This window comes from Streptococcus suis (genome assembly GCA_024583055.1).
GTDB classification, from domain to species: domain Bacteria; phylum Bacillota; class Bacilli; order Lactobacillales; family Streptococcaceae; genus Streptococcus; species Streptococcus suis_V.
Window position 1 is genome coordinate 345,771 of sequence record CP102145.1, and the last position, 115,343, is coordinate 461,113.

101 protein-coding genes, 8 pseudogenes and 1 other annotated feature (1 of these 110 only partly in view) are annotated in these 115,343 nt (G+C 41.0%); of the genes and pseudogenes, 8 read left to right on the forward strand and 101 right to left on the reverse strand.

What is annotated here, in order from left to right; all coding sequences use genetic code 11:
* Positions 1-343 precede the first annotated feature (343 nt).
* A pseudogene (locus tag NQZ91_01710) lies at positions 344-5,329 on the reverse strand (SNF2-related protein).
* Positions 5,330-5,438: 109 nt separating this feature from the next.
* On the opposite strand from NQZ91_01710, the gene NQZ91_01715 reads away from it, so the two are divergent.
* On the forward strand, positions 5,439-6,677 hold the full coding sequence (locus NQZ91_01715) for an IS256 family transposase (GenBank protein ID UUM58115.1): 1,239 nt from the start codon (positions 5,439-5,441) through the stop codon (positions 6,675-6,677).
* Between the two features lie 244 nt (positions 6,678-6,921).
* On the opposite strand, the gene NQZ91_01720 is transcribed toward NQZ91_01715, so the two are convergent.
* Genes NQZ91_01720 through NQZ91_01735 form a run of 4 tightly spaced genes read right to left on the reverse strand, consistent with a single transcriptional unit; the run spans position 6,922 to position 13,100 of the window.
* Positions 6,922-7,428 carry a hypothetical protein gene (locus NQZ91_01720; GenBank protein ID UUM58116.1) on the reverse strand — a complete coding sequence of 169 codons (507 nt, stop codon included), beginning with the start codon at positions 7,426-7,428 and terminating at the stop codon, positions 6,922-6,924.
* A 49-nt stretch (positions 7,429-7,477) separates the two neighbouring features.
* A complete protein-coding gene (locus NQZ91_01725) occupies positions 7,478-8,029 on the reverse strand; it encodes a hypothetical protein (GenBank protein ID UUM58117.1) in 552 nt (183 codons plus the stop codon).
* Positions 8,013-8,204 (reverse strand): calcium-binding protein, encoded by a 192-nt coding sequence (locus tag NQZ91_01730; GenBank protein UUM58118.1) that lies wholly within the window; start codon positions 8,202-8,204, stop codon positions 8,013-8,015. Before NQZ91_01730 ends, NQZ91_01725 begins: the two co-directional genes overlap by 17 nt.
* Positions 8,205-13,100: an LPXTG cell wall anchor domain-containing protein gene (locus NQZ91_01735; protein ID UUM58119.1), complete on the reverse strand. Its 4,896-nt coding sequence runs from the start codon at positions 13,098-13,100 to the stop codon at positions 8,205-8,207.
* 278 nt (positions 13,101-13,378) lie between these two features.
* Here NQZ91_01735 and NQZ91_01740 point away from each other — a divergent pair, with 278 nt between their 5' ends.
* The gene (locus NQZ91_01740) at positions 13,379-13,969 is read left to right on the forward strand and encodes a type IV toxin-antitoxin system AbiEi family antitoxin domain-containing protein (protein UUM58120.1); all 591 of its coding nucleotides are present in this window, start codon (positions 13,379-13,381) and stop codon (positions 13,967-13,969) included.
* Positions 13,966-14,811 carry a nucleotidyl transferase AbiEii/AbiGii toxin family protein gene (locus tag NQZ91_01745; GenBank protein ID UUM58121.1) on the forward strand — a complete coding sequence of 282 codons (846 nt, stop codon included), beginning with the start codon at positions 13,966-13,968 and terminating at the stop codon, positions 14,809-14,811. The genes NQZ91_01740 and NQZ91_01745 overlap by 4 nt, the downstream gene beginning before the upstream one ends.
* An 85-nt stretch (positions 14,812-14,896) precedes the next feature.
* On the opposite strand, the pseudogene NQZ91_01750 reads toward NQZ91_01745, so the two are convergent.
* Positions 14,897-15,181 (reverse strand): annotated as a pseudogene (locus NQZ91_01750) (CHAP domain-containing protein).
* A gap of 272 nt (positions 15,182-15,453) precedes the next feature.
* Between NQZ91_01750 and NQZ91_01755 the strand changes: the two are divergent.
* Positions 15,454-16,617 (forward strand): IS30 family transposase, encoded by a 1,164-nt coding sequence (locus tag NQZ91_01755; protein ID UUM58122.1) that lies wholly within the window; start codon positions 15,454-15,456, stop codon positions 16,615-16,617.
* Positions 16,618-16,863: 246 nt separating this feature from the next.
* Here the strand turns inward: NQZ91_01755 and NQZ91_01760 are convergent, their stop codons facing one another.
* From NQZ91_01760 to NQZ91_01855, 20 genes and pseudogenes are all read right to left on the reverse strand, one after another.
* The gene (locus NQZ91_01760; GenBank protein ID UUM58123.1) at positions 16,864-17,856 is read right to left on the reverse strand and encodes an Abi family protein; all 993 of its coding nucleotides are present in this window, start codon (positions 17,854-17,856) and stop codon (positions 16,864-16,866) included.
* A gap of 137 nt (positions 17,857-17,993) precedes the next feature.
* Positions 17,994-20,795, reverse strand: coding sequence for a phage tail tip lysozyme (locus NQZ91_01765; protein ID UUM58124.1), 2,802 nt, complete (start codon positions 20,793-20,795; stop codon positions 17,994-17,996).
* 1 nt (position 20,796) lies between these two features.
* A pseudogene (locus NQZ91_01770) lies at positions 20,797-23,147 on the reverse strand (AAA family ATPase).
* The gene (locus NQZ91_01775; GenBank protein ID UUM58125.1) at positions 23,104-23,457 is read right to left on the reverse strand and encodes a PrgI family protein; all 354 of its coding nucleotides are present in this window, start codon (positions 23,455-23,457) and stop codon (positions 23,104-23,106) included. The pseudogene NQZ91_01770 and the gene NQZ91_01775 overlap by 44 nt, the downstream one beginning before the upstream one ends.
* Before the next feature lie 61 nt (positions 23,458-23,518).
* Positions 23,519-24,373 carry a conjugal transfer protein TrbL gene (locus NQZ91_01780; GenBank protein ID UUM58126.1) on the reverse strand — a complete coding sequence of 285 codons (855 nt, stop codon included), beginning with the start codon at positions 24,371-24,373 and terminating at the stop codon, positions 23,519-23,521.
* Positions 24,374-24,391: 18 nt separating this feature from the next.
* The gene (locus tag NQZ91_01785; protein UUM58127.1) at positions 24,392-24,634 is read right to left on the reverse strand and encodes a hypothetical protein; all 243 of its coding nucleotides are present in this window, start codon (positions 24,632-24,634) and stop codon (positions 24,392-24,394) included.
* Between the two features lie 17 nt (positions 24,635-24,651).
* Positions 24,652-25,191: pseudogene (locus NQZ91_01790) on the reverse strand (TraG/TraD/VirD4 family protein).
* A 103-nt stretch (positions 25,192-25,294) separates the two neighbouring features.
* The gene (gene ltrA / locus NQZ91_01795; protein UUM58128.1) at positions 25,295-27,205 is read right to left on the reverse strand and encodes a group II intron reverse transcriptase/maturase; all 1,911 of its coding nucleotides are present in this window, start codon (positions 27,203-27,205) and stop codon (positions 25,295-25,297) included.
* A gap of 808 nt (positions 27,206-28,013) precedes the next feature.
* Positions 28,014-29,288 (reverse strand): annotated as a pseudogene (locus NQZ91_01800) (type IV secretory system conjugative DNA transfer family protein).
* The gene (locus NQZ91_01805; protein UUM58129.1) at positions 29,288-29,776 is read right to left on the reverse strand and encodes a hypothetical protein; all 489 of its coding nucleotides are present in this window, start codon (positions 29,774-29,776) and stop codon (positions 29,288-29,290) included. Before NQZ91_01805 ends, NQZ91_01800 begins: the two are co-directional and overlap by 1 nt.
* Positions 29,777-29,853: 77 nt before the next feature.
* The gene (locus tag NQZ91_01810) at positions 29,854-30,438 is read right to left on the reverse strand and encodes a CPBP family intramembrane metalloprotease (protein ID UUM58130.1); all 585 of its coding nucleotides are present in this window, start codon (positions 30,436-30,438) and stop codon (positions 29,854-29,856) included.
* Entirely contained in the window at positions 30,435-30,674 is a 240-nt protein-coding gene (locus tag NQZ91_01815) for a transcriptional regulator (GenBank protein ID UUM58131.1), read from the reverse strand. The genes NQZ91_01810 and NQZ91_01815 overlap by 4 nt, the downstream gene beginning before the upstream one ends.
* 8 nt (positions 30,675-30,682) lie before the next feature.
* Positions 30,683-31,066 carry a hypothetical protein gene (locus NQZ91_01820; protein UUM58132.1) on the reverse strand — a complete coding sequence of 128 codons (384 nt, stop codon included), beginning with the start codon at positions 31,064-31,066 and terminating at the stop codon, positions 30,683-30,685.
* A 10-nt stretch (positions 31,067-31,076) separates the two neighbouring features.
* Positions 31,077-31,505, reverse strand: a complete 429-nt coding sequence (locus NQZ91_01825; GenBank protein ID UUM58133.1) for a hypothetical protein — start codon at positions 31,503-31,505, stop codon at positions 31,077-31,079.
* Positions 31,489-32,844 (reverse strand): DNA (cytosine-5-)-methyltransferase, encoded by a 1,356-nt coding sequence (gene dcm / locus NQZ91_01830; GenBank protein ID UUM58134.1) that lies wholly within the window; start codon positions 32,842-32,844, stop codon positions 31,489-31,491. The genes NQZ91_01825 and dcm overlap by 17 nt, the downstream gene beginning before the upstream one ends.
* Before the next feature lie 148 nt (positions 32,845-32,992).
* Positions 32,993-33,811 (reverse strand): replication initiator protein A, encoded by an 819-nt coding sequence (locus NQZ91_01835; protein UUM58135.1) that lies wholly within the window; start codon positions 33,809-33,811, stop codon positions 32,993-32,995.
* Positions 33,812-33,813: 2 nt separating this feature from the next.
* A complete protein-coding gene (locus tag NQZ91_01840) occupies positions 33,814-33,981 on the reverse strand; it encodes a hypothetical protein (GenBank protein UUM58136.1) in 168 nt (55 codons plus the stop codon).
* A gap of 280 nt (positions 33,982-34,261) precedes the next feature.
* On the reverse strand, positions 34,262-35,422 hold the full coding sequence (locus tag NQZ91_01845; protein ID UUM58137.1) for a site-specific integrase: 1,161 nt from the start codon (positions 35,420-35,422) through the stop codon (positions 34,262-34,264).
* Positions 35,423-35,665, reverse strand: a complete 243-nt coding sequence (locus tag NQZ91_01850) for a DUF3173 domain-containing protein (protein ID UUM58138.1) — start codon at positions 35,663-35,665, stop codon at positions 35,423-35,425.
* A 182-nt stretch (positions 35,666-35,847) separates the two neighbouring features.
* Complete coding sequence (locus NQZ91_01855; protein ID UUM58139.1) at positions 35,848-36,207, reverse strand: SAG1252 family conjugative relaxosome accessory protein; 360 nt, start codon at positions 36,205-36,207, stop codon at positions 35,848-35,850.
* Positions 36,208-36,580: 373 nt separating this feature from the next.
* Between NQZ91_01855 and NQZ91_01860 the strand changes: the two genes are divergently transcribed.
* Positions 36,581-36,880 (forward strand): DUF5960 family protein, encoded by a 300-nt coding sequence (locus tag NQZ91_01860; GenBank protein ID UUM58140.1) that lies wholly within the window; start codon positions 36,581-36,583, stop codon positions 36,878-36,880.
* A gap of 63 nt (positions 36,881-36,943) precedes the next feature.
* Here the strand turns inward: NQZ91_01860 and NQZ91_01865 are convergent.
* The 53 genes and pseudogenes from NQZ91_01865 to NQZ91_02125 all read right to left on the reverse strand — a co-directional run bounded on the left by NQZ91_01865 (position 36,944) and on the right by NQZ91_02125 (position 87,006).
* Positions 36,944-38,412: pseudogene (locus NQZ91_01865) on the reverse strand (IS1182 family transposase).
* Between the two features lie 289 nt (positions 38,413-38,701).
* A complete protein-coding gene (locus NQZ91_01870; protein UUM58141.1) occupies positions 38,702-40,480 on the reverse strand; it encodes a DUF262 domain-containing HNH endonuclease family protein in 1,779 nt (592 codons plus the stop codon).
* Positions 40,481-40,534: 54 nt separating this feature from the next.
* Positions 40,535-41,065 (reverse strand): exonuclease domain-containing protein, encoded by a 531-nt coding sequence (locus NQZ91_01875; protein UUM58142.1) that lies wholly within the window; start codon positions 41,063-41,065, stop codon positions 40,535-40,537.
* A gap of 169 nt (positions 41,066-41,234) precedes the next feature.
* Complete coding sequence (locus tag NQZ91_01880) at positions 41,235-41,690, reverse strand: DnaA/Hda family protein (GenBank protein UUM58143.1); 456 nt, start codon at positions 41,688-41,690, stop codon at positions 41,235-41,237.
* A 71-nt stretch (positions 41,691-41,761) separates the two neighbouring features.
* Complete coding sequence (locus tag NQZ91_01885) at positions 41,762-42,712, reverse strand: WYL domain-containing protein (GenBank protein UUM58144.1); 951 nt, start codon at positions 42,710-42,712, stop codon at positions 41,762-41,764.
* A gap of 84 nt (positions 42,713-42,796) precedes the next feature.
* Positions 42,797-43,618 (reverse strand): AAA family ATPase, encoded by an 822-nt coding sequence (locus NQZ91_01890; protein UUM58145.1) that lies wholly within the window; start codon positions 43,616-43,618, stop codon positions 42,797-42,799.
* A 702-nt stretch (positions 43,619-44,320) separates the two neighbouring features.
* On the reverse strand, positions 44,321-45,109 hold the full coding sequence (gene ant(9) / locus NQZ91_01895; GenBank protein UUM58146.1) for an aminoglycoside nucleotidyltransferase ANT(9): 789 nt from the start codon (positions 45,107-45,109) through the stop codon (positions 44,321-44,323).
* A gap of 131 nt (positions 45,110-45,240) precedes the next feature.
* A complete protein-coding gene (locus NQZ91_01900; GenBank protein UUM58147.1) occupies positions 45,241-45,768 on the reverse strand; it encodes a phosphoribosyltransferase family protein in 528 nt (175 codons plus the stop codon).
* A 43-nt stretch (positions 45,769-45,811) separates the two neighbouring features.
* Positions 45,812-46,675, reverse strand: coding sequence for an aminoglycoside nucleotidyltransferase ANT(6)-Ia (locus tag NQZ91_01905; GenBank protein ID UUM58148.1), 864 nt, complete (start codon positions 46,673-46,675; stop codon positions 45,812-45,814).
* Positions 46,676-46,707: 32 nt separating this feature from the next.
* A pseudogene (locus NQZ91_01910) lies at positions 46,708-47,070 on the reverse strand (class I SAM-dependent methyltransferase).
* 1 nt (position 47,071) lies between these two features.
* Positions 47,072-47,827: a transposase gene (locus NQZ91_01915; GenBank protein UUM58149.1), complete on the reverse strand. Its 756-nt coding sequence runs from the start codon at positions 47,825-47,827 to the stop codon at positions 47,072-47,074.
* Positions 47,828-48,052: 225 nt separating this feature from the next.
* A complete protein-coding gene (gene lnu(B), locus NQZ91_01920; protein ID UUM58150.1) occupies positions 48,053-48,856 on the reverse strand; it encodes a lincosamide nucleotidyltransferase Lnu(B) in 804 nt (267 codons plus the stop codon).
* A gap of 53 nt (positions 48,857-48,909) precedes the next feature.
* Entirely contained in the window at positions 48,910-50,394 is a 1,485-nt protein-coding gene (gene lsa(E) / locus NQZ91_01925) for an ABC-F type ribosomal protection protein Lsa(E) (GenBank protein ID UUM58151.1), read from the reverse strand.
* A 531-nt stretch (positions 50,395-50,925) separates the two neighbouring features.
* Positions 50,926-51,096, reverse strand: a complete 171-nt coding sequence (locus tag NQZ91_01930) for a DNA recombinase (GenBank protein UUM58152.1) — start codon at positions 51,094-51,096, stop codon at positions 50,926-50,928.
* Positions 51,097-51,595: 499 nt separating this feature from the next.
* The gene (locus NQZ91_01935) at positions 51,596-51,892 is read right to left on the reverse strand and encodes a DUF5962 family protein (GenBank protein ID UUM58153.1); all 297 of its coding nucleotides are present in this window, start codon (positions 51,890-51,892) and stop codon (positions 51,596-51,598) included.
* 195 nt (positions 51,893-52,087) lie between these two features.
* A complete protein-coding gene (gene rplL / locus NQZ91_01940) occupies positions 52,088-52,453 on the reverse strand; it encodes a 50S ribosomal protein L7/L12 (protein ID UUM58154.1) in 366 nt (121 codons plus the stop codon).
* A gap of 65 nt (positions 52,454-52,518) precedes the next feature.
* A complete protein-coding gene (gene rplJ, locus NQZ91_01945; GenBank protein UUM58155.1) occupies positions 52,519-53,013 on the reverse strand; it encodes a 50S ribosomal protein L10 in 495 nt (164 codons plus the stop codon).
* A gap of 27 nt (positions 53,014-53,040) precedes the next feature.
* Positions 53,041-53,175 (reverse strand) — a sequence feature (ribosomal protein L10 leader region).
* A 62-nt stretch (positions 53,176-53,237) separates the two neighbouring features.
* Entirely contained in the window at positions 53,238-53,825 is a 588-nt protein-coding gene (gene yihA, locus NQZ91_01950; protein ID UUM58156.1) for a ribosome biogenesis GTP-binding protein YihA/YsxC, read from the reverse strand.
* A gap of 61 nt (positions 53,826-53,886) precedes the next feature.
* Complete coding sequence (gene clpX / locus NQZ91_01955; protein UUM58157.1) at positions 53,887-55,116, reverse strand: ATP-dependent Clp protease ATP-binding subunit ClpX; 1,230 nt, start codon at positions 55,114-55,116, stop codon at positions 53,887-53,889.
* A gap of 197 nt (positions 55,117-55,313) precedes the next feature.
* The gene (locus NQZ91_01960) at positions 55,314-55,826 is read right to left on the reverse strand and encodes a dihydrofolate reductase (GenBank protein UUM58158.1); all 513 of its coding nucleotides are present in this window, start codon (positions 55,824-55,826) and stop codon (positions 55,314-55,316) included.
* Positions 55,827-55,976: 150 nt separating this feature from the next.
* The gene (locus NQZ91_01965) at positions 55,977-56,816 is read right to left on the reverse strand and encodes a thymidylate synthase (protein UUM58159.1); all 840 of its coding nucleotides are present in this window, start codon (positions 56,814-56,816) and stop codon (positions 55,977-55,979) included.
* 52 nt (positions 56,817-56,868) lie between these two features.
* On the reverse strand, positions 56,869-57,171 hold the full coding sequence (locus tag NQZ91_01970) for a hypothetical protein (GenBank protein UUM58160.1): 303 nt from the start codon (positions 57,169-57,171) through the stop codon (positions 56,869-56,871).
* 12 nt (positions 57,172-57,183) lie between these two features.
* The gene (locus NQZ91_01975; GenBank protein ID UUM58161.1) at positions 57,184-57,462 is read right to left on the reverse strand and encodes a hypothetical protein; all 279 of its coding nucleotides are present in this window, start codon (positions 57,460-57,462) and stop codon (positions 57,184-57,186) included.
* A 126-nt stretch (positions 57,463-57,588) separates the two neighbouring features.
* Positions 57,589-58,977 carry a glycosyltransferase gene (locus NQZ91_01980; GenBank protein ID UUM58162.1) on the reverse strand — a complete coding sequence of 463 codons (1,389 nt, stop codon included), beginning with the start codon at positions 58,975-58,977 and terminating at the stop codon, positions 57,589-57,591.
* A gap of 11 nt (positions 58,978-58,988) precedes the next feature.
* Positions 58,989-62,627 (reverse strand): MucBP domain-containing protein, encoded by a 3,639-nt coding sequence (locus NQZ91_01985; GenBank protein ID UUM58163.1) that lies wholly within the window; start codon positions 62,625-62,627, stop codon positions 58,989-58,991.
* A gap of 187 nt (positions 62,628-62,814) precedes the next feature.
* On the reverse strand, positions 62,815-63,774 hold the full coding sequence (locus NQZ91_01990) for an ROK family glucokinase (protein ID UUM58164.1): 960 nt from the start codon (positions 63,772-63,774) through the stop codon (positions 62,815-62,817).
* 84 nt (positions 63,775-63,858) lie between these two features.
* Positions 63,859-64,194 (reverse strand): hypothetical protein, encoded by a 336-nt coding sequence (locus NQZ91_01995; GenBank protein ID UUM58165.1) that lies wholly within the window; start codon positions 64,192-64,194, stop codon positions 63,859-63,861.
* A gap of 1 nt (position 64,195) precedes the next feature.
* Complete coding sequence (locus tag NQZ91_02000; GenBank protein UUM58166.1) at positions 64,196-66,064, reverse strand: ABC-F family ATP-binding cassette domain-containing protein; 1,869 nt, start codon at positions 66,062-66,064, stop codon at positions 64,196-64,198.
* Complete coding sequence (locus tag NQZ91_02005; GenBank protein ID UUM58167.1) at positions 66,057-67,268, reverse strand: CCA tRNA nucleotidyltransferase; 1,212 nt, start codon at positions 67,266-67,268, stop codon at positions 66,057-66,059. The genes NQZ91_02000 and NQZ91_02005 overlap by 8 nt, the downstream gene beginning before the upstream one ends.
* A complete protein-coding gene (gene dapB, locus NQZ91_02010) occupies positions 67,265-68,032 on the reverse strand; it encodes a 4-hydroxy-tetrahydrodipicolinate reductase (protein ID UUM58168.1) in 768 nt (255 codons plus the stop codon). The genes NQZ91_02005 and dapB overlap by 4 nt, the downstream gene beginning before the upstream one ends.
* 8 nt (positions 68,033-68,040) lie before the next feature.
* Positions 68,041-68,892, reverse strand: coding sequence for a DegV family protein (locus NQZ91_02015; protein UUM58169.1), 852 nt, complete (start codon positions 68,890-68,892; stop codon positions 68,041-68,043).
* On the reverse strand, positions 68,893-69,267 hold the full coding sequence (locus tag NQZ91_02020) for a DUF1149 family protein (protein UUM58170.1): 375 nt from the start codon (positions 69,265-69,267) through the stop codon (positions 68,893-68,895).
* Positions 69,268-69,360: 93 nt separating this feature from the next.
* On the reverse strand, positions 69,361-71,316 hold the full coding sequence (locus tag NQZ91_02025) for a fructose-specific PTS transporter subunit EIIC (protein ID UUM58171.1): 1,956 nt from the start codon (positions 71,314-71,316) through the stop codon (positions 69,361-69,363).
* Entirely contained in the window at positions 71,313-72,224 is a 912-nt protein-coding gene (pfkB, locus tag NQZ91_02030; protein UUM58172.1) for a 1-phosphofructokinase, read from the reverse strand. Before pfkB ends, NQZ91_02025 begins: the two co-directional genes overlap by 4 nt.
* Positions 72,221-72,964, reverse strand: a complete 744-nt coding sequence (locus tag NQZ91_02035) for a DeoR/GlpR family DNA-binding transcription regulator (GenBank protein ID UUM58173.1) — start codon at positions 72,962-72,964, stop codon at positions 72,221-72,223. The genes pfkB and NQZ91_02035 overlap by 4 nt, the downstream gene beginning before the upstream one ends.
* Positions 72,965-73,073: 109 nt before the next feature.
* Positions 73,074-74,135 carry an aminotransferase class I/II-fold pyridoxal phosphate-dependent enzyme gene (locus NQZ91_02040; protein ID UUM58174.1) on the reverse strand — a complete coding sequence of 354 codons (1,062 nt, stop codon included), beginning with the start codon at positions 74,133-74,135 and terminating at the stop codon, positions 73,074-73,076.
* Between the two features lie 67 nt (positions 74,136-74,202).
* Complete coding sequence (locus NQZ91_02045; GenBank protein ID UUM58175.1) at positions 74,203-74,466, reverse strand: type II toxin-antitoxin system RelE/ParE family toxin; 264 nt, start codon at positions 74,464-74,466, stop codon at positions 74,203-74,205.
* Complete coding sequence (locus NQZ91_02050) at positions 74,463-74,678, reverse strand: DUF6290 family protein (protein ID UUM58176.1); 216 nt, start codon at positions 74,676-74,678, stop codon at positions 74,463-74,465. Before NQZ91_02050 ends, NQZ91_02045 begins: the two co-directional genes overlap by 4 nt.
* Before the next feature lie 192 nt (positions 74,679-74,870).
* Positions 74,871-75,008 carry a hypothetical protein gene (locus NQZ91_02055; GenBank protein ID UUM58177.1) on the reverse strand — a complete coding sequence of 46 codons (138 nt, stop codon included), beginning with the start codon at positions 75,006-75,008 and terminating at the stop codon, positions 74,871-74,873.
* A 39-nt stretch (positions 75,009-75,047) separates the two neighbouring features.
* Positions 75,048-75,996 (reverse strand): annotated as a pseudogene (locus NQZ91_02060) (IS30 family transposase).
* 205 nt (positions 75,997-76,201) lie between these two features.
* On the reverse strand, positions 76,202-77,224 hold the full coding sequence (locus NQZ91_02065; protein ID UUM58178.1) for a branched-chain amino acid aminotransferase: 1,023 nt from the start codon (positions 77,222-77,224) through the stop codon (positions 76,202-76,204).
* A 227-nt stretch (positions 77,225-77,451) separates the two neighbouring features.
* Positions 77,452-78,180 carry a tRNA (guanosine(37)-N1)-methyltransferase TrmD gene (gene trmD, locus NQZ91_02070; protein UUM58800.1) on the reverse strand — a complete coding sequence of 243 codons (729 nt, stop codon included), beginning with the start codon at positions 78,178-78,180 and terminating at the stop codon, positions 77,452-77,454.
* Positions 78,170-78,688, reverse strand: a complete 519-nt coding sequence (gene rimM, locus NQZ91_02075; GenBank protein UUM58179.1) for a ribosome maturation factor RimM — start codon at positions 78,686-78,688, stop codon at positions 78,170-78,172. Before rimM ends, trmD begins: the two co-directional genes overlap by 11 nt.
* 222 nt (positions 78,689-78,910) lie before the next feature.
* Entirely contained in the window at positions 78,911-79,153 is a 243-nt protein-coding gene (locus NQZ91_02080) for a hypothetical protein (GenBank protein UUM58180.1), read from the reverse strand.
* Positions 79,154-79,229: 76 nt separating this feature from the next.
* Positions 79,230-80,999 (reverse strand): ABC transporter ATP-binding protein/permease, encoded by a 1,770-nt coding sequence (locus tag NQZ91_02085; protein ID UUM58181.1) that lies wholly within the window; start codon positions 80,997-80,999, stop codon positions 79,230-79,232.
* Between the two features lie 9 nt (positions 81,000-81,008).
* The gene (locus tag NQZ91_02090) at positions 81,009-82,748 is read right to left on the reverse strand and encodes an ABC transporter ATP-binding protein/permease (protein UUM58182.1); all 1,740 of its coding nucleotides are present in this window, start codon (positions 82,746-82,748) and stop codon (positions 81,009-81,011) included.
* A 59-nt stretch (positions 82,749-82,807) separates the two neighbouring features.
* On the reverse strand, positions 82,808-83,050 hold the full coding sequence (locus NQZ91_02095) for a KH domain-containing protein (protein ID UUM58183.1): 243 nt from the start codon (positions 83,048-83,050) through the stop codon (positions 82,808-82,810).
* A gap of 21 nt (positions 83,051-83,071) precedes the next feature.
* Positions 83,072-83,344, reverse strand: a complete 273-nt coding sequence (rpsP, locus tag NQZ91_02100) for a 30S ribosomal protein S16 (protein ID UUM58184.1) — start codon at positions 83,342-83,344, stop codon at positions 83,072-83,074.
* Between the two features lie 136 nt (positions 83,345-83,480).
* Entirely contained in the window at positions 83,481-83,777 is a 297-nt protein-coding gene (locus NQZ91_02105; protein ID UUM58185.1) for a DUF4298 domain-containing protein, read from the reverse strand.
* A gap of 11 nt (positions 83,778-83,788) precedes the next feature.
* The gene (gene pcp / locus NQZ91_02110) at positions 83,789-84,436 is read right to left on the reverse strand and encodes a pyroglutamyl-peptidase I (GenBank protein UUM58186.1); all 648 of its coding nucleotides are present in this window, start codon (positions 84,434-84,436) and stop codon (positions 83,789-83,791) included.
* Between the two features lie 7 nt (positions 84,437-84,443).
* The gene (locus tag NQZ91_02115; GenBank protein ID UUM58187.1) at positions 84,444-85,199 is read right to left on the reverse strand and encodes a class I SAM-dependent methyltransferase; all 756 of its coding nucleotides are present in this window, start codon (positions 85,197-85,199) and stop codon (positions 84,444-84,446) included.
* Between the two features lie 148 nt (positions 85,200-85,347).
* Complete coding sequence (locus NQZ91_02120) at positions 85,348-86,343, reverse strand: YhdH/YhfP family quinone oxidoreductase (GenBank protein UUM58188.1); 996 nt, start codon at positions 86,341-86,343, stop codon at positions 85,348-85,350.
* A 324-nt stretch (positions 86,344-86,667) separates the two neighbouring features.
* Positions 86,668-87,006 carry an ATP cone domain-containing protein gene (locus NQZ91_02125; GenBank protein ID UUM58189.1) on the reverse strand — a complete coding sequence of 113 codons (339 nt, stop codon included), beginning with the start codon at positions 87,004-87,006 and terminating at the stop codon, positions 86,668-86,670.
* 133 nt (positions 87,007-87,139) lie between these two features.
* On the opposite strand from NQZ91_02125, the gene pepF reads away from it, so the two are divergent.
* Complete coding sequence (pepF, locus tag NQZ91_02130; protein UUM58190.1) at positions 87,140-88,930, forward strand: oligoendopeptidase F; 1,791 nt, start codon at positions 87,140-87,142, stop codon at positions 88,928-88,930.
* Positions 88,931-88,965: 35 nt separating this feature from the next.
* Here pepF and NQZ91_02135 read toward each other — a convergent pair whose 3' ends face one another.
* The 12 genes from NQZ91_02135 to NQZ91_02190 form a co-directional block, all read right to left on the reverse strand.
* Entirely contained in the window at positions 88,966-89,553 is a 588-nt protein-coding gene (locus tag NQZ91_02135) for a hypothetical protein (protein ID UUM58191.1), read from the reverse strand.
* A gap of 9 nt (positions 89,554-89,562) precedes the next feature.
* Positions 89,563-89,907: a hypothetical protein gene (locus NQZ91_02140; protein ID UUM58192.1), complete on the reverse strand. Its 345-nt coding sequence runs from the start codon at positions 89,905-89,907 to the stop codon at positions 89,563-89,565.
* Positions 89,908-89,958: 51 nt separating this feature from the next.
* On the reverse strand, positions 89,959-90,513 hold the full coding sequence (locus NQZ91_02145; protein UUM58193.1) for a VOC family protein: 555 nt from the start codon (positions 90,511-90,513) through the stop codon (positions 89,959-89,961).
* A gap of 206 nt (positions 90,514-90,719) precedes the next feature.
* Positions 90,720-91,055: a hypothetical protein gene (locus NQZ91_02150; GenBank protein ID UUM58194.1), complete on the reverse strand. Its 336-nt coding sequence runs from the start codon at positions 91,053-91,055 to the stop codon at positions 90,720-90,722.
* Positions 91,056-91,067: 12 nt separating this feature from the next.
* The gene (locus tag NQZ91_02155) at positions 91,068-91,421 is read right to left on the reverse strand and encodes a hypothetical protein (protein ID UUM58195.1); all 354 of its coding nucleotides are present in this window, start codon (positions 91,419-91,421) and stop codon (positions 91,068-91,070) included.
* Between the two features lie 58 nt (positions 91,422-91,479).
* Positions 91,480-93,309: a type 1 glycerol-3-phosphate oxidase gene (gene glpO / locus NQZ91_02160; GenBank protein ID UUM58196.1), complete on the reverse strand. Its 1,830-nt coding sequence runs from the start codon at positions 93,307-93,309 to the stop codon at positions 91,480-91,482.
* Positions 93,310-93,330: 21 nt separating this feature from the next.
* Positions 93,331-94,842: a glycerol kinase GlpK gene (gene glpK, locus NQZ91_02165; GenBank protein UUM58197.1), complete on the reverse strand. Its 1,512-nt coding sequence runs from the start codon at positions 94,840-94,842 to the stop codon at positions 93,331-93,333.
* Between the two features lie 178 nt (positions 94,843-95,020).
* Positions 95,021-96,490, reverse strand: a complete 1,470-nt coding sequence (locus tag NQZ91_02170) for a helix-turn-helix domain-containing protein (GenBank protein ID UUM58198.1) — start codon at positions 96,488-96,490, stop codon at positions 95,021-95,023.
* Positions 96,491-96,501: 11 nt separating this feature from the next.
* Complete coding sequence (locus NQZ91_02175) at positions 96,502-97,830, reverse strand: FAD-dependent oxidoreductase (protein ID UUM58199.1); 1,329 nt, start codon at positions 97,828-97,830, stop codon at positions 96,502-96,504.
* Positions 97,831-98,139: 309 nt separating this feature from the next.
* The gene (dapA, locus tag NQZ91_02180) at positions 98,140-99,075 is read right to left on the reverse strand and encodes a 4-hydroxy-tetrahydrodipicolinate synthase (protein UUM58200.1); all 936 of its coding nucleotides are present in this window, start codon (positions 99,073-99,075) and stop codon (positions 98,140-98,142) included.
* A 61-nt stretch (positions 99,076-99,136) separates the two neighbouring features.
* Positions 99,137-99,409 (reverse strand): hypothetical protein, encoded by a 273-nt coding sequence (locus tag NQZ91_02185; GenBank protein ID UUM58201.1) that lies wholly within the window; start codon positions 99,407-99,409, stop codon positions 99,137-99,139.
* Positions 99,410-99,433: 24 nt separating this feature from the next.
* Positions 99,434-100,510, reverse strand: a complete 1,077-nt coding sequence (locus NQZ91_02190) for an aspartate-semialdehyde dehydrogenase (GenBank protein UUM58202.1) — start codon at positions 100,508-100,510, stop codon at positions 99,434-99,436.
* Positions 100,511-100,732: 222 nt separating this feature from the next.
* Between NQZ91_02190 and NQZ91_02195 the strand changes: the two genes are divergently transcribed.
* Complete coding sequence (locus tag NQZ91_02195) at positions 100,733-101,896, forward strand: IS30 family transposase (protein UUM58203.1); 1,164 nt, start codon at positions 100,733-100,735, stop codon at positions 101,894-101,896.
* Positions 101,897-102,278: 382 nt separating this feature from the next.
* Here NQZ91_02195 and NQZ91_02200 read toward each other — a convergent pair whose 3' ends face one another.
* From NQZ91_02200 to NQZ91_02215, 4 genes are all read right to left on the reverse strand, one after another.
* Positions 102,279-102,611 (reverse strand): YbgA family protein, encoded by a 333-nt coding sequence (locus NQZ91_02200; GenBank protein ID UUM58801.1) that lies wholly within the window; start codon positions 102,609-102,611, stop codon positions 102,279-102,281.
* 643 nt (positions 102,612-103,254) lie between these two features.
* Positions 103,255-105,531, reverse strand: coding sequence for a DNA helicase PcrA (gene pcrA / locus NQZ91_02205; protein ID UUM58204.1), 2,277 nt, complete (start codon positions 105,529-105,531; stop codon positions 103,255-103,257).
* A 121-nt stretch (positions 105,532-105,652) separates the two neighbouring features.
* Entirely contained in the window at positions 105,653-107,020 is a 1,368-nt protein-coding gene (locus NQZ91_02210; protein UUM58205.1) for an FAD-dependent oxidoreductase, read from the reverse strand.
* 101 nt (positions 107,021-107,121) lie between these two features.
* Complete coding sequence (locus NQZ91_02215; GenBank protein ID UUM58206.1) at positions 107,122-107,514, reverse strand: PaaI family thioesterase; 393 nt, start codon at positions 107,512-107,514, stop codon at positions 107,122-107,124.
* Positions 107,515-107,649: 135 nt separating this feature from the next.
* On the opposite strand from NQZ91_02215, the gene NQZ91_02220 reads away from it, so the two are divergent.
* Complete coding sequence (locus tag NQZ91_02220; protein ID UUM58207.1) at positions 107,650-107,952, forward strand: hypothetical protein; 303 nt, start codon at positions 107,650-107,652, stop codon at positions 107,950-107,952.
* A gap of 20 nt (positions 107,953-107,972) precedes the next feature.
* On the opposite strand, the gene NQZ91_02225 is transcribed toward NQZ91_02220, so the two are convergent.
* From NQZ91_02225 to NQZ91_02250, 6 genes are all read right to left on the reverse strand, one after another.
* Entirely contained in the window at positions 107,973-108,239 is a 267-nt protein-coding gene (locus NQZ91_02225; protein UUM58208.1) for a DUF2087 domain-containing protein, read from the reverse strand.
* A gap of 54 nt (positions 108,240-108,293) precedes the next feature.
* Positions 108,294-110,693 carry a phenylalanine--tRNA ligase subunit beta gene (gene pheT, locus NQZ91_02230; GenBank protein UUM58209.1) on the reverse strand — a complete coding sequence of 800 codons (2,400 nt, stop codon included), beginning with the start codon at positions 110,691-110,693 and terminating at the stop codon, positions 108,294-108,296.
* 1 nt (position 110,694) lies between these two features.
* Entirely contained in the window at positions 110,695-111,216 is a 522-nt protein-coding gene (locus tag NQZ91_02235; GenBank protein UUM58210.1) for a GNAT family N-acetyltransferase, read from the reverse strand.
* Positions 111,217-111,662: 446 nt separating this feature from the next.
* Positions 111,663-112,706, reverse strand: coding sequence for a phenylalanine--tRNA ligase subunit alpha (pheS, locus tag NQZ91_02240; protein UUM58211.1), 1,044 nt, complete (start codon positions 112,704-112,706; stop codon positions 111,663-111,665).
* Positions 112,707-112,999: 293 nt separating this feature from the next.
* Positions 113,000-114,724 carry a glycoside hydrolase family 3 protein gene (locus tag NQZ91_02245; protein UUM58212.1) on the reverse strand — a complete coding sequence of 575 codons (1,725 nt, stop codon included), beginning with the start codon at positions 114,722-114,724 and terminating at the stop codon, positions 113,000-113,002.
* Positions 114,725-114,734: 10 nt separating this feature from the next.
* On the reverse strand, positions 114,735-115,343 hold the 3' end of the coding sequence (locus NQZ91_02250; GenBank protein ID UUM58213.1) for a beta-hexosaminidase. 1,182 nt of this gene lie beyond the right edge of the window; the window shows 609 of its 1,791 coding nt (coding positions 1,183-1,791); its start codon lies off the right edge, out of view — the gene reads right to left on this strand; the stop codon is at positions 114,735-114,737.

Sequence of the window (115,343 nt, forward strand, 5' to 3'; positions counted from 1 at the left end):
TTCCTCACTCATTCCTTTATTCATACTTATCGTATGCTCTTTTACTGTAGAAAGTTATTCGTCCAAAATCACAACAACGAATATACAGTAACATCGGTCTCAGTTACTTTCCGATGGGCGATGCTTTGCACCTAGTCAGAATTGAGGTTCAAGCAGTTTAGCCTTAACCATAGGTTACGGAACTTGCGGCACATCAAAGCGTTGTAACTCGCTCCTTATCCGCTTTACTAACATGCTATTGTCCCCTTTGGGTTTCCCCGCTAGGTTAGTTAGTTGTTCCTATTATTTACTTTCAATAATATCCCTCTGTGAGGGAGATACATTTTTACGCTTAACAGCGCACGATTTTAAGCATGTTATCTCTACTTGGATCAACACTACCTGACTTGATAGCGTCTGAACGCTTTACCAGCTCTTCCAAATAGTATTTCTGAGCTTGCGTTAACTCGCTTTCCACCGCAATAATCTTAGCTTCAGGTACAGGTAAGTCGAGCATATCTGAGGTCTGAATATCGGCAGTTTCCTTGTAAATTCGCATGAGTTCAGGAAGGTTGACAAATTTCTTGAATCGTTTCTTTGGTTGGTACTTATCTCCTGTCGGGGCTAGTTCCATAGAGTTTTCAATATTCCCAAAAGCCCCAACCCATGAATCAAAATTGGATACCTGGTATCGCTCTAAAACATCAGGTTGAATGTAATTCATCATGGTGAAAAGTTCACTAATAGAGTTAGAAACTGGTGTTCCTGTCGCAAAAACGACATTTCTATCTCCATGCTCTGCCTGAACCTGTCTCACCTTCATCTCCATATCCACGTTCTTTTTAGAAGTTGTGTTGGTGATTCCAGCTACATTCCCAAGTCCAGTGATTGGACGGATATTCTTGAAGTGATGAGCCTCATCCACAAAGAGAAAATCAATGCCAAGGTTTTCAAATTCAATAAAGGTATCTCGCTCTAGTTTTTGGAGTTCTTCCAACTGGTGTTCCAATCCCTTAATCGAACGTTCCGCTTCTTTCACCGTGTAATCAGAGTCACTTCCTAGTTTAATTTCTCTGAGTTGCTCAAGTTTGTCATTGATATAGGTGACCTGTTTTTCACGACTCATCGGTATCTTCTCAAATTGTGAATCCCCAATGACAATGGCATCATAGTCCCCTGTAATAATCCGAGACACAAACTGCTTACGTTTGGCTTTGGCAAAGTCTTTCTTAGTAGTCACATAGACTTTCTTGGTAGGGAAAAATTTCATGATTTCTTGACCAAACTGGGCAGTTAAACTAGAAGGGACCACATAAAGTGGTTTATGTACCATTCCGAGTTCTTTCAGTTTGAATCCTGCCCCAAGCATGGTAAGTGTTTTACCTGAACCAACTTCATGAGCTAGTAGGGCACGTTTTTCCTCCACAATTCGTTGAATGGCATTCTTTTGGTGAGGACGTAAGGAGATATTCTGGGCAAGTCCATCAATGGTTAAATGACTACCATCATAGGTCTTTGATACTGTACGATTATAGAGACTGTTATAGGTGTCTTCAATCATCTGTTGGACTTCTGGATACCTTGCTACAAAACCTTGAAAGAGTTCTTGTAGGTGTGTTTCCTTGGCACGCAGGACTGTTGTTTTCTCTACATCCGTCACATTCTTTTTCTTATCCCCTTCAACAATTTGTTTTGTGATCGTTGGTTGATTGGAATTCAGGAGATTTTCGAAGATTTTTCGACCACTATCATAGCGTGAAGCAGGGACACCTAGACTTCTATCCGTTGCGTTGGAATAGGTGTAGGCAAATTTAGATTGGTAAGTGATAACCCCGTCAATGGGACTGACTTCAAGGACTGTCGCTACTTCTTGGTCTGACAATTCATAGGCATTCCCCATAAAGGTTTCTTGGGCAAATTTTCCGTAAATAGACAAAGGAATCCAGCGTGAACCGATTCGATAATCAATGTCTGCCAAGGTAATGCGGGCTGGTTTGACCGTTTCTAGTAGCCCTGCATAATGTGACCAGTCAAAGTCCTGATTGTCTTGTTTGACAAATAGGTCCACCACTTCTAACTTGCTAACGACATCACCTGACAGAAAGTCTTGACGAGAAACATAGGTCAATTCTCCATTCAAATACTTCTCAGGATCAGGCATAATGAGGTCACCTAACTCCTCAATCAAGGTCATCTTCGATTCAACCTGATAGATAGACATCATATAAGCAAAATCAACACCTCGTCCGTCAGCCAAGCTCGAATTTAAGGCATCAAGGGCAGTATGTACCTTTTTAACCTCTTTTTCAGGACGCACTAGAGCCTTCTCAAAGGCAAGGGACTTGGTGTAGATAACAGACTTTCCACTTGGATCCAGACGTTCATCTTCCAAACTAGCAAGAAGCGAATACTTATCATCACTATCAAAAAGATTGCGGTTCACAGCACTATTCAAATACCCAAAGCGTTTGACAAAGCTATCATAGGTATGATTGAGGTTGCCTAACAAATGGTTAAAGGTACCCTTATCGTAGTCATAATAGCGTTGAATGGCAATAACTTCTTGGTAGGCATTGCGAATATCGACCATTCCTTTGATTCGTGCCACTTCTTTATCAGACAAAGGAGCTTCATAGAAAACTGTCTTTTTATAATATCCCTTAAACTGTCCGCGTTTAGCTGCATCATCGGTCACATAGACATCCAGAGCAGTGTTATCAGTCACTTCTAAGGCATTAAAGCGATCAATCTGCTTTTGAGAATGTTTGGTGTCCCACGCTTTGAAGTTGCCCTCTTCATCGACATAGTAACTGATTTCTTCCGTCTTGGTTCCGACTCGAATGCCTTTATTATCTCGATAGTAAACTGTAGAACCCTGGTAACCAAAACTATACTGACCAAGATTCTCTCTCATTTCTGCTGGTATGGAGGTATCAATGACTTGTTTGGTCAACACATTTGGATTAATGATGACTTCATTTCTATCAATCTTTCTTGGGGCTTTTACTTGATGTAGAGCTGCTTCAACACTTGCAATCAAGTCATCACTAGTCCCCTTAACAGAAAGTGTTCCTCCGTTAAAATTTCTGACCTCGTAGGTTCCTAGCACTTGGCTATTGTATTCTCCATCAAAGTAAGGATTGAGCCAAATGCGACTATCCTTGTCATAGCGAATGGAACCTGAAAAGGCTAAGTCGTCTGCCACATATCCCTTGTCTAAGTGTTTCTGGAAGAATAACATATCCGTTGTGACACTCGTTCCTGCAATGGCCTTAAAGGCAGAATCAGGCAGTCGAACCCCACCAAGAAATTCAGTTGTCTCACGAATATCTTGTAAAATATTTTCTGTTCGCTTATCCATAGTTCCTGTGGAAGAGATAATCGCTACTTGTCCACCATCATGGACCAAATCAAGTGACTTTTTGACAAAGTAGTCATGAATCATATAAGGCTTATCGTACCTGTTATCCGCAATTCGTATATTGGCAAACGGCACATTTGAAATCACCAAATCAAAACTATTGTCGTTAAAAGCTACCGTCTCAAAGCCCTTAATTTCAATGTGACTATTGGGATGAAGGTGTTTGGCTATAGCTCCTGTGATGGTGTCTAACTCTACACCATATAACTCACTCTTTTCTCTTAAGTGTTTGGGCATTGCTGCAAAGAAATTCCCTGTTCCCATGGAAGGATCTAGGATTTTGCCACCTGTAAAGCCATCTCTTTCCAACTTATCCCACATCTGACGGATCAGGGCTGGGTCTGTGTAATAGGCTGTCAGAGAGGACTGTTTCATATCCGAATACTCTTTATCTGTGACTATGCTTTTCAGTTCTTCTCGTTCCTTAGAAAATTTTGGATTATAGTCATCAAAGAAATCATTGGCTAGTCCACCCCAGCCCACATACTTGGCAAGGAGTTCTTGTTCACTTGTACTTGCCTGACGGCGTCCCGTTTCAAGTGTTTTAACCAAACGAATGGCCGCAATGTTTGTCTCAACCTTATCTCTAGCAGTCTTAGGATAAAAGTCCGTCATATCTTCTGGAAAATAAAAGTCCGTTACTGGAATCTCTGGAATTGTTTCGACTACTACCTCTTCAGGAATTTGACTATCTGTTTCTTCAAGATCAGTATCGTTATGACCTTTTTCTGAACCATCTGGTTCCAATAGTCCAATACTCTGAACTGGCTCCTCTTCCAGAAATGAGAATAGGTTTAATTCTTGGTCCGCTTCTTCTAACTCTGTTTGTGGTTCAGCCTTTGGCTGATGAAGTGCCTGACTGACTTCTTCCCAGGTCCTCAAATAAAGAACTGGATTTTGTTCAATGATATCCGAAAAGTCATTGACTAACTCAATCCGAATCAAACCGTTCAATCGAGCATCGCTGACCGACACGACCTCAAAGTCCTGTCCCTTATAGGAAACCAATGACCCCAGAGGAAAAGTGTCCAATACTCTCTGGACTAGTGGATTTTCCGCAAATTCTTCATCAACCACTACTTTCGACTCAGCTTTCTCTAGCTTGCTTTTCCAATCTCTGAGGGTTAAATCTGGCTGATTACCTTTATCTTTTTCAAATTGTTCCGCATCTTCTCTGCTAAGTTCTTGGTGTAAAAAGGCGTAGGCAACTTGTCGCAGCTCTTCAATGGAAAGCTGGCTACCAAAGAAAAATTCAACCTTTTCATGACTCAATCCCATTTGGAATAGTTCTGTCGCAAGGGCTAGTTGAGTTACCGAGGCTTTGGGATAGCCACCTAGTAAAGCAAGGTCCGCATTTTTCAAACGAAAACGACCTGCCGCATCCAATAAAATACCGACTTGGTCTGGGTCAAACTGAGATAGCTCAATCCCCACTTGAGTCAATTTTTCTTGATTTTCTATCCTAATGGCTTGTCCAATTTTTTCTAATTCCTTTTCTTCGACTCTAGTCAGCGTTCGTTTCAACTCATAGGGACTACCATCAGCTTCTAGATAGGTGAGTAACTCCTCGCCATCAAAGACTGGTGTCATTTCCATCTCAGTGTCAAAATCACCTCGTCTAAAACTTGGGACTTTGGAACGTTCATTTCGAATTTGGTCAAAATATGTTAGAATCTCAAATTTACGTCGTAAAGATAACTCTTCATAAGCTGGCAGATGACTGGTTTTTCCTGTTTGAACATTCAGTTGAGACAAATCTACATCCAAACTAGCAATAACCAGAGAGCCCTCTTCTCGAAAAGATATTGCTTGATTACTACTCACTTTGTGCTCATCAACAGTTTCTTCATTTTCTAGAACTGTTTCATCAACTCTTGTTTCAAGCTCAGGCTCGTAAGTCAAGAGAAACTGCTCAATATCTCGGCTGATGGTTAAGCCCATATAATGGTGTAAATTAATAAAAAATAAAAGAGCCATTGGCTCAGCCTTTAGGTATAATGTAAGCGACAAAACAAAACATATACAGGAGGCTAAAACAATGGCTCAACTTAATATTACATTGAATCAAGATGAAATTCTACAATTACTTTTTGATAATCGCGAGGAAGCGTTTCGTACTCTTCTTGAAAGAACACTTAACCAAGTGTTGTTAGCTGAATCCAAAGAACAACTTCAAGCTGGTCCGTATGAGCGTACAGATGACAGGAAAGATAACCGAAATGGCTTTAGACAGCGTGAATTAAATACTAGAATTGGAAAAATTACCTTAACAGTCCCTAGACATCGTAACCAACCCTTTAAAACGATGGTTTTCGATACGTATTCACGAAGTGAAGCTGCCTTAGTAACAACAATGGCAGAGATGGTTGTAAATGGCGTATCTACACGGAAAGTTTCAAGTGTCATTGAAACACTATGTGGCACTTCAATATCGAAATCTGCGGTTTCTGAGACCTGTAAGATCCTCGAGAAGGAAGTTGAATTATTCCGAAATCGCCCCTTAGAAGGCAGATATCCATTTTTAACGGTGGATGCTACCTATTTTAAAGTCCGTGAGGACAACCGTGTGATTTCTAAAGCCCTCATGATTGCTTATGGGACGAATGAGCACGGGAAACGTGAAGTACTTGGGTTCTCTGCCTATAAAAATGAATCTAAGGATACTTGGGTTGATTTCTTAACTCAGTTAAAAAAACGCGGTTTAAGTGGCTTAATGATGATTACTTCCGATGCGCATGAGGGAATTATTCATGCAATCCAAAAGGTATTTCCTGATGTTCCATGGCAAAGATGTCAATTCCATTTTTCGAGGAATATTGGCGATAAATTGCCAAAGAAATACAGGTCAGCCATCCTTTCTGAGCTGAATGAGATCTTTAATTCCCAAAATAGTAAAGAGGCAAGGGTTAAGAAAAACCGGCTTATTGAAGAGTATTCTGATGTGGCAGAATCAGCGATGATTTGCTTAGAAAACGGATTTGAGAGTGCTATTACCGTGATGACGTTACCTAAATCTCTTCATAAGTACTACCGAACCTCAAATCAAATTGAACGACTTAATAAAGAACTAAAAAGGAGATCAAATTCAATTGGTATATTTCCAAATGTCAACTCTCTTATTCGTTTAATGGGATCTGTTCTCATTGAGACCCATAACAATAACCAAGGTCGAAAAGCAATTTTTAAGAATGAAACCTTGATTAACCTTATCACATCAGGTATACGTGACCAGCTTATTCGAATTGCCGAAGAGCAAGCTGCTTACTTGGCAGCTTAATTAAAAACTTTCTTTCAATGAAACTTTTGACGAGTCGTAGATTTTGTTTTCAAAAAATTATTTTTTGTACAAACAGCAAGCTACGAAATATTAGCGATGCTCTCTTTTGTGTCAAGGTACGCATTCGCTCAAGCCCTTGACACAAATTCGCTCATCGCTTTATTATTTCTATCTTGCTTGTTTGGCAAAAAAATGGAATGTGCGTCGGAGACTTTTGTCAAAATAGATACTTCCGTTTCTGTACCTAATGGTTTTTACACACAATTCTGGACTTGACTCGGCTGATCCGATCCGCTAAATTATTAGCCACACGATACACATTGACCAAATTAGCTCCCCTACTCTTTTGTAATAGAGAATCTGGTGAAATAGTTTGGTAGTGTCCATTTGAGTCTAATAGTTGAAAACGAGTGGCCAGATTGAACAAGGCCACTTCAATCACCAAGTCTTTTTCAGACGGCGATAGTTTGTCGAGTTTTTGGAGACCACTTTGGCCGAAAACTTGTGTATAGGTCAATAGATCATGAGCAGTATCATAAGGACTAGCCTGGACAAAAGCTGAAACATCTGTCTCAAAGTGAAGTACCTGAACAGATCTTTTTATTCCCTGCCTATTTGTCATAAACTGACGAATAAGACTATCCCACTCCTCATCAAAATGCTCTGCTTGGTAATATAAAAATGCCTCAAGCAGGGCTCTATCACGAGGAATGGTGGCTCTCATCATTTGTAGTAAGACTTCTTGATTCATTATTCCCTCCCATTTCAAAAAGGCTGAGAGTGTTTCTCAGCCCTTTGCATTAATCTAGGACCAAGGCTCGTTGGTCTCTTTCTTGTGGAATACCTTCCATTACAGTTGCCACATAGTGTTGTAAGAAATGACTTTTCTGGTCTAGTAAATCTTTTTGCAAGGCAAGGTGAACCAAATCTCCAAAATAATCCTGACTGGAAATAGCCAAGTCCTGTTGGATCATGGCCTGTAAGGTTTCAAGGCTAAGTGGTGAATAATCGTCACTATCCAAAACCTCATACTGTTCCAAGGTGTCTGAGAGACTATTTGAAGACATTAAATCCATAATAAAACTAGAGCCTTCCCCTGTTCGGTACAGCTTTTCCAGAATGTCAGTCATATCTGCCTGTACTTCATCCTGATAACTATCAACTTTAACTCGTAGCTCATCACTTATCAAGGATAGGTCATCCTCATCCATATAATCTTGATAAACCTGATTGAGGATTGTTCTATCAGAAATACTTAATTCCAAAGAGAGAAAGGCTTTGATAAACTCTTGGTAATCGACCTTCTCCATTTCAGACAAAGCCTCTTTCATGGTGTCAAAGTTCCAAGCCATCACACAACTCCTTTTGTGGGACTAGTGGTGAATGTCCAGATTGTAGCTCTTCTAAATCAGCTTGACCATCACCATCTGTATCAACAGACTGCGGATTGGTTCCCAATGCTAGTTCCTGAGCATCTGTCAAACCATCTTGGTCTGAATCCTTTTCATAAATAGTTTTTGGATTCATCTACTTCTCCTCCTTTTTCTTCAGTCCATAAGCCGTACCAAGTAGAATACCAGCTCCAATCAAGCCCAAAATGGATTCCTGTTCCCCTGTATTTGGCAAAACGCTTGCTGGAACAGGCGGTGCAATAGTCTCAATTGGTGGTTGAGGTGGTGAGGGTTGATTTGGACTTGGTTCTTCAGGTTGAGGTGTATGTGTTACAACTGTATTTGAGCTGATGACATAGCCATTCACTGTATGAAGGTAGGTATTCTCCACCTGACCAGTCGCAATCCGTTTCATCTGCAGGTAAACATCTGCCTGAAAGGCTGAATCATCAGAGATAGTCTCTAAGAAGGATTTATCAAATGAAATTGACACTAGGCCATTTTCTGTATCCACCTGTTGCAAGGTATATTTCGTGACTTCTGTTCCCTCTTTTAAGACTGAACCGTCTTTGAGGCTGACATCCGTCATCAGATAGCTGCGGTAAACACCATTGTACTCATCATGCTTTTCATCATAGTTATCTTCAAAACCATATTCAAATAAATCAGTCGCACGATTGCTTGGAATCAATGCTCCAACCAAGCGATAGTTAAAGGTTTGATACAAGGCCACTTCTTTCCCGTCAAGGCTCTCATCTTTATGAGACAAGTCAATCATCACATCTTTTTGTGGGTCTAGTTTGGGAACATTATTGACAACTGTTTCCGTGACATAGGCCAAGCCAAAATCAATCTGATAGGCTGTATTTTCATACTGACCACCTGTTTTGGTCAACTCATTTTTAACAGTCATCGGGAGCGTGACAACTAAAGTTTGACCAGTCTTCACATAGGTCTCATAAAAGGTTTTGGGTTCATCGCTACTAAGAACTTGAATGGCTCCTTTAGGTGTAAACTGACGTTTAGCCATGGCATCTTGGACGACTTTCGGAGCTTCTGACAAACTAGTGTAGGTGCTGACGGAGATACCAGATACAAGATTGCCATCCTTATCCAAAACTTGAATGCCATCAGGATTTAGGGTAAGGGCTTCTTCTGGGTAATCGTCTACCATGTAAAATCCCTTGGCAAGAACATCATCCGTCACGTCTATGTCCTTGTATTGACTGTAATCCAGTACAATTTTGTAATAATTGACCGTATTCGGAAGAACAGTCTTTCCATCAATTGAAATACCTTCTTGATTGGTATTAGACTTATGTGGAGTTACTTTAGGGACAAAATTGGTCACCGTGTTGGTTTCATAGGCTTGCCCAAAGTCCACCTGATAAGCCACGTTTTCATAAGACTTTCCTGAATTAAGCATGGTTTCCAAAACCATCATCGGAGTGACAATGGTAATATTCTCCCCCTTGGTCACATAAGATTCATAAAAAGCTTGTGGGTCTTCAGGCATGAAAACTTGAAAGGCTCCTTTAGGCTGAATTTTTTGTTTCGAAAGGGCTGCTTGTAGCGTTTTAGGAGCTTCTGAAAATTGAGAATAAGACTTCACCGTGATTCCTGAAACTGTTTTGCCATCAGATGTGACAAACTGAATAGCTGCTTCATCCGGCAATAAAGCTTCTTCTGGATAATCATCCACAAAGTAAAAACCTTGTGCAATCTGAGACTTGTCTGCTTTAATCCCTCGGTATTGGTCCAAATCCCATGAGAGAGTATAGTGATTTTGAGTTCCCACTAGCATGGGCTTCCCATTGATGTCCACTTTGTCTTTATTGAGGTTCTGTTTCTTGGGTTCTGGAGAAACAAGGGTGTTGGTCACTTCCTTGGTTTCATAGCCATTTCCAAAATCAACTTGATAAGCCTTATTTGTATAGGTCTTAGTTTGACCATAGAGACTATCTTTCACCGTCATTTTGGTCAAAAGAGCTAAAGAAGTTCCTGTTTGAACATACTGGTCATAAAAGGCTTGGTTGTCATCCGGCAAAAAGACTTGAAAGGCACCTGTCGGTGTAATCTTAGCACGAGCTAATTTATCTTGAAGGTCTTTAGGAGCTTCATTTAGTGAAGCATAGTTTTTAACCGTTATTCCTGATACCTTCTGACCGTCAAGGGTTGTAACAGCCGTCCCATTTTCCACCACATCAAGTACTTCTTCTGGGTAATCGTCCACAAAGAAGAAGCCTCGTGCAATTGTCTCTATAGCAGAACGATCTCCCTTATACTGGTCCAAATCCCAAATCAATCGGTAGTGGTTGGTTGTGCCAAGGGCTACGACCATGTCATTAATGAGGACACCATCCGCATTTTCATTGTTTTTATCTGGTGTAATGAGTGTGGTTGTCTCCCCATCACCTGGTGTACGAACCGTTACAACATTTGAAGTGACTGTGTAAGCATTGGTTGTATCCTTGTTCAAAAGGAGTTTGTAACTATTGGAATAGGTTGCCCCATCATTTTGAACAGAACCATAGAGTTTTGGAGCAGTCAGTTGATAAACCTTGGTTAAATCTTTATTAACCTCCTGCAACAAGTTTTCCTTTGCAGTCAAGGTCACAAAATTCTTAGTCACATCAAAGTTAAGGACATAGTTTCCATTCTCTTTTTGTGTTGTTTCCTTATCAAATAGGTAACCAGCAGGCAAGTAGTCCTCAAAAATGAGACTAGTCGTTTGTGCACGATTGGGCGATAAGGCATCAACTGTTAAGGGATAAATCACCGTTGAATCTTTTGCGACAGTTTTCTCATGAAGATTAGCTTGGTCACTATTGACCACTTCTTTCATAATCTCTGGAGTTGTCGTCAAACGGTACGCATGATAATGGACAGTTGGTACTTGTGGTGGCGTTGGAAGTTCTTTTGGAATAGGTTTGACAGGTAAGGTTACCTTGGTCAAAGTTAGACTAGGCTGCACCACTTCTTCCAAAGGCTTTGGCGTAAAGGTTACAGGCTTTTCTGGTGTAAATGTTTTAGGAGTAAAGACATCTGGTGTTACCGTAATAGGTTCTGGAACGGGTTCAAGTTCCACCGCTACATGAGGTTTAGGACTATACGGTGTTACTGTACGTGCAACTGGTAGGGTGTTTAAGGCGAACCAGTATGACAAGCCAACATCCTGTGGCATATCGCCTTGGCCAAAGGTTACAGTGTAGGTATTTCCTGATGTGACCGTTGAGACAATAGCTCCTTTATAAGCATAACGACTTGATGTGGTATCCCATTCCTCAGCTAAATTCAAATCACTTGCACGGTTGGAACCCAAAGAACGTGCTAGACCTTCATTAGTCACTTGAACGGTTGAGCCATTAATCGGCACAAATTTCCCAGATGAATCTTTAACATATTCTAGACCAATGTCATTATGATTGAGGGACGAGTGTGTAAAGACACCTGGTTTTTCTTTGGAGAAGGTGACTTGTGAACCGTCTTCCAAGAAATACTTAGCAACTACGCGAAACTCCATCTTATCCGTTCGCCAGTCACCATTTCCATCATTTCGGTAGGCGATAAAGCCTTCGGTTGGATCATTTGGTACAACCAGCTTCACGGCAGCGGTTCCAGCTGGTGATACAAGGTTGGTAATATCGTAAGTCACACGGCTAATCTTTTTCCCATCAAATCGTGCATTTTGAAGATTTTGATAATTAAAACTGAGGGTCTCACCTGTTTTGAAGCTATCATAGACAAAGAATCCTGTTGAATCCAAAATTCTTGAGTACCCACCCAGCATAGCATCGCCAGTTGAAATGATCTGATTAGGATTTCGGGTAATAGCCCCATGTTGTGCTTGGGGTTCACCATTATTGAGATTGAGGGCTTGAGCTAGGGCTTCAGAAATATAACCTTCTTCACCTTTTGAAATCTCGGCCAAGTCACGTTGATAGCGTTCCATTTCTTTGGCATTGTAGGCATCGATCGCTTCATTCTCTTTTCTGGCTGCGACTTCTTTTGCTTGATTGCGTTTTGTAATGGCTTCAATCTCAGCTGCTCGATCTGAAACTAATTGTTGTTTCTCTTGATTAGCCTGATCTACCGCAGCTTGACCTGCACGGTTTTCAGCATCAACAGCTGCTTGACCAGCCTGATTACGCCTTTCAATGGCTTCATTATCTGCCTTTGCCTTAGCAAGTCCAGCTTCATTTTCTTGTTGAATGGCCTGATTTTTCGCAACAATATCATCTGCCTTTGTTTTCTTTGTTAGATAATCTGCTACAGCTTGTTCGTTAGTTGATTGAATGGTTTCAACAGCCTTGCCATAGTTTGTATAGTCAAGTACAGATGTCCCATTTCCTGATGAAACTACTTGTTCTTTCACTGTCACATCAGCATCTGAATACCGAGTTTTTAGGTCATTGACTTTGGTATCAACCCAAGTATTTGAATCTTTACCAGTTTGGTTGGCCCCCTCATAGGCCTGTGACAGCTCCTTATTTTCCTGTTCGATGCGGGCTTTATTCGATTCGTATGTCGCTTTGTCAGCTTTGTAGGTTTCAGTAACTTCATTGATAGCCTTAACTTGGTTTTGGGCATCTGCTTCAGCTTTTGAAATTTGTTGGCTGGTCTCTGACGCAGAAGTTGTATTCCCCAAATCCATTGGGCTATCTTCAACCGTAGAAACACCTTCAGCCTTTGCCTGTTCCACTGCTTGTGTTACCGTATCATGTGGTACGGTGACAGCAATCGCTCCATTAGATTGTCCAGTTAACGCTAAACTTTCAGTTTGTTCAGAAACAGGGGTTGGTTGTGTTTCTGGTAAATTCGTAGCTGGATTTTCCGTTCGTTGAATGGTGGTGTCAACTGAAGTTGTAGCTTCATCAGCATGTGCAACCGTTCCTCCCCAAGCAACAACAGCTGTCACCATGGTTCCAAGGGCAACCGAACATAAAGTACGATATTTTTTACTCTTGCGAAAGACGTGTTTCTCGCCTTTTTCCTGATTGACAAGAAAGTGATGATTACATGTTTTGGTCATAAATAGTCCTTCTTTTCTTTTTTATGTAGCAACAAACTGTCACTCTTTATTAGATACGAGGGCGTTAAACGAGCACGACAAAAATAGGAGTTTTGACGAAGAACTTTCCGTTCTAGGAGAAACTCTCTTTTTTGTACAGCTCGTAGCCCAAGTTCAATACCATCATAAAAAAGAAGGCTTGATTTTGTTATCACAATAAAATGAGGGAAAAGAAAATGTTGCTTTTATACCACAAATATTGTAAAATTGTAGTGTAAAAGCAACAAGTGGGAGGCCGTATGTCAAAAAAAGAGATTCTACTCGATTTTATAGAAAAGAACAATGGAATTGTCACAAACAAAGATTGTAAAGCACTAGGTATTCCAACAATATATCTGACAAGACTAGAGAAAGAAGGCATTATCTTCCGAGTTGAAAAAGGTATTTTCCTAACCCAAAACGGAGACTACGACGAATACTACTTCTTTCAATATCGTTTTCCTAAGGCTATTTTCTCTTATATTTCGGCACTGTATCTACAACAGTTTACAGATGAAATTCCACAATATTTTGATGTGACAGTTCCTAGAGGCTACCGCTTTAATACTCCTCCAGCTAATCTAAATATTCACTTTGTCTCTAAAGAATACAGCGAGCTGGGAATGACTACTGTACCTACTCCTATGGGAAACAACGTAAGGGTATATGATTTTGAACGTGTTATTTGTGACTTTGTAATACATCGAGAAAAGATTGATTCCGAACTCTTTGTCAAGACACTTCAATCTTATGGGAACTATCCTAAAAAAAATCTAGCAAAACTCTATGAATATGCGACAAAAATGAATACTTTAGAAAAAGTTAAACAAACTCTGGAGGTCCTAGTATGAATAAAGCTAAATTAACAGCACTCTGTCATAAAATATCAAAGAATACTGGTTTAACCTTTAATTCCGTGATGACCTATTACTTTCTTGAAGTCATTTTGAAAAAATTAAGTCAAAGTTCTTATTCAAATCACTATATCTTCAAAGGAGGATTCCTACTTTCGAATGTCATCGGAGTTGAATCTCGTAGCACTGTTGATATTGACTTTTTATTCCATCAAATAACACTCTCAGAAGAAACTGTTAAACAGCAACTTGAAGAAGTTTTAGCAGATTCTGATGAAGGTATATCTTTTGTGATTCAATCAATCACAGCTATTAAAGAAAGTGATGACTATGGTGGCTATCGAGCAACCATTTTGTGCCAACTTGAGAATATTAAACAAGTTATCCATTTGGATATTGCGACAGGTGATGTTGTAACTCCTCAGCCGATAACGTACGACTATAAAGCTATTTTTGATGAAGACAATTTTCCAATCATTGCTTATACAATTGAAACAATTCTAGCTGAAAAACTTCAAACCATCTATTCACGTAACTTCTTGAACAGTAGAAGCAAAGATTTTTACGATGTTTATATTCTTTCAAAACTGAAGAAAGAAGACATTGACTTCATTCAGTTGAGAAATGCCTGTCAGAGAACATTTTCATATCGCGAAACAGAACTCGATTTTGTAAAGATTATTGAACTACTCGAGAGGTTCAAATCTGACCCTATTCAGAATAAACAATGGCAAAATTATTCAAAAAAATATAGCTATACAAAAGGGATTTCACTTGCAGATGTTCTTGATGAGATGATTAGTCTTATTACAATTATTATTTCTACTGACTCTGATTAAAACTTTTAACTGCCCAACTAGGTAATCGTGACATTAAACGAAAAGGATATACTAACATTTATTCATTTTGTTAGCATATCCTTTTTTATTTCGTCGTATACGCAAAACTCAAGCTACTATCCACTCCAGATAATTTACGGAAGGTGTAGTTGGGATTGCCATTGTAATTGGTTTCGGAGATAAGGAATGAGCCATCTGGGTTGACTTTTTCGACGAAAGCCACATGTCCGTATTCTGTTGGTGTACCATGTCCTCCTCCCGCAAAGGAAAGAATAGCTCCAGCTTGTGGACTTGTCCCTGTCTCTCCACCGAGACTTGCGACTGTACGAACCCAATCTTGGCCATTGCCCATGGTACTGATAATCGGCAGCACAACCGATAACCTCCGAAGAATACTTAAAAATAAAAAAAAGAGGAGGACTGACGCATCAGACCCTCCCAGACGTGACTAGCACGCCCCAATTCGATACAACTATGATACCACTAATTTCGTTTTTCGTCAATAAATTTACTTAATTGTTGAATTGATGTTTTTCTATGCTAAATTCTCAAAGTAAGTTCTAGTCTGTCTTAAAAACTGGAAATTAGACTGAGACAAGGAAATAAGGTAGAACTTACTATGGGACAAGTTGGCAATCGACAATGAAAAACAAACACTTAACTCTCTCTGATCGCAACGATATTCAAATAGGAATTGAACAACTTAAGCCCTTCTCAGCTATAGCAGCTAAGTTAGGTAAAGATCCTTCTACAATCTCAAAAGAAGTTCGGAGAAATCGAGTGGTTAAAGAAAATTCTGTGACATCTAATTGTGATTCTTGCCCTCTACTCAAAAAGGCTCCCTACGTTTGTAATGCCTGTCCGAAAAAGAGAATCAATTGCGGATACCAGAAACAATTCTACTACGCAAAAAGAGCTCAGCTTGATTACGAAGCTAAGCTCTCAGACTCGAGAACAGGTGTTGCCCTAAACAAGGAAGAATTCTATCGTATGGACGAGATTGTCTCTGCAGCCATCCAAAAGGGACAACACCTCAACCATATCATCGCCTCAAACGAACTTTCGGCATCCAGAGCTTCTATCTACAGATACCTTGAAAAAGGCTATCTGTCCACAAAGCCCATTGATTTCCCCCGTGTCGTGAAATTCAGAAAGCGGAGAACCAGAAACCTACAACCCATTCCTAAAATTGCCAAAGAAGGACGGTCTTACGAGGACTTCCAACGCTTTCTCACAGAGAAAGGAATCAGCTATTGGCTGGAAATGGACACCGTTACTGGACGGATCGGCGGAAAGGTACTTCTCACCTTTAACCTCTCCTTCTGTAACTTTATCTTCGCTCGATTACTTGATAATAAAACAGCTAATGAGGTCGCTAAACATCTCTACGCTATCAAGAATGACCTACATCAGAAAGAGATGGACTTCTGCGAAATATTTCCTGTCATTCTGACTGATAATGGCGGTGAATTCGCCAGAGTGGACGACATCGAAATGGATGTGCGTGGAGAATCTAAGCTATTCTTCTGTGACCCCAATCGTTCTGACCAGAAAGGGAGAATTGAGAAGAATCACACACTTATCAGAGATATTCTTCCTAAAGGAAGTTCGTTTGACAACTTGACACAGGAGGACATCAACCTGGTTTGTTCGCATGTCAACAGCATCAAACGAGCTTCTTTCAACGGAAAATCCGCCTATGAACTCTTTACATTTACCTACGGTGAGGAATTGGCAACACTTTTGGGAATCTCTAAAATTGACCCTGAGAACGTCATTCAATCACCTCGATTATTGGATAAATAATCGCTAGTTTTTATTAAAAAATAATTTCAAAAATAGAAAGGAACTTGTCCCATCCAAAATTCCAGATAGCTAGAACTTACTTTGAGACGTCTCAGAGCCAGTAACTTTAGTGTACTCTTTTTTTCAACTTTTTCAACCCTAAAACTCACTATTATCAACATTTTTAGTCAAAAAAGAACTTAGTCTGAGACTAAATTCTGTTGATGTTATGCAGTTTTCTCAAAGTAACTTCTGGAAGGACGGGAACTAGAACTTACTTTGAGAATTTACCGATGTTTTTCTATTTGTACTGATAATCTTAAAGAGAATATCACGATTATTGAGTGAAACATCAAATCGTTCAACAATTTCATTGAATTGATTGATGTAGTTATTGAGGACTACTGTATCAAATTTTAGAATGTTCAAAGTCCAAATTAGTAGAATGAAATAATCTTCAATGAAAACACAAGTGAATGTCGATAATCCTAAATCTTGTTTTATCTGTTTTTTGAGTGCTTTAGATACACCGCTTGAAAAATTAGCATCAAAAATCGCACTGTTGTGCATGGTAGCATTCCTTAACTCAATAAGAGCGTTGACAACTAACTCGAGAGAGTTTGACCTATTTGGAATAATCGTGAAATCTTGATTCAATTTTTCACGACTTGACTTAGTTAAACTTCCTAAAAATCTACTAAACTGTCCTAAAGTAATAACTTCAAAATAAGCCCAGAGAGGAATTTGATAATCACTTTTTAAATAATGCTTAATGACCTCATTTTTATCTGAGTAATAGTCAATTGTATCCAGTACATTTTGTCTAGTTTCATTATACTGATCGAGTTTATTACCATATTTTTCATGGTCTTCAGGATAGTCCATGTAACAAGCTAATTGATGTTCTAATATATCTTCTATCCCACTACTAGATTCTGCGACTATTGAATCGATAGTCCGATTTTTTAATGCTGTCTCTACAAGCATTACTATTGGATAAAATAGTCCTTTTAACTCCATATCAAAATTGTAGATTGCTTCAATTTCCTTAAATGAAGAAAGGGGCAGAATCCCATCTGAATTGGATTTTTTAACGAATCTATATCGTTTATAACTATGATAATATCCCATATTTAAGAGTGTGACAGAGTCACCATCTTGAATATCTATTTTATGATTTTTAAAGATATGGTTAACTAGATCCCCAGAAGTTAAACCAGTTTTCGACTCTTTTTTCATTTTTTCAATAATTGTTTCCATTAAAATATTCAGTAACCTCTCCTTAGTATTATATCATATCACTAAACTTATCAAAGTAACTAAAAGGTAGAATTTCTTACGAAATATTTGCAAAACAATATGCTAACAAATCCAATTATTGTTAGCATATCCTTTTTTTATTTCGTCGTATAAGCAAAACTCAAGCTACTATCCACTCCAGATAATTTACGGAAGGTGTAGTTGGGATTGCCATTGTAGTTGGTTTCGGAGATAAGGAAGGAGCCATCTGGGTAGACTTTTTCGACGAAAGCCACATGTCCGTATTCTGTTGGTGTGCCATGTCCTCCTCCCGCAAAGGAAAGGATAGCTCCTTCTTGTGGACTTGTCCCTATCTCCCCACCGAGACTTGCGGCTGTTCGTACCCAATCTTGGCCATTGCCCATGGTACTGATAATTGGAATCTTCTCACCGTTTTTACCTTTGAGTTTTAGCCCCAGTTGGTTGATACGGGCTGCGACTCCCCAAGTACATTGGCCGAAAGCGTAACCCATCCCGTCACCACCTCCTGGAATAGAGTTTTCAAAAAGGTCTCCTCGTACAGCTTCAAGTGCTTTTGGATCACTTTGTGCTGTCCCACCGTTGGGTTGACTAAAGCCTTTTTCAATTTGGTAATACCACTCACTTGCCCGTGTCTGACGCTCAAGTAGCTTATCCCCTGAATTTCCTTCCCAGTAAATGAGGAAGAGTTGGGCAAGACTAGCTGGACTACCTGTATTTTTGAAGAAATCTTTTAACCAGTTGGTGTAATAAGGACTGTCCCCATGCAACATGAAATCCAGTTGTAACTCTAAGTCATACCACTTTTGATGTTTTCCTTTGGCATATTCCAACAATAAAGTATGTCTGCGTGACCCATCCGCGGTATCTGTCCATTGGCCTAAGCCTAAACCACGTTTGAGAATATTTGGGTAACGTCCATTGTATATAGTTGGACCATTAAGTGAGAGCCAGCCCTCATCATCCCACGAACTATCTGTTGCACCAATAGGGGGAGATAGATAGTCGCCCTCGGCACGTTTCGGGTTGATGGAGGATTCTACCGACCAGTTACCTAGAATGGCTGCGATGGCTTGATTGGTCGCACCTTTGCTTTTAAGATAGTCATAAATTGCCTTGGCTCTCTCGAACTCATCGCCGCCAAACTGACCGATAGTTGGAAGGATGGTTGTCTGAACCTGGATCACTTTTGGAAAGTAGAAAGCTGGATTGACATAGACTAGCTTATCCGTGTCATCATCAACCTTTTGATAGGTGACTTTTAGACCCGTTCCGTCTTTGATCTGACCAATAATATCTCCTGCCAAGACTTGTTGATGTTCACTCACTCGGCCTGAATGAATGCCAAACAAGGTTAGTTTAGTCTTATTCACTCCCTTACCAGATGTCAAAACAACGTTCTCTCCATCAAGAGATACCTTGCCATCCATCGGAGACACAATGACTTGACCTTCTTTTGCTTCTAAGATGATATGGTGATGAAGCGTTGGTTTCTCATCAATGACCTCATACCCATATCGGTAGGTCATGTTTAAGCTATCCTCATCGGTCTGTCCCTGAAAGGGGTTGTCCAATTCTTGAAGGGCTAAATAGTTGCCTTCTTCTGTCAATTCCTTTAGTTCTTCCTGGTCCTCATCAGACAGCTTGTAAGCAGGTTCTTTATACAAGTCAGACATGGATTTAATAGAATCACCACCATTTAAGTCCGTCCAGACTTGACTGAGAAATGCTTTGTAGGTCGCACCACCTGTTTCCATGACATCGTCAAGCTTGTAGTCTTGGTATTGATGATTCATGTAAACCATGACCTCATCAATCTTGGTGTAATAGGTAATCCCTTTTTCGTTAGTTCTCGTATGCTCCGCATCTTCCCACGTCATGTGGGTATAGCTCTTACTCAATTCTATCTCATCTTGTTGAATGACACTACTACCTGAAACACTCATGAAAAAGCTCATCATCAAAAGGAGTATCAAGAGAATGCCTGAGACAATCCAAGTCAAAGGATTTCCCGCAAGGACAGAAAAGAAAGTCATACTTCCCTTAATGGCTTGGACGATTCCTTTGAAACCTGCGACACTTTGTTTTCTGACATGCTTTAAATAGGTTTGGTAGCGTCTTCTTGGTTTAAGAGGTTTCTGGCGTGTGAATCCTTTTCCCTTTTTGAAGTTCTGGAATCGTTCCTTTCCATGAGAAATTTTTGATTTGGTAATCCGCACACCAGTCTGACCACTTTTCACTGCCACCTTACCTGCTTGATAGGTTAACCTGCCATAGCGTCTGGCTTTTAAGCTAATATCCTTTAAGGTTCTTAGACCATCTAAATCATCCTCCTGTGCTATCAGGTCAAGCGATTCAGATGCAGCTAAGCCTAATCCAACTTTGACTTTGGTAGAGTTTTTCTTAGACTTTCGGACTTTCTTGAGTTGTTTAACCTCACGCTTGACAGAACTTACGTCTTTTTCTGCACTGAGTCGATCAAATGATTTTTCTTGGTGAAACTGAAAGCGAGACTTCAGGGAAGAATTTTCTTTTTGGAAAGTAAACTTGGGATTAACTACCTGTTGTTTCTCACTTAGTTTCACTTCTGACAGATGTTTTCTTGCCGTCCGCAAACGTTCTTGAGCTTGCGGAAGTCGATAGTTCTTGATTTCCTTTACCTTCAACAGTTTAGGAGAAACATAGGTAATTTCTTTTAAGAACTTCTCTTCTGCTTCCTTTTGGCTACTGAGTAGATTTTCTTTTAACTCTATTTTCTTATCTTGAAAAAGAGAATTTTGGGCTGGTTTTCGAAATCGTCCTTTTTTAGGAACAGTCTGTCTTAAGGTCCTAACTTCTTTCCGATAATGCATACGGGCCGATTTTAAGTTGCTTCGAAAGTTTTGCCTAGCCTGTTTGACTAGCTTTTTATCCTCTTTCATCTCATGTCCTCATTTTTTCAGGGTCCGTACTCATGATGTCAAAGAGCTTGGTGTGTTGTGGAATCTTATTCTTGAATGGGACAACGGTGGAACCGGCCTTAATTAAGCCTGCCCCTTTTTCAGGATTAACTAAGTACTTCTCCAGCTCTTTAGAAAGCCCAAGCATATGCACCAATTCTTCGCGATCGCTCTTAGCCTGTTTTAAAAGAATCATGAACTCGCTATTGGCAATAATGCGTCTGCCATTGGCATCCAAAAGAAGCGTTTCTACATTCTGAGTAATACCTGTCGGTATCGCCCCATACTTACGGACACGACTCCAAAGTTTGAAGAAGAAATCAGAAGCGTACTTATCCAGCAACAATAGCTGCATTTCATCAAAGTAAATCCAGGTCTTCTTCCCTAGTTTTTGATTTTTCACCACACGATTCCAAATCTGGTCAAAGATAACCATGAGGGCAATCTGTTTTAATTCATCGCCTAACTTTTTGACATTGTAAATCAGGAAATGACTGTCTGTTTTAATATTGGTCCTATGTGAAAATATGTCCAGCGACCCTTCCACATAGAGTTCCATATCCAGTGCCAAGTCCTTAGCTTCCTGTTCAGGTTGTCGAGCTAAGACAAAGACCCATTCGACCAAGGACGGTGTGTCAAAATGCTTATATGTCAAGCGTGTCACACGATCTATCAAGGATTTTTCACGACCATCCATTTTGCGGTCTAAGAGCTTTCCTATCCAAGACAAGAGAAATTCGGACTTAACCTTAACCGGATCCTCATCCATATTCTCATCAGATAGATCTAAGACATTTAAGAAGGTAGTAGAATCTGGGGCAATATCAATACTCTCCCCACCAAAGGCTTGACCGATAATGCTGTACTCGTTTTCTGGGTCAACAATAATAATTTCAGTATCGCAATCTGCTTCCTTGAGCTTAGTAGAGATGATTTCATGTTTTGTCGCCATCCCTTTGCCAGCTCCAGAAGTCCCTAAAATCAAACCTGACGGAGTATTTAACTTGCCACGGTCAATACTGATGATATTACTTGAGATTTGATTGATGCCATAAAATTTCCCACCCTTGTCCTGAATATCAACGGAAGTCCAAGGTGCATTCACGGCAATATTTGAAGTCAATAGAGACCGAGAAACACCTTCGAGATAGTTCTTCCCAAATGGCAAGAGACTATTAAAGGCAGCTTCTTGCATATAGGTCAAGTTATCAATAATCATAACATTAGACCCTGCCACTTGCTTGATAATATCAAGAGATTGTTTGAGTTGATCTTCAGTATCCGCCAGCACGCCAATTAGAAATAGGGTGTCAAACAGTTTATCTCCTGTTTGGGTCATGGTTTGAAGAAGAGCTTCAGCTTCATCGATGTTGTTCTCAAGAACATGGCCGACCTTCTCCAAATAGATTCCAGTCCGAGCCATCTTTTGTTGTTCCCCAATCTTTTGCGATTCCATCAAGGTTTTCTTGGTTCGCAGCTTGGTCATGGTTTCAGACTTAGTTGATCCTTTAGCATGTAGGCTCATCATCACTTCCAAATCTGACTGCATGAGGTCACGAATAAATTTATCCCCTAGCTCCATACCATAGTCACGAACATAAGCAATCTGTAATAATCTATCGTCCAATTCAATATGATTCTTGTATTTAAAGGAAAGGTAGGTTGGGGCAATAAAGTGTTTGGTGGATTGACCTGAGAGGGTCAAATCCTCGTAAGAAAACGGGAAATGATTTTCACCTCGTAACATATCCGCAAGGACATTCACTCGCTCCTCTCCACCAAGAAGACCAAGAGATACAGCAATCTCTGAAAAACCACTCCTGAAATATTCTCCAATTTGCGACAGAGAACGAAAAGCTAGTTTTGGTGTTTGGTCGCTCTTGCCAAATGAAAGAAACTTGACGGCTGAAAAGTTGTTCTCACCCGCCTCTAAGTTGGCATCCATCATGCGATTCAATTCATCACGATAAGCATCAAACCCATCTTCCTGCAAGGGATAGAGAATACTCTTACGGAATTTTCCAGATTGACCTTTTGATTGAAAATGGTCAGTTGGAAATTGGTCTGATCATCCAGTGAATTGATTAAATCGGAATATTTCTCAACAATAGCTCCCTTATCGTCTAAGCCAACTGTTTGGTAATTAACATCTCCTAAGAGATAGGTTTGTGAGAAATAGCTTGGACTGACCTGCATAAGGCCATTCTGAAAAAGTCCTTGATAGGCTAACGTATTTACGGTAGAAGGGCTGATTTCCTGTTTCTGTGTTTTCATCTTTTGCTTTTTGTCATTAGAAGAGGTCTTTGATTTCATTGAGTGTTTTAATTTTTTCACGTTGGTCTCCTTTTCTTCCAGTAAATGTGCGGTCTGGCACCGTTAGTTCATAATGAAAACGGTACTTGAGGTATATTTCAAATGGTAAATCGTTGGGGCGATAGACCCCAAATAACATGAGTGGAATGGTAAAGCTAAAAACAAAACCATAGACAAACCAATCCCCAAATTGCCAATAAAATAGGTTCAAGCCCAAAACCAAAATGGTTAGGGCGACAGCTGGAAATACAAAAATAACCTGTCTAGTTGTAAATCCCAGCCATGCCCTGTGTTGAACCTTTGAGATGTCCTTAAAGACACGTGTGTTCATAAATGTTCTCCAATCTAAATAAGCTATAAAAAGAGGAGGCGAGATAGTGACTCCCTTCCTCCTACATCCCCAAAATACTTCGGGCGGTTCGTTGACTGCCAACCAAGGCAATGATTAACAAGATGGCCTGTACCAAGCCACCAAACATAATGGCAAGTGATTCCATCACTCCAGCTCCATTTGATACGGCAATCTTTCCAGCCGATTCAAACAAGGGAACAAGAGATACAATTAGAAAAATCAAAATACCTTGAACGGCATAGACCATGATGTTTTTAAGGTAACCAATCCCAACACTTCTCCAGTCATCACTAAGGAAGGTCGGAATGGTAACAGGGGCAAAAGGAATCATCAGATAGAGTTGGATAAAGCGAATGGTAATCAAGATATTGACAACCATGATGCTGGCCATTCGTACCAACCAAATGAGAATCGCAAAAAAGCCAATAATCATTTTTCCTACAATTCCAGATCCCTTAATGCCTGAGATGGTATCATAATTAGCACCACCATTCGTGACAAGACTTGCCACTTGTTCAATAACATATGAGGCAATGGCAATAATGGCTTCCACAATAACCGTCGTATTGGTAATCACGACCGCGACCATGATGTAGCTGACAATCATAGGTGCTATGGCTTCAAAGGTCATTGCACCGCCTGAGTTTGCGATTTTCTTGGCCATTTTTGAAAATTCGAGTACAATAACTACCGCAAGAATAGCTACTCCCAAGGGCTGCATAATCCCCTTGGTAATGGCTGTCATGTAAGACCACACCGTCGGATTAAAGTCCGCTAGTGACTTAACCAAGTTGGCGGTTGATTCTAAATCCACTTGAAACCCTTCAAAAAGGCTGTCGCTAGATACTTTTTCAGAGGCTAGAAATACAAAAGGTGACGTAAAATTCATTATCATGTCATGTGCTGTCCTCCCCTAAATGGTAATCTGAGTCACAAAAGCACCAGCGGCTCCCACCATGACCCCACCAACAATTTCTAGAATGGCATTTCGGACACCTGGCCCACCATCTTTAATGTTGGTTGAAAGGTTGATAATGCCCATGACAACAAGAAAGGCTCCTACTGCAATCAAACCTTTTTGTAATAGAGACATGGCTTGGGAGAACATGGAGCTAGCGTCCACCCCGTAAACAAAGCCTGATAGTTTTTGATTCATATAATTCCTCATTTCTATTAATGTAGTGTCGTTTCTGTGCTTAAATCCCTTATTTTATGGCCTGACAAATCTACCTCTTCCTCAGCGGTTAGGGGATTGATATGATAGTGCCACCAGCGTACATCGGTTTCCTTATCCGCAAGCCATTTCCAATTCTTATGTTTAAGTGGAAAATATTTCTTGGTTCGAAAAACAGGAACTCCTGCAATGCGTACGAGGCATTCATCTCGTTTCATATTCCCGACTTCATCAGCCGTCATCAAGTCACGGGCAATTTTCTGGTGAGAGGTAGAACTTGAGCCAGTCTGCCCAAAAGAGCGACTGCTACTTCTGACATCAATGGTTTGTTTGCCTAGAAGACCACTCATAAATTTGAAAGTTTCCTCGTCATTTCCACCCAAATAGAGGAGGCTGTCACAGTTCCCCAGTATAGTTTTCCAAGCCTCTTTTTCCTTATAAAGTCCTTGGAGTTGAGCAATATTTTGGAGAATAGGCACAAGACTCATATTCCTAGAACGAACTGTTGAGGTTTGTTCGGCAAAGTCTGGGATTTCTCCGAATAGCGATAGGTAAGCCTCTGGTGTTACCACCTCGGGCTTTTCCCCCGCTCCACACCGTGCATGATAGTTTCCCATCACACGGCGTTCCACCGACTAAATCTTACTTTTTAGTGCCTATATAGTCCTCGAATTGTATCATTTCTAGCTCCCTGTGTTCACGAAGCTTATTGATTTTATCTTGCATTTCTTTGGTCAATGGTAGATTTTTGAGTAGCTTACTTACTTTATTGCTATTTTCTTCTCCTACCAAATCCGATACCTCTTTTGAGAGAATAATTAAATTCCTGTAAGTATCGTTTCTTTCTCCTTTGCAAGGCTTGATGTGTTCACAGACCATATCCACAATGGTCAAAGCATTATGCGTAACAGCACATTTGCCTTTTTGTGCTATATACCTTGAAAGAGCATTATCTGCCATCTCTAATGTAGGATAGAGATGAGCATTTTCCATCATATACTTCATAACTTCAAAGCTGATACAGTTTTCAGCGTCTGAGTATTTCCTCACATATTTGTTGACTTCACGTCTTTTATATTTTGGATATTCATAAGATACATATCCGACAGGAACAATCATACGACCATTTATCCATCTACATTGTTTGGACTTTCCGTACTTATCCAAGATGTATTTGCTTGTAATTTCACCTTGTTTCTCTATGGGAAAGCATCGTTTGTTATGATTCATTCCGTTACTTTTCCCTGTAACCTTAAAGGCTATTTCCGCAAAGTCGGATGACACAAGCGTTGCCATACAGTAATAATTGTGCATTCCCATTACCATAGCGTTGTAAAGACTTATATTTTTATCTAATTCACTTTGTTTGCTTGGGTTTTTAATATCTTTCCAAACAGAACCCAGTTTACTGATAACCTTGACTTTACTCTTATCTGCCATATGGGAACGAATAATCCACTTATTCCCTTTTGGTACTACCTTGAATTTTATTCCAAGAAAAGTCGTGTAGTTCTTTCTAAGGTTAGTAATTCCTGATTTTTCATCACTTGTCTTCAAGTGAAGATTTTCAGCTAACCATAGCTTTGTCGCACCCATTACCTTAACCGCTGTCACATAATCTCTACAGAATATTTTAAAATCATCCGCATATCTTACGATATACATTTCTTTTAAGTCGGTTTTTGCTCTGAGCTTGTTCCATTTCTGCGTTCGGTCTATTGTGAGTATGTTTCCCTCGTTATCAACCTTTGTAAACTCGTAGCCTGTACTTCCCTCTTTGATTTTGAACATTTCCCACTGATTAGCAACCCACCAGTCCAGTTCATTCAACACTACATTAGCTAATAGCGGAGATAGAATACCACCTTGAGGTGTACCTGTTTCTGGTGTGATGACGATATCTTTGAATAGAATATCTGCTTTTAACATTTGCTTGATTATCATAATCAGCTTTCTGTCCTGTACTCCCAATCCCCATAACTGACGGATAAGTTTTGAGTGGTCAATATTATCAAAGAATCCTGTAATGTCTACATCTACAACAAAGTGCAGATTTTGTATTTGTGCCATTTTATAGCACTGTGCTATTGCGTTCTGTGTAGACCTGTACGGTCTGAAACCATTGTTTCTTTCGTGAAACTTAGCTTCACAGATTGGCTCTAACACCTGTAAGACACACTGTTGTATCAGTCTGTCCCAAATACTCGGAATTCCAAGAGGTCTTGTCTTTCCATTATCTTTCGGGATTTCTACTCGTCTAATTTTCTTTGGTTGATAATAGTTCAACTTGTTTCTGATGGTTTTTATGACCATTTCGATAGGTAATTTCTGTATTTCTACAATCGTTTTACCATCTGTACCAGGAGTTTTACTCCCGTTATTTTTACAGATATTTCGATATGCAAGTATGATGTTTTGTTCAGAGACAATCATTGGCATGAGCCTATCAAATCTCTTACCGTTCAGGCTATCTTCATAAAGCTGATAACCTATTTCTTTAGCGTCATACCTTTCTGCATTTCGTTCTGCTTTATTTACAATTCGTTTTGCCATAGTAACCAACTCCTTATCGGAGAATGATTTTTTCTTAGTCGCACCACGACAGCTATGAAAATCTCCTTTTGGTGATTACTATATAGACATGAAAGAAAATTTAGTATCGGCTTGTGGCTATCCCTCCACCGCTTATTATCACGGTTTCTTTGGTACTGTGCCACTACTCTCACAACCACAAATGCACTTATTGTAGAAAATGTTCTTTCAGACTTTTCATTTTCGATACAACTACGGTACTTTGTCGCTGATACAGTCAGCTCCCGTATTGGTTGCTTTCCACGTTCCACATAACTTAGGATTGTTACCACTTAGGTCATTCCTTTAGCCCTGCAAGTATTATCTTCAAGACTTTTCTCAAGATACCTGTGTCCTGTAAACACAGAGGGTATTTCATACTAACAACTTTTACTTTACCCCACTTGCGTACCCACTGGTACACTGGCATTTCTACCAGCCATTCGTTTAGAGCCGTACATTCGGAATTTTGTCAGACCGCCTATTTGGTCATTCTAACCATATGGCAACCCCGCCCGCACTGTCACACACAACACCTACCTCTAGGTATCTTTCCTAGTATTTCTACTTTAGGGTGTGCTTCGCACGACTTCTCCGAGCTTATAACCTTAGTCGTCTGTATTCAACTAACGCTATTCGAAGTATTAGCGAATTCCCTTCTGGGCGTTACCCCTTCATTTGAAATTTTAGTTATGCAGTTCTCTAAAACCACATTATTAAATTATTTGTGACTTTAGGCTACGCTTTTGTCGGTTATTCCTACCGCTTTGGGCGTAGAACGTGTCACACCATTCGCAAACTCATCCAGATAGCTTCTAACATGAATCGGCAGTTGCCCTTTAAAGTCCACATCAGCCTGTCTGGTCAAAGTGGAGAAAACCGTAGAGAAAAATAATGCAGATAGAAAACGAAAGGTCGTATCATTATCTGGAATAACAAGATATACCATGGTCTTTTGAGTGCCCCACGTTTTCAAATCCATAGTGTCTTTTTGCGTCAAATCAATCACCGATTGAATATTAAAAAGGGCGAACTTAGCGGTCGTCACAGCAATGACCGAATCCAAGGTCTTGTCCTTGTAGTTCTGAAAATCCGCCCAGTTTCTCATGGTAAAGTTCCCATGACCGTATTTTTTAGCGTAATCTTCAAACAGGACTTCAAGAACACTTTTGTCCTGATTGTCTCCCTTTGATAAGAGTTTGATGAGTTTCCCAATCTCAGAAAAGGCTGGATAACGGCCACGCTTACGTCTTGCTTCCTGCTCTTGCTTGGAACTTCCTGGAGGATTGTAAAAATCTACCAAATAAGAGGCAATAGCTCTCACCAATGTCATGGAAGCCTCGTCCCAAAATGGATCACTGCGAGAGCCAGACCCACGGGTATTGTTAAAATAGACCGTTAACATGCGGTTCAAATCATTCTCTGTTTCTACATAACGAAAGGGATTAAAACCGTCTGAATTGGTCATATTAACCAAGTCTAAAACCTTGACCTGATAACCGTTTTCTAAAAAGAGCTTGCCTGTCTTTTCAGCCAAATGGTCTTTCGGATCTACGACAATATTGGAACAATTAAGTTGGATAAGGTTGGGTTTCACAAAGCGAAAGGTCTTACCTGCCCCAGAACCCCCAATGACAATCAAATTTTTATTTCGGTCAAACTGGGGTTTCTTCTTTTCCAACAAGGTTAGACGAACATCACGAGCCAAAATCGTGTCATTGAAAGGATTCTTACTGTAAAAGTTCCGCTTTTCCTTACTGGTTCCAAATCGTGCAGAACCGTATTCTTCCCCTTCTCGATAGACTTTCTGTCCTGTCGATACATAAAGATAGACTAGTGTGATCGTTAGTATTCCAAGGATAAAGGCAAGAAGAGATTTTTGAGTAAAGGAAAATAGCCATAAAGGATTGAAAACCTGATTTAACCCATCTCCTAAGAGGTAGGCAATACGTTCCATAGGTGGGGCATTGGTTAAACTATCATAGAGTAGGGTTAGACGATGGCAGAAATAGCCAAAGGCGAGACCCAAGAGTCCAAAGACAAATGCTTTTTGCCTGGAATACATTACAAGGTCACCTCCTTGGTTTTGACTGCCGAAGGTTCTGTCACTCTAATTTTCTCTTTGGCCAGTTCTATCTCTTGATCCAAGGTTTTATCAAAGGTTAAACCTTCTAGCTTCTCTGGATTAGACATCAGTTTCTTCAACAATTCATCCAAGTGATGATCGAGCAAGGTCTTATCCTTGGCAAAAAAGTAGAGATAGTCTTTTTGCCAACTAATTGCGATTGGCAGTTTTTCTGACTCCATTAACTCCTTGAATTTCTCAACATCAATTGGCTTATCTAGGATGTCTTTACTAACATCAATCGCTTCAATGGCGTAAGGACTTAGAAGGAGTTCTTCCAGTTTTTGAACCCCAATCTTATAAGCTGAATCTTGAGCCAAGGCTTGCCTAGCCGACCATTCTAAGAGCTTTAAGAGGGTTCTAACTGTCAATAAACTACTTCTTTCCACGTATTGCATCGCTTGACGTTCTTGTTGTTCAGATGACATGGTGACCTCCTCTTTTTTTCGATTCCCTATCAAACATAAGGTGTTTCCATAATACGGAAACACTCTTGATTTTGGTATCACAAGAAAGTTACGACATAAGCCAAACTATTCCAAAGTAAATGTAAGATGATTGCCGTCATACAATCAGTTTTCAATCGAACAGCAGCCAAGGTCAAGCCAAGACAGCTATAGATGAGCCAACTCCCTAACTGATTGGGGCTATGGGATAGAACAAAGAGAAAACTGGTCACGCCTATTTGTACAAAAGGGAATATCAATTTTTCCCACAGCAATTGCCTATAAACAATTTCTTCAAGGATACTTGCATTGGCCAGAAACAATAAAAAGATAACATAAGGAACCTGTTTTCCTACTTGTACCAATACCGCTTGATTCCTAGTCTGACCTGGAAATAGGAAGCTGATGAAGACTGCAAAAGCAACCATAGCCACAAAGCCAAGAAGCAACCAACTTAGGCGATTTTGTACGCCCACAATTTTTAATTGAACAGTTTTATGACGGGCAATCTCTAAGCAAGTCACACTTAATAGGACCAATTGTAGCAAGACTATTCCCTCTATTGTCAGATACTCTTTCAGGTATAAACTCACCAGAAGACCGTTAAGCTGTATAGCTAGATAAAACAACACTATCCTTATCATTGCCACCTCTTGAATAAATCTTCATAATCAATGTCTAAGACTAGAACGATTCGCTCAACCCATCTTGTTTGTGGCATCAGGCGATTGGATTTGTAATGTCGCAGTTTTTGATAGAGGCGATTAAACTCACTGGGATAGACATATTGACCTTTGAATACCTTTCGAGCTAGTTCTGCCCAAGTGATTTCTCTTTCTGAGAGTATGATTTCTAAATTATCCCAAAATCGTTCATTCATCTTCACACCTACCCTGTCACTTGTTTCATCAGACTAGCCTGAAACAGCTCTTCTTTTACTTGTCTGGGAAGAAAGGTACGCACTTCGTCTAGCCCAATAGCTGGATAGACATGATTCTGACAAACAATGAGTGGCAACCGAAGATTCTGGTCTGGCTTTTGGAGAATGAGCTGAATCATCTCATTCAAACTTATCGAATATTGACGTTTAAAGCGAAGAAATCGTGGCGACAGCAACTCAAAACAATCCGTGGTTTTGGCAAAGAGTGACAGTAAGATTTCACGGTTTACATCACACGCTTTTGTACAACGATAAGTCACCCCATAGGTCGTCAAAATGGTTAGTAAATCTTGATTTGTATTGGCATTATTTCCTAGATATACCTCAAGCATAGGCACCTCCTTATAGGATTAGGCTATTTTCAACTGTTGGTTCAGGAGTTGAGAAATAGCGACTCATATCAATGGGCATCCGTCCTTCACCAAAGCACTTGACTATCACTAAAGTCGTTAAAATGCCATCCTTTCCTCTAGCAGAATAATTTTCACCAAAGGCACGAAAGGCCAAGTGATTGTCTTTCGTCAATAATGTATCTACACCATTTTTAATATCCCTAGTTTCCATAAAATCCGAAATTCGATGAAGATTGGATTCGTAGAATAGGGGATCATTCATCTCTTTGTGGTAATCATCTTCAAAAGTCACCTCAAAGTCACAATCAAAATTGGGGAGCGACAGTATCTTTTGTAATAACTGATTGGTTTCAACTTGGTGAATATGTTCATCTAATTCAGTACACTCTAGGATACTTTTCTTATGTAGTAGATTCATGTTTTTCTTCCTCTTCCGTTCTTCTAAATTCTCTCGCAATGGCTTCAATAACTGTGACAGTCACGCTATTGCCGGCCTGTTTGTATAGTTGGCTCTTACTAGAAACACTCTCTGCTCTTTCATAAGCCCAGTCAGGAAAGCCTTGAAGTCTGAAACACTCTCTTGGTGTCAGTCGTCTTATTCTCAGGCGATAAAGTTTCCCCTCTAAGACAATACCTGTGACTTCATACCACTTATCCTGTCGATATTCCAGAGCAGCAACCACCACTCCCATATTGTCTGAAGTTGTCAAGGTATTGGATATTCCCTTTCCCACTCGTCCCCTACGTTTGGTTGAGTCTGGATAAGCCAGATTGACAGAATCTCCAAGAGTTGCCTTTGCGTACCCTTTTTTTGTGGCTTCCTTGATTTTCAGAAATGGCAGCTCCTCCCTCAGCAAAATCTTTGGCACCTTGTCTCCACCTTGCATGGTGGTCAAAGTCGGTGACAAGCCAGAAGTGTCGAATACTCTTCCAGTCTGGTCAAAGCTAGTCGGCAGATTTCCTGCTACAACAACTCCGTGTCTGTCTTGACTGGTCAAAGTAAACATAGGGTCTTGATTGTCCTTAAATCGACGACCATGTTGCCGTTTTTCTAGTCTATCTGGTGTTAAGACTGGAATGGCGATTTTAGCTCCCTCTCCTTTACCTCTTGTTAGTGTAGGAGCAAGTCCACTCGTCAGATAGACTTCACCATTCAAACCACGTTTAGAGGGATTGATATTTCCTAGCCTTTCAAGATGAGCTGGGCTGTTTTCTCTTCTGAGAGGAAATATGAATCTGGAACGGTATCTTCTAGAATGTCCGATAATAAAGACCCGCTCTCTGTTTTGCGGGACTTGGAAGTCCTTACTGTTAAGCACCTGCCATTCGACATCATACCCCAGTTCATCCAACGTGGAGAGGATTGTGGCGAACGTCCGTCCCTCGTCGTGATTGAGTAGGCCTTTGACGTTTTCCAAAAATAGAAAACGTGGTTGGATTTGTTTGGCCGCTCGAGCAATCTCAAAAAAGAGAGTCCCTCGAGTATCTTCAAATCCCAGTCGTCTTCCTGCGAGTGAAAAAGCTTGGCAAGGAAATCCCCCGCAGATGATGTCGACTTGCCCTCTAAATTGTCTAAAGTCATGGTCTGTGACCTCTTTAATATCATGGTATTCTATTTCCCCTTCTGTGTTAAACATGGCTTTATAAGATGTTCTGGCAAATTTATCAATTTCACAAAAGCCCAGGCATTTATGACCCTGTGATTCCATCCCTAGTCTAAAACCGCCTATCCCAGCAAATAAATCTAAAAATTTCATTTTTCCTCTCTTTCCAACTAAAAAAGTGCCTTACACTTGTAAAACTCTTGCTTATATATGTTCATCCATTTCTGGTGCACGGATGATTTCAACAATCAAAATGACGATAGAAATCAGATAGATTTCACCTAGTATCCACCAAATCAACTTAATCACCTCCTTTTACTTCTTGTCGTCTCAGTTGCTTGGTCCACTCTGACAGCACACCATTAAATACGTATTCAGCTATTACTTCCGCTGACCGAGCAAATCGCATATGTTCCAATGCATACTGATAACGGTCACTAAAATAAATCATGGCATAGTCACTAGCCGACTGAGATAGACCTGTCTGTCTTAACTGGTCATGAACCAAACCCCAAATATAATCTCGATCGTACTTGGTCACGCCATCGACTTTTGAAGTAAAGTTCTCTTCTTGTTTCTCATCTACTTGCTGCCTCTCCTCCTCGTCCTCAATAAGGAAATCACTCCCTTTAGTTTCACTATATTTAGTCTCACTTCCTTCAGTCTCACTAGGGGCTGAATTTAAGACCGGCCCCGTCTTTCTTTGAGACCCCCCTAGTGTTTTTTTAACACTAGCCCCGTCTGTATGTAAGACTGGGGTAGTTTCATGTTCTAATTCCCCCAAGTAAATTTTATTTGCCATTCGACCTCTTTCACTAGAGGACTGTTGGACTTCATCAATTAAGCCATAGTCACGTAAGTTTTTTTTGATTGAAAGTAATTTTGACTTTGAACAGCCTAATAGTGCCATCAGATTTGAATTGGAATAAATCAAATAAATAGCCCCATCCTCATCAATCCAACCTTTACTCAAAGACAACTCCAACCGATCTTTTAAAACCGCGTAGGCTACCTTAACCTCCAGCTTCATATCCTTATAACGTTCACTCTCAAACAAGACTTTTGGGAGTTTATAATAACGCTCTGATGTCTGATACTGATTAGCGGTAATACGTTTCATGATTATCCCTCCAAGACTAAAAGTCCAACATTTCCGAATTCATCAAATCGGATTAAACCTACTTGTTCCAATTCATCAACCAGATGAGTTGCTTTCTCAATATCAACTCCTAAAATAGCCACGAGATGGCACATCACGATTTGGCGTGATGATTTTTCCTTCTTTTGCATGATTACCTCCAAAACGCAAAAAAAGGGGTAGACAATTTAATGTCTACCCCCGAAAATTTATTAAAACAAAAATCCTGCCAAAGAATTTTTGGCAGGATTTTTGGCAGGAAACCAAATCAATTTATCAGTTTCTATCAATCGCTTATCGCTCTCAAAGACTGGTAAATAGGGATTCCGCAATCTAATTATGATGTGACTCTTATTTAAGAGTAACATAAGCAAATCGCTTTTAAACCTTAGTATTATGCATTTTTTAGTCAAATATTATTGATAGTGGTCCTTATCGGGGTGTTGATGAAACACCCTCCTTTTTCAATAATTCTGTTATCTCATTACCTACTGTCTGCTTTCTAGCATTGTAAAAATGAGAATAAGTATTTAGAGTTGTAGCTTTATCAATTCTACCTGAACGTTGAGAGACTGCTAAAACATCTTTTCCTAGAACATTGATCATAAATGAATCATGACTATGTCTCAATCCTTTACCAGTTATCTCAGGTACTCCTGCTAACTTAGCCTGTCTCTTCAACATTCTAGTTAAGGTACTCTTAACCATAGGTTCACCAAACTTAGATAAGATGTAGTTATCATCAGAATTAGCAACTTGAACTTTTCTCCAACGTTCTAAGACATTAATCGTTTCATCATCTAGATCAACAAATCGAACCCCTGCATCCGTTTTAGTCTGGTCTTTTATACGATAAATACCACCTTTTAACGCTTCTAAAGTTGAATGGACAAAAATTCGCTTATTCTCTTTATCATAGTCAGACCACAATAAAGCAAAACCTTCACTGACTCGCACCCCCGTCATGTAGTATAACCAAGTTGTCGTAAAGCGATGTAAATCTTCATAGTCTTCTATATCAAAGGTTGCAATAACTTTTTTGAACTCGTCGAATGTCCAAAATTTTGTATCTGGTCGCTTCCCTTTCGGATTATCAAGACTCTTACATGGGAAAGTTTTAATATATTCCATTCTTTCCGCATATCCTAAACATTGTTTGAAACGGATCCAAACACATTTTGCATAATTAGGAGAATGATTTGCTATAAGTTTCAATCGAAATCTCTCGCAATCACGTGGCTTAATATCACGCAATTTCATTTTACCGAATTCCTCTATAAATAAAGTAAAATGAGTGATTGCAGTTCTATAGGTTGAATCCTGTACCGTTTGTCTATAATACGGTAAGAAAATATCTTCCATGTACTGAGCAAATGTTAAATTATAATCTGAATAATCGAATTTATCATAAAACTCAACTCTTGCTCGACAAAGCTCATCATAAGCTTCTTTCTCTGTCGTGAAAGATTTTCCCCACATATTTCGATAACGTTTAAAACGTTGACGTTTCCCAGTTGCAGATACCTTAAATTCAGTTTGACAATATATCCTACCTTTATCATCTCTAAATACACCTTTATATTTCTTAGACATTTATCTGTTTTCCTTTCTTTCATCAGTTATTGGAAAACCGAGCAACTCCTCTACGATAACTTTAGGAGCTAAGTCTAATCGTCTATTATCAAAAGGCGATTTTCTTAATTTTACCGCATTGTTATCTAAATGACTAGTATAAAATTGTTCAACAGCTATTGCTTTAGCTTCTCTAATAATCAGCTTTGATGCTGTCTTAGAAAAGCCAAGTTTCATAATATTTTTATGTGTAATAGTTTCCATTGGATACTCCTTCTATTTTATTCTGATAAACTCTCAGATAATAGTAAAGTACCAATTTATGTTTGAAAAAGTTATCACAGTACAGTCATTTCTAAAATACTACTTTAAAACTTTCATTACTTAAAATTAAAGTAAGTAAATCCCTAGGATTAAAACAGCTATACACTATAAAATTAAATCTACTAACCTATATACTTTTCACGAAACTCTCTACTCAGTGGTTGCATCTGACTAACTTCGAAAATTAAATCTTGAACACAGGTCAATAAAATAGATACATGTTCCTGAGTCACTTGATTATTCACTCTTGCGACAGTCATAATTTCATGAACATCACGTCCAATCTGTTCTAACTTTTGAGTTTTCCAAAATGAAAACCACTCTTTAGCAGTTAACTGTTTATCATCAGTCATTAATAATTGATCTCTGACAAATGGTGAAAAGTGTCGATAACGCTTCTCCCTCATTAATTGTTCAATTTGTTTTAACTCATTGGCTGTTAAATTTATTTCTTTTCGAATATCTCTATATTGTTCAGACATGTTATTTTCTCCTTTTTATCCTTTCTCGGGTAATCCCCGACCCCGTATGTCATACGGGAAATTCCCTAAAGACCTTGTTGGGTCTTTGCGAGCTCAGGCATTGTGGTCACAATCCCCAAAAAATCATATCGCCAGCAGACCAAAACTTTCCAGTTTTGACAGCCAACGATAAGATAACTTGGTGGCTTTGCCCCCCAACCCCCAACAAAAAATCAAGACTTGATTTTCTTAGGAATGATATTAGGATAACAAGGATGATTTGGAAAAGTTATCACATCACTCAATAAAGCATAATAAAAAGAGAACTAAATGCTCTCTTTAATACTTTATAATGAACTTATTATTAGTATTGAACTTGTTGAGGAGGTGCTTTATGAATCAGCTTGAGTTTCAGCGTAATCACCTGCAAATGGACTATTACAGCGAGAGTTACCAAGATTTTGAACGTGACTTCTACCGATACTCCAACATGAATATTCCATTGACCTTCCTGACCGATGATACCCTCAAAACAATGGCGACTTCACATAAGAATTACTTTGTCCTCAATAAGGAAAAGTCCAAAGATAACCGCGATCACTTCTTCATATTTGAAGTAAGAACCTTAGAAGAGAATCCACTAATCTACCGATATTCTTACAAGAATACAACAACTTACTTAGCACAAAAATAGAATCTTAGACATAAATCTAGGTATATGGAAATAGAGTTATTGATTGTTTTTTATACTCCTCACTCAAAGAAAAAAGCCTTGTAAGGCTTCAGAATGAAGACAAACATCTCGATTGATGTTTGTCTTTTTCTGTTTTTTGGTCTGATAGTCGGTCTTTTTGCCAGCATAGTGGTTATTTGTACCATATAAAAAGGCTTTCCTGCCCTCATTTTTACCAATTTCTTGAGATTTAAACATGCCAAAGTCAGTCCAACTTTATCTTCCATTTTGGACTTGCCTTTCTCTCTTGTATAACGGAGATTGTGGTACTCTTTGGCTGTCCCAAAGAGGCGTTCAATGGTTTCTTTCCGTTTCTGGTAAAGCTCCTTCATACCTTTCCTGTGCCGAATCTCTTCACAGGTCTCTAAAGCATCTTTCCAAACATGTCGAGTTACCACTTTCTGCTTGTTCTTGCTTTCTGTACAAATGGATAAGAGTGGACAAGTAGCACAGATAGCTGGATCACTCTTATATTCCCGATAGCCTTCTCTGGTGGTTGTGCGATAGTTTAAGACCTGATTCTCAGGGCAGATATAACAGTCATAGTATTCATCATAAACAAAGTACTTAGAGCGTAGTTTTCCCTTCTTTCCTTTCGGTCGTGTATAAGGAAAGACAGGAGTAATCTCTTGTTCTAGGAGGAAGCGAGCGATACTTGGGGTCTTATAGCCAGAATCAGCTATGAGAAAGCTAGGCTGAAAGGGTTGGAGTTTAGCGAAGAGTACAGGAAAGGCCTGACTGTCATGGACATTGCCAGCCTCCACGCTATAAGCCAGAGCCCAACCATGCTTGTCACAAGCAACCTGAGCTGTATAAGCAAATACTTCCTTATGGTCCCCTTTATGAAACCAGCCACTTTCAGGGTCAGTTGTAGAAATTTTCTTAGCGATGGGTCCCTCCTCTTTTGCGGGCCCTAGCGGCTTTTTTGCATGCTTTTCTCTATCCCTGTTAATTTCAATCTCTAGCTGGTCACTCATAAACTTGGCTTGCTTTTCAATTTCACGATTGATGAATTTACGATTATTCGCCGCAGCCTTGATATGGGTACCGTCAATGAAAATTTCTGTTGGATCTATGAAGCCTGCATTGACGCAGAGACCTAAGATATGGGTGAAAATGCCTTCAATAACTTGTCTATCTTGAAAACGACGGACATAGTTCTTTCCGTAGGTAGTGAAATGAGGCACCTTATCATCCAGTCGAAGACCAAGAAACCAACGGTAGGCAGTGTTGACTTCGATTTCCTTAATGGTTTGACGCATGGAACGAATGCCGAAGAGACACTGAAGGATTGGAATTTTAATGAGCAGAATAGGGTCAAGACTAGGACGCCCTGTATCATCGCTATAGCTATCTGCGACTAAGTCATAGATAAAGGAGAAGTCAATAGCTTCCTCTATTTGACGAAGGAGATGATCTTGAGGAACAAGGTCATCTAAACTGTAGAAACCAAATTGACCGCGATTGTAGTCTGGATTTTCTTTGTGTAACATAGCGATTCTCCCTCTGCTTATTAGCTAGTATTCCTATCTCTATTATACTACTTTACATATGAAAAAGCCGTTAGAAATATAATTCTAACGACTTTGTCTTCATTCTGAAGCCTTGTAAGGCTTTTTCCTTTATCATATTAAGTATATGGAAACCATGTTTCCAATGTTACAGTTATGGATTAAAACCTAAAACAGACTTTAGCATTCCTATAGTTAGTATCATTGAAACTATCTTAATTCAAATGCTAAACTAAAGTTATCCTCGCTCAGTTACTGTCGACTTTTACATTCATTTTTCATTAAAAATAAAATCTGTAATTCGTTTAGCTGCCTTCGTCGTTGCTTTATCTATATCTTCTTTATCCCACGTATCTTTTGGATAATTTGTTAATGATTTAGCAATTACATACCGGCTTCCAATATACCCCTTTTTGTCTGCAATCGTGTACATTTTTTTGGTTCTAAACCAACTATCCCCAATTGCTCGATTGATATCAGCTTCTAAAAGAATTTTATTCCCCAACTTTTCAGCATACTCTTTAAATTCTGAAGCATCTGTAAAACCAGCATCTGCCATAATATTCTCTCGATTTTGACCGCTTTGGGACATAATATGTTCAATATCTACTTGATTTGAGAGACTAAAAATTTCTCCTTTTTCCTTTGCATAAAGGTAGTCGTTTAAATAGACCAAAGATGTTGGAACACCACTCTCCAATAACGTCTCTTCAATTTCCTGCTTATTAAATTCACTAGCAATATGTTGCTTCATTTCCGAAATAATTTCTTCTGGAGCGACCTCCTTCTTACTAAATTTAAGATTAATTTTCTCCAAGAAGCCTTTAAATTTTGAACTACTATAAGGACTTTCTGACAAATCAAGTAATGCACCAAGTTTTATTAAGTAAATCAAAAACTCATTTTCACAACCTTTGTAAAATTGAAAACTCGTGGCAAATGGTTTTAAATTGTTATTGAATTTATCAAGAATCATACCCTCCGGACTGCCTAAATAAGACTCAAAAATAGTTAATATTTGATCTAACTCCATTGTGAATAGAACATCTTCTCTTAACAACTGATTATTCTTATTGAAAAAAGCAGATACCCCTGGGTTTCTCGTTTCAGATTGGAATTGTGCCAATTTGACAAAGATATAGTGCGTTATTAAACTGTTCAAATTTAAACGCGAATGATCAGTTTTCTCAACAATACTCCGCCAGTTTTCTTCAAAGACCTTTCGTTCTTTAGCATTAGCAGTTGTTTGAGAAACAATGACTTCGATAGGTGTTAATGGCAAGCCTGTACCGTTCAATGAATTAAAGATATTAATGGCCTGATCAGTATTATAACTGGTAATGGCAATGACCTGACAATACATAACAAAATGCTCAGCAAATTCAGCGAGTTGTAAATTATTTTTAGTTTCTAATTCTCTATAAAAATATCGGAAATTCTTGAAAAAATTTGTGTACTTATTGTCTTTCCGTCGGTTTTCAATTTTTTTAACAGCATTGGTAATGCCAGAATAACTTTCACCCAACAATATCGTCACGAAGTCATCCTTGTGCAGTTCAGAAATTGAATCATTGACATATTTAAGATCTATGGCTTGAAGTTGGTACTCATCTCGCTTCGTATAAAGATACTCATCGTCTTCATTTAGATGATAAAGCATTTTGATAATCATCCCCTTTAAGGATATTAATTTATCACGCAAACGCTCACCTTCAAGAGAAGACGGTGAAATCTTAACCAATTCTTCTTTTATTCTCAAGAGCAGGGCTTTCAAAAGCAACATAAAAGTCGTTGTCCTCTGCTGGCCATCAATTAAAGCCACTTCATGCTCCTCACCTGTTTCTTGTGCAATCAAAATAGTACCAAAGAAATAATTGTCTTGAGTATCTTTATCAAAATTTTCCTGATGACGTTCGATATCTTCTATCAATTTTTCACATTGGGATACTTGCCAAGCATATGGACGTTGATAGCTAGGAATGTAAAATTCATTCTTACTCTCAAAATAAGCCTTAATTGTTTGATTTTCTGAATCGATTTTTTTGTTCATTGTTAATCCTTTCAACTTATCTTCAATCCAAAATTAGAACTCGTCTTAACTTTATCAAAACACTCTGAGTTCGTCAAGAAGCATTCGTGTCGTTTCAGCTCCAAATTCTGGATTTTGATTATTTGTATCAAAGTCAAAAAATTGTGCTAATTGAGTCAAAGAATACCGTTTTAATTCTGGGTAAGCCTTTCGTACTAATTCTAGTGAATCAATCACTGGTTGATTCAAGGCTTGAAAACCATACTTTTGAAAATTATAATTCAAAAAATTCACTTCAAACTCAGCATTATGGGCAACAAGAGTCAAACTACCACAAAATACTTGAAAATCATTTAACACTTGCTCTGCTGATTCACCTCTCTTCATCATTTCGTTGGTTATCTTCGTCACATCAGTTATAAATTCTGATAATTCGCCCTGCAATTTGACAATTCTTCTAAACCGTTCAACTATCTCTCCTTTTTCAATCTTAATAGCAAAGATTCCAAGCAAAGATGAGTCCTTTGGAGAAAGACCTGATGTCGCGATGTCAAATACCACATAGTCACTTAATTGGAAATCGTTTTTTTGTACTTCCTGAACCATTTTTCACCTACTTCTTCACTACACTAGCATTTGGAATATTTTTTGCATAAAATTCAGCTGATTGTTTATCATAGAACCCTTGTGCAATCATATTACCAAACTGATCAACAACAATCCATTCTTGCATGTTAGATTTCTCCTTCCTATTTAAATTTACTAATCATTGATTTTAGGGTGTCATACTTGTTGTTAGTCCCCATTGTAATCTTTCCTGTAATTTACTACTAACTTCTAAGTCTTTGGGAGTGACAGTTGATGAAATAATTAGCTGTTTCTTGTTTTTTTCAATCAACATTGCGAGTTGTTCCTCTAGAATGATGTCTTTAGGCATAAGATTCAAATCATCAATTAAGATATAGTCAAATTCGGAATAGGTGAGATTTTCTACTAAATGATTGGTTAAATTTTCTGCTGATAATAAGATTACCTGATTTTGTTCAGATAGCAGTGCATTGTTTGTAGCATTTAGCAAATGAGATTTCCCAACTCCCTCTTCACCGTATATATAAACCGGATTATAGTAATTCTTATCCTTAATAACTGTCTTTAATGCAGTTAAAGCCCAAGCATTTCCATCATTGACCGAAAAATTCTCAAATGTCTGATTCTTGTTGATTGATTTCATCTTTTGTACCTCATTTATAACTTGATACGTTTATTATAAAAGGAATCGTGGACAATATTTGTCCACCTATTCTATTTGTCATAATTTTGTTGCATTTTTTTGAGAAAATTCTTCATATCATTTACTAACGTTGCAGGAGAAAGCACAGTCAAAGCATCTGCTTGACTTAGCAGCCAGCGTTTCAATCCTGGTGTGTCTTGACTGATAAATTCAACGATAACGCCTTCGGGTGTATGTTCAATGATTCTGGCTGTTGGAAATTGATCCGTTACAATGGTAGGGTCATAGGCAAATTGAACTCTAATCGTCAACTCTCGTCCCATAAAGGGATCAACACGTTTGTTCCGTATTTCTCCATCACGAAACTTCTCCCCATAAGAAATCTGTGGTTTCTTTTCTTTTGATATTTTCCAATCTATAATTCTATCCAATTTTAAGGTCATATACGACTCAAAAGTCAAATTGTATGCTACAACATAAAAGTAATGTACATCATAGTAAAGGGATACAGGAAGAATCGTATGTTGTTTTTCAGTATTATAAGGTGACTGATACCGGATATTTAGAACCAACTCTTTTCGAATCATTTCCGACCATTCCCAAATTTTATCAATTCGATTTTGAGTATCAGACAATGGCGCATAATTTAGCAATTCACTTGCAATAATCTGGTAAACCTCTTTTTGTTCCTCTTTAGAAACCAAAGCTAATAAACTATCGATAAGAGACTTATTTTCTTCCTTGTTCAAAGAACGGTTCTCTAACAAAATCTTTGATATAACCAAAATATCCTTTTTATTAAATAATGATTTTCCTTTTAGATAACGGGTATGGTATTTTGCATCATAGGCAAGTTCCGCTGCAACTATTGGCTGTGATTCCAAGAAATTCCCCAAAAGAGAAAAATCTCTCTGAATCGTTTTTTCACTAACTCCAAACTCATCAGCGAGCTGTGATTTTGCTAGATGGGCACCTGATTGCAAACGTAGAAAAATCGTTAGTAAGCGTTCTTGATCGTTCATATTTACCTCAATTCCTTAGAAACATTATAACACCTCAAGTAGTCCCTATTCAATGATTTCCCGACTTTTTCAAGGTTAATATTTTTACAAAAAACGATTCAAATTCTTGTAAAAATACAGCTTTACCGTCCCAAGTCTCCCGTTCTGATTCTTTCTAATAATTAGCTCCGTCAGATTACATTCCGCCTGACAGACTGTTTTCTCTTGGTAGTAGTCATCACGATAGAGAAAAGCGATAATATCAGCATCCTGCTCCATACTAGTCTCTAACTCCCGCAAATCACTCGAAATCGGCCTCTTGTCCTCCCGTTGCTCAACGCTACGACAGACCTGAGACAGAGCGATAACTGGCACTTTCAATTCCTTAGCAAGGGTTTTCAACTGATGTACGATTTCAGATACTTCCTGCTGACGATTTTCCAACCGTGATCCTTGGATTAGCTGGAGATAGTCAATGATAATTAACCCTAGCCCGTTCGTCTTATTGGCTAAACGCCCTACCTTATCCCTAATATCTATAACCCTTAATCCGACTGAGTCATCAATAAAAATAGGAAAATCTGTCAGCTGACTCTGAACAATGGAATGCCTCTTCAAGTCCTCAACCGTTTTTTTCCGTGTAATGGTATGTTGCTCTGTGTGTTCCTCCTGATTAGCTAGGAGCCGTTTTACGAGGATTTTCTCCTGCGTCTCAAGAGAAAAGAATACTACAGCTTTTTTCGAACTTCGAGCCACATTTTGAGCTATATTTAGAGCAAAAGCTGTTTTTCCAATTGCAGGACGAGCTGCCAAGATGATTAGCTGCCCCTCATGCAAACCAGTTGTTAACTTATCAAAGTCATAAAAGCCTGTCTCCAAGCCACTACATTTTAATTCCTTCAACTTTTCAGCTTCGAATTTCATCATTTTTGACCACCTCTAATAGTTTATTGATGATATGAGTTTACAAAAAAGAATGGACAGTAATTGTCCGTTATAATGATTTTATTCTAACCTTTCAAATATTAATAAATAATCCTAACAATTCCACTATAAAATTCAGTAATACAGCACTTCTTTCGAAACAAGTAAACGTTAATAAATGAACCAATTCATGCAATTATAATCCACCTTGAAACCAAGCATTTCAAGGTGCTTTTTTATATTGTTAATATCACTTTTCTTCTACTTAATTTCCCTAGACTAAAGCTTACTTGGTTTCATCAATAGGGTGGGTACATTTCTATTCCCACAAACTCCTTGTCAATGGAAACAAACACGTACCCACAGGATAAATGGAAATAGAAACTAATAATTTCTAGATATCACTTCTACCCACTCAAAAATTTTCTCACTCTGATACTTCCCCACCCCAAGCTAAAAAGCCTTGTCTCCAAGGCTTTTTAAGATGCTTTCGTTCAAAGGTTTCAGGCTTTTACGAGCAGAGCAACACACTCTACGTGGCTCGAGTTGATGGCATTGATGTCATATTACTTTGCCCGTCTGTGGAAACATATCAGCAGCATTTTTGGAACTATCGGTAGACGGGAACATATCCAGCGGTTTTTGACCATTTTAAGAAATTTCGGTATGAGAGAACCTATCAATGGAATTCTCAACACCAGCCTTTTAGAGATTAAGGGAAGATTCTATAGACTTCTTCATATAATTAACGAGTTCAGTCACCTCAGACTCCATTCCTTTCCACTTATCAATATACTCTCCCAGATAAGCCTTGCTTGCTTTGTCAAGTAAAATGGCATACTCAAAGGGTAATTGAGGTATTGCCCATTCAGCTGCCAGATCTTTTGATCTGATTTCACCAGTAGATGCTGTCACCCACATTCTGGCTAAAGTTAAAATCACATTGCGTTCGTCACCTTTAATGCTAGTTATCAACCCGGGCAACGATTCTTTAATTGCTTTTCGAATATCTGTCATTGGCACAGGCTCAATTACTTCTGTTGCCTTTGGTCCCAAAAGGTTAATACTATTTTTTCTTAGTTGTGCTAAAAGTATTGCTAAATCCGGATCATAAGTCGACTCAGGAATTTCTCCCTTTTCAAACTGCTCTCTTAGCCACTCGCCATACATAAATTCATATTTGGGGGGGAAATGCCAAGGGACAATATCCTTTTGATTTATGACCGTAACTTCAAGAGGCCTCATATCTTTTATGTTTCCTATTTTCCCAGATATAAGCATTAACCTATTTGTAAGATTCCTTCGAGTTTTTTCAGATAAACTTTGATTTGTTATTACCAAAATATCTACATCGCTATTCATACGTAAACCACCCATTACTGCCGAACCATACAAATACACCCCAATTAACATATTATCAAGTAGTTCCGCTATAGTTTTTAATGCTTGAATTGCTTCTTTCGGAATTTTTTTGTTACTTAAATCTATACTCAACTTCGATCTCCTTTCGTCTGAAAACTGTTTTTTAACGCCTCTTAAAATTTATAAAAAAAGAGTAAACATCTTTCGTTGTATTGTAAATTAACGCCATCCAAAATTTTGATTCAAGATTTTCTTTCGGTTTATTATATGTTTGAGCCAATATAAGCTACAAAACTGCTGTCTATCCATTTTTGAGTAACCTCATTTATATCAATCCCAATAGTAGCCAACCCAATAATGCTGCAATCCAATTTCTCTAACAAAGCTATTAAAGCCTTCATTTGAGAACCTGTCTCTATCCAATCATCTACAATCAAAACTCTTTTGTTCCTCACAATAGAACTCTTAGATATTTCAAAGCTTTTATCTTGACCTGAATAGTCGGTAAAATGTGTCGAAATAATCTCTTCTTTTGCGTATGGCAGCTTATCACCTTTTCTTACTCCAATAAACCCCACTCCAAGTTCTTTGGCTATGGCAGTGCCTAGTATCCATCCAATTGCTTCTGGGGCAGCCACATAATCTACTTTATTTTGAAAATCCAATGATAGTACTTTTACAATTTTATCAAAAACGGTTTTATGTGTAAAAATAGTTAGTAAATCATATTTTCCAATTGAGTTACGAGGTAATATACCTCTAATTTCATTTATAACATCAGTACTTTCCATACATTTACACCCCTTGCTTATGGTTAATAATCTTTGCTAATCTTTAAAAATAGTCATTTTCAACATATTTTTTATACATGTCCTCGGTATATCTTGTTATGTTCTTACCATACTCTGGATAATCAAACCCCAGTAGTTCTGCTACCTCTTTGGACACTTCCCTGAACAATTGGTGGCATATAAATAATGACTTCCAAATATTTTCATAGGAATCCATGCGATATGTAGATAATAATCTATTCCATAGATCTTCATCAATGTATTTGTTAATATACTTATAATTTTTCCCAACACTTAATGAAAATTCTGTCTTTATCCCAACCTTCCACGACATCATCCTAAGTAGTTCAAACCGTAGAATCTGGTTCAGATGATCGATTGCAAACAGTATCTCTTTGCGGCACAATCCTTTAATAACATAAGGTGTTACATTCCAAAATTCATTGCAGCAATCATCATACTCCCTTGCGCTTGGCTTTCTTACATGATAATCTATATCAGTCGGAACTATGTCCCTTTTAATTCTACAATCTTTATCAATTAGAACCTTTATTAATTTATCGCCCTTTAGGTAATTATCTAACTCTTCCAAGGGCAATAAGGTAAGATCAATTTTATTGTAATCATCAAATAGCATAAGATAGGAAAATCCCTTTTCTTCAGGTGGGAATAATTCCATATCCTCCGGCTTTTGCATCATTATTATATTCCCAAATTGATTAAGCCAGTCATCATTAGATATAAACGGTTCTATATCACTTACAAAATATGTAATATCATAATCCTGAAATTCATCTTTAGGTATATTAATATTTGCGCGTGACCCCTCAAGGGTCACAATTCGAATACGTTCATCCTGTTCTGCTAAAGAAAGTACTAAATCCATCATTTCTTTTTCTGATCTCATTTACATACTCCTCGTTTATTTTTTCTATATTATTACATCTTCTTTTTTGCCGATACAATCAGCATCATGGGACGGCGCATTTCATCCTGCATCCCCGGAATATCCATCATGTTTTCCGGAGGCTGCGGCTCCACAATATGATTTATTATAAAACCATTTGAAAGCAGTGTATTTAGATATGTGGTCAGTGTTCTATGATATTTTGTAACCTTTTCTCCCAAAAACACAGCTGTCCGTTTGCCCTCATAATAATAATTATCCACCGGAAAATGCAGTATTTCTCCTTTTTCGTTATAATGCCAGTCTTGTGTTCCATAGGCAGTAAAAACAGGATGTTCAACCGTAAAAACTAGCTTACCACCAGACTTCAGTATTCTATATATCTTTTTTACTAACTCAACTTTCGCAGCATGAAATGGGCAAACAGGCCTTGATGTAGCTGGGTAAAGTTGCAATCCATTGCTGGAGTTGACGTTGAATCAGAGCCGAAAGCTTTTTTCCTGCTTTCGTAGCGATTTCGTTGATCAGATCGAGCAGTTGCTGCAAGGCGATGGCCCAGTCCAATGTGCCAACTTCGTCGCACAACACATAAAACAGACCGCCGAACGAGCGAGCATCCGTACTTTGCCGATGCTGCCAGGCCAGCAAAATATAGCGGGAGAATACAATCGTCGTATGGCTGATCAGTAAATCATAGGAGCGGCCTTGAAACTCCTTCTGCAAACGAAGCAGCGACTTGGTGCACTTGAAGAAGACCTCGATGTCCCAGCGGATCCCGTAAATACGGATCACGTCCTCCACGGAGAGGGAAAGATCCGTCGTCAGCACCGCGAGCCATTCGTTCTTCTTCGTGCGATGACGGACGAATACCACGTGAACCGGTATGCCGGAGGCAAGCTCGGTTCGAATCGAACGAAGGATGCCTCGTTTCTTGCTTTGCACCGGAGACGCTGCGGTGTATAGTTCTTTGAGCGACAGCTTCCGGCCTTGAACAAGGAAACGCTTATTGTCGTTCTTGACCATGCCGATCACGTCGAGCCCGCGGGAGGCGATCTCGCCAATGAGGGGCGCGTGCGTGAACCAACTGTCCATCAAGACATAGGAGGCCGTGGCTCCGGCGGCAAGCGCGCGATCCAACATCGATACAATCACCTGCGGAGCCGACAGGAGTGCTTCTTGTCTTTTATTAGGTTCAATGTGTTTTGAGATGAGGGGATAGCTGTCAAAAATTAGTCACTTGAACATTATTGTCTTTGAGGGAAGATATCCACTGAGGGCTTGCGTATGTGGGAACATATCCATAGACTTCGCTGTTTTTTGAAAACCGAGGTATACTGTTAATTCTTAGTAACCAATGCTCTAAATAACGTTACTCTTCTATTCACTAATGTAATTCAACAATCTTTCTAAAATATCATGTGTAACTTTTAAGTTGTATTGTTCAAGAAGGTGACTTCGCAAATCTATAACTAACAGTAAGGAATTTTTATAGGCTTCAAATAATTCTACCTTATCTAATCGAGCAGTGGTCTTTGCAAACTTTTTATAATTTTCAAGGCTAATTTCTTTTTCAAGGTTCTTACTCATATTTAGCCAATTATCCGCATTTTTTTCTACCATACGTATAAGTTGTAGTATATTTTTTTGAAGCTGTGATAAGAGTTCTAAAGAACGAGCATATTCTCCTCTTTTTAGAACATTGATTCCCATCAACCATAGATTAGAGAAATCACACAACAAGAAATTAGCATTTTCTTCAGTAAGTCTATTTGGTCTTGCACCACTTATCTCTGATAAATAATTTTCTAATTGCCCTGTTTCATCGTAAATAAGCATAGCCTTCGTATCAGGAATATAACCTGAATCTTTAAACGAGGGGATTATGTTCATATCTTTTTCAGAAAGGAAATGAAATTCCCCACGTATAAGATTATCAAAAATAACTACCTCTGTTCCGTACTCATTTTTATAAAGCATCAAGTACGGAGCTACGTCAAACAACCAGTTGGATGAATCAAAGTTCGAGGTTATACTATCTTTCAAAAATATATAGAACTCTATATCAGAGTATTGGTCACCTTCTCCTTTGGTAAACGATCCATACATCATACAAGCTGTAATTCGTTCATCTGACTCAGTAAGATTCTTAACGTTTGCAATTAATTCTTTTTGTTTTAACATTTCTTCACCCTTTCATGTAAATATCTTTTAGTTATTGTGGCAACTCAAAATCTCTACAAACCTAAATTAATATTTTTCGTACAAATGTTATTGCAAAAAGCATCATCATGCTCCACAAACAATAGTGTAGGACAATATTCCAAAATCATTTTTTCAATTTGGATACGTGAAAAAATATCAATATAGTTCAATGGCTCATCCCATATATACAAATGTGCACTTTCACAAAGGCTTTTAGCAATTAGTACTTTCTTTTTCTGACCAGCACTAAAATCCACCATGTTCTTATCAAACTGCTCTCTATTAAAATCCAGTTTACGAAGAATCGTTTTAAATAGAGTTTCATCGATCTTATTATTATAGGCAAATTCAGATAGATTACCTTTTAAATATGAAGTATCTTGCGAAATATAAGAAATTTTTAGTCCACTTGCTAGCATAAAATTTCCGGTAAATTTAATATCATCTCCATTAATCAATTTTAGGATACTAGACTTACCACTCCCATTTTTTCCGATAATGGCAACTCTATCACCAATATTGACTCTGAAATTAAGATTACTGCATACTTCTTTATCTCCATAAGACAATGATAAATCATTCGCTTCTATTAAGCACTCTTTGTGAAATTCAAGTGGTGAAATTTTTAAGTCATCATATTGTTCAATGTTGTGGAGCAGTTCTGATTTTTGTAAAACGGCTTCCTGATGTCTTGACTCAATATTTTTGGCACGTTTCATCGCTTTTGCAGCCTTATGTCCAACATAACCCTTATCCAGTTTTGAACCAGAATTTGTTGTTCCATATTTACTTTTTTCTACTTTATTTGACCAGTTTGAACTACGTTTTGCTGCATAAGACAACCTTCCTATTTCTTTAAGGAGTTTCTTGTTTTCTGCCAGTTCAAAATTATCTTGTAACGTTTTGTTCTCCCACCAAGAAGTAAAATTTCCCTTTTGGATTTCGATATTCGTTTTATTGATAGATAGTATATGGTCAACACATTGATCAAGTAAGCTTCTATCATGAGATACCAAAATAAACCCCTTCTTGCGTTTCAAATAGTTTTGCACTACATTACGTGCATCGATGTCAAGATGGTTTGTAGGTTCATCAATAAGCAGGAAACAACTCGTTGTAAGGAATAAAGCTGCAAGAAGGACCTTCGTTTGCTCACCATTTGACAATGTATTAAACGGACGATATAAAGCATCTTCTTGAACATCAAGCAATGATATTTCACGAAAAATCTCCCAATCCATACATTCCGTACAAATACTCTTCATTACTTCAATTGTATATAGACTCTTATCTTCCACATCATAAGGAAAATACTCAAACTTAACTGTAGAACTTATATTGCCGGAATACGCATATTTGCCAAGCAGTAAATTTAAGAAAGTAGTTTTACCGCGTCCGTTTCTTCCAATAAAACCGAGTTTCCAATCTGTATCTATCTGAAAACTTACATTTTCAAAAATATTGTCATAACTTCCTTCATATGAAAAAGTTAGATTTGAAACATTTATTAAGGACATATATCTCTTCCTCCTTTACATTATAAAAATTTTATAAGCAAAGTTGGTTTTCGGCATTAATTACTCTATAATGTTATCCAACTCTGCAAGGATTTTGTCATGAATGACATAGTATCATTGTCTATCACGTTTATCTTCCTTTCTTTTACAAATATTAAAAGCCGCAAGAAAGTAAATTCTTACGGCTCAAAAACAAATACTATTATTACCTTTTGTTATACATAACATAAGGTTACTGTAATGTATTATTGAGTGTAGAATACTTAACTTTCTTGCAATTTGCACAACAAAACAAACGGTTCTATATCCGTTTCTTTAAATATCTTATTATGCATCATATAATTAGCAAGAAAAGTTATACATTCTTCCACCTCCAAGTCTTTTTATTATATCATATTATCTTCAAAAATCCAATATAATTTTTCTGCTTTTGTGATTTTTCTGTTTTTTTCTAAAGATTACAACTCTATATCAATTCTGACTTTTGACTTGAATTTATCGTGAGTTTATCTTCATATTATCACAACTTTTTCATATTTCCATTTCGATGCCAGATTTAAAGGCTATGACGAAGTGTTCTTCATAGACTGTAACGCTCTGGATTATCTTCCTTAGTAGCAAGCGATTAGCTTTCACAAAATCTTCTGTTTGTAGTTTTAAAAATTCATCAGGATTTTCTAACTCAACCTCAAAATATTTCATTTTACATTCCCTCATTTCATTTATTGATAAATTGAGTTTACAAAAAAGAGTGGACAATTTTTGTCTACTCTTAACCTTTAAAATAGTTTTTTTTAATCGATTTGAAGTTGCCTAAATTATTACTTATTCGGTAAAATGAAGTATTGCTTTCAACAGATTTCCTTCAACTACACTTCACTTGATTCAAACAAGGTGGGTACGTTTCTATTCCCACAAACTCCTTGTCAATGGAAATAAACACGTACCCACAGGGTAAATGGAAATAGATTTTGATAATTTCTTGCTATCACTTCTACTCACTCCAAAAAATTTCTCACTCTAATACTTCCCCCCATACGACAAAAAGCCTTGCAATCAAGGCTTTTCATTATCCCTTTCGTTCAAAGGTTTCTAGGCTTTCACCAGCAAACCAACTACCTCCACGTGATGTGTAATTGGGAACAAATCAACAAAATAAATTTTTTCTATAAGAAAGAATAATTGCAACTTCATACATCTCTCAGTCATAAGATAAACTGATATATTTTCCAGCTATATTACAATCTAATCTTTTTAATTCATTAACTAAATACAAATATTCTCCATGTAAGCATTCATCTAAATTAGGAAAATCATTTTCTTTGGTATTGATAATAACTTCAAGTTGATTAGTTAATTCTCTGATTGAAAAACTATAATCTAAAGTTTCTTCTTCATATGAGTCCTTAAGTTCTATATATCTTTCATATTCAACATTATTTTTAAAACCAAGAGTTAACATTTCTTCTAACTCATAATATAAATCTTCACTAAACATAAGTTCACTCCTCTGTATTTGTCATTAGTTTACCGCAACAAATATAGAATGTCAGCTAGAAACAAAACACCCCCACAAAAATTTGTGGGGGTGTTTGTGGGGAAATTTCAATTGAAATTATCCCTTCTTAATCACCTTGACTTTAGCGAAAAGGCTTTAAAACTCGGCTTTCAGCCTTAAACAATCAATAATTGATTATTTAAGAGTAACTGAAGCGCCTGCTTCTTCCAATTTAGCTTTGATTTCTTCAGCTTCTGCAGTTGCAACGCCTTCTTTAACCATAGCTGGTGCACCGTCAACAAGCTCTTTAGCTTCTTTAAGACCAAGACCAGTGATTTCACGTACAACTTTAATAACGCCAACTTTTTTGTCGCCAGCAGATGTCAATTCAACGTCGAATGAATCTTTAGCTTCTTCAGCAGCACCACCAGCTGCAGCAACAGCTACAGGAGCAGCCGCAGTTACACCAAATTCTTCTTCGATAGCTTTTACAAGATCGTTAAGCTCAAGGATAGTAGCTTCTTTAATTTCAGCAATAATGTTTTCAATGTTCAATGCCATTGTGATTTTCCTCCAATTTAGGTTTTTAAATAGTTTGTAGCACTAAGCAGCTACGCTCTGACGCATTAAGCTGCGTCTTCTTTTTCTGCAACAGCTTTGACAGCGTATGCAACGTTGCGAACTGGCGCTTGAAGTACAGAAAGCAACATAGAAAGCATGCCTTCGCGGTTTGGCAATGTAGCAAGTGCTTCGATTTCTTCTTTAGAAGAAACTTTACCTTCTACAGCTCCACCTTTGATTTCAAGAGCATCAGCAGTTTTCGCGAAATCGTAAATTGTTTTAGCTGGAGCAACAGCATCGTTTGAGAATGCTACTGCAGATGGACCTACAAACAATTCTGCAAGACCTTCAAGACCAGCTTGCTCAGCAGCACGACGCAAGATTGAGTTTTTGATAACTTTGTACTCAACTTCTGCACCACGCAAGTTACGACGAAGAACAGTATCTTGCTCTACAGTCAAACCACGCGCATCAACCACAACGATAGATGTTGCAGCTTTCATTTGCTCAGCAACGGCATTTACTAATTCCGCTTTTTTAGCGATAATAGCTTCTGACATTTCGTTTACCTCCGTTTTTATTTTGGGCTAGGCACAAAAAAATCGCACCTAAACCTAGACACGAAAGTACAAACACGTTTATATCCATAATCGTTTTGTGCCTCGGTAGGATGTTTATGAGTCTAGCTCCCCTACTGTCTTAGGTCAGTTTTTTCAAACCTCAATTATGATAACATAGTCTAGTTTAGAATGCAAGAAAAATATCTCTATTTTTTTATTTTTTGTTAGATTTCACTCAGAATAGCGTCCCAGGCCTGGTCGTAGCCATGTCGAGTTTCAGATGAAAAGACGACAAACTGGTCATTCTTATCAAAATCTAATTTCTTTTTGATAATGGATTCATGCTTGTTCCACTTGCCACGTGGAATTTTGTCGGCTTTGGTAGCAACGACAATGACTGGGATTTCATAATATTTTAGAAATTCGTACATCTGAACATCATCGGCGGATGGCTCATGACGCATATCTACCAGACTAACCACCACGCGGAGATTATCTCGACTGGTCAGATATTCCTCAATCATCTTGCCCCACTTGGCGCGCTCAGTCTTGGAAACCTTGGCATAACCGTAGCCCGGCACATCAACAAAACGGATTTTATCATCGATATTATAAAAATTCAGTTGCTGGGTTTTTCCAGGTTTGCCTGACGTCCGAGCCAGGTTTTTACGCCCCAGCAAGGTATTGATAAAGGACGATTTTCCAACATTGGACCGTCCAGCCAGGGCGATTTCTGGAATATCGTCATCAGGGTATTGGGCCTTTGAAACTGCACTCAGCAGAATTTCAGCATTGTGTGTATTGATTTCCATTCTTTACCTCTCATAAATAAGGGGGAGAAAGCTAGTCGCTTATCACCCCTAATGATACTTTTTAAGCAGTTTCTAGCAATGGCTTTTCCTTACCATCAACTGCTGCTTTTGTAACACGAACACGTTTGACATCATCTTGACCTGGAACTTCAAACATGACATCCAGCATGGTTTCTTCGATAATAGAACGAAGTCCACGCGCTCCCGTTTTCCGCTCAATCGCCTTCTCAGCAATGGCCAGCAAGGCATCCTCGTCAAAATCCAACTCGACATCATCGTAAGACAATAGAGTTTGGTATTGTTTAACCAGTGCATTCTTAGGCTCCGTCAAGATACGAACCAAATCCTCGGTTGTTAACTGGTCTAAAGCTGCAAATACAGGCAAGCGACCAATCAACTCTGGAATGATACCAAATTTTTGAATATCATCAGCGATAATGTGTTGCATGTAAGAATCTTTTTCATCAATGGCACGATTGTTTTGACCGAAACCGATGATTTTTTCACCGAGACGTTGTTTAACAATTTCTTCAATACCATCAAAGGCCCCACCTACGATAAACAAGATATTTTTGGTATCGACATGAATCATCTCTTGGTTAGGATGCTTGCGTCCGCCTTGTGGTGGCACGCTGGCAACTGTTCCCTCAATGATTTTCAAGAGAGCCTGTTGGACACCTTCGCCCGAAACATCGCGGGTAATGGACACATTTTCACCTTTTTTGGCAATCTTATCAATTTCATCCACATAGATAATCCCTCGTTCTGCGCGGTCAATGTTAAAATCTGCAGCCTGTAAGAGTTTGAGAAGGATATTTTCAACGTCTTCGCCCACATAACCGGCTTCAGTAAGAGCAGTTGCGTCTGCAATGGCAAATGGTACATTGAGACTTTTAGCCAAGGTTTGGGCCAAGAAAGTCTTACCAGAACCAGTCGGACCAATCATCAGAATATTAGATTTTTGCAAGTCCACATCATTCTCATCGTCCCGCGTATCCTGGAAATTGATGCGCTTGTAGTGGTTGTAAACTGCTACTGCCAAGGCACGTTTAGCACGGTCCTGTCCGATAACATAATGGTTGAGAATATTGAGCAATTCTTGTGGTTTTGGCGTATCTGCCAAATCAGTCAACACTTCTTCTGCCAATTCCTCACGAATGATTTCCTGAGCTAATTCCACACATTCATTACAGATGAATACATTGTTTCCAGCGATAATTTTTTTAACTTCTTCTTGATTTTTTCCACAAAATGAGCAATAAATAAACTCATGTGTATGCTTAACAGCCATGTAATTCCTCTTTCATATCTCTTATCTAAATAAAAAGCCGTAAATGGCATGAATGCTATTGACCAGATTAGTAAAAGCATTCAATAAAAATAATATTGCTAAACCGAAGCGTTTTTTTCTAAAAGCTTGAAGCGCACATAGAACGCAAATTCCACAGAGAAATGCTGTAAATAGTCCGAATAAACTTCTCTCCATGCTTATTTTTCTCTTCTTTCGTAGGTTTTAATTGTAAAATCAAAAGCATTTTCCTCATCTTTTGGACGAAATTTCGAATTGTTGAGGCAAAATTGATCCATCGGAAAATCTTTCGGAAAGAAAACGTCCCCTTCGAATTGACCATGAATGTCGGTTACTATTAATTCTTCAATGTAGGGTGCAAAGGCTGTAAATATCTTACTTCCTCCAAGTACAAATAGAGTGCCATTTTGTTGCTGGTACCAGTCCAAGACTTGATCAATACTATTTAGGATAGTGACGCGATCGCTCTCCATTTGATAGGAATTATCGGTCGTCAAAACAATTGTGTGACGATTAGGAAGAGCACGCTTACCTATGCCATCAAAAGTCACACGCCCCATTACAATAGTATGACCAGTGGTCGTTTCTTTAAAATGAGCCATATCTGCAGGTAAAGCCCATGGAAGCCTATCCCCTTTTCCAACCAATCCATTTTCATCTTGTGCCCAAATTGCAACTATCTTCTTTGTCATTTTCTCTCACTTTCCGTCCTATCATTCTATCAAAAAAACATGAAAAATGCACTTACCAAGTAGGGCTAGTGCAAATTTTATAACTAGAACCAATTCCTCAATTTTATATATTCTTGATGGACGAAACTCTACTTACTACTGTTTATTAACTTAAATCGCTAAATCAAACTTCAACTGCGGTTTAACTGGATTGTAATCCACCAATTCAAAATCTTCTGCCCGAATATCAAAGAAATTGGTACCGTCTGGGACATTCAAGACCAAACGAGGCTCAATTTCTGAAGGCGTTCGACGGAGCAATTCCTCAGCCTGTTCAAACTGATTATCATAGATGTGGAGATTGTTGATGAAATAGAAAAACTTCCCTACCTTCCAACCAAAATGCTTGGCAATCATCATTTGCAATGCAACATACTGCATAGCATTGATATGATGGGCTACCAACATATCATTTGACCGTTGAGTTAGAGTTGCATCAAGATAAATGACTCCATCAACACGACGGACATCAAACATTGTCTGAAAGGCACAAGGCAATAGGCCTGGCGATTGGTCAAAGGCCTCATAATCCCAAAGAGAAATCACATTGCGGCGATTCCAAGGATTATCTTCCAGCTGTTTCAAAATCTTTGAAATAATATCGTGCTTCTTAACAATTGCACCATAGCGTTCACCGATGGTACCTGTTCCATCTACTTCCCAGTCATTCCAATATTGAACGCCGTATTTTTCCTGCAAGACAGACAGATCATTGGTCTGGTCTTGGTAAATCCAGAGAATTTCTTTAATGGCTGATTTAATCGGAATAGGTCTTAGTGTGGTAATAGGAAACTCCCCCTTGGCCAAATCATATTCAGCAAAAGAACCAGTAATATACTTGGAATTAGCGACATTTCCATCCTTGTAACGTGGACGAGCATTTTCTGAAAAAACGCCCTCTTCCATAATCTTACGAATGTTTTCTTTAAAAATAATATCTGCTTTCGTCATGGTCTTAGTATAGCAAACTCTAGCAAAAAACTCCAGTTTTGCACCGAAGTTCTCATTTGAAAAAGAATGAATAAACATTAAGTTGGAACAATCCAGCTAGGGCAGTTACTAGGCTAAACAGTATAAAATACAAAGCAACCAAGACAATACTCAACAATATCTGACGAATATTTTTCATATAAATAGCCGTTGGTAAGCTAGCTAGACCGAAAAAGGGAATGATGAAAAAAGCTAGTTTGAAATTCGCATTTACAAGATTGAACCATTGCCCTATTGGTAAAAATAGCATGATTACGAGAAAAGCAGCAATACTATAGAGGACAATATTTAGCCGTCTTAATAGGGTCATATTCATAAATAACTCCTTCTATGGACCGAAGAGAACATAGCCCAAGCCAAAGAACAAGGGGAAAGAAATGATCAATAGAATACTGATGATACCCGTCCACAATTTTTTATAGTAAATCGACAACATGAGAATGAGTGCCCCAAATATTGGCAAAATCATCATGGTCGCTACGTTGCCCCAACTCGATGGGAAAAACCAGTCACGAATCCAATTATCAAGGAAAAAGGCAGACAGTAAAATCAAAAGCCCGACTATAGTTAGATAGTCAATTAATTTAGATATGTTTACTTGTTTCATACACCAACACTCCTTTCTCTTTTCACTATTATTGTACCCTTTTATTAACCAACTTTCAATATATGTATATAAAGAAAGTGTGACAGCGGAATTGAAAAAGCAGGGGGATGCCCTGCTTTTTTCAATTTAGTTATAACCTAAAGCAAGCTTATACTGCTTTTGTGCTTCGGCATAACTGAATTTTTGTGAATAATGTAAGATTTTGTTTGATAACTGCTGCCGGTCTTCAATAGGTAAACTTGCTAGATTTTTCAAGACTTTCACAAGATCTTCAACACTATCAAAACCACATTGTTGGTAAATATCCAATTCTTCTAAAACTTGATTATGTCCAAAATCAACCCTAGAAAGTATAGGTATCAAGCCAAGTCCAAGACATTCTACCATTGCGTTAGCAAACATTTCACTAAGAGAACAGGATAGATAAGCACAATATTCTGACCGTGGTATTTGACTACTAGGGACAAAGCCTTTGAAAATCACGTTGTCTGGAATCGTGTGCTGTTCTTTCAATGCTTGAATTGCTTCAACCCGACCTCCGTAAATATGAAGCTCTAAGTCAGGAACTTCTCTCATAGCCTGGATTGCCATAGCCACTCGTTTGTGATCATAAATATTACCAACCAGAAGCAGTTTATTGCTCTTCAATCCTCTAGGAGGCTGCTTAGCAACTTGAATGGCAATCGGAGGTAGGAACTCTGCTTGAATGCCATCTTTAGCCAGTGGCTCGATAATGTAGGGACTTGCAACAAAAATTTCTTTTCCGAGTTTAATATTGTAGCCTTCGACATTCTTTTGTGAAAAGTAATGGTTATAATGAAGGATAAAGCGATAGGTAATGCCTTGATCTTGACAAAATGTTTCTAACGTCTGGCTAATAAACTGGTCGTTTAAGACAATATCTTGATCAGGAACAATTCTCTCTGACAAAAAGTTCACAAATAGATCGATCATGGTCCATTTTTGACCTTGGAAAAAATAGTAACACTCTTTATCTTCAATTCTCCCTTGTAGGACAATATTGCCATCTTTATCGTAATAACAGAAGCTGTCATCCGAAAAATTGGTAAAAAATGGCTTTTCAAAAACAGAAGTTACTGACTTTAACTCCAACTTCAAACTTCGTTCAATGATGGATAATATATTTCCTTCAGCAGTTAAGTTCAGGTCATAATAACCCTCCTCAGTTGTATACATTGCTGTCGTTGGAGAGAGAATTTGTTTATCCTTCCAGATGATGTGCTTTTTTGTTAAATCAGCTTCAAAGTCAGCTAGTTGATAGGAACGCAGGCAAGTGTCAATATCCGAATAAAGATGAGGTAAGATAATAACATGATCCAGTTTATAGCCTTGTGCTTGAAGCTGTTCCTTCCAAAATGGTGTTGAATAAGGAGTTCCGAGCAAAAGGTAGTTGGGAATACCCAAGTTATTTAATACCTTTTGCCGAAAAACTTGTGTGGTTTCATAGCCAAATGTTTTGTCCGACATCCAACTTCTCAAGGTATATATTGTCACTTGTATTCTCCCTAAGGGTTAATAGATGCTGCCAGGGTTGTCTGTGAAAAGTAGATATTTATCGAATCTGACTGCGGTGTCACAGAGAGACTAACCCGTTTGTAATAGTAAGTTACAACGGTTACGCCTTCCTCAACTGTCCCAGTTTCAGCTGTATCAACCCTGGTGAATTCATACGGTACAGGGTTTTCTTCAAGATCAACTGGTTTGGTATAAACATAGTGCTGGACATAATAGACTTGACCATTAGCAATCTCTAGCTCAGGAGTAACAACACCTTCTTGCGTCACTATGTTAGGGATAAGAAGGGCTTTTTGCCCAGTTGAGCTTAAATCCATTGTGACAGCTTCGGATTCAACTAGTTGGGAAGTTGTAGTATCAAAGCCTCTCTCTTTTGCATAGCGGTCGCTTAGGAATTTACCATCCAACTGAGGATCGGTCAGCGGAATATACACATCCAAGGTTTCTGCCGCAACTGTTGCTTTTCCGTTTACAATTGGACTTGTTTGACCTGTCAGGGTATTAAAAGCTTCTAACGGCGCAACCCTCATAGTAGCAATCCGTGAGTTGTTTAAATCCCTATCTGCAGTCGTATCGTATTTAAGATTTGTTGGTTCTGTGGTCACCTTGGTATCTATTATGTTGCCTTTGTAGTCCTTTGTTGTGGTGGTTGTTTCGATTGCTACAACCCCTTCAGCAACAGTTGAACCTGTCAAAATTTCTTGACCAGTACTTTCATCTACATAGCGTGTTATGACCTTACCATGAATCTCTCGCTGGCTCTCTTCCACGGTATTGGCAGGTTTGACGGATTCTACAGGCAGAACCTCTGGTTCAATGTGTTGGACAATTGGTTTCACTTCTACAGCTTTTGGCTTGTAATAGTAGGTGATGGTCTTAACGTCTTGATTGCTGCTTCCGATTTCTTGCCCATCTACACGACTGAATTCATACTTTGCTTCTGGTACAAGTGCCCTTGAAGGTCTTGTATAGGAATATCTATAATCTGTATAATCTCTTGTCCCATATATGGTTGTGTTGTTGCCACTGCCAATTTCTTCAATTTTTTGAGAAGCTTCATCAAATCCTTCTTTACGGACATAATCGAGAGTTTCAGCCACGTTGTCAGGATCACCTGGGTTGGTTGGTGAATAGATACGCACGCGGCTGGTCAATTGATCTAGCAGACCTTGGGCAGCATTATTTTCTACCTGGCCAGTTTGCTGGGTCTCAGGGTTGATCCAATCTGTCGCACTCGTCCGCTTTTTAGCAATATCCACTTCTTTGACAATCTTATCAGCTTCTGTGCTGTATTCAAAGCTAGTTGGACTGCTCGAAGTCTGGGAATCTACTGTATTACCGAGAGCATCCTTGGTCACTGTCGTCGTCTCAAGGGCAATAACCCCTTCTTTTACAATGGATTCTGGAACAATTTCCTGACCTGTCACTTCATCAATATAGCGAGTTACTACTTTCCCCTTAATTTCGCGTGTAAACTCTTCAGTCGTATTTGGTACTTTACGATAAATGTAAGTGATATTGGTTTCTCCTGGCAAGACCTTACCTGATACCTCTCCAGTGACAGTAGCAAATTCGTACAATGCCCCCTCAAATTCAATACGATCTGGTCTTAGATTAGTAGCATCATAGCTTGCATTGGTTTCACGCTTGGTTTCTACAATATTTGAAACCCCATCAGTAATAGTTTCAGTACGTTCGGTCAAGCTTACAATGGTATTGACCAAAACTTTTGAAGGTGAAAGAACCTTACCTGTCTCATCCTCAAAGTGTACATTTACTGTACCAGTTTCAAAAAGGGGTTCGAGTTCTTGACGAGTTACGACAGGTTGAGTCACTTTGCGGTAAACATAGGTAATTTCCGTCTCACCTGCCACAACTTTGCCTGTTTCGGTACCCTCGACAGATATATATTCATAGGTTGCACCATTGTATTCCAAGCTAGTTGCCTTAACAGAGGCTGCGTTGTACCTAGCATCGCTAACTACTTTGTTTTCTGTAATTTCTTCAACACCGTCAGTGGTTACTTTGGTACGGAAGGTTGTCGAAATAATGGCATTGACCAATTCTTTAGAATCTGCAAGTTTATTGCCAGCCTCATCGACATAATGAACTGTGACCTTACCTGTTTCTTGGATTGGATCAAGCTCTTCACGAGTTACGATAGGTTGAGTCACTTTGCGGTAAACATAGGTAACTACCGTCTCACCTGCCACAACTTTGCCTGCTTCGGTACCCTTGACAGATACATATTCATAGGTTGCACCATTGTATTCCAAGCTAGTCGCTTTAACTGAGGCTGCGTTGTACCTAGCATTGCTAACTACTTTATTTTCTTTAATTTCCTCAACACCGTCAGTGATTACTTTGGTACGGAAGGTTGTCGAAATGATGGCATTTACCAATTCTTTAGAATCTGCAAGTTTATTGCCAGCCTCATCGACATAATGAACTGTTACCTTACCAGTTTCTTGGATTGGATCAAGCTCTTCACGAGTTACGACAGGTTGAGTCACTTTTCGGTAAACATAGGTAACTTCTGTCTCGCCTGCCACAACTTTGCCTGTTTCGCTACCCTTAACAGATACATACTCATAGCTTGCCCCATTAAACAAAATAGTATTGACTTTAAGTGCAGAAGTATCATAGTCAACCTCAGTAGGTACAGTGTTTTCTATGACTTTTTCTACACCATTGATTGTTACTTTAGTACGATAAGTGGTGGAAACAACTGCATTTACTAGCTCTTGGGAATTAGCTATTGTATTCCCCTCCTCATCAACATAGTGAACAGTTACTTTACCTTTAGTCTCCTGTGACTCAGATAACAAATCTGCTGAGGTTAGAATATTCGGGCTTGTAGGTGTTTCTGCAGGTACAGATGCAATTTCTGGATAATATCCGACGTATTCCCAGCAAGTATCTGTTGCTGGTGTATAAGTAAAGTGAGAATTAAGTTGAAGGGTTACATTTTCAACCAAGTCAAGGAATGTTCTAGAATTTGCAAGAACTGGACTAGAAACTCCTACCCCTCCTCCTGCAACTAATAGTGCAATCGCAACATGTTTACCAGTTTTACGGTTCTTAAACAATAAGTATCCGCCAAAAGTTAGCAAACCTAACCCTGCTACTGCAATGGTTTTGGATCCGACTAAGCCTGTTTTTGGTAGATTAGATTTCCTAGGTATTCCAGTAACCTTCGAGACAGGTTGATTATTTGGTGTAAGTGGTAAAACAGGAATGTTAGAACCAGGGGTAGGTGGAGTCGTAACGTTCGGTTCAATTGGTTTAGGAGCAATAGGAATAACTTGGCAATCTCCAGTTGATTTATATACAGCAACAAAACCAGTAATCCATTCAAGATTCCCAGTCTCTGGATTGATCCATGATAATTGTTCATCAATCATTCCAGATTTAATGTGTGCCTTCTGTTCTTCCGTTAATTCATTGTAATCGACTCTGCTAATCGTAGCATCTATCGTTCGATTGGTTTGAACTGCTTCAGAAATACCTACTTCATTTGCAGAGACTAAAGATGAGCCGGCGAGTACACCAACTGTACCCAATAGAGCTACGCCAAGTCCTTTTACAGCCTTGTGTTTACGAAAACCATACTTATGATTCTTTTCCATGATTTAACCTCCTAATAATAATTGAATCATGATAGCGCTTACATATCATTATATCATAGTATATCAATAATTGCAAATAATAAATGTATAAACAATCGATTCTTCACCTTCTTCAATCATTTAGCTCTATTGAATTTTTGAAAGGAGTAATATAAAAAAAAAGCAGAGATACCCCTGCTTTCCAAATTTATTTCAAAACGAGTGACGCTGCACCGATAACCCCGGCATCATTGCCAAGTGTTGCAAGAGCCAACTTAGTTGATTCCTTAATCGGTGGGAAGACTGTCACTTCAAAGACCTTGCGAACACCGTCCAAGAGGAAATCGCCTGCAGCTGATACACCACCACCGATGACAATGTAGGCTGGGTTTAGCGTCGCTGCAATGTTGGAGCAAGCTGTTCCTAGATAGCGAGCAAAGTTGCGGTAGACAATCTGAGCTAGGTCATCACCTGTTTTTGCTAAGTCAAAGACATCCTTAGCTGTCACATCTTGACCATCATCAATGAGTTTCTTCAACTCAGAATCACCAGCATACTGGGCTGCATAACGGCGAGTCAAATTGACAATACCTGTCGCTGAGGCAACTGTCTCCAGGCAACCTGGCTTACCACATGTGCACATGATAGGGTCTTCAAAATCAACCGTCAAATGGCCAAGTTCGCCACCTGCACCGCGTGATCCGCGAATCAGATTTCCAGCAGCAACAACACCACCACCGACACCAGTTCCCAGCGTCATGAAGACCACGTCAGGATTATTCTCGCCGGCACCGACCCACTGCTCACCCAGAGCTGCTACGTTGGCATCATTGTCAATAAAGAAAGGCAAACCAAGTGCGGTCTCAAACTGTTCACGGACCAGCTGCAAGGTCTTCCAGTTGAGGTTATAGGCACCAATCACAGTACCAGCTTTGCTATCGACTACGCCAGGAGAACCCATACCAATTCCCAAGAAATCATCCTTGGTCAGATTGTGGCTCACAAAATGATCTTTGATACTCTCGATAATATCCGGAACGATATGGCAGCCCTCATCCAAAATGTTGGTCTTGATGGACCATTTTTCCTGGATTTCGCCAGCAGTCGTTAAAATAGCCAATTTGACAGATGTACCGCCAAGGTCAATACCGATAATTTTCTTTGACATAATCATTACCTCACTTCATTTTCTCTATTATACCACAATGCAAACCTTTTCGCAAAGCCCTTTCAAACAACTTGTACGGACAATTTATCTAAAAAGATAAAGCAGAACTAGAAATTGAATATGGAGAACAAAGCGCCCAACACTCAGCAACATAGCAGCTATAAAATTAGTTCCTTCCTTGGTCCCATTGAAGAGAAAAAGCGTAGAAATAAAGGTAAAACCAAGGGCAAAACCAATCATCTGGAAAGCATGGTAGCTTTGACTGTAAAAATAAAGGGTTACTGCCAGCACAAGCATTGCCAAAAATGTCAAACTCAGGCGCAGCAGGTTCATCTTTTTGGTTTTCAGAAAGCTATAAAGGGCTGAAACCAATGTGACCAGTAGGTAAAGGGCCATGTAGCCTATGATAAGAGTTTTCATCCTAGCCCTCCATCTCACTCAAATACTCAAAGCGCTCGTACTTCTCCAAGAGCTGCTCATTTTTCTGGTCCAGCTCCTTCTGCAGGTCCGACAATTTGGTAAAATCACTGCCACAGGTCAACATTTCCGCCTCAATGGCTTCGATCCGCTCCTCCAAACCAGCAATCTCATCCTCAATGGTTGCCCACTCCTGCTTCTCAAAATAGGACATCCGCTTCTTGTTCTCTCTGACCTTCTCGATTTTCTCCTTTGGTTTTTCCAAAGAAATAGCAGAGCTGGAAGCCAAAAAGGCCTTTTCATCCAGATAGTCCGTGTAGTTTCCAAAGAAGGTCTGGATACCACCGTCTTCAAAAGCAAGGATTTTATTAGCAACCTTGTCCAAGAAATAACGATCGTGGCTGACGGTGATGACAGGACCAGCAAAACCTTGCAAGAAATGCTCCAAGACTGTCAAAGTCGCTATGTCTAAGTCGTTTGTCGGCTCGTCCAGAAGCAAGACATTAGGCCGTTCCAGAAGGATTTTCAGCAGATAGAGCCGCTTTTTCTCCCCACCCGACAATTTTTCAATCAGTGTACCATGGGTATTACGCGGAAAGAGGAACTGCTCCAAAAGTTCAGCAATAGACACCATGCCCGATGTAGTCTTGGCTTCTTCTGCCACTTCCTGCAAGAAATTGATGACCCGCTTGCTCTCGTCTAATCCACGAATATCTTGAGAAAAATAACCGATACGAACCGTTTCTCCGATGTCTACCTTGCCTGCATCAGCCTGCAAGTCGCCTGCAATCAGATTGAGCAGGGTGGATTTGCCCTTACCATTATCACCGACGATGCCGATACGGTCCTTGTTTTGGATTAGCAGGCTAAAATCCTGTAGAATCGGCTTTCCAGGATAAGAAAAGCTGACCTGCTCAAACTGAATAACCTTTTTACCGATTCGGCTGGTTTCAAAATTGATTTCAAGACTTGAGTCATCAATAGTTTGATGAACCTGGTTCTTGAGGTCATGGAAACGATTGATACGGGCTTGTTGCTTGGTGGCACGAGCCTGGGGCTGTCTCCGCATCCAGGTCAACTCCTGCTTGTAGAGCTGTTCTTTCTTGTGACGGAGAGCTGCATCCCGCTCGTCCTGCTCCGCTTTTAATCGAACATAGTCCTGGTAATTCCCCTGATACTCGGTCAAACCGGCCTTGTCCAATTCAAAGATGCGTGTTGCAATATTGTCCAAGAAATAGCGGTCATGGGTGATAAAGAGGACAGACTTTTTGGTGTTTTTCAAAAAGGTCGTCAACCACTCAATGGTCTCAATATCCAGGTGGTTGGTCGGCTCATCCAAAAGCAGGAGGTCGTCATTGCCCAGAAGAACCTGAGCCAGCTGTACACGGCGACGCAGGCCGCCAGATAAATCCGCCACCTTGCTGGTCACATCCTGTAATCCTAATTTTGACAGAACCGTCTTAACTTGGCTTTCAATTTCCCAAGCATTGAGGGCATCCATCTCTGCCATGACTTTTTCAAGTTGAGCCTGACTCTTATCGTCATAATTTGCCATGAGCTGCTCGTATTGGCGAATAAGCTGGATTTCTCGCAAATCGGATGACAATACCGTGTCCAGAACGGTCTTTCTCTCATCAAAATCAGGCTCCTGGGTCAGATAGGCCATCTGAAAATCATTCTTACTGGTAAAGGGTGAAATATCTCCATCGAAACCAAGCTTGCCTGAAATCACATCCAAGAGCGTTGTTTTCCCAGTGCCATTGACCCCTATAATCCCAATGCGGTCGCCTGGGTGGATGATAAAGGAAATCTTTGAAAAGACGGTCTTGTCGCCGACAGACTTGGTCAAATTTTCAACGATAAAATCACTCATTGCTTAAAAACTCCTTTACAAAATCCATGATGTCCTCTTCTGAGTTGGCCAAATTCCCCTCGACAATCTCATACTCCACTGCATTTAGGACCTGACCCAAGAGAGGACCAGGCTTGACAGCTAGATTCTTCATAATCATGCCACCATTCACAACAATCTCATGTCGTTCATGGATAATCAAGTCCTTATCGAGTTGAGCTATCTCTTCAAAATCAACCGAGAGCCCCTGAGCCTGACGCAGTTTTTCGACCAGTTCAATCAGTGTCCTGCCGTATTCGTAGGCCATCTGCTTGGTCACTGGTCCTGTCTGGCGGTGCTGATAAATTTTCACCAATTGCACGACCGTCCGTTGAAAGTCATTGCTGGTTTTCCATTTTTTGAGGAAGGACTTGATGTTGTCCACTTTCAGACAGACAAAGAGCATGGCCCAGGCCTGTTCAGAAGTTTCAAAGATGAAATCTGCCTGCAAACTAGATAGCATTTTCTCCAATTCCTGCCCTTTTCCAGCCAAATCTGGTAAAAAATCAAAGGCTTTGGAATCAATCATAGCCTGCAGCCCCTTGCGCCAATGGGGTGCCGTCAGCAATTTATCAAATTCGATAAAAATGCGCTCAACAGAGATTTTGTCCAAGAGCGGTGCTGTTGCCTGTATGGCCTTAAATGTTTCTGGTTCAATCTCGAAGTTCAGACTAGCCGCAAATCGAAAACCACGCATGATTCGCAGGGCATCTTCATTAAATCGCTCTGCAGGGATTCCTACCGCTCGCAAACGCTTCTGCTCCAAATCTTCTAGTCCAGAAAACAAGTCGATGACCTGAGCATGTTCATCCAAGGCAAAGGCATTGACTGTAAAATCACGGCGTCTGAGGTCTTCTTCTAGTGAACGGACAAAAGAAACCTGGCTAGGCCGGCGGAAGTCCACGTAATCCTCCTCCGTCCGAAAGGTCGTAATTTCGTACTCCTTATGCCCTTCCAGAACCAAGACCGTTCCATGTTCAATCCCCACATCAATGGTCCGTGGGAAGATTGCTTTGGTCTCCTGCGGATAGCTGGATGTTGCAATGTCCACATCGTGAATGGTTCTTCTCAAAATGGCATCGCGGACCGATCCGCCCACAAAATAGGCCTCAAAACCTGCGGCCTTAATTTTCTCTAAAATCGGCAAAGCCTCCTGAAATTCAGAAGGCAGATGTGTTAATTTCATAGTAAATGTTCCAAACCATATACAAGTTGCTGGCGTTTGACAACCTCTTTGATACCGAGATTGACACCGCTCATGAAGGAGACACGGTCATAAGAATCATGACGAATAGTCAATCCTTCTCCCTGGGCACCGAAAATTACTTCTTGGTGGGCCACCAGACCTGGCAAGCGAACAGAATGAATACGGAATCCATCAAATTCTGCACCACGAGCTCCGGCAATCAACTCTTCTTCATCGGCTGCACCCTGTGGCTGCGCCTGACGGACTTGCGAAATCAACTCGGCAGTCTTAATAGCTGTTCCACTTGGAGCATCCTTTTTCTTGTCATGGTGCAATTCGATGATTTCCAGATTAGGGAAATACTTGGCAGCCTGTGCTGCGAATTGCATGAGCAAGATAGCTCCGATAGCAAAGTTTGGCGCAATCAAGCCACCCAAGCCTTTTTCAGCCGAAAGTGCAGTCAGTTCGTCGATTTCTTTCGGTGTAAATCCAGTCGTTCCAACTACTGGCGCAAAGCCATTCTCCAAAGCAAAGCGTGTGTTTTCATAGGCAAATTTTGGCGTGGTGAAATCCACCCAGACATCAGCATCTAGCTCTGCAACTTCTTCTTTTGTCTTAAAAACTGGCACGCCGTCCACTTCTGTCTCAGTGGCAAATGGGTCTACCAAGGCAGCTAGACTAAGGTCTGCATCTCCCTTGACCATCTCAACCGCTGTTGAGCCCATTTTTCCCTTAAAACCTGCAATAATTACCTTAATTGTCATGTAAACTCCTATTCGATAATGGGCGAAATACCGAAAGCAATGGCCCCTTCACCCAAATGCGTCCCGATAACGGAACCAAATGACACGATTGGCAACTGACTAGTCACACCAGCCTGCTCCAACTGTTCTTTGAAACTATCTGCCTTTTCTGGGCAGTTGGCATGAATAATGGCCAGCTGGTAATTGCCGTCGGATGTTTTTTCTTGAAGAATTTCCAAGAGACGTTTGACAGCCTTTTTCTCCGTCCGAACTTTCTCGTAGACTTCGATTTTCCCTTCAGCCGTAAAATACAAAATCGGCTTGATACTGAGAAGGTTGCCGAGAATGGCTGCTGCGTTGGACAAGCGACCACCCTTGAACAAATGATCCAGGTCGTCCACCATGATAAAGGCAGACGTTTGGGCAATTTGTTGATCCAGTTTGGCACAGATTTCCTCAAAAGACTGACCGGCTGCTGCCCATTTCAATACATTTTCCACCATCATACCCAGTGGAGCTGACGTGATTTTGCTATCTGGAAAGGCGATTGTCAGCCCCTCAAATTCATCTGCCAGATATTGGATATTTTGGTAAAATCCAGAAATCCCTGATGAGAGAAAGAGACCGACTGCATGCGTGTAGCCGTTGGCTTGCAGGGCTGTCAAAATTTCTTCCAACTCCAAGAGACTGGGTTGGCTGGTTTTTGGCAAATCCTCGGAGGCTGCCATCTTTTGATAAAATTCTTCGGCAGTCAGATTTTGTCCTTCGACAAAGGATTCCTCATCAATGGTGACCGGAATAGGCAAAACAAATACATCTTTGTTTACAAGCGTCGTCGGCTGCAAGACGGCCGACGAATCTGTAATAATTGCTAATTTCATTTAGAACTCCAAATTGATACCTGGGGCATCGTAGGCTATTTCAGTAACATCGTAGGTCATGCGTTTCAGCATGTCCAAGAGAGGAGATACCAACTCTTTTTTCTCATCTTCAGTAAATTCGGTTGGTTCATTGATAATGCGACCGTCCACATGGACACCTTGGCTAAAGGCACCAGAAATCACATGATGATTCAAGACAATCATAAAGCGCAAGATAACAACCATGGTTGTCCGCTGTGCTTCTTCGTCCCTATTGACCAATTGAAAATCAACTTTCAAGCCAGTTTTTGGCTCACCATGCTCTTTTTCCCATTCTTTATTGCGAGCATCAAAGTGATACTGGTTGACAAATTCTTTATCGCGTATAATCTCCATTACTAAACTCCTCTAATAACAATAATACTCATATTATACCACAATCCGTATGAAATAGCTAAAAAACCTTGTCCAAAGACAAGGCATTATTTCTTATTTAGCTTGACGAAGAGCTCCGTAAAGAACACCTGACACTACTGCACCAATCAATACATAAAGGAGGTAAAGCAATGGATTTGAAGTCAAGGCGATAACGAAGATACCACCGTGTGGAGCCATCAATTGAATGCCTGACAAACCAACCAAGGCACCTGCAAGAGCAGAACCAGCGATAAAGCTTGGGATTGCACGTGCTGGGTCAGCTGCACCAAATGGAATGGCACCCTCAGTGATGAATGACAGACCCATAACGATGTTTGTCAAACCTGAGTTACGCTCTTCTTGCGTGAACTTGTTCTTGAACAAGAGAGTTGCGACAAAGACTGCCAACGGTGGTACCATACCACCTGCCATAACCGCTGCCATCGCTACAGAACCGCCGTCTGCAACAGTCGCTGCAAGCGTACCGGTACCGAAGACATAAGCTGCCTTGTTGACTGGACCACCCATATCGACTGCCATCATACCACCTAGGACAAGGCCAAGGAGAATAGCAGAGCTACCTTCAAGACCAGCAAGGAAATTATTCATGCCAGTGTTAATTGCAGCCATTGGGATGTTGACAAAGAACATCAAGAAACCAGTGATAGCTGTACCCAAAAGTGGCAAGAGCAAGATAGCATTCAAACCTTGGAGTGATTTTGGCATGTTACGCAAAGCGTTGCGAAGAACAAGTACTACACCACCAGCAAGGAAACCACCGACAAGGGCTCCCAAGAAACCAGATGATACACCAGCAAGGGCAAGGGTTTCTTCACCACCAGCTGCATAAGGGATTTTACCGAAAGCAAGACCGCTGCTAGCAATTGCACCAGCTACGAATCCTGCAACCAAACCTGGTTTTTCAGCAATTGAGTAAGCAATGTAACCTGCAAGGAGTGGCAACATGAAGCCAAAGGCTGCTCCACCAATCTTCATGAACATCGCTGCGATTTCGTTGTATGAACCCAGGCTACCAAGACTGTCGCTTGGTACACCGAGCAAGTTATCAAACAAGAAAGCAAGGGCAATCAAGATACCACCACCGATAACGAATGGCAACATTTGAGACACACCGCTCATCAAGTGTTTGTAGAATGCTTTACCAAGGCTAAGTTTTTCTGAAGATTCCACAGTAGCAGCTCCTTCTGTCGCTGTGTAGGCAGATGCTTTACCATCCAAGATGATGTTAATCAATTCTTCTGCTTGCTTGATACCAGCAGCAACTGGACGAGATACCAATGGCTTACCATTGAAACGAGGCATATCAACAGCCTTATCTGCTGCGATGATTACACCCGCTGCATTCTTGATGTCTTCAGCAGTTAGTTTGTTACCAACACCTGAAGCACCGTTGGTTTCAACCTTGATATCAACACCCATCTCAGCAGCCTGCTTCTTAAGAGCTTCTTCTGCCATGTAAGTGTGGGCGATACCTGTTGTACATGCTGTCACAGCAACGATAAATGGACGGTCACCACTAGGAGCTGCAACCACTTCTTCTACTGCCTTGTCTGCTGCTTCAGCTGTATCGAAGACTGCAATCACTTCTTCAGGATTTGTTGCCGCACGAAGTCTATCAGCAAATCCAGCTTTCATCAAGTATTTAGACAATTCCGCAAGGGCAGCCAAGTGTGTATCGTTAGCACCTTCTGGAGCCGCAATCATGAAGAACAAGTCAGTTGGTTGACCATCAAGACTTGCATAGTCAACACCCTTGTTTGATTTTGCAAAGAGAACAGTCGCTTCTTTTACAGCCGCATTCTTAGCATGTGGCATTGCGATACCATCGCCAAGACCTGTAGTCGTTTGTGCTTCACGGTTCATGATACCTGTTTTGAAAACATCAAAATCAGTTACGTATCCTTTTTCTACCAAGCTAGCAATCATTTCATCGATGACTGCTTCCTTGCTTGTCGCTTGCAAATCAAGCAACATGACATCTTTTCTCAAAACGTCTTGAATTTTCATAGTGTTTCTACCTCAACTTTTTCATAAGTTTCCTTAATAAATTCGATACTTGCCAAATCGTCTGAAAAGGCTGTTGCCGTACCGCAAGCAACTCCCCATTTGAGCGCTTCAATCGGGTCCTGTGAGCGAACGTATTCACCAGTAAATCCTGCCACCATGGAATCTCCAGCTCCGACAGAATTTTTCACCGTCCCCTTGATTGGTTTGGCAAAGTAAGTTGCCGTTGGTGTAACCAACAAGGCTCCGTCCCCTGCCATAGAAATGATCACATTCTGAGCACCCATATCTAAGATTTTCTTAGCATAGGTCTCGATGTCTGCCATGCCATTCAATTCAACATTGAAAATAGCTTCCAATTCATGATTGTTCGGCTTGACCAAGAGTGGTTGGTGAGCAAGTGAGTCCAGAAGTGTCTGGCCTTCAAAGTCACAGACCACTTGCGCTCCTGCTTTTTTCGCCACTGGAATCAGTCTGTTATAGACTTCATTACCAAGGCTAGCAGGTGCTGAACCAGCAAAGACAACTGTGTCATCTTTAGTCAATCCAGCTAAAACCATTTCTAGTTCTGCCAATTGTGTATCAGTCACAATTGGACCTAAACCGTTGATTTCCGTTTCTTGGTCGGCCTTGATTTTCACGTTAATCCGTGTATCTTGGTCAACTTGAACGAAATCGGTATCAATGCCTTCAGCAACCAATCCATCTTTGATGAACTGACCGGTAAAACCTCCTAGAAACCCTGTCGCTGTGTTTGGATAGCCCAATCGCTTCAAGACACGGCTGACATTGATTCCCTTACCGCCGGCATACTTATCGTCACTCTCCATACGATTGACACTGCCCGTTTCGACATGGTCTAAACGAACGATATAGTCAATCGCTGGATTCAGCGTCACTGTAAATATCATACTTCTATTGTCCTCGTTTTTTTTCTTAAACCATCTAACAAGACTGTGTCACGACTTTGGGTGATGAGACTGACTCGCTCGACTCGAGCAACTTTTACAAAAGAATATTGTCCAAACTTGGAAGAATCTACCAGAACAAAGGGTTGCTTGGCATTTTCCAAAACCGTTCGTTTAATGGTTGCCTCTTCCACATCAGGTGTGGTGAGATAGTCCTTATCAACTCCGTTCATTCCCAAAAAGGCCTTGTCAAAATTAAGTTGTCGCAGTTGTTCTAAAGCCACCGCACCAATTGATGCATCGGTCGAACTTTTGACATTTCCACCAATGATAATGGTTTTAATCTGCTTTTCAACCAGTCGAACGGCGTGATGAATGGAGTTTGTCACGACTGTCAGGTTTTCTTGGTCCAGCAAATCAATCAAAAGCCCTGTCGTGGTGCCTGCATCCAGGAAAATCACATCCCCTGAAACAATCTGCTCTGCTGCTTTTTCAGCAACCTGTCGTTTTTCTTGAACGTTTTTGACAGATTTTTCACGTATGCTTTCTTCCAGTTGCAGATTGGCTGGTGCCTCTGCACCACCGTGGACACGACGAAGTTTTCCTGCTGCCTCTAAATCATCCAAATCCCTACGCACCGTTGATTCTGAAGTATTCAAGATGTCGACCAATTCTTCCAGACGGACAAACTGTTCTTCCTTTATCTTCTCAAGAATCACTTGTTTGCGTTCCGATTTGAGCATGTCACCACCTCCTGCAATCGTTTACAAATTCTATTATATACAAAAATATCTCATTGTCAATCATTTTCTATCAAATTCTTTCAAAAAATATCTAAAAACAGCAGGAAATTTAAATTCCTGCCACTTCTTTTATCATTTTCTTCATTGTATCCATTTCTTCTGGTCGTCCAATAGCCATACGAATGTGATTGGCAAGGACGCCTTGGGAATAATATTTGAAATTCCAGTCTTTGGTAAGGGCGAATTCGTACAATTCCTTGCTCCAAGGCGCAGAAAAGGTCACAAAATTCGCTTGGCTAGGTAAAACACGGCAATCAGGAATAGCCTGCAAGAATTCGATAAACGCAGTGCGTATAGATTTCAGCTCTGCTATTTTTTCAATAACCAAATCCCTATGAGCTAAGGCTAGTGTGCCGATTTTCGCCGTGACATTGGACAAACTATAGGGCGGAATAATCTTGTCCAGCTCAACAATCAGTTGCTCCTGAGCTACCGCAAATCCGAGCCGGATGCCAGCTAGTCCGAAGGCCTTGGACAGGGTGCGCAGGACAATCAGATTGTCATACTGGTTGATTTTCTCTACAAAACTACTGCTGTCCGCAAACTCGATATAGGCCTCATCAATAACGACCAGACCATCGAATTGGGCGATAATTTTCTCGACTTGGACTGAATCAAAAGCGACTGAAGAGGGATTGTTAGGATTGGAAAACATGATCATCTTGGCCTTGACTGATTTGGCATAGGCCAGCAAATCATCCGCCTTGAGGACAAAGGTTTGCTTGTCTTGTGGCAGGTCGTAAGAGACAAACCGACTGCCATGTATCTGATTGTAGACCTCGTACATGAAAAAGTCTGGATTGATGGTCAAAAAGACCTCATCGTGCTTGAGGGCGCCGATAACAATCATGTGTACCAGAAAATCCGACCCGACTCCTGCTGTCACTTGTTGGGGCTGGACACCGAGATAATTGGCATAGATTTCAATCAATTCTGCGTAGCGATTGTCACCGTAAAAAGACAATTCCCCCGCTTTCAATTGCTCCAAACTTTCCTCCAACAAAAAAGTCCAGTCAATCAGGCGGTTTTCATTGTCGCCCAGATTGTGAATTGCCTGCCCCGGTAATTTATAGGGTTCTAAATCTTGTAAATCATCTCTAAATACTGTCATGCTTGCTCCTAAATTTGTTTTGGGTTGATTGATTTGAACTCAAGAAAAACATCCTTTGACTCGGATGCTAATAACTATCTCTGCGGTGACCGATGGCGAACACTTCAATGACAATTTCATCATCGTAAATATTTGCCAAAATCCGATAATTTCCTACACGATAACGCCATGCTCCTGATCGATTAGCTGTCAATCCCTTGCCATGCAGACGTGGGTTGTCGGTCTGGTATAGATTTTTCTTAATCCAGGTCAAAATGGTATTACGAGTATAGGCATCTAATTTTCTGAGTTGCTTATTTGCCTTTGGGGTCAAGCGTACCTTATAGCTCATATACCAAACTCCTCGAATAGATCTTCGATAGGAATACGCACCCCATCGTCTTCTGCCATAGCCTGACGAAGAACAGCCAAATCATATTCATCCTCGATACGTTCCAACATAGCCTGCCGCGCAAACTCTGAAATCGTCAGCCCATGCAACTGGATATAGTTCTTAATCAGTTTAGAATCCTCATCGTTAATCCGTAACGTCATAGTAGTCATCACCCGACCTCCTTTATAATACATTGTATTCAAAATAGGATAGAAAGTCAAGAAAAGCATGGCCCTGAGATATTTCATCTATAAAAAGAGTAACCATTCTTAGCTTGTGGGCCACCCAAAATCATTGAAATCTGTCTCCCATTGGTACCTACGCCGTGAAAGGCAATAATCTTAGCAGGGGCTTCTGGATTTCTAAACGTGTCCAAATGCAGGCGATCCCCCCTTATAGTCCCACCATTCTTCCGCTGGCTGATAGGTATCTGTAAACTGGTAATCTGCTGGTAACTTCTTCATGATTTCTTTCCAAGTTGTTTGCTTTTGGTGTGTCATATTATTTTCCTCTTTTTCGTTTTTATATTTCCTAATTTGTCAAATTAAGCTAGACTTTTTCAATAAACTCAGAAAAACTTGGTAGGGTGTTTGATAATTCAAAGGCTTTCTAGGAATCTTATTCCTCTTATCAGCTATAGCTGATAAAGATTACTGAGAAATATCGGTAAAGTCTATCTGTTTAGGCAATCTGCTTCGTCTTAGTAAGCCATTCGAGTGTTCATTGAGACCTCGTTGACTAGGACAACCTGGATCAGCAAAGAAAATGTCAATGTCATGTGCATTTGAAATAGACTTCCAATTGGAAAACTCTTTCCCACAATCAAAAGTAATCGACTTAAAGAGATGACTGGGAACTTGAGACAGCCATTGATTGATGGTAACCTCAATATCACTTGCTTTTCGTCCCTTAGTTTTCAGTGTAATGATGGCTTTTGAGAGGCGTTCTACTAAGGTAATGACCGCACTTTTGTGTTTCTCGCCAATCATGGTATTTCCTTCTAGGTGTCCGAACTCTGTATGAAAATCAGGATAGAGTTCAGCCTTTCACGTAAATCTCTGCGAAAGGCTTGTTTTTCTCTTTTTTCGCTATGACCATTTGGTTTTCGTTTTCCTTTCCAAGGGAGGTCTTCCTCCTTGAAAACACCACGGTCTGCTAGCCAATAGAGAGTTCTCATAGAACAAGAAATCCTATCTGGATAAGTTCCTTTAATGACATCAAGGCTCCAGCTTCGATCTAAATGAGTTTGAATAAAGTCTTTTTCTGCTTGCGACAGACTTATTTTCCTCCGACCGCAGCGCTTCTTATTGGCTTTATAGTGTTCGTAATAGTCATAGGCAGAATGTCCGTCTTTGAGAAAGTTGATAACATGATAGACGGTCTGCTTTGATCTTCCAAGAGCCTTCATAATATCTGTAACTTTTGTACCTTCTTGGTAATAAGCTTCTATCATTACGAGTTCATTTGTGGTTCATGGGTATAGGTCATTTATGTTAGTTCCTTTCAGACAAATGTGGTAGTTTATCTGAGCCTAATATAGATGGCTTTTTCTGTCTTGCTTAATTTTACAAATTGAGATACCATAAATATTCAAAATGCAAAGAGTATCTTGCTTTAAAAAAAAGCATTTTGGTGCCTAAAAAATAAAATACCCTACCTCTGCACATAAACATGCAAAAATAGAGTATTATTTTTATTCCACTTCAACAATCCAGCCTGCAGGTGCTTCAACGTCACCGAATTGGATTCCTGTTAATTCTTCATAGAGCTTACGAGTAACAGGTCCTACCTCAGTCTCACTGTAGAAGACATGGAATTTATCGCCATGCTGCACTCCGCCGATTGGAGAGATAACGGCTGCTGTTCCGCAGGCTCCTGCTTCGACAAACTGGTCTAATTCTTCGACAAGGACTTCACGCTCCGCAGCCTTCATACCCAGACGATGCTCTGCCAAGTACAAAAGAGAATACTTGGTAATAGAGGGCAAAATTGACGGTGAAATTGGCGTAACAAACTCGTTGTCAGCTGTAATCCCAAAAAAGTTTGCTGAGCCGACTTCTTCAATCTTGGTGTGGGTAGCTGGGTCCAGATAAATCACATCTGAGAAGCCCTGCTTTTTAGCATATTGGCCCGGCAAGAGCGATGCTGCGTAGTTTCCACCGACCTTGGCTGCTCCAGTTCCGTTAGGTGCTGCACGGTCATACTTATCTTGGATGAGGAAGTTGGTCGGAGCCAAACCGCCTTTGAAATAGTTACCAACTGGCATGGCAAAAACGGTGAAAATGTACTCCTCAGCAGGTTTTACGCCAATGATGTCACCGACACCAATGAGGAGCGGGCGAAGATAGAGGGTGCCACCAGTTCCATAGGGAGGAACGTAGTCTGCGTTGGCTTTGACCACTTCTTTGCAAGCCTTGATGAAGAGCTCCGTCGGAACAGGCTCCATGAGCAAGCGGTCTGCTGTTCGTTGCAGGCGCTCAGCGTTTTGGTCAGGACGGAAGAGCTGGAGCTTTCCTTCCTTGGTGCGATAAGCTTTTAGCCCTTCAAAAGCTTGTTGGCCGTAATGGAGGGCTGGAGAACTTTCTGAAATGTGCAAATTTGCATCATCTGTCAACTCTCCCTCGCTCCATTGGCCATCTTTAAAATGCGCAATAAAACGGTAGGGTAATTTCATATAGGAAAAGCCTAGATTTTCCCAATCAAGATTTACAGTCATAGTGTTCACTCCTTGTTAGAAGCTGGATTTACAACTCAGCGCCTTTAACGAAGGTTGATTTTCTGCCACTCAGCCTTCGTTTTCTTGAGACACGGTCAAAATTCCAGCAAAATTACTGGATACAGCTCCTTATTTTTTACTATTCTACTACTTTTGATGATGAATTTCAAGAAAAATTCAGAAAATTTTGTCAATCTAATAAAAAAGAAAAGGAACAAGGATTGTCCCTAGTCTTCTGGTGATACTTCTGCTTTGATTTTCTGGAAAATTTCTTCCTCTTCTGCCGTCATGTCATATTTCTCTAGCAAGTCAGGACGACGCTCATAAGTCTTGCGTAGGCTTTGCTCCAAGCGCCATTTCCGGATATTTTCATGGTGACCACTCATAAGCACATCTGGGACGACCATGCCACGGTATTCATAAGGGCGCGTGTACTGGGGATATTCCAACAAACCAGACGAAAAACTGTCATCAGTGTGGCTAGCTTCCTTGCCAATCACCTCTGGAATCAAGCGCACCGTCGCATCAATCATGGTCATGGCAGCCAACTCCCCACCAGTCAATACATAATCACCAAGAGAAATCTCGTCTGTCACCAAGGCCTTAATCCGCTCATCGTAGCCCTCATAGTGACCACAGATGAAAATCAACTGCTCCTCCTGAGCCAATTCCTCAGCGTAGGCTTGATTAAAAGTCCGACCGGCTGGATCCAGCAAAATCACGCGCGGATTGGTTTGGGAAATGGCATCCATGGTGTCAAAAATCGGTTGAGCCCGCAAGAGCATACCTTGACCTCCACCGTAGGGCTCATCATCCACGTGACGCGATTTCTCGGCTTTCTCACGGAAATTATGATAATTGATTTCAAGCAACCCCTTGTCCCGCGCCTTGCCGACAATAGAATGTTCCAGTGGTGCAAACATTTCTGGAAAGAGAGTCAAAATATCAATCTTCATCATCCAGCCCCTCGAGCAATTCTACATCGACGCGATTGTTTTCAATGTCAATATTGAGAACAACCGGCGGAATATACGGCAAAAGCAAATCTTTCTTGCCTTTTCGTTTGACCACCCAAACATCATTGGCACCCGGCTGAAGGATTTCCTTGATTTGTCCGATGAACTGGTCATTTTCATAGACATCCAGCCCGATGATTTCATGGTAGTAAAACTCGCCTTCGTCCAAGTCTGTCAGATTTTCCTCCGCAATCTTGAGGCTAAAGCCCTTGTATTTCTCAATGTCGTTGATATGATAGAGCCCTTTGAACTTGATAATATCGAAGTTCTTGGCCTTGCGGTGGGAGGCAATTCCCACTTCCATGACAAACTGATCCTTGTCATCAAAAAGCGCCAAGACTGAGCCTTTTTTAAAACGTTCCTCAGCGAAGTCCGTCACAGACAGGACACGCATTTCTCCTTGTAAGCCTTGGGTATTGACAATTTTTCCTACGTTAAAATAATTCATGTGTTCTCCGTTTGTTTTTCTATTCATCTATTTTAACATGGGAGCAGAGATTTCTCAAGGGATTGAAAAAGCCGGCTAGCGCCGACTTATCTTGGGAGAATCTCCTCGATATCTTTCTTGGTTCTGACCGTTTTTTCATAGGGCGATTCCAGATAGGTTGCTCCTTTGGATTTGTAGAGGTAGGCGTTTTTACCGCTGGGCAAAAATTCCAAAAAGTAGAACTTATCTACCTGCGTGGGCTTCCTGCTTGCTAGGATTATCAAAGAAATAGGGGCGAATATATGTCGCATCTGAATGAAGACGCGCAGCGTCCTTTCCTTCTAGAACAGCAATTTGCTGAAAGTCTGCGTTTCGGATAACAATTCTGTCCGCCTCCGGAAGGTCGATGCTTGTCTTTCGAAAGCCTAGATAGACAGCCAGGATGATGAGCAATAGGATTGTTAAAACCAGTTGAGATTTATTCATGTACTCATACTCCCTGTTATTTCTAGTATTAGCATAACAAATCTAGCCAATTTCGGAAAATATCACTGTAAAAACCTTACTGACTGCTGCTAAACTGGCTTTGATAGAGATTATAGTAGAATCCTTCCTGGGCTAGCAGACTTTCATGATTGCCCTGTTCAATGATTTGGCCGTCTTTGAGGACCAGAATCTTATCCGCCTCTTGAATGGTTGACAGACGATGGGCGATGACAAAGCTGGTTCTGCCCTGCATGAGCCGTTTCATAGCCTTCTGAATCAGCAATTCCAAGCGGGTATCAACGGATGAGGTCGCCTCATCAAGAATGAGAATGGAGGGATCAGCTAGCAATGCACGCGCAATGGTCAATAGCTGTTTTTGCCCCTGCGAAATATTGCTGGATTCCTGGTTCATCTCCATATTGTAACCGCCAGGTAGGGTACGGATAAAGTGGTCCACATTGGCAATCTTGGCTGCCTCAACAATTTCCTCATCAGTGGCATCCAGCCGACCAAAACGAAGGTTTTCCTTGATAGTTCCTTCATAAAGCCATGCATCCTGCAGAACCATACCAAATTGACTACGGTAGGACTGGCGTGATAATTGACGAATATCGTGACCGTCTACCTTAATGGCTCCAGATGTTACATCGTAAAATCGCATCAGCAGGTTAATGAGTGTAGTTTTTCCGGCACCCGTTGGTCCAACGATGGCTACCATTTCACCTGGCTTGACTTCCAGATTGAAATTGCGAATGAGAGGCTTATCCTCAGAATAGCCAAATTCAACATTTTCAAAGCTGACTTGGCCGGTCAGATTGTCTGTCAAGGCTTGCTCATTGGCGTTGACCTCATCCACCTCATCTAGGACTGAAAAAATGCGCTCCAGGGAAGATTTAGCAGACTGCAACTGGGGAGCTAGCTGGGTAAGGGTTTGCACCGGCTGAGAAATTTGGAAGACGTATTGGACGAAGGCCTGCAAATTACCAACTGTCAGACGCCCCGCCAAAACCTGGAGACCAGCCAAGAGGGCAATGATAACATAGGTCAGGTTTGACAAGCCCTGAACCACCGGCATCATCATGCCAGAGGTAAAGCTAGCCTTGAAACCAACCTCCTGCAGGTCCGTCGTAATTTGGCGAAATTCAAGTTTAGACTGCTCTTCCCGTCCGTAGAGTTTCAAAACATGGAAACCGGTCAGATTTTCCTGGATAAAGCCATTGAGGCGACCCAGGATAGCGGCCTGTTCCTTGAAATAAGGCTGGGAGCGCTTGATGATATAGCTAGAACTAAAGTAAGTCAGGGGTACCAAGAGCAGAACGACCAAGGCCAGGGAAACATTGAGGTAGAAGGTCATGCCGATCGCAAAGGTCAAAATCAAGGCCGCATTGACAATTTGCAGGAAACTCTGCTGTAGGGCATTGGAAACTGTCTCAACGTCATTGGTAAAGCGGCCCAGGAGGTCACCATACTGCTCCTTGTCAAAATAGGAAACCGGGATTCGATTGATTTTTTGGCTCAAGTCCTGGCGCATATCACGGACAGCATGTTGAACACCCTTGGTCATGAAATAGTTAGAAAAATAAGCTCCAACTTCGTACATGAGGGCACGGAAGGCGTAAATTGCTAGAAGGGTTGCGACATAAGGCACGTTGATACCGGCTCCTTCAACACCCTTGGCCATATCCAATAAGTTTGCTGTCAGCTCGGTGATAACCATACCCAGCACCAGGGGCTCTAAGGTATTCATAATGGCACTGAGAATCTTCATAAGGATGGCAATAAAGATAGAGCTTTTGTAGGTCCGCAAATAGGTCCAAACACGCTTAAAAACATTTGTATTCTTCATATCACCCTCCTATTCTTCTTCTGTCAAGGACTGACGATTGAGTTGAGAATTGGCAATTTCACGGTAGAATTCATTGCTTTCCATTAACTCATCGTGCTTACCACGACCGACAATTTCCCCTTCGTTGAGGACAATAATCTGGTCTGCATCCATAATGGTTCCCACACGCTGGGCAACGATAAGGACAGTCGCATTTTCCGTCACTTCCTTGAGGCGCTTGCGTAAAATCGCATCTGTCCGATAGTCTAAGGCAGAGAAGGAATCATCAAAGATATAGATTTCTGGTTCCTTGACAATGGCACGCGCGATAGACAGTCGCTGTTTTTGCCCGCCAGACAGATTGCTACCGCCTTCTGCCAAATGGGTCTCAAACCGTTCTTCCTTGCTTTCGATAAAATCCTTGGCCTGAGCCACATCAGCCGCCGCATCCAGCTCCGTCATGCTGGCATCCAGCTTTCCATACTTGAGGTTTTCGGCGATTGTTCCGGTAAATAGCAGAGCTTTCTGCGGAATAAAGCCAATCTTGCTGCGGAGGGTTTTCAGATTGTAGCGTCTGACATCCACACCATCTACCAAGATCCGGCCCAGGGTCACATCGAAAAATCGCGGAATGAGCTGGACCAGAGTAGACTTACCAGAACCCGTTGAGCCAATAAAGGCAATGGTCTGACCAGGTTCTGCCTTAAAGGAGATATTGTGGAGAACAGGCGACTCGGTCTCACCTGGATAGGCAAAGGTCACATTGTCAAATTCCAGGTAACCGCGGGTTTCTGTCTCTATAATCCCGTCTTCATTTTTAGAAATTGAAATCGGCATGTCCAGAACTTCCTGAATCCGCTTGGCTGAAACTGCCGTCCGGGGATACATGGTAAAGAGATTGGCAAAGAGCAAGAAGGAGAAAAGGGCATGAAAACCATACTCAATAAAGGCAACCAGGTCACCGATTTGCAAGCTACCTTCTCTGAGCGGAGCAAGGGCAAACCAGACAATGGCCACAATCATGGCAATAATGATTTGTACAAATAGTGGCTCCGTCAAACCTGTCAAGATGAAGAGTTTCTTAGAAATGCCGGTGTAATCCTCATTGACCTGCTCAAATCGTTCTTCTTGAAATTCTTCGCGCGCAAAAGCCCGGATGACCCGCAACCCCATGAGATTTTCACGGACGTACTGGTTAATCGTGTCCAACTTTTGCTGCTGCATTTCAGACAAAGGACGGGTCTTGATGGCCACATAATAGACGACCCAGACCAAGAAAGGCATAGCCACTGCTACTGTCCAAGCCAGTCCAGGACTGGTCACCAGGGTCATGATGACCGAGGCAATCATCATCATAGGCGTGATAACACCCAGTCGCAGAACCTGCTCCGCAAACTGCATGAGGACAAAGGCATCATTGGTAATCCGTGTTACAAGAGAAGAAACACCAATCTGCTCGTATTCATGATGGGAATAATCTTGGATTTTTTCATACAAATCATTGCGGATATCCTTGACAATATTGGTCGTCAACTGTCCAGCAGCATAGGCCAAAAGGACACGACCGACAATGCCCAACACAACGATTATCAACATCATCCAAGCCCAAAAATAGACTTGGGCAGGATTATTTTGCGTGAGCCCCTGGTCAATCATCCGAGCCAAGAAGGTTGGCAAACCAAGGTTGACCGCTACGAACAAAATTCCGGCAAACAGGTCTAATATCAACCATTTTGGATAGTGTTTCAGATAGTTCCAAATAAGTTTCATAATTCCCTTTCTAGTTTTTTATCTTGAAGTAAGTAAAAAGCCACCAAATGGTGACCTTCTTATTCTTTCTCGTCAATCACTAAACGAACTTTTTTACCACTTGTTGGGACAGAATAGACAATCGTACGAATTGCAGAAATCGTGCGTCCTTTTCTACCGATAACACGGCCAATATCCGATTGATCCAAATCCAAATGATATTCCAAAAATTCAGGTGTATCAACGATTTTAATCGTCAAGCTGTCAGGCTGTGAAATCAAGGGTTTCACAATCGCAATAATGAGATTTTCAATCATGTCCATAAGTAGTCTCGCTTACTGTTCTTATTTAGAGAATTTTGATTCGTGGAATTTCTTCATAACGCCAGCGTTAGAAAGAAGGGCACGAACAGTGTCAGATGGTTGTGCACCTTTTGCCAACCACTCAAGTACACGCTCTTCTTTAAGAGTTACTGAGTTTTCAGCCAAAAGTGGATTGTAAGTACCAACTGTTTCGATGAAACGACCATCGCGTGGAGCGCGTGAGTCTGCAACGTTAATACGGTAGAAAGGTTTCTTTTTAGAACCCATACGAGTCAAACGGATTTTTACTGCCATTTTTTATCTTCTCTTTTCTTATATGTTTTTTGGTTGGTGAAATAGCAGAGCTATTTAGCACATGTTCTATTATAACACACTTTCATCTAGTGTCAAGAAAAAAACTTGACACTTTTTAAAAATTTTATTGCCATTTTTATTGCTCCAGCAGATCTGCTAGTTCTCTCAGTTGACTTGCTAAATTCGAGCGGTCAAAAAGCAAATTATAGACTCCATCTTCACTCAATACACCGCAAGGAATACCATCAAAATAACCATTATTGGATAAATCAAGATCTTCCATATAGGTCTGGCTCTGATAATAATCTAGCAACCGTAAATAACTTGATTGTGCCTGATTGAGCTGGGTAACACTATCAGCAAGGGACTTGTTCATCTCCAGATGCATATTAAATATTTTTTCCATCTCTACGACACGTTTCCTAGCTTCCATACAATCCCCCATCAATGTGTTGCACCTCCAACGTTCTTCACATCCTCTTTGTCTTTATATGCAACTATTGCTCCAATGGCTGCTTCAACTCCTCTAACAATATCGGCTAGAGACATAGAGGCAAAGCCTGGTTTGTCAAGAACCTGTTCCGGTAGAAACGGAATATGAAGAAAACCAGCCTTAGTCTTTGGAAATTGTTTATCAGCTAAGTAAAGAGCTTGGTACATGAGATGGTTGCAGACAAAGGTCCCTGCGGTATTAGAAACAGAGGCTGGAAGACCTGCTGCACGAATGGCTTCAACCATTGCTTTGATGGGTAAGGTTGAAAAATAAGCAGGTTGCCCATCTTCACGAATCATAGTGTCAATTGGTTGTTGTCCCAAATTATCTGGAATGCGTGCATCGTCTTGATTAATGGCAACACGCTCAGGTGTTAATTCCGTCCTTCCACCAGCCTGTCCAATACATAGCACAATATCTGGTGCATACTTAGCCATGGCTTCTTCAAGAACACTTGCAGCTTGATAAAAAACAGTTGGAATCTCCTCAAGAAGAATCTCTGCGCCTGCAATCTGCTTTGGTAATGATTTAATGACCTCCAGTGCTGGATTGATAGACTCACCTCCAAATGGGTCAAAACCAGTTACTAATATTTTCATTCTGTTCTCACTCCTTCAAACGAATTTCTCCATAATGAAATTTTTGATTAGGGCGAATATGGCGCGTGAAACCAAATCGCTCAAAGACCGCATCACGAAAATGAGCTTTCAAGATAATCTTTTCCTTGGCCACCCGCTTGGCCTGAGCCAACAATTCCCCTGACAAGGGGGCAGCATTTGCTAGCCCTGCTAATCCGGACAAATTCTGTGATTCCTTAATCTCCTTAGAAAACATAGGGTCAAAATAAATCACATCAACCGACTTATCTGCCTGATTTTTCAAATAGGGCAAACTGTCTGTCCAAATGGCCTCAATGGACCGCATGGCCTGGTTGATATTTTCCTTGCCACTGTCGAAGGTTTGCAGACCACGGCTCACTAAAAAATGCGTCAACTGCGAACTCTCCAATGCCCTTACCTGGTGTCCTCTGCTTGCCATGATAATACTGTCTGAAGCCAGACCCATGGTACAATCTAAAATAGTCTTTGGCTTGTCTCCAATCAATTCTAGGAGAGGGTCACGTCCAGCTTTGATACGAAGCATAGCAGTATCTAGGTGAAAAAAGAGGGATTGCCCACCCACTTGTTCCAAAACCAGCCGGTCTTTGTAAACTACCAAAACCCGGTCCATATCCGTAAAAAAACGGCTCAAGGCTTGCTTATTACGCGGCAGATAAATAGCAGGTAGTTCTTTGGCAATGGACTCTGCAAGAGAGACTAGCTGACTATCCATCCTCAAACTCGTTGTCACAATCAGATTCATACTTATCATTATACCAAAGAAACGACTAAAGTAATCCCTAGCCGTTTCATACTATTCAAAATTATCTTATCGTTTGTAGGTGCTTTGGTGTGCAACAGACTTCCGCCACTGATAGATTTTATTGTTCATCAAATCTCAACAGTCCAGTTTATCCAATTTTAACAATGGTTCTACCCAAATGCCGCCCTTCTTTCAAAAGAGTCATGGTCTGAGGCAGTTCTTCCAAGCTGATTTCATCATAGGCCAGCTGATCTACAATCTTCCATTCCTTGGCGAATTTTTCCCAGACTGCTGTCCGTTTTTCATGGCTAATTTGGACAGAATCAATTCCCAAAGCCTGTACGCCACGGAGAATAAATGGCAGAACATTGGTCATCATCTTGACACCTCCGGCATTTCCACAAAGCGAAACAGCACCGTCATAGTCAATCTGTGGAATCAGATGAGCGACCACATCACCACCTACTGTGTCCAGCACATAATTGTAAATCCCTTTGAGCAGGAGTGGATTCTCCTTGATAAAGACTTGCTCTGGCTTGATAATCTTGCTAGCACCCAGCCGGCAAACTAGCTCATCCTGATTGTCCTTTCGGGTTAGAGCGCTAATGTGCTCATAGCCCTGAGATTTGAGAATGGCAAGCCCAACCGATCCTACGCCACCACTAGCGCCTGTCACGAGAATCTGTGGTTGCTTGTCCACTGTCATCCCAGCCTTCTCAAGCGCCAGGACAGACAAACCAGCTGTGAGTCCCGCCGTTCCAAGGATCATGGCATCTTTCATTGTCAACCCTTCTGGCAATGGCACAACCCAATCTTTGGGAACGCGGGCATATTCAGAGAATCCGCCTGTATGGGACATGCCCATTTCATAGCCGGTCACCAGCACTTCCTGACCAAGAGTAAATTCATCTGTCTCCGAAGAAACGACAGTACCAGCCAAGTCTATACCTGGAATCATGGGATAATTCCGGATGACACCGGAATTTTTCTGCACAGCCAGCATGTCCTTGTAGTTGACCGAACTGTAGGCAACTTTGATAAGGACTTGACCTTCATGCAAATCATCCACTGTAATGGTTTTTGGAGCAAATACAATCTCGTCGCCTACTTGCTCAACAACCATAGCCTTAAATTCTCTATTCATTTGATAACCTCCGATTTTGATATAGGATAGAGTCAGCTTCCCAACCTCTCTACCTTACCTCCTCTCCGTTTTCTATCTGTTATTATAATAAAACATTTCAGAGAATTCGTCCAGCTAAAACCGATTTAAAAATAAAATTTTAGTCTGGATTTTCAAAAAAGATAAGAGGAAATAAAAAATCCCTAAGGCACGAACTTAGGGAATGACTAGTTATAAAATCCAGATTATCAAAAAGGATGGATTTCATTTATTCTAGCATATTATGTCATAAATTACCAATAGTTTTTAGTTACATGAACCTATAGCTATAAACTATAACTACTTTTAACGTACTTGCTCAAATCGCAAATGAACGACAATCTTATCCGCGTAGCCATTGCGTTCCAAATCACGCTGCAGGCGATAAGAAATATAATGCTCTGCGATTGAGATATAGCCGGCATCCAGCAAACGGTGCTCCACCTGGGATTGTACCATGCTGATGGTTGGGCGTTCTGTATGAGCCTCTTCCAAGTCAAGTACGACCTTCTTGGTCACCTGGGCAAGGTTTTTCCGCCAGGTATCATCAATCACATAAACTGTCTGCGCAGCCTTTAAAATGGCTTGATAAATCTTTTCTGGGTCAAATTCAACAATCTCTCCACTACGTTTAATGACTTGCATATTAAGCTCCTTTCTGGTTTTCAGTAAACCCTTTCATACTAATAATTATCTATGTTTTTCACGGTTTTGTCAAGTTATAATTTTCATTCTATGATATAATATACTTAAAATTCTGAAAATAAAGGAGAATTCTATGTCACAAGCAATGCCAAAACGCCATGAAATTGACGTGCAACTCACCTGGGATACCAACCTGATTTTCCCAGACAACCAGGCCTATAAGGATGCCCTTGCTAGCTACAAGGAACAAGTTGAGAAATTTGAGAAAACCTATAAAGGTCAATTGATCGAAAAAGCAAGTATTGTCGCTGCACTGAAAGAATACGAAGACCTGTCTATCCTCCTCAGCAAGCTGGACCACTATGCCTTCTTGCCACTTGAAGTCGACAAGATGAATACAGAATTGGCCAGCCTTGCCAATGAATACGAATTAGTGCGTGCCTTTGCCATTCCAAAATTGTCCTTCCTGGACACCGAACTGGGCTTACTTGACGAGGCAGTCTTGAACAACTTGATTGCTGAACAGCCACAATGGAAGGCGTTTTTCGAGGCAATTATTCGCCAAAAACCTCACCAACTCCACCCTCTTCAAGAAGAACTCTTGGCCAATTTTGCACCAACCTTTGGCCAACCCTACAACAACTACGGGGTTACCAAGTTTGAGGATATGACCTTTGAAAACTTTGAGGCAAATGGTCAAACACTTGGTAACAGCTATGTTCTCTTTGAAAATGATTATGAACTCAGTCATGATACCGAAATCCGTCGTAATTCCGCGGCTGGTTTCTACTCAACCCTGAAAAAATATAAGAATACAACTGCAGCAACTTATTTGTCTCACATCAAGAATGAGCAAATCGAAGCTCGCTTGCGTGGCTTTGACAATACCATTGACTACCTTCTCCACCGCCAAAATGTTTCCCGCGACCTCTTCGACCGTCAGATTGACGTCATCATGAAAGAATTGGCACCGCACATGCGTCGATATGTCAAGCTGGTTGCCAAGGCTCATGGCTTGGAGAAAATTACCCACGCCGACCTGAAAATCAGCCTACCGTCCGAATTTAACCAGCGCATTACGCCAGAAGAGTCTAAACAATTCTTGATTGACTGTTTGGGCATCCTTGGCGACGATTATGTCAAGATGATTGAACGTTCCTTCGATGAGCGCTGGATTGACTTTGCGCAAAATGAGGGCAAGGCGACTGGTGGTTTCTGTGCGACTCTCTATGACGGACCGTCTTATATCCTGCTTTCTTGGACTGGTCTCATGAATGAAGTCCTAGTATTAGCTCACGAACTGGGGCATGCAGGGCATTTCCAATTGGCTAAGAAACAAAGCATTCTCAGCTATGACCCATCGCTCTATTTTATCGAGGCACCATCAACTGCCAACGAAGTTTTGACTTGTAATACTCTCTTGAAAAACAACCAAGACCCTGGTTTCCAGGCTTACCTGATTAGCGAGTTGATCAGCCGTACTTACTTCCACAATATGGTGACTCACTTGCTTGAAGCAGCCTTCCAGCGTGAAGTCTATACTCGTTTGGACAATGAAGAATACCTCAACGGTGATATTCTCTGCCAAATCAAGTTGGATGTCATCAAGGAATTCTGGGGTGAAGACTTTGAAATCGGTGATGATGCAGGTCTTATCTGGATGCGTCAACCACACTACTACATTGGTTTGTATCCATATACCTACTCAGCTGGTTTGACCATCGGTACTGCTATGGCTAAACAACTAGAAGAAAATCCTGAAGAAGTTGTTGACAAATGGTTGGAAACCTTGTCACTTGGCGCTAGCCTTTCTGCCCAAGACCTTGCTAAACACGCAGGTGTTGACGTTTCGACTGACCAACCACTTAAAGAAACTATTGCTTATGTTGGTTCCTTGGTCGACAAGTTGGAATCATTGGTCTAATAGCAAAAAAGACTTGAACACAAGAGTTCAGGTCTTTATTTTGTCTGATACCAGTTGATGATGCGGTCAATTTCATCAATCGTTAAAAAGTGGCCCTTGTCAAAAATGGCTAATTGAAGTTTGGGAAAGGCAGTTTCCTGCCAATTTTGGTAGAGTTCTTGAACTGCGACTGGGGCAACCAACTGGTCCTGCAAGCCAACTGTCACAAGAATGTCCGCTCGGCTATTTTCCAAAGGCACTGAAAAATCAAGAGCTGATGGATGGAGCAAAAGATAGCAGTCAGCCAAATCAGCCCGCTTGGTCAGGAGCCCTGCTATAAAATTAGCCCCGTTTGAAAAGCCGACAAAGATAATTTGCTGGTAATCTGCTACTGCAATTTGTGGCCACTGGTCTATAAAATCGGTCAAACGTTGCTCAAAATCAAGCAAATCCAGCTGCCCGTCAACCAGCGGAGCAAAAAAGCGACGGGATTTCCCCCGACCAACATTACCCCGAAAAGATAGTACAGCTGCTTCAGGATTCAATTTTTCCCTCAGAAAGAGCATGGACTGCTCATCGCCACCTGTTCCGTGAAAAAAGACCAGGAGACAGGGCGCAGTTCCCTCCACAAAATGATAGTTCATGACTGTCTCCTAATAACGATTTCTCAGAACTTCTTCAATCTCAGCCCGGTCTTCCTCAAAGAAGCTTGGCAAGAAGAGTTCAACATCATCGAGTTTATCATGTTGCTCAGCTTTCTTGGCCTCGTGCTGACCTTCCATTGTTGCCACTTCAAACATAAGGTAGTTCGGCGCGCGGAAATAGAGGGAGTGCATAAAGTCTCGATTAATAATGCCTGAGTGCGGACGGTTGAGCAGGTCAAGTGTATGAACCATATCCTCTAAATCTAATGTATCCAAGACACCAAAGGCTACGTGGTGAATGGCACCAACCCCAATGACGGAGATTTTTGAAACCTGATCAACGATAACCTGCACGCGATGCTGGAAATCATTGTCGAATTTGAGCGAAATGACCTGCTGTCCCTGTTAATCAAAACGGCTTTCCTCTTCAAAACCAAATCTCTCTGTCAGCATGTCCAGCAGGGCTTTCTCCTCCCGCACCCGCATCTGAATCCCAGCAATTCCTAAAATCGCAACCGATTCAGGAATCTCGGCAGTCTCCATTGGATACATAGGACCAATAGTATCATGATAGGTCAAGGCCAAAGCTTGCCCATCCTCATCTTGGAAATTGAGGATATGTCTGTCTCCCATCGCTTCTACTCCACCATGTTCGACCTCAAAATCCGTCAAACGTTGTGCCCAGAACTCCAGAGCTGCCTTATCCTTAACTAGAAAAATCGTTCTTTCTAGGCGATTGGTTCCCTTGCGTTCCATCTGGAAGTTTGGCATGTCAAAAATCGTGAATTCTGTACCGAAACGGCCATCTTCATCCCCGAAAAAGAGGTGATACATGGACGAATCATCCTGATTCACTGTTTTCAGGGTCAACTTCAAGCCAAGAATATGGTGATAAAAATGATAAGCCTGGTGGATGTTGCCCACCAAAGTCGAAATGTGATGAATACCTGTATTGTTCATGTAAACTACCTCGTTTCTGATTTGGTATTATTTTATCAATAATTAGTGATATTGTAAAATATTTTGCTCACATTCTTGAAAGATCATATTGTCACGACAAGCATCATTCACTTTGAAAAGACTCTACACTTGAGCCTAGGACTTACTGGGGTTCATTCACTATCATAAAAAGTCGGGACATTTCATCCCGACTTGAAACTTTGCTTTTAAAGGATAAATGATAGGATTAGACCGCCTAAAATTCCTCCGACAAGGGCTGCTAGGAGATTGGTTTTGGCTTTGCCAGCCTTACCACCACGCGCAACTGATGCGACAAATACACCGATACCCGCAGCAAGTCCCATATCAACCCAGGCAGAACCCGATTGGGTGATTAGTCCCACACCGTGGTTAATGGTCCAGGCCGTCCCGACAATCATTGCCGCAGCGATCCAACCACCAATCGGACCAAATTTTTCAACCATCTGTCCCCAGGCCATCCGAATGATGAAGGGGAAGAGAAACGCACCAACTAAAGTAGCAATTGCTTGTTGAACTGTCATGTGATACCCTCCTTAATCTTTTTCCATATCTTCTTCAATCTTGGCTGCAACCAGTCCAGCGATGGTTGCGCCGATGACAACCAAGACGATGGTCGGAAGCGATTCAACCACAGTACCAAATCCATTAATAAAGGCATCACGGAAAATACCACACAGACCGATTCCCAGCCCCATATCGACAAAAGCTGAGTCATCATCGTGTTTGATTAGCCCCAGATAATGGTTCATAAACCACATTGGACCGATGATAATAAAGGCAGCAAAGTAGCCTCCAATAATGCCGTAGGCATCCGCAAATGCCCCCCAGACACTCATAACAATCATACCGGCAATCATATAGCCGATGGTAGAACGTAAAAATTTCATAAAGCCTCCTTGGGTTCTTTTCTATTGTTCAGCTTGGTAAGCCTTTTCATAAATTGTATTACACCTTCTTCAGATAGGTCAAATCGTTTTTATTTAGAGTTTCCATAAGCAGAGCTTCTTGACCAGCAGCCTCTTCTTCTGACCAATTGTAATAAGCCGCCATTTCCTTGATGATTTCAGGTGCTACAGCATCCAATTGTTCTCGCATGAAGAGCATGTAGTTGGTACGACGGAGAAGATAATCCACTACTGTCAAGGTCATTTCTTCCTTCATGGCATAATGTAGAGATAGCAAATCACGTTTGTTCAATCCAGACACAGCCTCTACTTTATGGTTCAAGGCAAATACTTTTGGTGCGTTTGAACCGTACAAGTTAGCAAGGTAGAGGGCATCCTCGTAATCCAAACCTTTTTTCACCCCTAATTGAGCCAAGTGTTCAATTTCTTCTGCTACGTTTGCAGGGTTCAATTCTCCACCAGAAACAGGATAGGTCTTAGAATTGATGAGTTTAAAGCTACGCCCATGTTCTTCTTTGAGGATGTCTGCTACTTTTTCCAATGCACCTTCTGCCATCTTACGGAAGTCTGTGATTTTACCACCGGCAAGTGTGAGCAAACCATTCTCATCACGGTCAAGGGCAGAACCACGCGATACTGCAGACGGATCCAAGTGTTTTTCAGAAACGCTACCTTCCAGATGGGTCAAATCGTGTTCCACATCATCACGGGTCTTTTCATTGTTCAAGTAAGCTTTGACTGTTTCAATTAAGCTGTTGAAACTATCGTCGCTGAGTTTTCCATTGTTACCACCGTTGTAGTCAGAAGCACCATTTCCTGACAAGAGGGGACGAAGACCTGCCCAGCCACTTTCAATATCATCCAAGGTCAAGTTTGCTTCTGGGAAGCGATTATTGACAATATCCAATAGATAATCGACATCTTCTTGGGTTACCATTGGATTCGCCAAATCACCAGTATAGTCCGTATCTGTCGTACCAAAATAGGTTTTGTTTTCACGCGGAAGGACAAAGACCATACGGCCGTCAGCGTGTCCAGTGTCAAAGTAGGTTGGTTGTGGAACAGACAAGCGAGAGCTATCTACAACAAGGTGCACCCCCTTAGTTGGACGCATCTGGAGAACACCTGAACCTTCTCCTCCAAGATTACGCACTTCGTCACTCCAAGGTCCTGTTGTATTGATGACCAAACGAGCACGGATTTCAAAGGTGTTGTCTGTCAGCAAATCACGAGCGACGATTCCGACTACTTTTCCAGCCTCATCCTTGATGAATTTCTCCGCTTTGACACGGCTGGCAATCAAGGCACCGTCTTTTGCTGCACGTTTGATGTTTTCAATTACCAGACGGGCATCGTTGTTACGGAAGTCCAGATAAACTCCACCACCAAGCAAGCCTTCTTTTTTCAAATGCGGTGCACGTTCCAGCACTTCTTCTCTTGTTAACACCTTATTGGCAAGGTCTGTATTGTTAACACCAGCCAAGAGATCATAGAGATCCATGGCCACTTTCAAGCGGAAGAGGCTAAAGGTAGAGCCTTCTTCATCGTAAACCGGAAGCAACATTGGGTCTGGTTTGGGAATGTGAGGTGCAATATTTTGCACTACTGCACGTTCTGAAACTGTATCGGATACTACTTCTACATCAAACTGTTTGAGGTAACGAAGCCCACCGTGAACCAACTTGGTTGAACGACTTGAAGTTCCCTCAGCAAAGTCCTGCATTTCAATCAAGCCAGTTTCCATACCACTAGCAGCGGCTTGGAGGGCAACACCCGCCCCCGTAATACCACCACCAATAATCAAGAGATCCAACTGTCTATCTTGCATTTTTTCAATCGCTAAGCGACGTGTTTCTTTTGAAAATTCCATGTTTTCACACTTTCTAACTTTTTACTCTTCGTCCAATTGTGCAAATAATTGCGTTGCAGCAACAGCTTTTTTCCAACCCTTGTAGAGCTGTTCTTTACGGGCTTCATTCATAGCTGGCTGGAAGGATTGTCCAACTGCGTTCAATTCTTTCAATTCATCCAAATCTTTCCAGAAACCAACTGCAAGACCTGCTAGGAAGGCTGCGCCAAGTGCAGTTGTTTCCAAGTTTTTAGCACGGGCAATCTCGATACCGAGAATATCTGCCTGGAACTGCATGAGTAGGCTATTCATAGCAGCCCCACCGTCTACTTTCAAGACAGAAATATCAATCCCTGTATCCAATTGCATGGTATCAATAACATCACGAACTTGATAGGCAATAGATTGGAGAGTAGCTTTCACAAAATCTTCCTTGCTTGTACCACGAGTTAAGCCAAAGACAGATCCACGTGCATCTGAATTCCAATATGGAGCTCCAAGTCCCGTAAAGGCTGGTACTACATAGACCTCATCGTTGCTAGTAGACTTACGAGCAAGTTCTTCAGACTCAGGCGATGTTTCCACCATTCGCATACTATCACGCAGCCATTGAACTGCAGAGCCAGCGATAAAGATTGAACCTTCTAGTGCATAGTAAACTTTTCCGTTAATGCCATAACCGATAGTGGTCAGGAGGCTATTCTCAGATAGCTGCATTTCCTCACCTGTGTTCATGACGATGAAGGAACCTGTTCCATAGGTGTTTTTCACCATACCTGGCTCAAATGCCAATTGTCCAAATAGGGCTGCTTGTTGGTCACCTGCCATACCAGAAATAGGAACTTCTGCTCCGTAGAAGTGGAATGGTGCTGTTGTTCCGTAGATTTCTGAATTGGAACGAACTTCTGGCAACATAGCTTTTGGAATATTGAGGAGTTCAAGGATTTCATCATCCCACTTGAGTTCCTTGATATTGTAAAGCATGGTGCGGGCAGCGTTTGAGTAATCCGTTACATGGCACTTACCATTGGTCAATTTCCAAACCAACCAAGTATCAATAGTTCCAAAGAGAATCTCACCTTTTTCAGCACGTTCTTGTGCACCTGGAACTTGGTCCAAAATCCACCGAACTTTTGTTGCTGAGAAATAGGCATCTACTACAAGACCAGTCTTTTTATGAATCAAATCAGCGTGTCCATCCGCCTTTAACTGATCAGCAATATGTGATGTTTGACGGGATTGCCAGACAATGGCATTGTAGATTGGAAGTCCTGTTTCTTTGTCCCAAACAACTGTCGTTTCACGTTGGTTAGTGATACCAATCCCTTCGATCTGGTCTGGACGAACACCACTTTCAATAAAGGAACCTGCAATAACAGACTGTACAGAATTCCAAATCTCATTGGCATTGTGCTCTACCCAACCTGGTTTAGGGAAGATTTGTGTGAATTCTTTTTGGTAGCTACCAACTTTTTCACCTTTTTTATTAAAGATGATGGCGCGTGAGCTTGTTGTACCTTGGTCGATGGCCATAATGTATTTTTCAGTTGACATTTCCTGTCCTCCTTGTAGATTTATTATTACTTTTGAAAGCGTTTCCGACTTCCTTGTGATTTTATTGTAATCTATTTTTCAAAAAAAATCTTATCAATTTTTTTATAATTTCAAAAAAAACTGATAAAGTTGTTTTTTTGCGGCAAAAGAAAAACTTCCTAGGAAACTAGAAAGTTTATCACCGCCGTTCAATCCGAAACTGCTTGCGTTCGACCAAACGTATAGACTGCTCTAACTTGCGCTGATGAATGGTCTGGATAAGGCTCTTTACATCCTTCAACTCCTGATCAGTTGGCAATCCATAGATCTGATAAGATGGATCTTGCTGCCAAGGATAATCATGGCAAATAACCAAATCATAGGATTGGTCTGATTGGACAGGCTCGATTTGAATTGACCGATTTCGTTCTAAGGACTGACATAAGACATGTAAAATGGGAGAGCTAATGACAGACGGATAACTGGATGCCCACCCAATTTTCACCATGGTTGGCTCCACCTGCATAAAATATGAAAATAATTGTGTCAAAGATAGCAAATGACTGGTGGCTGGGGCTTGCCTTCTCCCAAAAATCTCCTCAGATACATGGTGCAAGATACTAGAAGCAGCCTCTTGCATGAAGGGATCATAGTCAGCCAACTCATCCAAGCCACTATCGATGCAGGAAGTAAAAAAATAGAGCTGACTAAAGACCTGATTGAGATGATAGAGTTCTCCTTCTTCCACTGTCAAATCTGTCTTCAAGAGTATTTTTACACGTTGAAAGGCCCAACTAGTCGCTTCCATAATGGGGCCTCCGAATCCTAAGACCTGTTCTAGTTGATGGGCTGCCACTATCCCTTGACTAAACAAGAAGGCAAAAACGGACATTGTGTCACCCTCTTGAAAGGAAGCAGATGCTTGCTGGCGTAAGGTTAAAAAGATCTGACGGAGGTGACGGTAAAATTTATGTTGCTCATAGGGAGCCATTAATTGATAAACTGCCTGGAAATCCAAATCCTTCAATCGCATTCTTTTCTGGACAATCATCAACCAGAGAGCCAGTTGATGAGCCTGCCGAGGATTAAACTGGGATTGATAAAAGCGTTCAAAAATCGGCAGGTGCCCAAGTTGCTCCATAAAGCCCCGATCTTGTTCTAACTCTTTGAAAGGCTTGGTCAACCAGAATAATTGATAATAAAAATAGCGAATTTGCAACTCACTACCCCGCAAACGACCGTTCCGTATGCTCACCTGAAACTCTTTCAGGACTTTGTTTAATGTCGAAAGGTGTCTGTTCAAAGTAGCTTCACTCAGCAATAAATCTTGAGCTAGCATGGGGATGGAGCATTCATTTTTATCAAAAAAATAAACTAAAATCTGGTACTTGATACTAGTTCTAAAGAGATAGGCAAACAGGTCTTGCCTGTATAAATTGGCTCTGCGCTGTAAGACAATTTCCTCTTCTTTAATCTGAAAGACAAGACCAAACTGCTCCTCTTTAACCTCTTCAGAGAAACTTTCTATATAGCGTAACAAGGTAGATTTGGACAGATGGAGCTCCTGGACAACTTCCTTTATTCCAATAGGTGTAACGGACTTGCGCAAGAGAAGAAAGAGCTGGTAAATAGCGCGCTCACGTTTTTCTAATAAATCCAGAATATGCACACAATCACCACCTATTCTTGGTCAGTTTTTTGCCACAAATACTGATTGGCTGCTTCCATAATGAATGGTTGCAGATCGGTTCTACCAGGCAAACAAAGCCAGGATTCTTGTAACAAGTCCTCAACTGTCATATTTTTTGAAATAGCTAGTGCCAATACATTCATCTGTGCCATGTGGTCAGAGGAAGATACCAATTGACCACCAAGAATACGTCCATCCCCTCGACTGACCACCATTTTGAAGTCTATTTCATGTTTATCCCATTGACTGAATGGATGACGGATGCGAACAGTGTCTGTGTCTAACCACAGGTTTGCTTCCCTTTCTGTCAGTCCTACGCTAGTCAGATTATAGCCAAACACATGGGTGGAGACAATGCGTTGAACAGGCTTTAAGCTCTTCTGCTTAACCAGTAGATTTTCAGCAACCAGACGCCCTGTCAACATAGCGTGGTTGATCATGGGCAGGTAGGCCTGCCCAAACATGGTAACAGGCATCCGAATTAAATCCCCTACCGCAAAAATTCCAGCTTGGCTGGTTTCAAGATACTCATCCACCAGAATACTACCATCTGTATGCAGGTCCACTAGTCCTTCCACCAAATCTGTATGGGGTCTAAAGTTGGTACCCAAAAGCACCAAGTCCGAATGATATGTTCCCTGCAAACTGCGTAACTGGACTTGACCTATCTCATCCAAGTTAACTTCATTAACTGTTTCCGAAAAATGATAGTCGAGTCCAATTCGGTCAAACTCTCCCCAGATAAAATCGACCATTTCTTGATCGAAATATTTGGCTAAGGGCCATTCTTGTGATTCAATCAACCTGATCTTAATGGATGAACGACTGAGAGCCTCCAAACTTTCAAGACCAATTTGACCAGCTCCTATGACTGTTACCCTTCCGGCCCCTTCAATCTTTTCGAAACTCTTTTTAGCTTCTCCAATAGATTTACTTGTCAAAATCTTTTCCGATAGATCAACCGACTGGTGTCCCCAAACTTGTTGAGCACCCATAGCTAAAATGAGATCGTCGTAGGATAATTCCCGTATGCTTTCTTCTTTTTTTAGCCTTATTTTTTTAGATACAGCTTCTATAGAAATGCATTCCCATCCAAGTAAGAAATGAACGGCCGACTGCTCTAGCCCTTCAAAATAGCCAACCCTCGCTTCTTCCCAGCTTGAAATTTCCCCTTTTACTTTCCAATTGAGTGCATTGGGAAAGTAGCCTGTACTTTCTTCCTTGTCAATCACATAAATAATCGCTTGTGGATAGCGTTTCTGGCATTCCATTGCAGCTGTCAAACCAGCGAATGAAGCACCAATGATTATAATATTCATCCTGATTCCTCCCTTATCCTCCATTATAGCATTGACAAGGCAAATTCGTATTGAAAAGGTTTACATATCCAAACAAAAAAGCACACCTATTTTATGATGTGCTTGAATAAATTTAAATAAAAGGTCGAAAATAGCAGTTAACGCCTTGGTTGACCTCTCTCTCGAGTTTCTAGGCTCGGGTCTTCTATGGTCACTTTCGTATTTCTTGGTGACCAGCTGAAACAGTTCCCCGAACTGTTTCACTCCCCCAGACATTGTTCGCTCTCTTATTTCAAAGCTCACGTTAAAATAGTCACTCCCCTGACTATTTTAATAATCCGGTCTAACAACTCCTGTTACTGTGGCTTTGGTTGCTTCGTAGTCGCCGTCAACGACAACTTTGATAATGCGTTTGGCGTCTTCTTCTGGACATGGTACCAATGGTAAGCGGAGTGGTCCAACTTCAAATCCCATGTAATTGAGAACTGCCTTGACTGGTGCAGGACTTGGATAAGAGAATAAAGCATTAACTTTCGGAATGAACTTGCGTTGAATGGCAGCTGCTGTTCGGATATCTTGCTGCTCAATGGCAGTAAACATCTCATACATTTCATCGCCATTGGTATGGGAAGCAACGGAGATCACACCATCTGCACCAAGGTTCATTGCATGGAAGGCATCGCCGTCTTCACCAGTATAAATCAAAAAGTCCTCTGGCTTATTCTCAATCAAGTAGGCCATATTGGCAAGGCTAGTACACTCTTTAACACCGATAATATTTGGATGTTCCGCCAAACGTAACATGGTTTCAGGCGTCATTTCAACGACAACACGACCTGGAATATTATAGATAATAATTGGCAAATCAGAAGCATCTGCAATAGCCTTGAAGTGCTGATACATTCCCTCTTGAGAGGGTTTGTTGTAGTATGGCACAATAGCAAGCCCTGCCGCAAAGCCACCAAAGGCCGCAACTTCCTTAGCAAACTCAATCGAGTCACGGGTATCATTGGTACCGATACCAGCAATCAGTGGCACACGACCATTGACAATTTTTTGTACCGCCGCAAACAATTCTAATTCTTCCGCGTGTGTAAGGGTTGGACTTTCGGCAGTTGTTCCTGCCAACAAAATTCCTTCCGTATGATGAGCCAACAAATGTTCAACCAACTCTGGCAATACATCATAGTTAATAGATCCGTCCTCTTTAAAGGGCGTAATCATAGCCGTAATAATTTTTACATCACGCAAATCTTGAATAGACATATCTCAACCTTTCTACAACTGAATGCCACAATCAAATCATCAAAAGCCAAGCCCTCAACATCTAAGCTTTTAATTTTTTGAAAATACGATAGCTATTGACAAAGAAAATCATACTCACTGCTAGGAATGCGAGAGCGACTCCAGTAGCACCCACTAAAGAATAAATCCAGTAAATAAAGCGTGGGAGGAGTTTTTCTCCACCTGTTTCTTCCCAAACTAACAAATCTTGCCTAATAATGAATCCATAGACGGCAACTACAAGACCCAAAACGGTACTGAAGAAAATTTGCACCTTTGGGCGTTGCCCCATTTTCTTAGCAATGTGATCATTCATTTTTCAATCTCCTAAACCTAGTCCTTATTTCAATTCAAATTTCAATTCTGCGGTTGGACGAACTAGACCACGTTCATGCAACGTTTCAGCGATTTGAACAGAGTTCCAAGCTGCACCCTTGAGCAAGTTATCTGAAACAACCCACATATGAATACCATTTTCCTTGTCCAAGTCCTTACGGATACGACCGACAAAGGTATCACGGCTACCAACGGCGTTAATAGCTTGCGGATAAATTTGGTTGGCTACATCATCTTCTAAAACAGCACCTGGAAAGGCTGCGATAGCCGCTTTCACTTCATCAATCGGTGCAATTTCTTTGGTTTCAATGTAAACAGACTCAGAGTGAGCTGACAAGACTGGAATACGGACACAGGTTGCAGAAACGGCAATGCTGTCATCTTCCATGATTTTCTTGGTTTCCTTAGTCATCTTCATCTCTTCGTAGGTGTAGTCATTGTCTGTGAAGAGGTCGATTTGCGGAATTGCATTGAAACCGATTGGGTAGTGTTTCTTATCACCACCTGAAGGAAGAATATTTGCTTCTACCGCTTTTGGTTCTACTCCATCATTCAAAACCGCACGCAATTGAGCTTGTGTTTCCAAGATTGCTCCCATACCAGCACCAGAAACTGCCTGATAGGTTGATACGATAATCCGCTCCAAGCCCCATTTCTGACGAACAGGCTCCAATGCAACCATCATCTGAATAGTTGAGCAGTTTGGACAAGCAATGATACCATTGTGGGCATCAAGCGCGTGTGCATTAACTTCAGGAACAACCAACGGTACATCTGGATTTTGACGGAAGTAAGAGGTATTGTCAACCACTACAGCTCCTGCTTTTACTGCGTAAGGAGCGTACTTGGCAGATGTAGAACCACCAGCTGAGAAGAGGGCAATATCCACTCCTTCAAAGGCTGTTTCTGTTGTTTCTTCAATGACAATGTCCTGTCCCTTAAACTGCAAAGTCTTGCCTGCTGAACGAGCAGAAGCCAAGAAACGCACTTTCTCGATTGGAAGTGTTGACTCTTCCAACATTTTTATCATTTGGGCACCAACTGCACCAGTTGCACCAACAACAGCTACTACATAAGCCATAGAAATCTCCTTTAGGTTAATTCTTCAAAATTTTCAAAAAATTTGTTATTTCATAATTATACCATAAATTTTCTGAATGAAAAGCTGGAATGTGCTAAATTTACAATCAATCTGCTGAAGCTAAATTCTCAAAGTAAGTTCTAGTCTGTCTTAAAAACTGGAAATTAGACTGAGACAAGGAAATAAGGTAGAACTTACTATGGGACAAGTTGGCAATCGACAATGAAAAACAAACACTTAACTCTCTCTGATCGCAACGATATTCAAATAGGAATTGAACAACTTAAGCCCTTCTCAGCTATAGCAGCTAAGTTAGGTAAAGATCCTTCTACAATCTCAAAAGAAGTTCGGAGAAATCGAGTGGTTAAAGAAAATTCTGTGACATCTAATTGTGATTCTTGCCCTCTACTCAAAAAGGCTCCCTACGTTTGTAATGCCTGTCCGAAAAAGAGAATCAATTGCGGATACCAGAAACAATTCTACTACGCAAAAAGAGCTCAGCTTGATTACGAAGCTAAGCTCTCAGACTCGAGAACAGGTGTTGCCCTAAACAAGGAAGAATTCTATCGTATGGACGAGATTGTCTCTGCAGCCATCCAAAAGGGACAACACCTCAACCATATCATCGCCTCAAACGAACTTTCGGCATCCAGAGCTTCTATCTACAGATACCTTGAAAAAGGCTATCTGTCCACAAAGCCCATTGATTTCCCCCGTGTCGTGAAATTCAGAAAGCGGAGAACCAGAAACCTACAACCCATTCCTAAAATTGCCAAAGAAGGACGGTCTTACGAGGACTTCCAACGCTTTCTCACAGAGAAAGGAATCAGCTATTGGCTGGAAATGGACACCGTTACTGGACGGATCGGCGGAAAGGTACTTCTCACCTTTAACCTCTCCTTCTGTAACTTTATCTTCGCTCGATTACTTGATAATAAAACAGCTAATGAGGTCGCTAAACATCTCTACGCTATCAAGAATGACCTACATCAGAAAGAGATGGACTTCTGCGAAATATTTCCTGTCATTCTGACTGATAATGGCGGTGAATTCGCCAGAGTGGACGACATCGAAATGGATGTGCGTGGAGAATCTAAGCTATTCTTCTGTGACCCCAATCGTTCTGACCAGAAAGGGAGAATTGAGAAGAATCACACACTTATCAGAGATATTCTTCCTAAAGGAAGTTCGTTTGACAACTTGACACAGGAGGACATCAACCTGGTTTGTTCGCATGTCAACAGCATCAAACGAGCTTCTTTCAACGGAAAATCCGCCTATGAACTCTTTACATTTACCTACGGTGAGGAATTGGCAACACTTTTGGGAATCTCTAAAATTGACCCTGAGAACGTCATTCAATCACCTCGATTATTGGATAAATAATCGCTAGTTTTTATTAAAAAATAATTTCAAAAATAGAAAGGAACTTGTCCCATCCAAAATTCCAGATAGCTAGAACTTACTTTGAGACGTCTCAGAGCCAGTAACTTTAGTGTACTCTTTTTTTCAACTTTTTCAACCCTAAAACTCACTATTATCAACATTTTTAGTCAAAAAAGAACTTAGTCTGAGACTAAATTCTGTTGATGTTATGCAGTTTTCTCAAAGTAACTTCTGGAAGGACGGGAACTAGAACTTACTTTGAGAATTTACCTCAATCTGCTGAAAATTTCACACTAGACTGAGTAAATTGTCATACGATTTCGACTTGTGCTTATCACTATTCAAAAAAGACAGAAATGACCCAAAACAAGTCATAACTGCCTTATTGTATTTTGTCCACTTGCATTATCCGACTCTGGAGCAGGTAGGGCGGCCGGTACTTGTCAGTCATACACTTCAAAAACTCGTGCATTTCCTGGACTTGGCTCTCCAGAAAAATGTCCAATTCCTTGAAGCGTTTCCTTTCTTCATCACTTGCACACTTTTTAAAATAACCCCAAATATGCTGATAGGCAGTGCGCAAGGTCTTTATACTAGGATTGTGAGCTAAAGCCTCCGCTAGCAAACGTTCAAATTCAAGTTCTTTGTCAACTGACCAAACATTTCCCTTAAAAAGCTGACGCAAGGCATTATAGTGATGCTGAGAATGAGCCATGACCAGATATTTCTCTCTTGCCCATCTCTTCTGAAAGTACTTGAGATTTGTCACCCTTGTCACCTCCTCCTATTTGTCAAACCTAGACCAGCGCCAGCCACAGACCCAAACAGACCACCATATATAGACAATGCAATCCTATCAGCAAATACACTAAACCTTTGGACAAAATCATAATATGTAGATGGACGTAGGACTGCTTTGGCTTAAGTGGATTGTAGTAAACATCGACGCTAGAACCAATGGAAAAAGTCCAGCAAGGAACTGGACGTTAGACTGAACAGACTATTCTTATTTCGATAGATAATTAAAGAATCTGGTAAATGTTTTCTATCTAGCAAATTATAATGCTGTCCCGTTACCAAGCATGATAAGGGTGTTGAAACCGTGACGTATCGACAGGATTGGAAATGTGGACCAACAGCCCAATAATAGCTTTGTCTCACCCAGTAGCCCACAACAGGCGGGCTAAGGCCATTGTAGGACATGAATGAGTAGTCTTCAACACAGCCTGTCACCTTTGCAGTACAGAGTTCTTTTTTCCGCTTGCTAAGGTAGTAAAATACATAGATGAGAATGGGGGATAGACTTAATAAAACTATGGTAACAGCTAGTACAATCCAAACAAATAGTTGGCTCCACACTAGTCCTCCTTGCTAATCGGAGCTAGGCTGGCCAAAACTTTTTTCAGACCCATTTCTGGAAAATTGATTTTGAGTTCTTGGTTGCTGCCCGATCCTGAAACTTCAAGTACAGTACCGCGACCCCATTTTCGATGGACAGCAATGTCGCCAACGGACCATGTTGTGGCTGAACTAGATGGATTGGAGCTAGCAAAAGGCATGGTCCCCCCAAATCGAGTGGACTGTTGCACAGAAGATTTTCGACTTTGGAGAGCCTGCTGCAAACTCATCCCTTGTCCAAACTGGGTCGCTTTGCCATTGACATAAGAAGCCTTAAAGCTGGTATTAGCTGGACGGGCCAGACCTTGATAATCCAAGAGATCACTTGAAATCTCACGAATAAAACGACTAGGCTGATTGTAATTGCTCCGACCGAACAAGAGGCGGGAATTGGCATTGGTCAAATAAAGAATATGCTCGGCACGGGTGATGCCAACGTAAGCCAGACGGCGCTCTTCTTCTAACTCAGCTTCTTCTTCCGCTGCACGACTGAGAGGAAAGACATTTTCCTCCATACCAATGAGAAAGACCACTGGAAATTCCAAGCCCTTGGCCGCATGAAGGGTCATGAGCGTGACTTCCGACGTTTCCTTGTCGCCGTCGTCTGTATCAGCTATCAGGGCCAAATCCAGCAAAAATCGGCTGAGCCTATCCAGCCCTGTCTCTTCTTCCTCTACCTCTTTTTCATCGAAATTTTTGGTCACCGAAAGAAATTCCTGAATGTTTTCAATGCGGGCATTGGCCTCAATCGTTCCTTGTACAGCCAAGGCATTGAGGTAGCCAGTCTTATCTAAGACCGCCTCGGCCAATTCGGTCACTGTCATCTCATCCAGTCGATTGCGGAGATTGTATAGCAGGGTTGCAAGGTCAAAAACGGCTTGAGCAGCCTTACCCTTGACACCAGACAGCATAATATCCTGTGATGCTTCAAGCAGGGACATGGCATGTGTCGTCGCAAAGTCCCTAATCTTATCGACTGTGCCCGGTCCTACTCCGCGTTTGGGTTCATTGACAATACGCTCGTAAGAAATATTGTCCGCAGGGTTGGCAATAATATTCAGATAGGAAATCACATCACGGATTTCCTTACGGCTATAGAACTTGGTCCCGCCCACCATCGTGTAAGGAATATTGGCCTTGAGCAGGGCCTCCTCAATGGTACGAGACTGGGCATTGGTCCGGTAAAGAACAGCGAAGTCCTTATAAGGCTTGCCTTCACGATGGTGTTGGTCAATTTGACTGGCAACATAAATCGCCTCATCGCCCTCATCGCGCGCACGATAGTAGGTAATCAAATCTCCCTGAGCATTTTGCGTCCACAGCTTCTTCGGACGGCGGTTGCGATTGTTCTCAATAACCTCATTGGCTGCCTGAAGGACTGTCTTGGTCGAGCGGTAATTTTCCTCCAGCAAAACCACCTTGCTTTCTGGATAATCCTTCTCAAAATCCAAGATATTTTGCATATCCGCCCCACGCCAGCCATAGATGGACTGGTCCGCATCACCGACCACACAGATATTCTTAAAGCGTGACGCTAAGAGTTTGACCAGCTGATACTGGGCGTGGTTGGTATCTTGGTACTCATCGACATGGATATATTGAAATTTCTGCTGGTAGTAGGTCAGGACGTCAGGATTTTGGTCCAATAGGCGGAGCGTCAACATGATTAGGTCATCAAAATCGACTGCCTCTGACTGACGGAGTTCTTTCTGATATGCCTTGTAGCATTTGGCAACAATCTGCGTATAGAGATCGCCTGCCTGCACCTCATAAGCCACATCATCAATCAAATCATTCTTGGCATTGGAAATGGTTGCCAAAATAGTCCGCTCACTCCACTTTTTCGGGTCCAGATTTAGAGCTTTCAAAATCCGTTTCATCAGCGTGCGTTGCTCACCCGGATCTACGATGGTAAAGTTACGGTTATAGCCAATGTGATCCGCATCCCGACGCAAAATCCGTACACACATGGAGTGGAAAGTGGCAATCAAGCAGTCTTGCGTAGCAGGATTGAGCGCATAGGCCCGCTCCTTCATCTCCCGCGCAGCCTTATTGGTAAAGGTAATGGCCAAAATATTCCAAGGATTAACCATTTTTTCATCAATCAGATAAGCAATGCGGTGGGTTAGAACACGAGTCTTGCCTGATCCCGCACCTGCCATAATTAAGAGCGGACCTTCCGTTGTCTGAACAGCCTCCGACTGTCTATCGTTCATTCCGTTTAATAAAGGGTTCATATTCTCATACTTTCTCAAAATGTAATTACTCTCCATTATACCAAAATATACTTCATTTACGAAATGTCAGACCAGTAAAAAAGCCCAGAGAAAACTCTGGACCTTATTTTATCAATTAAGCTTATTCCGCACCAAGTGCTGCCATTGTTATGTAGTTGTATGGCTTGTTGAAGTGTGGCAAGAAGAAGAGATCCATCAATGCCAACTCTTCGATTGTCACTTGTTTCATGATAGCAAGTGAGAACATGTGGATACCCATTGACATATCTTCGCGTGATACCATTTGGCAACCCAGAACTACACGTGTATCTTTGTCAAAGACAATCTTGATTGCTACTTCGTGGTTGTTATGTTTAATAAATTCAGGTTTTTGAAGGTCTGTGAATGACGCTACTGCTGCGTTGAAACCAGCATCTTTCGCGCGCTCTTCTGTCAAACCAGTTGAAACCATGTTAAGACCAAAGATTGAGATACCGTTTGAACCTTGAACACCAACTCCTTCCAACTCATGGCCAGTTGCGTTGTGAGCAGCTACGATACCTGTACGAACAGCGTTTGATGCCAAAGCGATATAGCTTGTATCTTGACGAGCATTGTCGTAGATAGTTGCACAGTCACCGATTGCATAAACGTCTTTCATGCTTGTTTCTTGTTTCTTGTCAACGATCCATGCACCGTTACGGAAGGTTTCCAATTGACCTTTAGCAAGACCTGTGTTAGGACGGAAGCCTACACACATGATAACCATGTCAACGTCAAATGTTTCTTTATCAGTCACAAGACGCTCAACTTTACCGTCACCTTCAACAGCTTGAACAGCTTGACCAAGAGCCAATTTCACACCGTTTTCTTCAAGGTTTTTGTTCATCATTTCAGTAAAGTCGCGGTCATAGTATGCACCCATAACTGTTGGAGCGATATCAACAAGAACAACTTCTTTACCTTTACGCTTAAAGCTTTCTGCAAGCTCAACACCGATGTAACCACCACCAACAACAGCTACACGGTTAATGTCTGGATTTTCAAGCTTGTTAATAACGTCTTCAGCGTTTTGGTACAATTTAACAAATTGAAGGTTTTCAAGAGTTGCTTCAAAGTCAGTTGAACCTTCTTTGATTTCCACACCTTTGATTGGTGGGATGATTGGTTGTGAACCAGTCGCAAGAATCAATTTTTCGTATGATTCTACGTGCTCTTTACCGTCAACAATTGCAGTCACTTCTTTTTTCTCGAAGTCAATGTCTACAACTGGTGATTGCATGTGAACGGTTGCGCCCATGCTTTCCAATTGCTCTTTATCTGAGTAGAAAAGACCTTCTGGACCATCGATTTGTTCACCGATCCAAAGTGCCATACCACAACCCAAGAAAGAAATGTTTGAGTTTTGGTCAAATGTTACGATTTCATTTTCAGCACCGTAGTTTGACAACATTGTTTTGATACATGCAGTACCAGCGTGGTTTGTACCCACAACGACGATTTTAGCCATAATGGAAAATCTCACTTTCGAAAATATATTTTTTTACATTATCCATTATACACATGTCTGTTACCGATTTCAAAAATAATGCTCATAAAATCACAAAAATTTTAAGATTCTTCTTCAAAGGTTCCCGTCACAAACATGGTGAAGCTAGCTCTGACTAATTTTTGACCTTTTTCATTGGTAACAACTGCTTCTACCAACTTGGTTGAACGACCATCGTGAACAATTTCTGCCGTGATAGTCAACTTGTCTCCCAGATGGCCCGCCCTTGTAAAATGAACATTGGACTGGAGGGTCACACACTTGTATCCCTGAGAGAAAACAGCCAGTCCAGCAACATTATCACAAAAGGTAAACAGATAACCTCCGTGGGTCATGCCATAAATATTCAAGGAAGACTCAACTACTCTTGTCTCAATGACCACTCGACCATTTGAGACCTCAACCAACTCATAATTTTCAAACACCAAAACCGGTGGAATGTGATATCTATCCATGTTTACTCCTCGTGTTTTTTTCTCCATTTTACGGGAAAAAATCCTTTCTTGCAAATACTTACTATATCAACAATCAACTTTCTACCCATTTTGTGAGGATTGTGCTAAAATATGGAAAACTCAAGGAGAACAACTATGTACGAATTTGTCTTAGAATACGGGTCCTTCCCTGTAAAATTGATTGATGGTTTTGTCGACAACCGCGTCGAAATCCCTGAATGGCTGGAAGGGGATGAGGAGATGATTGCTAGACTTCATGCCATCAACGAGCTCTTCCACCAACTCTTTCACACTGTAGAATGTAAATTTGACTACATCGGCAAACAATTTCCAGACAAGATTGAGCAACTGAGGGAACTCTATCACCCCTTGGCAGAAGATTTGCTGGCTAAATACGGTGATAGGATAGAATTGAAGATTGAACCCTTTATTTTGTAAGACAAAAGAGATGACCGCAATCATCTCTTTTCTTCTATTCTGTATTCCAAACCATACTGATCACGCGATAGGTAGCCATAATCTACCAAGTAACGTCTTAAAATAGCATAATCGTCATAGATCTCAGCTAGAAAGGCATTGACATCTTTTTCTGTAAATGTCGAGCCCTTCTTAGCCAATTCCTCCTGCAAGTAGGCAAACAAGACCTGCTTACTTTTTAATTTCTTCGGAATGACAAGCAACTTTCCATCTCGGAAAAATTTTTCTTGAATATCTTGAGTGTTCATACTTCCCTCCAAAAAATCCTAGCCCGCTGACTAGGATTTCACAAGATTTACATGTTAACGAATTTCAGCACCAAGCGCTTCGAGCGACTTACTAATTTTCTCCATATACTTAGCCACTTCCTCATCTGTCAGGCTATCCGCAGGATTCTGGAAGGTCAGGTTATAAGCCATAGACTTCTTACCAGCCTCAATATTGCTGCCAGCATAGACGTCAAAGATGGTCACCTTGGTCAAGCGTTTCACGCCCGCAGCCGCAATGGCATCCAGGACATCCTGATGTTTGACATCACTGCTCAAGAGCAGGGCAATATCACGGCTAACCGCTGGGAATTTGGAGATTTCGGTAAATGGCTGAGCTGGCTGGAGAGCTTCTTCAATCGCATCCAGATTGATTTCAGCCACATAGGTTTCAGGAATACCGTAGTCCTTGGCCGTTTGAGGATGTACCTGACCGACAAAGCCGATAACTGCCCCATTCAAATGGATTTCAGCTGTACGACCTGGATGCAGAGCAGCAATCTCACTAGTCGCCACAAAGTCAACAGCCAACTTGTAATGACCAAAGATAGCTTCCAAAATCCCTTTGGCATGGAAGAAATCAACTGGTACAGCCGGTGTTTGGAAGTCTTTCTCAGCTACCAAACCAGTCAAGACAAGGGCAAATTTATTGATCTCTTGCGGCAGGTCCTCTTTTGGCTTGCCAGACTGTTCAAAGATTTTTCCGATTTCGTAGAGGGCCAAGTTCTTGTTCTTACGAGCCACGTTGTAGGCCACTGTTTCCAACATACCAGACACCATGTTCTGACGGAGGGCAGAGCGGTCAACAGTCATAGGCCACATTAGTTCGGTCACTGTGGTTGGACGAGTCGCAAATTCCACAGCCTTTTCAGGCGTTGTCAAGGCATAAGAAATGATTTCTGTCAGACCTGCACCTTCTGCCAGGCTACGTACTTGGCGACGGATGCTCTGGGTCAGGGTCAACTCGCCTGCTGTTCCGTCCTCTTTCGGAAGAGTGGTCGGCAGATTATTGTAGCCATAAATACGAGCAATTTCCTCTACCAAGTCTGCTGGAATGCGAATGTCCCAACGGCGACGTGGTACTGCGACTGTAAACTGACTTGCATCGCCAGTTGTTTCCATACCTAAACGACGGAAAATGTCTGCGATTTGTGCATAGTCGAGGTTGGTCCCGAGCGAGCGGTTAACGTAGTCAATGGTCGCTGTGACTGGGACGTCCGAAGTGTCCACGCTGCCCGCAGAAACGATGCCAGACAAGACCTGACCGCCAGCCAGTTCCGCAATCATAGCAGCTGCCGTGTCAATAGCCTCCGTCAAAGTTGCCACGTTGATGCCTTTTTCAAAGCGAGAAGAGGACTCAGAGCGAAGATTGAGGCGACCTGAGGTCTTGCGGATAGACTTGCCGTCAAAAAGGGCAGCTTCCAGCACAACGATCTTAGAGTTGTTGTCAATCTCTGTGTTGGCACCGCCCATGACACCACCGAGGGCAACTGCCTTGTTCGCAACGGAAATGACGATATCATCGGCAATCAAGTCACGCTCTTCACCGTCAAGGGTCACCAAGTTTTCACCCTCTTTTGCCTGACGAGCCACGATTTTCTTGCCATCAAACTTATCAAAGTCAAAGGCGTGCATTGGCTGACCGAAGTAAAGCAAGATGTAGTTGGTGATATCGACCACGTTGTTGAGCGGGCGAATACCTGCATTCATGAGTAGATTTTGCAACCACTGTGGGCTCGGTGCGATGGTCACATTTTCGATGACACGAGCCGTGTAGGCAGTCACCTTGTCTGACTCGATAGCCACTTCAATCACATCGCTGGCTTTTTTATCGCTTTCTTCCAAGACAACAGACTTGAAGTTGACCTTGCTGTCGTAAATGGCTGCGACTTCATGAGCCACGCCACGCATGGAGAGGGCATCGGCACGGTTTGGTGTGATGGACAGCTCGATAATCTCGTCGTCAAGGTCTAGGTATGAAAAGACTGGCTCACCCACCACTGCATCTTCTGGCAGCTGGTAGATTCCATCCGCATAGACCTTTGGCACAACTGAGTCGGACACGCCGATTTCGCTCAATGAGCAGAGCATCCCCAAGGACTCAACTCCGCGGATTTTGCCTTTCTTGATCTTGTAGTTGCCAGCGATACGAGCTCCTGGCAGAGCGACGATTACCTTGATACCAGCTTTCACATTCGGAGCACCGCAAACGATTTGCGTGATTTCTTCGCCCACATTGACCTGACAAATATTGAGGTGGGTATCTGGAATTGGCTCAGCAGACACAACCTGACCGACAACCAACTTAGAAAGGCCAGCACTCTTTTGCTCAACACCTTCTACTTCAATTCCTGTTGTTGACATTTTTTCAGACAAGTCATGGCTTGTCGCATCAAAGTCAACCAGTTCTTTTAACCATTTGTAACTTACTAACATATTATCCTTTCTGGTGCAAAGGCCGTTTCAGTAGCCAATCCACATCAATCTTATCACCGACCGCAAATTCATGCTGGCCAAATTTTTCAAATCCGTATTTTGCATAAAATTGCTGAGCTTTGTAATTATGTTCCCAGACTCCCAGCCAGACCCAGTCACAAGTTGACTGCTCTGCTTTTTCCAAAGCAAATTCAAACAAGACCTTCCCAAGACCACGGCCTTGAAAAGCCTGCAAGAGATAGACCCGCTGAATTTCAAAGGCATTTTCCAACTCCTGCTCCGTCTGGGCAGGACCTTGGTTGAGCTTGAGATAACCAGCCACCTGATCATCAATCCTTAGAAAATAATGCTGGCAATTGGGGTCCGACATCTCACGGGTCAAAACATCTAACGAATAAGCTTCCTCGAAGAAGTTTTCTAATTCTTTAGTGTCATTATCGTGAGCAAAGGTTTCAGCAAAGGTCTGCTTGGCCAACTCCTGCAAAACGGAAACCTCTTCCAAACGTATAGGATCAATCTGCATCTCATTGCCTCTCATTTCTAACTGGGCTAGGAAAGTCGCTCAATAGCGATTTCCCCTTCACTTTACTCGTCCGTGGTTACGACGTTCTAAGGTTGAAAACGACATTTTTTCAACCTTAGAACTAGTGAGACAATTAGACAGTTCTCCATAGCGACTGTCGTCTCATAAATAGGTGCTTCAGCACCATTTATGAGTATCGGAGTCCAACGGTTTAGAGTTGAAAACGATACTTTTCAACTCTAAACCTAGTGAGGGGAGTAGGTAGACCGCTAGAGCGGCTTCCGTTTCTCTCAAACAACAATCTACTAACCTTTATCAGATTACGACGGATTTCAAGCAAAACGATTTTTTTGCTTGAAATCCGTCGTAAGGTAGCTAGGAAAGTCGCAGAATAGCGATTCCCGTCTACTTAAGAGCTGACTTTGTCAGCCTTAAGTAGTGCTACGTTAAAACTGCTCCGAAAAGCGTACATCACCTTGGTAGAAACCACGAATATCGTTGATACCGTAGCGAAGCATGGCAATACGTTCCTGACCAAGACCGAAGGCAAATCCAGAGTACTTGGTTGAGTCAATTCCACTCATTTCCAATACTTGTGGGTGTACCATACCGGCACCGAGGATTTCAATCCAGCCTGTTTTCTTACATACGTTACAGCCATCACCACCACACTTGAAGCAGGAAACATCTACCTCAACAGAAGGCTCTGTGAATGGGAAGTATGATGGACGCAGGCGAATCTGACGCTCTTCACCAAACATTTTCTTGATAATCATTTCAAGCGTACCTTTGAGATCGCCCATGGATACATTTTCACCGACAACCAAGCCTTCAATCTGGTGGAACTGGTGGCTGTGGGTCGCATCGTCCGTATCACGACGGAATACACGTCCAGGCGAAATCATCTTCAAGGCACCTTTTGAGAAATCATGTTGGTCCATAGTCCGTGCCTGAACAGGTGAGGTATGGGTCCGCATAAGAATTTCTTCTGTGATGTAGAAGGTATCTTGCATATCACGCGCTGGATGATCTTTTGGCAAGTTCATCCGCTCAAAATTGTAGTAATCTTTTTCCACTTCAAATCCGTCAACGATTTGGAAGCCCATGCCTAAGAAAATATCTTCGATTTCTTCAGAAGTTTGGGTCAAAACATGACGTTTTCCGACCTTGACCTGACGACCTGGCAGGGTCACATCAATGGTTTCGGATGCTAATTGTTGTTGGATTTTTGCTGCTGCAACCTTCTGAGCTGTTTCTTCAAAAGCAGCCGTCAGCACATCGCGCACTTCATTAACCTGCTTACCAACGATTGGTTTCATGTCGTTAGACAGGTCTTTCAAACCTTTCAACAGGTCCGTCAAGGACCCTTTTTTACCCAAAACTGCAACACGCAGGGCTTGCAGTTCTTTTTCTCCTTGGTGCTGGATTTCTTTTAACTTTTCAAGTGTGGTTTGGCTTAATTCAGCCAACTGTTGTTCAATATTTGACATAATTCCTCCAATAAAAAAACGCATGACACCACTCGTATCGGAGCGTTGTCACGCGGTACCATCCGTTTTCATCTGCTAGGCAGACCTTCATTCTAAGTCCTTGCGTGAGTGAATTCGACCAACTTTCACTGATTGAGCTTGCAGTCACGGCTCAACTCCCTGGGCAGTTTCCATAGGTGTACTAGTCTCACAGACTTCTATTCAATTAAGAATATTCTATCAAAAATAAGAAAGTTTGGCAATAAATATCCCTAGAAAAACTCCCTCTATCTAGGATAGAAAGGAGTTTAGTTTTATAGTTTTGCTTGCCATTTATTGGCCCAAACATTCTCATTTGGCACACCATAGAAGTCATCTTTTCCTTCTAATTTATCAAGGAGAGATTCAATCGTGTTTTTATTATGATGGTAGGCATTGATAGCAGTTTTGACCATGGTAACATCATGAAGGTGAGTTGTATAGTTTAGTGAAACGAAAATGGTTGGAACTTCATGTACATACCAAGGAACTTCATTGGACATGGCCGTTTTCCACTGGATGCGGTAATTATTCTGCGCTCCATATCCAATGACATTGGCAACAGTCAAGGCTAAATCAACTTCTTCTCGGTATTGCAACGTTTTTCCTTTGATCCGAGTCGTACCATCATTGACAGTCACTTCATAACCACGCGCTTCCAAGGCAGCTTTAAGGTTATCAACCACTTCTGTATTTGCCGCCATAATGCCTTCTTTTTCACCTTCTAGGTAATACAAACGGATTCTGCGATGGGTTTCTGGACTAATTGGAAGATTTTTCTGGGTATCCTTCAACAGCGTAATTGCTTTGTCTGCCGCCTCACGTTGCCAAGCCAAGTGTTCTTCGCAGCGAATAATAGCCAATTCATCGTTTGATTTTAATAAGGTTCCTTCTGCTTGTTTGATATGCAGATTGAGTTTGGCTTTCAGACCTAAAATGCGACGGAGAGCATCATGAAGTCTTTCCTCAGTAATCACTCCCTTGCGGTAGCCATTGAGCATAAATTCAAAATCTTCTTCTAAGTTATTGAAGAATAAGAACATATCACAACCCGCAGCAATGGCTGCAGGTACGTAGTCTTCACGACGCATGGCTGCTGTCATCCCCAACATGTGGCTGGCATCTGTTATAACCAAGCCATTGAATTCCAATTTTTCTTTCAATAAATCTTGAATCAATTCAGGAGCCAGTGTTGCAGGCAAAATATCTTCGTCCATCAAACTTGGATTCAGTTCTTTCTGGTAATATGGCAAGGCTATATGACCTGCCATAATCATCTCAACACCAGCTTCAATATGATGACGATAGACACGACCAAAACTATTGTCCCATTCTTCTGGAGAGAGTTCATTGACACCGAGGACTAGATGCTGATCACGTTCTTCTGTACCATCTCCTGGGAAATGCTTGATACATTGAATAACATCTCTTTCAGCAGTCAATCCTTCTAAATAGGCACTGGTATAGGCAATCACATCATCCGCATTTGTGCCGTAGGCTCTGGTATTGACAATCGTATTGCGCCAGTTCTGTACAATGTCCACGCACGGATCAAAGTTGACATTTACACCTAATGCAGTCTCCTCTCTCGCAGATACGAGACCTGCTAGGTAGGGAATACGAGGATCCCGACTAGCTTCCGATTGAGCACCTGAGGAAATATAGGTTCCGCCTTTCACAGCCCCATCTCCACCTGAGTCACAGTTCGCTGCAACCAAGAGAGGTACTTTTGAATAGCTTTGCAACTCGTTAATCAGTCCTTGTACCTGTTCTGGACTGCCATTCATATAACGAGCACCACCTATGTGATATCGGTTCATCAATTCCTTATTACTCAGATTATTTCCGCTAAAAGCGTCTCCTCCGAAGAAGAATAGATTAACAAACAATTGACCGATTTTTTCTTCATCAGTCAGATGAGCCAAGGTATTTTCTACCCAGGTAAGCTGCTCATCATTCAAACAATAGGGTTTCTTCCGCAAATCAACCAATCTAGGCATTCTTTCCTCCTTATTTTCCGCGCCAAATCTGTGTATCTACCAAGCCACAATAGGCATCTACAGGTGATACTCCTGTAAAGTCTGACTCTCCTGCTAGTTTAGCAACCAAGGCTTCTAATGTGACTGGCAAGCCATCGTAGGCATTGATATAGGTTGCAACCTGTGGCATATCTGCAAGTGCAAATGGGTGCTGAACAGAGACGACAATGGTTGGAATTTCGTGAACATAGAAAGGCTGGTCTGGCGTTCCCTTAGCAGCTGGCCAAATAATCCGCTGAGTTGTCCCTCCTGAGTTGACATCGACTAAATCGATAATCAAATCATAGTTATCTGTGATTTCGGCAATAGGACGCTTGGAAGCATAGACATTCGCAATCGCTGCTGGTCTTTCTTCTTCTGGTAATTTAGCAATCCGTGCCTCCGTATTTTCCCAGATAGATACTTGGTGACCTCGAGCTTCTAATAGTTCTTTCAGCGTATCGGCTGCTCTCTTCTTGCCAGCATTGATCATGGCGCCAAAACCACCCTTATAGCCATCTACTTCTACCAACAAAATCCGTTTGTAGCGTTCTGGATTGACGGGGAAAATTCCTTCTTGTTTGGCTTTTACCAAGGTAAT

Bases quoted from the DNA above. Each gene is read 5' to 3' on its own strand.
- NQZ91_01715 (UUM58115.1), top strand. From the start codon at position 5,439: ATGGCTCAACTTAATATTACATTGAATCAAGATGAAATTCTACAATTA.
- NQZ91_01720 (UUM58116.1), bottom strand. From the start codon at position 7,428: ATGAATCAAGAAGTCTTACTACAAATGATGAGAGCCACCATTCCTCGT.
- NQZ91_01725 (UUM58117.1), bottom strand. From the start codon at position 8,029: ATGGCTTGGAACTTTGACACCATGAAAGAGGCTTTGTCTGAAATGGAG.
- NQZ91_01730 (UUM58118.1), bottom strand. From the start codon at position 8,204: ATGAATCCAAAAACTATTTATGAAAAGGATTCAGACCAAGATGGTTTG.
- NQZ91_01735 (UUM58119.1), bottom strand. From the start codon at position 13,100: ATGACCAAAACATGTAATCATCACTTTCTTGTCAATCAGGAAAAAGGC.
- NQZ91_01740 (UUM58120.1), top strand. From the start codon at position 13,379: ATGTCAAAAAAAGAGATTCTACTCGATTTTATAGAAAAGAACAATGGA.
- NQZ91_01745 (UUM58121.1), top strand. From the start codon at position 13,966: ATGAATAAAGCTAAATTAACAGCACTCTGTCATAAAATATCAAAGAAT.
- NQZ91_01755 (UUM58122.1), top strand. From the start codon at position 15,454: ATGAAAAACAAACACTTAACTCTCTCTGATCGCAACGATATTCAAATA.
- NQZ91_01760 (UUM58123.1), bottom strand. From the start codon at position 17,856: ATGGAAACAATTATTGAAAAAATGAAAAAAGAGTCGAAAACTGGTTTA.
- NQZ91_01765 (UUM58124.1), bottom strand. From the start codon at position 20,795: ATGAAAGAGGATAAAAAGCTAGTCAAACAGGCTAGGCAAAACTTTCGA.
- NQZ91_01775 (UUM58125.1), bottom strand. From the start codon at position 23,457: ATGAACACACGTGTCTTTAAGGACATCTCAAAGGTTCAACACAGGGCA.
- NQZ91_01780 (UUM58126.1), bottom strand. From the start codon at position 24,373: ATGATAATGAATTTTACGTCACCTTTTGTATTTCTAGCCTCTGAAAAA.
- NQZ91_01785 (UUM58127.1), bottom strand. From the start codon at position 24,634: ATGAATCAAAAACTATCAGGCTTTGTTTACGGGGTGGACGCTAGCTCC.
- ltrA (UUM58128.1), bottom strand. From the start codon at position 27,205: ATGGCAAAACGAATTGTAAATAAAGCAGAACGAAATGCAGAAAGGTAT.
- NQZ91_01805 (UUM58129.1), bottom strand. From the start codon at position 29,776: ATGTCATCTGAACAACAAGAACGTCAAGCGATGCAATACGTGGAAAGA.
- NQZ91_01810 (UUM58130.1), bottom strand. From the start codon at position 30,438: ATGATAAGGATAGTGTTGTTTTATCTAGCTATACAGCTTAACGGTCTT.
- NQZ91_01815 (UUM58131.1), bottom strand. From the start codon at position 30,674: ATGAATGAACGATTTTGGGATAATTTAGAAATCATACTCTCAGAAAGA.
- NQZ91_01820 (UUM58132.1), bottom strand. From the start codon at position 31,066: ATGCTTGAGGTATATCTAGGAAATAATGCCAATACAAATCAAGATTTA.
- NQZ91_01825 (UUM58133.1), bottom strand. From the start codon at position 31,505: ATGAATCTACTACATAAGAAAAGTATCCTAGAGTGTACTGAATTAGAT.
- dcm (UUM58134.1), bottom strand. From the start codon at position 32,844: ATGAAATTTTTAGATTTATTTGCTGGGATAGGCGGTTTTAGACTAGGG.
- NQZ91_01835 (UUM58135.1), bottom strand. From the start codon at position 33,811: ATGAAACGTATTACCGCTAATCAGTATCAGACATCAGAGCGTTATTAT.
- NQZ91_01840 (UUM58136.1), bottom strand. From the start codon at position 33,981: ATGCAAAAGAAGGAAAAATCATCACGCCAAATCGTGATGTGCCATCTC.
- NQZ91_01845 (UUM58137.1), bottom strand. From the start codon at position 35,422: ATGTCTAAGAAATATAAAGGTGTATTTAGAGATGATAAAGGTAGGATA.
- NQZ91_01850 (UUM58138.1), bottom strand. From the start codon at position 35,665: ATGGAAACTATTACACATAAAAATATTATGAAACTTGGCTTTTCTAAG.
- NQZ91_01855 (UUM58139.1), bottom strand. From the start codon at position 36,207: ATGTCTGAACAATATAGAGATATTCGAAAAGAAATAAATTTAACAGCC.
- NQZ91_01860 (UUM58140.1), top strand. From the start codon at position 36,581: ATGAATCAGCTTGAGTTTCAGCGTAATCACCTGCAAATGGACTATTAC.
- NQZ91_01870 (UUM58141.1), bottom strand. From the start codon at position 40,480: ATGAACAAAAAAATCGATTCAGAAAATCAAACAATTAAGGCTTATTTT.
- NQZ91_01875 (UUM58142.1), bottom strand. From the start codon at position 41,065: ATGGTTCAGGAAGTACAAAAAAACGATTTCCAATTAAGTGACTATGTG.
- NQZ91_01880 (UUM58143.1), bottom strand. From the start codon at position 41,690: ATGAAATCAATCAACAAGAATCAGACATTTGAGAATTTTTCGGTCAAT.
- NQZ91_01885 (UUM58144.1), bottom strand. From the start codon at position 42,712: ATGAACGATCAAGAACGCTTACTAACGATTTTTCTACGTTTGCAATCA.
- NQZ91_01890 (UUM58145.1), bottom strand. From the start codon at position 43,618: ATGATGAAATTCGAAGCTGAAAAGTTGAAGGAATTAAAATGTAGTGGC.
- NQZ91_01900 (UUM58147.1), bottom strand. From the start codon at position 45,768: ATGGAAAGTACTGATGTTATAAATGAAATTAGAGGTATATTACCTCGT.
- NQZ91_01905 (UUM58148.1), bottom strand. From the start codon at position 46,675: ATGAGATCAGAAAAAGAAATGATGGATTTAGTACTTTCTTTAGCAGAA.
- NQZ91_01930 (UUM58152.1), bottom strand. From the start codon at position 51,096: ATGAAATATTTTGAGGTTGAGTTAGAAAATCCTGATGAATTTTTAAAA.
- NQZ91_01935 (UUM58153.1), bottom strand. From the start codon at position 51,892: ATGTTTAGTGAAGATTTATATTATGAGTTAGAAGAAATGTTAACTCTT.
- rplL (UUM58154.1), bottom strand. From the start codon at position 52,453: ATGGCATTGAACATTGAAAACATTATTGCTGAAATTAAAGAAGCTACT.
- rplJ (UUM58155.1), bottom strand. From the start codon at position 53,013: ATGTCAGAAGCTATTATCGCTAAAAAAGCGGAATTAGTAAATGCCGTT.
- yihA (UUM58156.1), bottom strand. From the start codon at position 53,825: ATGGAAATCAATACACACAATGCTGAAATTCTGCTGAGTGCAGTTTCA.
- clpX (UUM58157.1), bottom strand. From the start codon at position 55,116: ATGGCTGTTAAGCATACACATGAGTTTATTTATTGCTCATTTTGTGGA.
- NQZ91_01960 (UUM58158.1), bottom strand. From the start codon at position 55,826: ATGACAAAGAAGATAGTTGCAATTTGGGCACAAGATGAAAATGGATTG.
- NQZ91_01965 (UUM58159.1), bottom strand. From the start codon at position 56,816: ATGACGAAAGCAGATATTATTTTTAAAGAAAACATTCGTAAGATTATG.
- NQZ91_01970 (UUM58160.1), bottom strand. From the start codon at position 57,171: ATGAATATGACCCTATTAAGACGGCTAAATATTGTCCTCTATAGTATT.
- NQZ91_01975 (UUM58161.1), bottom strand. From the start codon at position 57,462: ATGAAACAAGTAAACATATCTAAATTAATTGACTATCTAACTATAGTC.
- NQZ91_01985 (UUM58163.1), bottom strand. From the start codon at position 62,627: ATGGAAAAGAATCATAAGTATGGTTTTCGTAAACACAAGGCTGTAAAA.
- NQZ91_01990 (UUM58164.1), bottom strand. From the start codon at position 63,774: ATGTCAAAGAAAATTATCGGTATTGACCTTGGCGGTACATCTGTCAAA.
- NQZ91_01995 (UUM58165.1), bottom strand. From the start codon at position 64,194: ATGAAAACTCTTATCATAGGCTACATGGCCCTTTACCTACTGGTCACA.
- NQZ91_02000 (UUM58166.1), bottom strand. From the start codon at position 66,064: ATGAGTGATTTTATCGTTGAAAATTTGACCAAGTCTGTCGGCGACAAG.
- NQZ91_02005 (UUM58167.1), bottom strand. From the start codon at position 67,268: ATGAAATTAACACATCTGCCTTCTGAATTTCAGGAGGCTTTGCCGATT.
- dapB (UUM58168.1), bottom strand. From the start codon at position 68,032: ATGACAATTAAGGTAATTATTGCAGGTTTTAAGGGAAAAATGGGCTCA.
- NQZ91_02015 (UUM58169.1), bottom strand. From the start codon at position 68,892: ATGAAATTAGCAATTATTACAGATTCGTCGGCCGTCTTGCAGCCGACG.
- NQZ91_02020 (UUM58170.1), bottom strand. From the start codon at position 69,267: ATGGAGATTATACGCGATAAAGAATTTGTCAACCAGTATCACTTTGAT.
- NQZ91_02025 (UUM58171.1), bottom strand. From the start codon at position 71,316: ATGAAAATTCAAGACGTTTTGAGAAAAGATGTCATGTTGCTTGATTTG.
- pfkB (UUM58172.1), bottom strand. From the start codon at position 72,224: ATGATATTTACAGTGACGCTGAATCCAGCGATTGACTATATCGTTCGT.
- NQZ91_02035 (UUM58173.1), bottom strand. From the start codon at position 72,964: ATGCTCAAATCGGAACGCAAACAAGTGATTCTTGAGAAGATAAAGGAA.
- NQZ91_02040 (UUM58174.1), bottom strand. From the start codon at position 74,135: ATGACAGTATTTAGAGATGATTTACAAGATTTAGAACCCTATAAATTA.
- NQZ91_02045 (UUM58175.1), bottom strand. From the start codon at position 74,466: ATGAGCTATAAGGTACGCTTGACCCCAAAGGCAAATAAGCAACTCAGA.
- NQZ91_02050 (UUM58176.1), bottom strand. From the start codon at position 74,678: ATGACTACTATGACGTTACGGATTAACGATGAGGATTCTAAACTGATT.
- NQZ91_02055 (UUM58177.1), bottom strand. From the start codon at position 75,008: ATGACACACCAAAAGCAAACAACTTGGAAAGAAATCATGAAGAAGTTA.
- NQZ91_02065 (UUM58178.1), bottom strand. From the start codon at position 77,224: ATGACTGTAAATCTTGATTGGGAAAATCTAGGCTTTTCCTATATGAAA.
- trmD (UUM58800.1), bottom strand. From the start codon at position 78,180: ATGAAGATTGATATTTTGACTCTCTTTCCAGAAATGTTTGCACCACTG.
- rimM (UUM58179.1), bottom strand. From the start codon at position 78,688: ATGAATTATTTTAACGTAGGAAAAATTGTCAATACCCAAGGCTTACAA.
- NQZ91_02080 (UUM58180.1), bottom strand. From the start codon at position 79,153: ATGAATAAATCTCAACTGGTTTTAACAATCCTATTGCTCATCATCCTG.
- NQZ91_02085 (UUM58181.1), bottom strand. From the start codon at position 80,999: ATGAAGAATACAAATGTTTTTAAGCGTGTTTGGACCTATTTGCGGACC.
- NQZ91_02090 (UUM58182.1), bottom strand. From the start codon at position 82,748: ATGAAACTTATTTGGAACTATCTGAAACACTATCCAAAATGGTTGATA.
- NQZ91_02095 (UUM58183.1), bottom strand. From the start codon at position 83,050: ATGGACATGATTGAAAATCTCATTATTGCGATTGTGAAACCCTTGATT.
- rpsP (UUM58184.1), bottom strand. From the start codon at position 83,344: ATGGCAGTAAAAATCCGTTTGACTCGTATGGGTTCTAAAAAGAAACCT.
- NQZ91_02105 (UUM58185.1), bottom strand. From the start codon at position 83,777: ATGGAAGCTAGGAAACGTGTCGTAGAGATGGAAAAAATATTTAATATG.
- pcp (UUM58186.1), bottom strand. From the start codon at position 84,436: ATGAAAATATTAGTAACTGGTTTTGACCCATTTGGAGGTGAGTCTATC.
- NQZ91_02115 (UUM58187.1), bottom strand. From the start codon at position 85,199: ATGAATCTGATTGTGACAACGAGTTTGAGGATGGATAGTCAGCTAGTC.
- NQZ91_02120 (UUM58188.1), bottom strand. From the start codon at position 86,343: ATGAATAGAGAATTTAAGGCTATGGTTGTTGAGCAAGTAGGCGACGAG.
- NQZ91_02125 (UUM58189.1), bottom strand. From the start codon at position 87,006: ATGCAAGTCATTAAACGTAGTGGAGAGATTGTTGAATTTGACCCAGAA.
- pepF (UUM58190.1), top strand. From the start codon at position 87,140: ATGTCACAAGCAATGCCAAAACGCCATGAAATTGACGTGCAACTCACC.
- NQZ91_02135 (UUM58191.1), bottom strand. From the start codon at position 89,553: ATGAACTATCATTTTGTGGAGGGAACTGCGCCCTGTCTCCTGGTCTTT.
- NQZ91_02145 (UUM58193.1), bottom strand. From the start codon at position 90,513: ATGAACAATACAGGTATTCATCACATTTCGACTTTGGTGGGCAACATC.
- NQZ91_02150 (UUM58194.1), bottom strand. From the start codon at position 91,055: ATGACAGTTCAACAAGCAATTGCTACTTTAGTTGGTGCGTTTCTCTTC.
- NQZ91_02155 (UUM58195.1), bottom strand. From the start codon at position 91,421: ATGAAATTTTTACGTTCTACCATCGGCTATATGATTGCCGGTATGATT.
- glpO (UUM58196.1), bottom strand. From the start codon at position 93,309: ATGGAATTTTCAAAAGAAACACGTCGCTTAGCGATTGAAAAAATGCAA.
- glpK (UUM58197.1), bottom strand. From the start codon at position 94,842: ATGTCAACTGAAAAATACATTATGGCCATCGACCAAGGTACAACAAGC.
- NQZ91_02175 (UUM58199.1), bottom strand. From the start codon at position 97,830: ATGAATATTATAATCATTGGTGCTTCATTCGCTGGTTTGACAGCTGCA.
- dapA (UUM58200.1), bottom strand. From the start codon at position 99,075: ATGTCTATTCAAGATTTGCGTGATGTAAAAATTATTACGGCTATGATT.
- NQZ91_02185 (UUM58201.1), bottom strand. From the start codon at position 99,409: ATGAATGATCACATTGCTAAGAAAATGGGGCAACGCCCAAAGGTGCAA.
- NQZ91_02190 (UUM58202.1), bottom strand. From the start codon at position 100,510: ATGGCTTATGTAGTAGCTGTTGTTGGTGCAACTGGTGCAGTTGGTGCC.
- NQZ91_02195 (UUM58203.1), top strand. From the start codon at position 100,733: ATGAAAAACAAACACTTAACTCTCTCTGATCGCAACGATATTCAAATA.
- NQZ91_02200 (UUM58801.1), bottom strand. From the start codon at position 102,611: ATGGCTCATTCTCAGCATCACTATAATGCCTTGCGTCAGCTTTTTAAG.
- pcrA (UUM58204.1), bottom strand. From the start codon at position 105,531: ATGAACCCTTTATTAAACGGAATGAACGATAGACAGTCGGAGGCTGTT.
- NQZ91_02210 (UUM58205.1), bottom strand. From the start codon at position 107,020: ATGGCTAAAATCGTCGTTGTGGGTACAAACCACGCTGGTACTGCATGT.
- NQZ91_02215 (UUM58206.1), bottom strand. From the start codon at position 107,514: ATGGATAGATATCACATTCCACCGGTTTTGGTGTTTGAAAATTATGAG.
- NQZ91_02220 (UUM58207.1), top strand. From the start codon at position 107,650: ATGTACGAATTTGTCTTAGAATACGGGTCCTTCCCTGTAAAATTGATT.
- NQZ91_02225 (UUM58208.1), bottom strand. From the start codon at position 108,239: ATGAACACTCAAGATATTCAAGAAAAATTTTTCCGAGATGGAAAGTTG.
- pheT (UUM58209.1), bottom strand. From the start codon at position 110,693: ATGTTAGTAAGTTACAAATGGTTAAAAGAACTGGTTGACTTTGATGCG.
- NQZ91_02235 (UUM58210.1), bottom strand. From the start codon at position 111,216: ATGCAGATTGATCCTATACGTTTGGAAGAGGTTTCCGTTTTGCAGGAG.
- pheS (UUM58211.1), bottom strand. From the start codon at position 112,706: ATGTCAAATATTGAACAACAGTTGGCTGAATTAAGCCAAACCACACTT.
- NQZ91_02245 (UUM58212.1), bottom strand. From the start codon at position 114,724: ATGCCTAGATTGGTTGATTTGCGGAAGAAACCCTATTGTTTGAATGAT.